The 115,343-nt window shown below is 46.4% G+C and carries 104 protein-coding genes, 1 tRNA gene and 1 pseudogene (1 of these 106 running past the window's edge); 58 read left to right on the top strand and 48 right to left on the bottom strand.

The window, feature by feature from the left end; translation table 11 throughout:
• Window positions 1-79 precede the first annotated feature (79 nt).
• The 4 genes and pseudogenes from LRP50_RS13750 to LRP50_RS13765 all read left to right on the top strand — a co-directional run.
• Window positions 80-394 (top strand): annotated as a pseudogene (locus LRP50_RS13750) (alpha-amylase family glycosyl hydrolase); the annotation flags it as partial.
• A gap of 165 nt (window positions 395-559) precedes the next feature.
• Window positions 560-979, top strand: coding sequence for a hypothetical protein (locus tag LRP50_RS13755; RefSeq protein WP_274165036.1), 420 nt, complete (start codon window positions 560-562; stop codon window positions 977-979).
• Between the two features lie 972 nt (window positions 980-1,951).
• A complete protein-coding gene (locus LRP50_RS13760; protein ID WP_274165037.1) occupies window positions 1,952-2,797 on the top strand; it encodes a hypothetical protein in 846 nt (281 codons plus the stop codon).
• A gap of 758 nt (window positions 2,798-3,555) precedes the next feature.
• Window positions 3,556-4,068 carry a hypothetical protein gene (locus tag LRP50_RS13765; RefSeq protein ID WP_274165038.1) on the top strand — a complete coding sequence of 171 codons (513 nt, stop codon included), beginning with the start codon at window positions 3,556-3,558 and terminating at the stop codon, window positions 4,066-4,068.
• Between the two features lie 109 nt (window positions 4,069-4,177).
• Here the strand turns inward: LRP50_RS13765 and LRP50_RS13770 are convergent, their stop codons facing one another.
• The 3 genes from LRP50_RS13770 to prs all read right to left on the bottom strand — a co-directional run bounded on the left by LRP50_RS13770 (window position 4,178) and on the right by prs (window position 8,615).
• Window positions 4,178-5,917, bottom strand: a complete 1,740-nt coding sequence (locus LRP50_RS13770; protein WP_274165039.1) for a hypothetical protein — start codon at window positions 5,915-5,917, stop codon at window positions 4,178-4,180.
• A gap of 216 nt (window positions 5,918-6,133) precedes the next feature.
• Window positions 6,134-7,729, bottom strand: a complete 1,596-nt coding sequence (locus LRP50_RS13775; RefSeq protein ID WP_274165040.1) for a nicotinate phosphoribosyltransferase — start codon at window positions 7,727-7,729, stop codon at window positions 6,134-6,136.
• A gap of 10 nt (window positions 7,730-7,739) precedes the next feature.
• Window positions 7,740-8,615, bottom strand: coding sequence for a ribose-phosphate diphosphokinase (gene prs / locus LRP50_RS13780; RefSeq protein WP_274165041.1), 876 nt, complete (start codon window positions 8,613-8,615; stop codon window positions 7,740-7,742).
• A 196-nt stretch (window positions 8,616-8,811) separates the two neighbouring features.
• On the opposite strand from prs, the gene LRP50_RS13785 reads away from it, so the two are divergent.
• A complete protein-coding gene (locus LRP50_RS13785) occupies window positions 8,812-9,504 on the top strand; it encodes an NUDIX hydrolase (RefSeq protein WP_274165042.1) in 693 nt (230 codons plus the stop codon).
• Window positions 9,505-9,665: 161 nt separating this feature from the next.
• Here LRP50_RS13785 and LRP50_RS13790 read toward each other — a convergent pair whose 3' ends face one another.
• Window positions 9,666-10,580 carry a LysR family transcriptional regulator gene (locus tag LRP50_RS13790; protein WP_274165043.1) on the bottom strand — a complete coding sequence of 305 codons (915 nt, stop codon included), beginning with the start codon at window positions 10,578-10,580 and terminating at the stop codon, window positions 9,666-9,668.
• A gap of 81 nt (window positions 10,581-10,661) precedes the next feature.
• Between LRP50_RS13790 and LRP50_RS13795 the strand changes: the two genes are divergently transcribed.
• Together LRP50_RS13795 and LRP50_RS13800 are read left to right on the top strand one after the other, a co-directional pair.
• Window positions 10,662-11,258: a glutathione S-transferase family protein gene (locus LRP50_RS13795; RefSeq protein WP_274165044.1), complete on the top strand. Its 597-nt coding sequence runs from the start codon at window positions 10,662-10,664 to the stop codon at window positions 11,256-11,258.
• On the top strand, window positions 11,255-11,665 hold the full coding sequence (locus LRP50_RS13800) for a VOC family protein (protein WP_274165045.1): 411 nt from the start codon (window positions 11,255-11,257) through the stop codon (window positions 11,663-11,665). The genes LRP50_RS13795 and LRP50_RS13800 overlap by 4 nt, the downstream gene beginning before the upstream one ends.
• Window positions 11,666-11,702: 37 nt before the next feature.
• On the opposite strand, the gene LRP50_RS13805 is transcribed toward LRP50_RS13800, so the two are convergent.
• Together LRP50_RS13805 and LRP50_RS13810 are read right to left on the bottom strand one after the other, a co-directional pair.
• A complete protein-coding gene (locus LRP50_RS13805; protein ID WP_274165046.1) occupies window positions 11,703-13,169 on the bottom strand; it encodes a GGDEF domain-containing protein in 1,467 nt (488 codons plus the stop codon).
• A gap of 36 nt (window positions 13,170-13,205) precedes the next feature.
• Entirely contained in the window at window positions 13,206-13,736 is a 531-nt protein-coding gene (locus LRP50_RS13810) for a hypothetical protein (RefSeq protein ID WP_274165047.1), read from the bottom strand.
• Window positions 13,737-14,128: 392 nt separating this feature from the next.
• Here LRP50_RS13810 and speG point away from each other — a divergent pair, with 392 nt between their 5' ends.
• Window positions 14,129-14,656 (top strand): spermidine N1-acetyltransferase, encoded by a 528-nt coding sequence (speG, locus tag LRP50_RS13815; RefSeq protein WP_274165048.1) that lies wholly within the window; start codon window positions 14,129-14,131, stop codon window positions 14,654-14,656.
• Between the two features lie 71 nt (window positions 14,657-14,727).
• Here the strand turns inward: speG and LRP50_RS13820 are convergent, their stop codons facing one another.
• Entirely contained in the window at window positions 14,728-14,925 is a 198-nt protein-coding gene (locus LRP50_RS13820; protein WP_274165049.1) for a hypothetical protein, read from the bottom strand.
• Window positions 14,926-15,143: 218 nt separating this feature from the next.
• Between LRP50_RS13820 and LRP50_RS13825 the strand changes: the two genes are divergently transcribed.
• The 3 genes from LRP50_RS13825 to LRP50_RS13835 all read left to right on the top strand — a co-directional run bounded on the left by LRP50_RS13825 (window position 15,144) and on the right by LRP50_RS13835 (window position 17,618).
• Window positions 15,144-15,509, top strand: a complete 366-nt coding sequence (locus tag LRP50_RS13825) for a hypothetical protein (RefSeq protein WP_274165050.1) — start codon at window positions 15,144-15,146, stop codon at window positions 15,507-15,509.
• A 227-nt stretch (window positions 15,510-15,736) separates the two neighbouring features.
• Window positions 15,737-15,994 carry a hypothetical protein gene (locus tag LRP50_RS13830; protein ID WP_274165051.1) on the top strand — a complete coding sequence of 86 codons (258 nt, stop codon included), beginning with the start codon at window positions 15,737-15,739 and terminating at the stop codon, window positions 15,992-15,994.
• Between the two features lie 139 nt (window positions 15,995-16,133).
• Window positions 16,134-17,618: a hypothetical protein gene (locus tag LRP50_RS13835; RefSeq protein ID WP_274165052.1), complete on the top strand. Its 1,485-nt coding sequence runs from the start codon at window positions 16,134-16,136 to the stop codon at window positions 17,616-17,618.
• Between the two features lie 138 nt (window positions 17,619-17,756).
• Here the strand turns inward: LRP50_RS13835 and LRP50_RS13840 are convergent, their stop codons facing one another.
• Complete coding sequence (locus LRP50_RS13840) at window positions 17,757-18,386, bottom strand: helix-turn-helix domain-containing protein (protein ID WP_274165053.1); 630 nt, start codon at window positions 18,384-18,386, stop codon at window positions 17,757-17,759.
• Between the two features lie 60 nt (window positions 18,387-18,446).
• Between LRP50_RS13840 and LRP50_RS13845 the strand changes: the two genes are divergently transcribed.
• Complete coding sequence (locus LRP50_RS13845) at window positions 18,447-18,920, top strand: hypothetical protein (RefSeq protein ID WP_274165054.1); 474 nt, start codon at window positions 18,447-18,449, stop codon at window positions 18,918-18,920.
• Between the two features lie 236 nt (window positions 18,921-19,156).
• Here the strand turns inward: LRP50_RS13845 and LRP50_RS13850 are convergent, their stop codons facing one another.
• The 3 genes from LRP50_RS13850 to LRP50_RS13860 all read right to left on the bottom strand — a co-directional run bounded on the left by LRP50_RS13850 (window position 19,157) and on the right by LRP50_RS13860 (window position 22,376).
• Window positions 19,157-19,555 carry a VOC family protein gene (locus LRP50_RS13850; protein WP_274165055.1) on the bottom strand — a complete coding sequence of 133 codons (399 nt, stop codon included), beginning with the start codon at window positions 19,553-19,555 and terminating at the stop codon, window positions 19,157-19,159.
• Between the two features lie 267 nt (window positions 19,556-19,822).
• Entirely contained in the window at window positions 19,823-20,971 is a 1,149-nt protein-coding gene (locus LRP50_RS13855) for an iron-containing alcohol dehydrogenase (RefSeq protein WP_274165056.1), read from the bottom strand.
• 193 nt (window positions 20,972-21,164) lie between these two features.
• On the bottom strand, window positions 21,165-22,376 hold the full coding sequence (locus tag LRP50_RS13860) for a hypothetical protein (RefSeq protein WP_274165057.1): 1,212 nt from the start codon (window positions 22,374-22,376) through the stop codon (window positions 21,165-21,167).
• A gap of 123 nt (window positions 22,377-22,499) precedes the next feature.
• Between LRP50_RS13860 and LRP50_RS13865 the strand changes: the two genes are divergently transcribed.
• Both LRP50_RS13865 and LRP50_RS13870 read left to right on the top strand, forming a co-directional pair.
• Window positions 22,500-23,525 carry a permease gene (locus LRP50_RS13865; protein ID WP_274165058.1) on the top strand — a complete coding sequence of 342 codons (1,026 nt, stop codon included), beginning with the start codon at window positions 22,500-22,502 and terminating at the stop codon, window positions 23,523-23,525.
• Between the two features lie 20 nt (window positions 23,526-23,545).
• On the top strand, window positions 23,546-24,232 hold the full coding sequence (locus tag LRP50_RS13870; protein ID WP_274165059.1) for a hypothetical protein: 687 nt from the start codon (window positions 23,546-23,548) through the stop codon (window positions 24,230-24,232).
• Window positions 24,233-24,247: 15 nt separating this feature from the next.
• On the opposite strand, the gene LRP50_RS13875 is transcribed toward LRP50_RS13870, so the two are convergent.
• Window positions 24,248-24,592, bottom strand: coding sequence for an ArsR/SmtB family transcription factor (locus tag LRP50_RS13875; RefSeq protein WP_274165060.1), 345 nt, complete (start codon window positions 24,590-24,592; stop codon window positions 24,248-24,250).
• A 301-nt stretch (window positions 24,593-24,893) separates the two neighbouring features.
• Between LRP50_RS13875 and LRP50_RS13880 the strand changes: the two genes are divergently transcribed.
• The 8 genes from LRP50_RS13880 to LRP50_RS13915 all read left to right on the top strand — a co-directional run bounded on the left by LRP50_RS13880 (window position 24,894) and on the right by LRP50_RS13915 (window position 32,981).
• Window positions 24,894-25,589 carry a hypothetical protein gene (locus tag LRP50_RS13880; protein ID WP_274165061.1) on the top strand — a complete coding sequence of 232 codons (696 nt, stop codon included), beginning with the start codon at window positions 24,894-24,896 and terminating at the stop codon, window positions 25,587-25,589.
• Between the two features lie 13 nt (window positions 25,590-25,602).
• On the top strand, window positions 25,603-26,442 hold the full coding sequence (locus tag LRP50_RS13885; RefSeq protein WP_274165062.1) for a transporter substrate-binding domain-containing protein: 840 nt from the start codon (window positions 25,603-25,605) through the stop codon (window positions 26,440-26,442).
• 19 nt (window positions 26,443-26,461) lie between these two features.
• Window positions 26,462-27,352 (top strand): ATP-binding cassette domain-containing protein, encoded by an 891-nt coding sequence (locus LRP50_RS13890; RefSeq protein WP_274165063.1) that lies wholly within the window; start codon window positions 26,462-26,464, stop codon window positions 27,350-27,352.
• Complete coding sequence (locus tag LRP50_RS13895; RefSeq protein ID WP_274165064.1) at window positions 27,343-27,807, top strand: OsmC family protein; 465 nt, start codon at window positions 27,343-27,345, stop codon at window positions 27,805-27,807. The genes LRP50_RS13890 and LRP50_RS13895 overlap by 10 nt, the downstream gene beginning before the upstream one ends.
• A gap of 12 nt (window positions 27,808-27,819) precedes the next feature.
• The gene (locus LRP50_RS13900; protein ID WP_274165065.1) at window positions 27,820-28,626 is read left to right on the top strand and encodes a ferritin-like domain-containing protein; all 807 of its coding nucleotides are present in this window, start codon (window positions 27,820-27,822) and stop codon (window positions 28,624-28,626) included.
• 132 nt (window positions 28,627-28,758) lie between these two features.
• A complete protein-coding gene (locus LRP50_RS13905; protein WP_274165066.1) occupies window positions 28,759-29,814 on the top strand; it encodes an NAD-dependent epimerase/dehydratase family protein in 1,056 nt (351 codons plus the stop codon).
• On the top strand, window positions 29,807-32,161 hold the full coding sequence (locus LRP50_RS13910; RefSeq protein ID WP_274165067.1) for an efflux RND transporter permease subunit: 2,355 nt from the start codon (window positions 29,807-29,809) through the stop codon (window positions 32,159-32,161). The genes LRP50_RS13905 and LRP50_RS13910 overlap by 8 nt, the downstream gene beginning before the upstream one ends.
• A gap of 1 nt (window position 32,162) precedes the next feature.
• Window positions 32,163-32,981 carry an outer membrane lipoprotein-sorting protein gene (locus LRP50_RS13915; protein WP_274165068.1) on the top strand — a complete coding sequence of 273 codons (819 nt, stop codon included), beginning with the start codon at window positions 32,163-32,165 and terminating at the stop codon, window positions 32,979-32,981.
• A gap of 79 nt (window positions 32,982-33,060) precedes the next feature.
• Here the strand turns inward: LRP50_RS13915 and LRP50_RS13920 are convergent, their stop codons facing one another.
• Window positions 33,061-33,399, bottom strand: coding sequence for a hypothetical protein (locus LRP50_RS13920; RefSeq protein WP_274165069.1), 339 nt, complete (start codon window positions 33,397-33,399; stop codon window positions 33,061-33,063).
• A gap of 278 nt (window positions 33,400-33,677) precedes the next feature.
• On the opposite strand from LRP50_RS13920, the gene LRP50_RS13925 reads away from it, so the two are divergent.
• Window positions 33,678-34,160, top strand: coding sequence for a YehS family protein (locus tag LRP50_RS13925; protein ID WP_274165070.1), 483 nt, complete (start codon window positions 33,678-33,680; stop codon window positions 34,158-34,160).
• Window positions 34,161-34,298: 138 nt separating this feature from the next.
• On the opposite strand, the gene LRP50_RS13930 is transcribed toward LRP50_RS13925, so the two are convergent.
• Window positions 34,299-35,534 carry a DEAD/DEAH box helicase gene (locus tag LRP50_RS13930; protein ID WP_274165071.1) on the bottom strand — a complete coding sequence of 412 codons (1,236 nt, stop codon included), beginning with the start codon at window positions 35,532-35,534 and terminating at the stop codon, window positions 34,299-34,301.
• 295 nt (window positions 35,535-35,829) lie between these two features.
• Here LRP50_RS13930 and focA point away from each other — a divergent pair, with 295 nt between their 5' ends.
• The gene (focA, locus tag LRP50_RS13935; RefSeq protein WP_274165072.1) at window positions 35,830-36,672 is read left to right on the top strand and encodes a formate transporter FocA; all 843 of its coding nucleotides are present in this window, start codon (window positions 35,830-35,832) and stop codon (window positions 36,670-36,672) included.
• A 138-nt stretch (window positions 36,673-36,810) separates the two neighbouring features.
• Here focA and LRP50_RS13940 read toward each other — a convergent pair whose 3' ends face one another.
• From LRP50_RS13940 to LRP50_RS13950, 3 genes are all read right to left on the bottom strand, one after another.
• The gene (locus LRP50_RS13940) at window positions 36,811-36,957 is read right to left on the bottom strand and encodes a hypothetical protein (RefSeq protein WP_274165073.1); all 147 of its coding nucleotides are present in this window, start codon (window positions 36,955-36,957) and stop codon (window positions 36,811-36,813) included.
• A gap of 463 nt (window positions 36,958-37,420) precedes the next feature.
• On the bottom strand, window positions 37,421-38,536 hold the full coding sequence (locus LRP50_RS13945) for an FAD-binding oxidoreductase (protein WP_274165074.1): 1,116 nt from the start codon (window positions 38,534-38,536) through the stop codon (window positions 37,421-37,423).
• A gap of 210 nt (window positions 38,537-38,746) precedes the next feature.
• Window positions 38,747-39,997, bottom strand: coding sequence for an aromatic ring-hydroxylating oxygenase subunit alpha (locus LRP50_RS13950; RefSeq protein WP_274165075.1), 1,251 nt, complete (start codon window positions 39,995-39,997; stop codon window positions 38,747-38,749).
• A 531-nt stretch (window positions 39,998-40,528) separates the two neighbouring features.
• Here LRP50_RS13950 and LRP50_RS13955 point away from each other — a divergent pair.
• From LRP50_RS13955 to LRP50_RS13970, 4 genes are all read left to right on the top strand, one after another.
• Complete coding sequence (locus LRP50_RS13955) at window positions 40,529-41,578, top strand: hypothetical protein (RefSeq protein WP_274165076.1); 1,050 nt, start codon at window positions 40,529-40,531, stop codon at window positions 41,576-41,578.
• A 128-nt stretch (window positions 41,579-41,706) separates the two neighbouring features.
• Window positions 41,707-42,783 carry a hypothetical protein gene (locus tag LRP50_RS13960; RefSeq protein WP_274165077.1) on the top strand — a complete coding sequence of 359 codons (1,077 nt, stop codon included), beginning with the start codon at window positions 41,707-41,709 and terminating at the stop codon, window positions 42,781-42,783.
• A 259-nt stretch (window positions 42,784-43,042) separates the two neighbouring features.
• Window positions 43,043-44,518 carry an EAL domain-containing protein gene (locus LRP50_RS13965; RefSeq protein WP_274165078.1) on the top strand — a complete coding sequence of 492 codons (1,476 nt, stop codon included), beginning with the start codon at window positions 43,043-43,045 and terminating at the stop codon, window positions 44,516-44,518.
• A 279-nt stretch (window positions 44,519-44,797) separates the two neighbouring features.
• On the top strand, window positions 44,798-45,832 hold the full coding sequence (locus LRP50_RS13970; RefSeq protein WP_274165079.1) for a hypothetical protein: 1,035 nt from the start codon (window positions 44,798-44,800) through the stop codon (window positions 45,830-45,832).
• 18 nt (window positions 45,833-45,850) lie between these two features.
• On the opposite strand, the gene LRP50_RS13975 is transcribed toward LRP50_RS13970, so the two are convergent.
• Window positions 45,851-47,056: a pyridoxal-phosphate-dependent aminotransferase family protein gene (locus tag LRP50_RS13975; protein WP_274165080.1), complete on the bottom strand. Its 1,206-nt coding sequence runs from the start codon at window positions 47,054-47,056 to the stop codon at window positions 45,851-45,853.
• Window positions 47,057-47,447: 391 nt separating this feature from the next.
• Between LRP50_RS13975 and LRP50_RS13980 the strand changes: the two genes are divergently transcribed.
• The 3 genes from LRP50_RS13980 to LRP50_RS13990 all read left to right on the top strand — a co-directional run bounded on the left by LRP50_RS13980 (window position 47,448) and on the right by LRP50_RS13990 (window position 50,846).
• Entirely contained in the window at window positions 47,448-47,771 is a 324-nt protein-coding gene (locus LRP50_RS13980) for a hypothetical protein (protein WP_274165081.1), read from the top strand.
• 174 nt (window positions 47,772-47,945) lie between these two features.
• The gene (locus LRP50_RS13985) at window positions 47,946-48,788 is read left to right on the top strand and encodes a LysR family transcriptional regulator (RefSeq protein WP_274165082.1); all 843 of its coding nucleotides are present in this window, start codon (window positions 47,946-47,948) and stop codon (window positions 48,786-48,788) included.
• 432 nt (window positions 48,789-49,220) lie between these two features.
• On the top strand, window positions 49,221-50,846 hold the full coding sequence (locus tag LRP50_RS13990) for a methyl-accepting chemotaxis protein (protein WP_274165083.1): 1,626 nt from the start codon (window positions 49,221-49,223) through the stop codon (window positions 50,844-50,846).
• 67 nt (window positions 50,847-50,913) lie between these two features.
• Here LRP50_RS13990 and LRP50_RS13995 read toward each other — a convergent pair whose 3' ends face one another.
• Entirely contained in the window at window positions 50,914-51,795 is an 882-nt protein-coding gene (locus LRP50_RS13995) for a LysR family transcriptional regulator (protein ID WP_274165084.1), read from the bottom strand.
• Window positions 51,796-52,180: 385 nt separating this feature from the next.
• Here LRP50_RS13995 and LRP50_RS14000 point away from each other — a divergent pair, with 385 nt between their 5' ends.
• The 6 genes from LRP50_RS14000 (at window position 52,181) to LRP50_RS14025 (ending at window position 61,015) form a co-directional block, all read left to right on the top strand.
• On the top strand, window positions 52,181-53,488 hold the full coding sequence (locus LRP50_RS14000) for a dicarboxylate/amino acid:cation symporter (RefSeq protein ID WP_274165085.1): 1,308 nt from the start codon (window positions 52,181-52,183) through the stop codon (window positions 53,486-53,488).
• Between the two features lie 298 nt (window positions 53,489-53,786).
• Window positions 53,787-55,421: a BCCT family transporter gene (locus tag LRP50_RS14005; protein ID WP_274165086.1), complete on the top strand. Its 1,635-nt coding sequence runs from the start codon at window positions 53,787-53,789 to the stop codon at window positions 55,419-55,421.
• Between the two features lie 561 nt (window positions 55,422-55,982).
• Window positions 55,983-57,590, top strand: a complete 1,608-nt coding sequence (locus LRP50_RS14010) for a BCCT family transporter (protein WP_420791223.1) — start codon at window positions 55,983-55,985, stop codon at window positions 57,588-57,590.
• A gap of 129 nt (window positions 57,591-57,719) precedes the next feature.
• Entirely contained in the window at window positions 57,720-59,603 is a 1,884-nt protein-coding gene (locus LRP50_RS14015; protein ID WP_274165088.1) for a DUF294 nucleotidyltransferase-like domain-containing protein, read from the top strand.
• Between the two features lie 8 nt (window positions 59,604-59,611).
• A complete protein-coding gene (locus LRP50_RS14020; protein ID WP_274165089.1) occupies window positions 59,612-60,349 on the top strand; it encodes a 3'-5' exonuclease in 738 nt (245 codons plus the stop codon).
• 207 nt (window positions 60,350-60,556) lie between these two features.
• Window positions 60,557-61,015, top strand: a complete 459-nt coding sequence (locus LRP50_RS14025) for an FKBP-type peptidyl-prolyl cis-trans isomerase (protein WP_274165090.1) — start codon at window positions 60,557-60,559, stop codon at window positions 61,013-61,015.
• 184 nt (window positions 61,016-61,199) lie between these two features.
• Here LRP50_RS14025 and LRP50_RS14030 read toward each other — a convergent pair whose 3' ends face one another.
• On the bottom strand, window positions 61,200-62,648 hold the full coding sequence (locus LRP50_RS14030) for a hypothetical protein (RefSeq protein ID WP_274165091.1): 1,449 nt from the start codon (window positions 62,646-62,648) through the stop codon (window positions 61,200-61,202).
• A 63-nt stretch (window positions 62,649-62,711) separates the two neighbouring features.
• Between LRP50_RS14030 and LRP50_RS14035 the strand changes: the two genes are divergently transcribed.
• Window positions 62,712-63,299, top strand: a complete 588-nt coding sequence (locus LRP50_RS14035) for a sugar O-acetyltransferase (protein ID WP_274165092.1) — start codon at window positions 62,712-62,714, stop codon at window positions 63,297-63,299.
• Here the strand turns inward: LRP50_RS14035 and LRP50_RS14040 are convergent.
• Complete coding sequence (locus tag LRP50_RS14040) at window positions 63,296-63,544, bottom strand: YkgJ family cysteine cluster protein (RefSeq protein ID WP_274165151.1); 249 nt, start codon at window positions 63,542-63,544, stop codon at window positions 63,296-63,298. The two genes, LRP50_RS14035 and LRP50_RS14040, sit on opposite strands and share 4 nt — an antisense overlap.
• Window positions 63,545-63,764: 220 nt before the next feature.
• Here LRP50_RS14040 and LRP50_RS14045 point away from each other — a divergent pair, with 220 nt between their 5' ends.
• Window positions 63,765-64,205 carry a YcgN family cysteine cluster protein gene (locus tag LRP50_RS14045; RefSeq protein ID WP_274165093.1) on the top strand — a complete coding sequence of 147 codons (441 nt, stop codon included), beginning with the start codon at window positions 63,765-63,767 and terminating at the stop codon, window positions 64,203-64,205.
• A 125-nt stretch (window positions 64,206-64,330) separates the two neighbouring features.
• Here the strand turns inward: LRP50_RS14045 and LRP50_RS14050 are convergent, their stop codons facing one another.
• The 7 genes from LRP50_RS14050 to LRP50_RS14080 form a co-directional block, all read right to left on the bottom strand.
• A complete protein-coding gene (locus LRP50_RS14050) occupies window positions 64,331-65,293 on the bottom strand; it encodes a hypothetical protein (protein WP_274165094.1) in 963 nt (320 codons plus the stop codon).
• A 1-nt stretch (window position 65,294) separates the two neighbouring features.
• Window positions 65,295-66,317: a phage integrase gene (locus LRP50_RS14055; RefSeq protein WP_274165095.1), complete on the bottom strand. Its 1,023-nt coding sequence runs from the start codon at window positions 66,315-66,317 to the stop codon at window positions 65,295-65,297.
• Window positions 66,307-67,131 (bottom strand): putative phage abortive infection protein, encoded by an 825-nt coding sequence (locus LRP50_RS14060; protein ID WP_274165096.1) that lies wholly within the window; start codon window positions 67,129-67,131, stop codon window positions 66,307-66,309. The genes LRP50_RS14055 and LRP50_RS14060 overlap by 11 nt, the downstream gene beginning before the upstream one ends.
• Window positions 67,128-67,664 carry a hypothetical protein gene (locus LRP50_RS14065; RefSeq protein ID WP_274165097.1) on the bottom strand — a complete coding sequence of 179 codons (537 nt, stop codon included), beginning with the start codon at window positions 67,662-67,664 and terminating at the stop codon, window positions 67,128-67,130. The genes LRP50_RS14060 and LRP50_RS14065 overlap by 4 nt, the downstream gene beginning before the upstream one ends.
• A gap of 344 nt (window positions 67,665-68,008) precedes the next feature.
• Window positions 68,009-68,554 carry a hypothetical protein gene (locus LRP50_RS14070; RefSeq protein WP_274165098.1) on the bottom strand — a complete coding sequence of 182 codons (546 nt, stop codon included), beginning with the start codon at window positions 68,552-68,554 and terminating at the stop codon, window positions 68,009-68,011.
• Window positions 68,554-69,156 (bottom strand): helix-turn-helix domain-containing protein, encoded by a 603-nt coding sequence (locus LRP50_RS14075; RefSeq protein ID WP_274165099.1) that lies wholly within the window; start codon window positions 69,154-69,156, stop codon window positions 68,554-68,556. Before LRP50_RS14075 ends, LRP50_RS14070 begins: the two co-directional genes overlap by 1 nt.
• Before the next feature lie 218 nt (window positions 69,157-69,374).
• Entirely contained in the window at window positions 69,375-70,007 is a 633-nt protein-coding gene (locus LRP50_RS14080) for a phage integrase (protein WP_274165100.1), read from the bottom strand.
• A 300-nt stretch (window positions 70,008-70,307) separates the two neighbouring features.
• Between LRP50_RS14080 and LRP50_RS14085 the strand changes: the two genes are divergently transcribed.
• The 3 genes from LRP50_RS14085 to dusC all read left to right on the top strand — a co-directional run bounded on the left by LRP50_RS14085 (window position 70,308) and on the right by dusC (window position 73,436).
• Window positions 70,308-71,339, top strand: coding sequence for a type IV toxin-antitoxin system AbiEi family antitoxin (locus LRP50_RS14085; RefSeq protein ID WP_274165101.1), 1,032 nt, complete (start codon window positions 70,308-70,310; stop codon window positions 71,337-71,339).
• Complete coding sequence (locus tag LRP50_RS14090; protein ID WP_274165102.1) at window positions 71,320-72,162, top strand: nucleotidyl transferase AbiEii/AbiGii toxin family protein; 843 nt, start codon at window positions 71,320-71,322, stop codon at window positions 72,160-72,162. Before LRP50_RS14085 ends, LRP50_RS14090 begins: the two co-directional genes overlap by 20 nt.
• A gap of 287 nt (window positions 72,163-72,449) precedes the next feature.
• Window positions 72,450-73,436 (top strand): tRNA dihydrouridine(16) synthase DusC, encoded by a 987-nt coding sequence (gene dusC / locus LRP50_RS14095; RefSeq protein WP_274165103.1) that lies wholly within the window; start codon window positions 72,450-72,452, stop codon window positions 73,434-73,436.
• 121 nt (window positions 73,437-73,557) lie between these two features.
• On the opposite strand, the gene LRP50_RS14100 is transcribed toward dusC, so the two are convergent.
• Complete coding sequence (locus LRP50_RS14100) at window positions 73,558-74,235, bottom strand: Rossmann-fold NAD(P)-binding domain-containing protein (RefSeq protein ID WP_274165104.1); 678 nt, start codon at window positions 74,233-74,235, stop codon at window positions 73,558-73,560.
• A gap of 213 nt (window positions 74,236-74,448) precedes the next feature.
• On the opposite strand from LRP50_RS14100, the gene LRP50_RS14105 reads away from it, so the two are divergent.
• Window positions 74,449-75,090, top strand: a complete 642-nt coding sequence (locus tag LRP50_RS14105) for a YecA family protein (protein WP_274165105.1) — start codon at window positions 74,449-74,451, stop codon at window positions 75,088-75,090.
• Complete coding sequence (locus LRP50_RS14110) at window positions 75,087-75,479, top strand: (deoxy)nucleoside triphosphate pyrophosphohydrolase (RefSeq protein WP_274165106.1); 393 nt, start codon at window positions 75,087-75,089, stop codon at window positions 75,477-75,479. The genes LRP50_RS14105 and LRP50_RS14110 overlap by 4 nt, the downstream gene beginning before the upstream one ends.
• 86 nt (window positions 75,480-75,565) lie before the next feature.
• On the opposite strand, the gene dsbB is transcribed toward LRP50_RS14110, so the two are convergent.
• Both dsbB and nhaB read right to left on the bottom strand, forming a co-directional pair.
• Window positions 75,566-76,105, bottom strand: coding sequence for a disulfide bond formation protein DsbB (gene dsbB, locus LRP50_RS14115; protein WP_274165107.1), 540 nt, complete (start codon window positions 76,103-76,105; stop codon window positions 75,566-75,568).
• Between the two features lie 87 nt (window positions 76,106-76,192).
• Window positions 76,193-77,773 carry a Na(+)/H(+) antiporter NhaB gene (gene nhaB, locus LRP50_RS14120; RefSeq protein ID WP_274165108.1) on the bottom strand — a complete coding sequence of 527 codons (1,581 nt, stop codon included), beginning with the start codon at window positions 77,771-77,773 and terminating at the stop codon, window positions 76,193-76,195.
• Between the two features lie 676 nt (window positions 77,774-78,449).
• Here nhaB and fadR point away from each other — a divergent pair.
• Entirely contained in the window at window positions 78,450-79,301 is an 852-nt protein-coding gene (gene fadR, locus LRP50_RS14125) for a fatty acid metabolism transcriptional regulator FadR (RefSeq protein ID WP_274165109.1), read from the top strand.
• A 194-nt stretch (window positions 79,302-79,495) separates the two neighbouring features.
• On the opposite strand, the gene LRP50_RS14130 is transcribed toward fadR, so the two are convergent.
• The 5 genes from LRP50_RS14130 to gap all read right to left on the bottom strand — a co-directional run bounded on the left by LRP50_RS14130 (window position 79,496) and on the right by gap (window position 86,638).
• Window positions 79,496-81,040 (bottom strand): SpoVR family protein, encoded by a 1,545-nt coding sequence (locus LRP50_RS14130; RefSeq protein ID WP_274165110.1) that lies wholly within the window; start codon window positions 81,038-81,040, stop codon window positions 79,496-79,498.
• 47 nt (window positions 81,041-81,087) lie between these two features.
• On the bottom strand, window positions 81,088-82,359 hold the full coding sequence (locus tag LRP50_RS14135; protein ID WP_274165111.1) for a YeaH/YhbH family protein: 1,272 nt from the start codon (window positions 82,357-82,359) through the stop codon (window positions 81,088-81,090).
• Window positions 82,360-82,396: 37 nt separating this feature from the next.
• Window positions 82,397-84,331, bottom strand: a complete 1,935-nt coding sequence (locus LRP50_RS14140; RefSeq protein ID WP_028022854.1) for a PrkA family serine protein kinase — start codon at window positions 84,329-84,331, stop codon at window positions 82,397-82,399.
• 352 nt (window positions 84,332-84,683) lie between these two features.
• Entirely contained in the window at window positions 84,684-85,547 is an 864-nt protein-coding gene (locus LRP50_RS14145; RefSeq protein ID WP_274165112.1) for a D-hexose-6-phosphate mutarotase, read from the bottom strand.
• A 95-nt stretch (window positions 85,548-85,642) separates the two neighbouring features.
• Complete coding sequence (gene gap, locus LRP50_RS14150; protein ID WP_274165113.1) at window positions 85,643-86,638, bottom strand: type I glyceraldehyde-3-phosphate dehydrogenase; 996 nt, start codon at window positions 86,636-86,638, stop codon at window positions 85,643-85,645.
• Window positions 86,639-87,156: 518 nt separating this feature from the next.
• Between gap and msrB the strand changes: the two genes are divergently transcribed.
• Window positions 87,157-87,546, top strand: coding sequence for a peptide-methionine (R)-S-oxide reductase MsrB (msrB, locus tag LRP50_RS14155; RefSeq protein WP_274165114.1), 390 nt, complete (start codon window positions 87,157-87,159; stop codon window positions 87,544-87,546).
• A 78-nt stretch (window positions 87,547-87,624) separates the two neighbouring features.
• Here the strand turns inward: msrB and LRP50_RS14160 are convergent, their stop codons facing one another.
• Window positions 87,625-88,497, bottom strand: a complete 873-nt coding sequence (locus tag LRP50_RS14160) for a DUF2989 domain-containing protein (protein ID WP_274165115.1) — start codon at window positions 88,495-88,497, stop codon at window positions 87,625-87,627.
• Window positions 88,498-88,656: 159 nt separating this feature from the next.
• On the bottom strand, window positions 88,657-90,423 hold the full coding sequence (locus tag LRP50_RS14165) for a calcium-binding protein (RefSeq protein ID WP_274165116.1): 1,767 nt from the start codon (window positions 90,421-90,423) through the stop codon (window positions 88,657-88,659).
• 76 nt (window positions 90,424-90,499) lie between these two features.
• Here LRP50_RS14165 and LRP50_RS14170 point away from each other — a divergent pair, with 76 nt between their 5' ends.
• Window positions 90,500-90,640 carry a hypothetical protein gene (locus LRP50_RS14170; protein WP_274165117.1) on the top strand — a complete coding sequence of 47 codons (141 nt, stop codon included), beginning with the start codon at window positions 90,500-90,502 and terminating at the stop codon, window positions 90,638-90,640.
• 191 nt (window positions 90,641-90,831) lie between these two features.
• Window positions 90,832-91,116 (top strand): YeaC family protein, encoded by a 285-nt coding sequence (locus LRP50_RS14175; RefSeq protein ID WP_274165118.1) that lies wholly within the window; start codon window positions 90,832-90,834, stop codon window positions 91,114-91,116.
• A gap of 86 nt (window positions 91,117-91,202) precedes the next feature.
• On the opposite strand, the gene ansA is transcribed toward LRP50_RS14175, so the two are convergent.
• Together ansA and sppA are read right to left on the bottom strand one after the other, a co-directional pair.
• Entirely contained in the window at window positions 91,203-92,213 is a 1,011-nt protein-coding gene (ansA, locus tag LRP50_RS14180; RefSeq protein WP_274165119.1) for an asparaginase, read from the bottom strand.
• Window positions 92,214-92,299: 86 nt separating this feature from the next.
• Window positions 92,300-94,156 (bottom strand): signal peptide peptidase SppA, encoded by a 1,857-nt coding sequence (sppA, locus tag LRP50_RS14185; RefSeq protein WP_274165120.1) that lies wholly within the window; start codon window positions 94,154-94,156, stop codon window positions 92,300-92,302.
• A gap of 162 nt (window positions 94,157-94,318) precedes the next feature.
• On the opposite strand from sppA, the gene LRP50_RS14190 reads away from it, so the two are divergent.
• The 3 genes from LRP50_RS14190 to LRP50_RS14200 all read left to right on the top strand — a co-directional run bounded on the left by LRP50_RS14190 (window position 94,319) and on the right by LRP50_RS14200 (window position 99,047).
• A complete protein-coding gene (locus LRP50_RS14190) occupies window positions 94,319-96,328 on the top strand; it encodes an NADPH-dependent 2,4-dienoyl-CoA reductase (RefSeq protein WP_274165121.1) in 2,010 nt (669 codons plus the stop codon).
• A gap of 124 nt (window positions 96,329-96,452) precedes the next feature.
• Entirely contained in the window at window positions 96,453-97,001 is a 549-nt protein-coding gene (locus LRP50_RS14195; protein WP_274165122.1) for an NAD(P)H nitroreductase, read from the top strand.
• A gap of 111 nt (window positions 97,002-97,112) precedes the next feature.
• Complete coding sequence (locus LRP50_RS14200) at window positions 97,113-99,047, top strand: DNA topoisomerase III (protein WP_274165123.1); 1,935 nt, start codon at window positions 97,113-97,115, stop codon at window positions 99,045-99,047.
• On the opposite strand, the gene LRP50_RS14205 is transcribed toward LRP50_RS14200, so the two are convergent.
• From LRP50_RS14205 to LRP50_RS14225, 5 genes are all read right to left on the bottom strand, one after another.
• Complete coding sequence (locus tag LRP50_RS14205; protein ID WP_274165124.1) at window positions 99,029-100,624, bottom strand: diguanylate cyclase; 1,596 nt, start codon at window positions 100,622-100,624, stop codon at window positions 99,029-99,031. The two genes, LRP50_RS14200 and LRP50_RS14205, sit on opposite strands and share 19 nt — an antisense overlap.
• A gap of 209 nt (window positions 100,625-100,833) precedes the next feature.
• Window positions 100,834-101,592 carry a sulfite exporter TauE/SafE family protein gene (locus tag LRP50_RS14210; protein ID WP_274165125.1) on the bottom strand — a complete coding sequence of 253 codons (759 nt, stop codon included), beginning with the start codon at window positions 101,590-101,592 and terminating at the stop codon, window positions 100,834-100,836.
• Window positions 101,593-101,685: 93 nt separating this feature from the next.
• Window positions 101,686-101,762 (bottom strand) — tRNA-Pro (locus LRP50_RS14215).
• A gap of 235 nt (window positions 101,763-101,997) precedes the next feature.
• Window positions 101,998-103,872 (bottom strand): DUF3413 domain-containing protein, encoded by a 1,875-nt coding sequence (locus LRP50_RS14220; RefSeq protein ID WP_274165126.1) that lies wholly within the window; start codon window positions 103,870-103,872, stop codon window positions 101,998-102,000.
• 54 nt (window positions 103,873-103,926) lie between these two features.
• A complete protein-coding gene (locus LRP50_RS14225; RefSeq protein WP_028022839.1) occupies window positions 103,927-104,145 on the bottom strand; it encodes a YejL family protein in 219 nt (72 codons plus the stop codon).
• 76 nt (window positions 104,146-104,221) lie between these two features.
• Between LRP50_RS14225 and yejK the strand changes: the two genes are divergently transcribed.
• The 7 genes from yejK (at window position 104,222) to LRP50_RS14260 (ending at window position 113,085) form a co-directional block, all read left to right on the top strand.
• The gene (gene yejK / locus LRP50_RS14230; RefSeq protein ID WP_274165127.1) at window positions 104,222-105,235 is read left to right on the top strand and encodes a nucleoid-associated protein YejK; all 1,014 of its coding nucleotides are present in this window, start codon (window positions 104,222-104,224) and stop codon (window positions 105,233-105,235) included.
• Between the two features lie 272 nt (window positions 105,236-105,507).
• On the top strand, window positions 105,508-106,746 hold the full coding sequence (locus tag LRP50_RS14235; protein ID WP_274165128.1) for an Hpt domain-containing protein: 1,239 nt from the start codon (window positions 105,508-105,510) through the stop codon (window positions 106,744-106,746).
• Window positions 106,747-106,788: 42 nt separating this feature from the next.
• Window positions 106,789-109,245 (top strand): hybrid sensor histidine kinase/response regulator, encoded by a 2,457-nt coding sequence (locus tag LRP50_RS14240; RefSeq protein WP_274165129.1) that lies wholly within the window; start codon window positions 106,789-106,791, stop codon window positions 109,243-109,245.
• Window positions 109,246-109,395: 150 nt separating this feature from the next.
• A complete protein-coding gene (locus LRP50_RS14245) occupies window positions 109,396-109,719 on the top strand; it encodes a nitrous oxide-stimulated promoter family protein (protein ID WP_274165130.1) in 324 nt (107 codons plus the stop codon).
• Between the two features lie 367 nt (window positions 109,720-110,086).
• Complete coding sequence (locus LRP50_RS14250; RefSeq protein ID WP_274165131.1) at window positions 110,087-111,073, top strand: TRAP transporter substrate-binding protein; 987 nt, start codon at window positions 110,087-110,089, stop codon at window positions 111,071-111,073.
• Between the two features lie 54 nt (window positions 111,074-111,127).
• Complete coding sequence (locus LRP50_RS14255) at window positions 111,128-111,685, top strand: TRAP transporter small permease (protein WP_274165132.1); 558 nt, start codon at window positions 111,128-111,130, stop codon at window positions 111,683-111,685.
• Window positions 111,682-113,085 (top strand): TRAP transporter large permease, encoded by a 1,404-nt coding sequence (locus tag LRP50_RS14260; protein ID WP_274165133.1) that lies wholly within the window; start codon window positions 111,682-111,684, stop codon window positions 113,083-113,085. Before LRP50_RS14255 ends, LRP50_RS14260 begins: the two co-directional genes overlap by 4 nt.
• Window positions 113,086-113,208: 123 nt before the next feature.
• On the opposite strand, the gene LRP50_RS14265 is transcribed toward LRP50_RS14260, so the two are convergent.
• From LRP50_RS14265 to LRP50_RS14275, 3 genes are all read right to left on the bottom strand, one after another.
• Entirely contained in the window at window positions 113,209-114,333 is a 1,125-nt protein-coding gene (locus tag LRP50_RS14265) for a M20 family metallopeptidase (protein WP_274165134.1), read from the bottom strand.
• Between the two features lie 78 nt (window positions 114,334-114,411).
• Complete coding sequence (locus tag LRP50_RS14270; RefSeq protein ID WP_274165135.1) at window positions 114,412-114,873, bottom strand: YjiG family protein; 462 nt, start codon at window positions 114,871-114,873, stop codon at window positions 114,412-114,414.
• On the bottom strand, window positions 114,873-115,343 hold the 3' portion of the coding sequence (locus tag LRP50_RS14275; RefSeq protein WP_274165136.1) for a nucleoside recognition domain-containing protein. Its footprint extends 255 nt past the window's final position; the window shows 471 of its 726 coding nt (coding positions 256-726); its start codon lies beyond the right edge, outside the window; the stop codon is at window positions 114,873-114,875. Before LRP50_RS14275 ends, LRP50_RS14270 begins: the two co-directional genes overlap by 1 nt.

Consider the following 115,343-nt stretch of genomic DNA (forward strand, 5'->3'; position numbering starts at 1 on the left):
GCAGTGGCTATGCTTTTCGTATTGCTCGATTATCGGCCACTCAAATCACCATGACGAAAGCGCGATCATCCTTTATTAGCACCGTCGTGGTTGGATAGAAAAGCGGTTGCTAGCGTAAGCGGGTGCATTTTATAAAGATGTTTGCGCCTATGTCATCATGAGTAACCATTATCATGTGGTGCTTCATATCAATGCTGATAAAGCGAAAAACATGAGCCAATACGATGTTGTTGAACGTTGGTTGGCGTTTCATCAAGGTCCTTCACTTATTCAACGGCTCATTCAAGGCGATAAACTGTCAGGATCCGAAACTGAGCGATGCAATGAGATAATTGAATTGTGGCGAGAGCGGCTAACGTCAATCAGTTGGTTGATGCGATTACTTAACCAGCACACTATGGGATAAATCTAAATGGCAATGAATTCTTTGATTCTTTAAGTTGGATTGTTATTTTGACACCATAGAAGTTTGTCTTAAGTCAGAAGGATACTCTCAAGAGCAGCTTGAAGAATCACGACAAGAAATACACAAATTGAATAAATGGAATGGATGGTACTAATGACAGGTTCTTACGACCTATTCTTAGGCAAAACCTATCAGACATTACTAACAGATGCATCTTTCCTGTCTCTGATAGGAGGGAACGTGCCTGAGGTCATTGATGAAGGCGTTGACCGTTTTTACATTATCAGCAACGCCAGAAACGCCGAGTTTGTTTTTTGCCGCCAAGATGAAACTCTAATGTTGATACTCTTTAAAGCTTCTTCTGACGGTTCTTTCCCAAACGGTTTAAGCACAGCAATGTCAGCAAAAGGTGTGCATGAGATTCTTGGTATCCCAGTTGAGGTTCATGAAAAGAAAAAAATGCCCGTGTTTGGCACTGTGCCGTCATGGGAGAGATTTTCAAATGGTCTTCGCGTGACCTACTCTCTCGATTCTGGCACCGTCGAGGACATTCGCTATTCAATGAAACAGTAAGGGATCATGTAGGCTCTGCATCTCACTTGAGAGGCAAAAATCTGTGAGCTATATAATTGAAAAATTGACATCTCTTGGTGTGAATCTGGATTCAACTCAGGCAGAAGGCACTATCAATTCAGGCCTTCCAGAGATCGTGTTCAATATTGTTAAGCATTATGAACACTATATTTATTTCGAAAAACCCATAGTGTTCCAGCCCACTTACAAAAGTGGATTGGAGAGAAAAGATGACACATTACCGCTTGAGCTACTCAGGGGGAAAAAACGAAGGGAAGTACAATATTTTTAGCGCCAATACTCAACTGAAAAACCTAGAATCTGACTTGTTTTCAATTGGCCTTAGCTATTCTAGCAATCATGTATGCATATCACTCTCTGATGGAAGCATATGCCTATCAACGAATGGGGAAGCTGAATCCCGATTCAAGCTATTTGATAGTGCTAAAGAGTTCTTCAGTGCTTTGCATATAGAAGATAACAACAAGAACACAAAACTTTACGGAATAAAATCAAACCTTCAATTTTAATACGCCCCGTTTAACAGAAGCGTACTGATGGGAATTAAATGCGGGAAAAACCACTGTTCTCGAATGGCAGTGCGCAATTTTTCCCTAGGATTTCCGATCTGAAAAAATATCCAAAGAGAAGATATAGCATGCATTCTCTGTATGCTAATGGTTGTTGGGCTACGAGTTACCCCGACGAAGCACATTGGGATAATTGCCGCATCTAAAGCGGCCTTTCTCTCGTTGCTGAGCAATTATTAGATCGATGTCTATATAATAACTGGTAAATCCAGTGGAAATAAGGCTATATATGAGTGTGGTGTTTTTTTTGGTCAAATATTTCAATATTGGGTTTGCCAAGTGAACGGTAAGAATATCAGTTTGGTGCATTACGCCCCATTGGTGACCCCAAGCGAGATTACTGGTGTTAATAACTTTAACGTCATTTTTACAAGGAGTATTGATGCTTGATGTGTTTTTTGAAAGTATATTTATATGGGAGAGCCTAATATTATTTTTTGATGCTGGGATTTTACTAATCATAGAATATATTTCAATACCATTATTTTTTGTTATGGTTACTCCAGTGATAGAGGGTAATACTAAATGGGGTGTGGAAAATGTTTCTGACAAATTTGGTTTTGTTATTGGTTTAGTATACTGCGTAGTAGCTCTTACACTTTGTGTAATTGTCACTATTTGTGTGCCAATAATTGTATGGTTTGAGTATGGATTGGCAAGTTACTTCGATGTCAATATACTAACTGATCAGTTAACTACAAGAACTTATAGAACTTCATCTTTTGAGTATTACATGCCTAGATGGCAGTACATAATTAGTGCCGTCATATGGGCACCGATCGTACATTATGCTATTGGAAATATAGTTGATTTATTGAATGATAGAATAGAAGTGAAAGGTGCAAGAAAATTAGAATTTGATGATTTTAATGAAAAGTGTAATGATTGGATTAAGGGGATTCCAAAACTGATTTTTCATTATGAAAAAAAGAAAATAATTAAAGTCAGCGATGCTTGTTTTGAAATGGATGCTATTAATAAAAAATTTTCTAGTGATTTGCCAAAAAGAAATCGTTCGGTAGAGAAGGTAATGTTGTCTTGTGAGGACATAATCGACTCAGATAAGATAAGTGTGTTTTTATTGGATGTGGAAGTGACCAATTATAGTCATGGTGAGTCGATTAATGTTTGTTTTATGTGTAAGCTCACAGCGGTGTTTGATAATGAAAATCTCGAGATTAAGTATGAGAAAAAAATCGATCAAATGTATAATTTTTTAATTAAATGAAAAAGTGAATATAGAATAATTAAATAGCTGCTCATGATTGAGAGCCTTTTTCGCTATCCCGTGTGCAAAACTCTGAAGAGGCGATACCTCGCTATAAAGTGCTTAAACTGATAAATGTATATCAGTATTGAATATTGCGTGTGATGATTTCATGAGGAGCATGCCATAACCCTCTGTCAAATATATCCAAGGAAGTACACAGGCTGAAATGACAGCACAAGTTTGTGATCCCCTTAAATCAATGTATTCACTTTCCTGCTTTTTTGAATGACAGGGTTATCGATGAAATAAGTAGTCTTCTTCACTTTGGCTAAATCAAGCTAGGAATAGTGTCTGGCGACATACATTGAGGCTTCCCTAGCACGTTGTGATCTTTGTATTCCTGTCTATTTCAACGGATAAGGGCAAGCAGAAAAAGCCAACCTTTGAGACAGAAGGAAGAAAACTATTCGAAGGATACAGCATTCGAGCGTGTTCGTTGTGACAAAAGAAGATGTTATCGGCAGAAAGCCCTTTATTTTAGTGGGTAATCATTTAAAGGGGGATGAGTCATATGTTTTCATTTAAAGTGAGTCGAAGGATAATCTTCGCGATTTCATTCTCACCTAATGTGAGCGCATTCGCAGATAAAGTGGCCCCATTTTTGGGATGTAATCAGGTCGGGTGGATTATGTTTTCACGCCGGTACACGCAGTTTGATTCTCATTTTGTTGAAAATCAAGCATCTTCAATGATCACAGGTATAAGGTAATTCATTGATGGAGTTGTTTATTTTTACGTTCTTTGCGTATTTTTTGTATGCCGTATATCAAAAAAGACGCAGCTATAGAAAAATCATCGGTTTAGTTGGGAGGTGGCAGTGGTGGGTTGAGATCGTTGATCAAGACTGCGTCCCGTTATTATCAGGAAAAATCATCAAGCAAAATCAATCTGGACTCATCTTTATCGTCGGGTGTTTGCACAAAAGCCAACTTGACAGCAATGTGAAGTTGGGAATTAGTTCAATGCAGTCTGATCTTATTCCTTGTCGGTGCATCATAAATCCGAGCGAGGTTATTTTGGGAGAAGCAAGCCAAGAAACCATCGCTACAATCTATGAGCAGATCCCTTTCGATAAAGATGAATGCTGTGAAGTTATTTTATATTCATCAGATGAGACTCATCTCGTATCTGAGAGTGATATCTCAAATTTTGATGAGGTTTGGGGGGATATTAAGAATAAGCTCGTGCCGATGTCTTCTGCTGAGGAAAAGTTCAATCGCTACTCTTAATGATACAGCCTTAAACTAAGAGGGATAAATCTCAAAAACCTTTTGAACATACTCGCTGCGCGAATTATCGTGCGTAACGAGCGTGATTCCTCGCTAAATGGTCAAACATTTAGAGGTTCTCTAAAAGGTTATGGCCTCTATTGAGCCAACTTTCTTCTTCCTCTTCTTCTTTTTCCTTCGCTTTTGCCATTTCTACCAAATGACTGATTTTCTGCTCCTTTTCTGGATGAAATGATAAGGCATACCAAATTAAATCCGAAAAGTGCGCGTTCCCTTGTTCATCGACGCGATTTGAGGTGTTTTCTGGCGTGTCAGGGGATGAATCATCGGATCGTGGTCTTTGATAAAGGTTGCCCGCTAGCCCTTCTATTTCTTTGTCTAGTATTGCAACTTTCCAGGCAAGGTGACCATCTGTATCACCATTTTCAAACGGTAAGCTTTGGCGTAATTGAAGAGGAAGTGGATTGAGGAAATACAGAATATAAGCCTGCTTTTCTAGGTCTTTGTCTTGTCGAGAGAAATAAAGAAAGCTCTCGTTGGGGTAGTGACTCTGCCAGTAAAGGACAGACAACGTTTTAGCTACTGAATCTGTTATGCGGATCTGGCTTTCTTTCATTTCTGTCAATGTTGCCAACGGTGGGTAGATACCGTCTTTGATTAGAGCCAATCGAGCGTCGAGCACATTTGAATGTTTGACACTGAGTTGATCTCTTAAAGGTGCAGATATCTCGGGGTAGGCCTGAGCAAGCACAATGTAATCTGCTGTTGAAATGTGTCCATTCAGGAACCAGCCCTTATATATGTGAAGTAACTGATGGCTTGTTGTCAGCACAGGCTCGCTTTTAAGGGGTAAGTAGGTTTTGAAAAATTGTTCGGTTAGATTTGTCCATTTCTGGGGTTGAAACGACGCCAGTTGAGTCAATGCTTGTTCTTGTAGCTCGACTAAGCGGTCAATATCCTTTTGTATTTTGGGTGAGATAGCACCTGAAGATGGATGGTCAGAATGGGCGGTCTCTTCGCTAGCGCTTTTTTCTTTTGAGTCGATGATGCAGTCCAGCAGCTCTGTTGCATGAATACCTTGGCTGATCCCTGATGAATACGGCACCAAATTTAATGGGGAGTAGGCTTTGTCTGCATGTTCGTTTGAGGCATTGATGATGTCGCACCAGCGCGTGAATAGCGCCATCAATTGTGGTTCAGACAATGTTTCACTTTTTAGCAGATTAGACGTCTTATCTAGCTGCGCGCGTTCAAGTTCGGTGTTGCTACCGCGGTAACTTAGCCCTGATAAGTCATCGGTAAATTGCTCTAAATGGGCCTCGGTCTTTAGGTTAGGCAACTGGGACATGATTTCATTGGAGAGATCGATGAGGGAGTTTTGGTTGAGGCCAATAACGGTTTTTCGGAGTAAGTGACTTGTTCTGGTAGTGACGGAATTAAACTCGATAGTGATCAGCACCCCATCAGGTTTACTGTACTGAACATGAAACAGCCGAACGTTATTTTGATAGAAAATGACTTCATCGACTTTGACTTCTGTGGTGAGCATCATATCGATAAGATAAAACGGTAGCAGGATGGCACAAGCTGGCGAATGCCCACAGCCACCCGAATTGTTCTGTATTGTACGTTCGCGAATTATTGTTTCCAGCCCATAGCGACTGGTGTAATTGCTTACTGCATCTAAAGTCAAAGGGATGTCATAACGTGTCACATAGTCCCAATGCTCTTCACTGTTCATTGGAATAGATGTTGTTTGATATTCGCTAAAGCTGATCTGGTCTTTGAAATCGTCAGCAAGGGCGATAAAGCTGGCTAACCAAATCAATAGAGGTAGTGCGATTCTCAACGTGTCATTCTCACTATGTAATATGGGCTTTCAAAGCGAATAGCCATCAACTCCTGACCACAATTAACCGTATGAATACATCTCGTCTTTGGGTTAACGAACTATGCGGTGTGTTGTGTAAGGAGGAGAACAGAGGCTGTCTTTTTGGACAGCCTCTATAAATTCAGCCTTTATATATTCAGCCTTTATATATTCAGCCTCTATATATTCAGACTGTTAGATTTGGCTGTCAATCGTGGCGCGAATTTCCGCAAGTGTTGTTTCTTTAATGAGTTTGCCGTCTTCAAACACAACCTCAAGCAAGCCTTCTTTCTCTTCACTTTCGGATACGTCATCTATCAGCACTAATTCGCCATTGTAACGCTCAACTTTCAAGAGTCCTTTTGCTGATTTTTTCTTGCTGTCAGTTTTAGGGTCTTTAAATATCGCCACGCGTTCGTCATTTTTGACAACGCTGGTGGCTTTCACAGCAGAGCCGTGCGTGTCTCGTGTGACATATTGGTAGCTGTACGAACCGATACCTAAGACAACCTTTGAAGCAAACCCCTTATCCATTAAGCGCTGAAGAATTTGGCGTTGGCGAGGCAGTGTGATGGCATCACCATAAATCGCACCAATGTGCTCGTCTAATAACTTAAACCCTTTGTCAGTGACAGTACCGCCGAAAATATCCCACAAACATTCGATTAGCCCTTTAACCTCACAAGCTTCTAGTTCGACTCGGCTTTCTTCTTCACATCCGTAATATTTGCTGTTCCAGCAATAGGCTTCATAACCTTCGCGAATGGCTTCTTGCTCCGCAGCGTTTTGGTTGTCAAAGAGTTCGGCATAGTCTGAGACAGGAGAAACGCTAAAACCCGTTAGGATCTTTACTGGGTCACCGGAGTCTGGACGAATGACTAATGCGCCATCACGTTGCAAGATTTCTTCTTTTAACTGAGGAAGATAGTCAGTCACGAGTGTCCAAAAATCCCATGTGTCCGAAACGACGCTGAGAATTCCTTTTGGTGATTGTTCACGCATCAGGTATCTGAAGAATTCAATTTCGCCTTCCATGATCCAAGAGCAGGTCACTGAGTGTTCGGTGGCATCGACTGAACAGCCAACAAGCTCTTGATCGACATTGGCACCGTAGTATTTTTCTGCAAATAATACCGCTGGGATTGTGTCCGTTCCGACTAAACCAGAGGCTAAGTGACCGAATCCACTCATTGCTGCAGCTTGTTTCCCAAACATGCCTCGAAAGCTAAAGTCGTGTCCTTGAAACGGAACGAAATCCATGGGTAACCCTGTTTTTTCAGCAAACTCTTTGAATACGCTTAAGTAGGCGACAGATGTCGTGGTGCTGGTTTGGATTGGCCAGTTTTCACAACTTAGCACTGTCTCGATCATGTTTGTGAGCCACTGAAACCCTTCTTTGGTATTAACAATGGTCATGGGTGGAACTAAGTATGGGACAAGCGTGCCTTCTGGAAGTGCTTTGATCCGTAACGGTAAGTAGCCTAAATCATGTAAGTCTTCTAAATACTTCACGTCAACGGAGTATCCCAACATTGCGCTCATGATGCGTTTGTGGTTTGCAACAGCAACCGCTTTGTCGGTATTGAAAAACGCGTTCCATTCTTCTTCTAAGTAACTCTTTATGAAGTATTGAAGGCCGACAAAAGCCACTTTGTCGCAATTCTCTACGTTGCTGAGTTTTCCGCTTCGAGAGGTGTAATTTGCATAAACCTCTGTAACGTCAGGGTGGTAAGCGCGGCTGTGAAATTCTTTGTAAACGTCTTTCTGCATGCTTGCTGCTGTAATAGTCATGGTGCGCTCCTTACATCTCGATGACGGTTAATTGGGTGCGGTTATTTGCGTTACTTTGCGTGCTGATGTTTGAGTATTCTTCTGCTGTTCTAAATGAGTCTGTCGTATATATGGCGTCGATAAGCCCATGAAATACATCAATACCCTGAGAGAAAATACCGTGAGTGACAAACAGTGAAACGTCGGTCGCACCTTGTTGCTTTAAGACTTTTGCGAGTTCAATAAACGTTCGTCCGCCATCGCAAATGTCATCAACAATCAGCACACGCTTACCTTCAACATTACCGAGGACCTCTGTTTTTACGATTTCCCCTGATTTCAAATTCCTGACTTTTTGGGCTTGGATAACATTTGTTTCTCCGCCAAAAGCTTCAGCAATGTTGCTCGTTTTCTTGCTCGCACCGGCATCTGGAGAAATGAGTGTGATATCCCCCCTAGATAGTGAACGGCTGAGTACTTCGCTTTTTTTAATCAGTTCTGTTTGTGGAATATTGACCACATTGTTGAGAAGTGCGGGAGTCACATCGCTGTGAGCATCCCAAATGGTCACTTTTGATAACTCCAAGCTATTGATAAGGCGAGCCATAACGGATGCCGATAGCGCTTCGCCTTCTACGCATACTCGGTCTTGACGAGCATACGGGAAGTAAGGGATCACTAGTTCAATGGGGATTTTGCCGTTTGATAATCTCTTGAGGGCATCAACCATCATCATCAAACGAATAACTTGAGATGAATCAGTGAGTCGTTCTTGTATTTCAAACACTGCCACATCTGATAATTCGATAGGATCGAAGCGAATATGTTCTTCACCGCCAGAAAATGTAAAGCTCTGAAATGATGCTTCTGATTTATATCCTTGAGTGTTGATTTTGAAAGTTGTCATATCGCATTCCTTTTGTTTGTGTCCTAACGACACAAACAATGTAACAACTGATTATTTTTCGATCAAGTTCTTTTTGTGTCTTTTTGACACAAAGTTTTGTGACCTAGCTTTTTCGTTGCCAAGATAGAGGTGTATTGCAACAAAATTGAGATTCACTTAATGTGTCATAAAGACAGTAAGTAGACTGGTTAGAGCGATGCATTACGATATCAATGAATACAAAAACCCACTTTTCACGGTAGACAGTGTGCTGTTTACGGTGAAAGAGGGGGCGTTAAAAGTATTGATGGTAAGGCGAGCAAAAGCACCTTGTGAAGGTTGCTGGGGGTTACCTGGCGGTTTTGTCGATATTGAAAATGATATGACGACTGACGTAACGGCACGCAGAAAACTAAAAGAAAAAACGAGCGTTGAACCTCGCTATTTAGAACAGTTGCAGGCTTTCTCGGGAAGCGACAGAGACCCTCGCGGATTCAGCGTTACCTTGGTCTATTTCGCATTGGTGACAGAGCAGGACGTGTCGAGCCATATTGCTTCTGTCGAAGATGTTCAATGGATTGATGTGAAAGTACTTCCCTCACTGGATATTGCATTCGACCACAAAACCATCATTGAGCATGCGCAAAAAAGACTGCAGCAAAAAGCGCTCTATTCGATGATCCCTGTCTATTGTTTACCGAGCCAATTTACAATTGGACAGCTGAAATCAGTTATCGAGACAATCCTAGAGAAACCTATTCAACGTAAGAGCTTAATCCGCAGGATTGAGGCGTCAGATATGTTTGAAGGGGCGGAACAAAAAGTGAAGTCGGGAGGAAGGCTTGCTCAACTCTACTCGGTGAAAGAAGGTGCAGATTTGGTGAATTTTGAGCGAAACTTTAGCGTTTAAAGCATTCCCAATACGATCTAATTTAGGTGCTTCTTTACCTCAGATATGCGCCATAGCCAGTACCAATCTCATTTCCATTGACGTCGAAGAATACCCACTAGGCATGTATCTATGCGCCTATGTTTCAGACTTCTCGCCATTCATTGAAAGCATTTTGTCATTTAGAACCTCGCGCTGGCGGGGTTTTCTCGTATAAGGGGATAACCAAAATCGGAAACACTGCTCGACCAATGCTGCTTCAAGTGCTGTGTAAATGCTTTGACCAATCCATTGTTGATTTGTGAACGGTGGTAAACCAGCCAAAGGTTCCATGTGGGCAACGGGGTATCAACATCAACGATCTCAAGTTGAGGGTCACTCGAAATAACGAACTCGGGTAGTAGCCCAATGCCTGTGCCATTGCGGATAAGCTCTGCGGCACTCATATAGCTGTCGACTCTTATTGATGTCTGACATTGCACTCTGCGTTCTCCAAACCAGCGCTCTGCGGGTAGATGCGCAAAACTGTCATTCAGGCATACCCAGTTGGCTTTGGTTTCACTTAGGCAGCCGACTCGCTTTGCGACTTTAAAATGAAAATGGCTGAGTTTCACGCCAACCAATGACTCATCCGGTGAATTGGTTGCTCGAATAGCCAGATCGGTATTCGCCAGACGAAGGTCAGCGTTCATGGCACTGACTTTTATATCAAACTGTATTTCTGGGTGAGAGACCGACAAATCCCCCACGATTGTCGATACGCTTGGGAGCGAGATATCACAGCAACTGAGTGACAGTGCGCCGGCAAGGTCTTCTTTTTTCTGCTTTATCCAAAATAAAATGTCATTGGCGCGATCATCCATTTCTTTCACGAAAGCCGCCAATTGCTGACCATCTTTCGTAAAAGAGATGCCATTGGCTCGTCGCCTTATTAAAGGGACACCAACCATGCCTTCCAGCCGAGAAACACGCCGACAAACCGTTGAGTGACTGATATTCAGGGACCTAGAAGCGCCAGACAATGATCCTTCGCTCACAACGGCATGATAAATTTTCAGATCATTCCACAGTGGGTCTGCATTTTTGCAATTGTGCATTGCACTAACCTCCATGTTCGAAGGCGTATTTTCAACCTAGAGTGTGTAAACCACAATCGTCCATTGGAAGGAGCTTTAGATATGAAACTGTATGATCTGGAACTGTCGGGTAACTGCTACAAAGTGCGTTTGTTTTGCGCGTTGAACCAAATCCCCTTGGAAATTTGCCCCGTCGATTACCTAGCCGGGGAGCATAAGTCGACTGCCTATTTGGCGTTAAATCCGTTAGGAGAAATCCCTTTGCTTGCTGATGACGGGTTTCTCATTCGTGACTCACAAGCCATTTTGATTTACCTTGCTCAAAAATATCAGCTTATCCAGTGGTGGCCGCAAGATCCAAAACATCAAGGGCTTGTTTCTCAATGGCTTTCGTTCGCGGCAAACGACATAGCAAGAGGCCCAAACGATGCGCGTTTGCATGACTTGTTTGGCATTGAGTTAGATGTGGCGTCGGCACGCCACAAGGCTCGCAGTTGTGCAAAGATTCTGGATGAGCATTTACACATGCATCATTGGCTTGTGGGCGACACCCCGACACTCGCTGATATCGCATGTTATCCCTATATGGCGTTGATGCACCAAGGTGGCGTAAGAGGAGAGGCATACCCTCATCTCACTCGCTGGATGAATGAGATGAAACATCTTGATGGCTTCATCACAATGCCAGGTATTGAATGATGGGAAACGGCTTAAGCATTCTAGATGTTGAGCACGTTGGCATTCGCACGCGAAGTAAAGAAGCGTCGATCGCTTTCTATCAGTCGCTTGGGTTCAGCAAGGTGGTTATGTTACCGGAGCATAATGCCTGCGAGATGGAAAATGCCGCTGGTGTGAGAGTGAACCTGATATTCAGTGGAAGCGAGCAGTATCCCGATGCGCACAACGTGTTACTGGATGCTGAAATCAAATATGCAGGGATCACCCATATCGCGTTTGTCATCAATTCCATGAGTGCATTTCTGCAATTTTGCGAAACGCAGGGGATACGCATCACCGAAGGCCCACTGAAAATAGGGGAGCGGCGAGTAGCTTGCTTTATCAGAGACCCCGACGGCACGGTGTTGGAGTTCAATGAATTGGAATGACTGTCTGGTTTAACTCACTTGCTTTTGCAAGCCTACCTTAAACGCAATCGACATTTGTTTCCGGTAACTGGCTTGAATGTATTGAGCCAATGGCAACTTGGTTGCGCCCGTTGTTTTTGGCTTTATACAGAAGCGCATCCCCTTCGTCGAACGCGTCTGAATATGACCAAGAGTTATTTGACGGCGCGATCAGAAGCGCCCCTACCGATATTGTCACAATGCCATACTTTGTTGCGTGAGGGATGGACAGCTCTTCGACTCCAGCCCTCATTCTTTCGGCTATTGCAGCGAGCGCATCAGGGTTTTCTAATTGAAGGAGAGCGACAAATTCTTCACCGCCAATACGAAAGCAGTGATCGTTGGTTCTCAGGGCACTTAATATTGTGTCGGCGATTGATTTGATCACGATATCACCACGAGCATGACCATAGGTGTCGTTGTAAATTTTAAAGTGGTCGATATCGCAAACGATGATGCCGAAGTGCTGGTTTTGGCCCAACACGGCTTCGTAAAAAGGCTCAGCCCTTCCTGCATAACTATGACGACCGCCTATGCCCGTTAAGGCATCTGTGTCTGATTGATGTCGTAACACCTTCATTTGTGATTTTGCGGTAAACGTCAGTGTGTGTAGGCCGCGTGCCAATGTGCCAATTTCATCGTTTCGATGAAGCTCATCTAAGTCTGAAATATCAAGCAGTTCGATATCTTGATCTATACGGCTAGCGAGGCGGCGAAGTGGTGATACCAGCCAGTGAGTCACGCCTGCAATCAATAACAATGAGATAAACAAAGCCGCTGATGCTTCTGCAATTATCGTGGCGTAAATTTGTCCTTTAAGGGAGAAAAGAGCTGATGCATCAAAAACGGCTTCTACCATACCGCCATTTTTATTGATGAGCGGAAGCCGCAGATAAATGACTTTTTCTTTATTGGAAAGGTATGCATTTTTTTGAGAAGACGCGGAAGGCGGCGACCAAGGGATAGCTGAATGAGACGTGAGGTACCGGCTTTGATGTAAAACATTGAGATCATCTTGTGCTTTGTTGACCAGAAATCTCAATTTCTTGGCTCTGACTTTTTCTTTGTTTTTGGGGTCATCTAATGCATTGATAAGTGTTTGTAGCTTGTCTTGAGCAATGCGAATTTCATCTTCCGTGACGTCGGTTCGCCATAGTTGCTGCTCTTCGCGTAGGTAGTGAATACTCAGCGTACTGTCACTGTAATCAGAGACGCCCTGAATATCGAGAAACAGCAGTGGTTCAATGCTTAGCAAGCGTTCCCTTTGGGAGGGCATCATTAGCGTTGAATAGCTACGAGCGGCAATAGCACCTGACATTTCACGTAAAAGCGGGGAGAGGGAATGTTCCGCAGTTTCAGTGGCAAACTGAACTCTGGTTTCCCACTCGCTTTGATATCGTGAGTAGCTCATGCCAAGAATCAACACCAATACCAGCATTAGGTGGGAAACAAAAAGCAGTTGATTGATGGTAAATGTTTTTAGCAATCTATATTCCGACGATAGGGTTAAACGTATTAGTTTTTATTCATAAGGCGATAAAACGGGCTCGGCGCAGGTGCCGTTTATACAGATGTCTTTATAGGTATCATGGCAACGCTGACAGAATGAAGCTTCTAGAGTCGGGTGCATGCTGCTGATGTCTTCCCCTTTTCGATTGTAGCTGCCATACATAGGAAGCCCACTAAAGTGCTCGGTAACCCAAATAATGCCTTGCACCTCAGAGACAGCAACGACCGTTGGCCCATCTGTGTAAGGACCGTGAGTTTTGTACTGCTCGAGCTTTTCTGGATTTACACGAATGGTCAGTGGTGAGCCTAAACCATCGTTAATCCATGCGTAGGAGCGCACTGCTTCTTGTATAAACAGTGAGGTGTCCGGTGGTAACACGGTGTCGGCAGGCAGTGTCATTGATTCTTTAACAACAGGCCACTCTTCCCATCCTTCGGGGTAGCTAGCAACAGAGTCTGCAAAAGCGGATGTTCCGGCAAACAATGAGAGCGCCAAAGTGTAAATAAAGCGCAAAAGAAAGCTTCGCTTCCTTGGTAACGACATAAGTAATCCTTTACTAACTGTGTGGCATTCAACCTGATTTTGAGATTGAAGTAGCATTCATAATAAATGTTTTTATCAAAATGTAAAAAATGCGTAGCGAATAATGTGTTTTGCTCGCATTTTGTTCGCCCATTAAATGCATGCGTTATGAGTCTGATTTTTCTAGCGGCTGATAATTGCGTAACTAACCCTTTCTCTTACTGAGTGTTCTTAAACTCGCATTCATGATACGCGTCATGTTTCATGGCTCTTTTATGGATAGTCACTTCGGTAACCAGAGTAACGAAAGTTTTTATTTCCCACTGCAAGCAATAGTGCTACCTTCCAATCCTGGCATAAACAGCTGTGTTTTATGTTGTAAGCAATATTTTAAATTGTTAATGGAAAGTGATATGGATAATCAAATCCGACTACGTGCCCTTGAGCAAACCGACCTTCGCTTTATTCATCAGTTGAACAACAATCGTTCAATTATGTCCTATTGGTTCGAAGAGCCGTATGAGTCGTACTACGAGCTGGAAGAGCTGTTTCGCAAGCACATCCACGACAGTAACGAGCGCCGCTTTATCGCCGAAAATAGTGAGAAACAGTCCGTCGGTCTGGTGGAACTTGTTGAAATAAACACGATTCACCGAAATGCTGAATTCCAAATCATTATTGCGCCTGACTACCAAGGTTGTGGCTACGCGCGAACCTTGATTAACAAAGCCCTGAACTACGCCTTTACCATTTTGAACTTGCACAAGGTGTACCTGAGTGTTGCGGTTAACAATGAGAAAGCGATTCACCTCTATGAAAAGAGTGGCTTTATCGAGGAAGGACACTTGGTGAAAGAGATATTCGTTAACGGCGAGTATTGCGACATCAAGCGTATGTACATTCTTCAAGATGCCTATCTACAGAATCGTCATCAGCAATAATGCAGTGACTGCCGCGAGCGGCTAGCTGAACATGTTTTGCATTAAGGACTTCTCTACGAGAGGTCTTTTTTTTACTTTATCCAAAACAACATGTCCTTGGTGCGATCATCCATTTCTTCCAGAAAAGCTGCCAATGGCTGACCATCTTGGACAAAAGAGATGCCAGTTGATCGCGTTATCAAAGGGGCGCCAACAATACCTTCCATCTGAGAAACAATACCTTCTATCTGAGAAACAATGCCTTCCAACCTAGAAACATCGTGTGGCATTACTTACAGCCCTCGCTGTTAATGTTCTTTCCTCATGTCCCAAACCTTTAGGTATACATTTGCGCAAAGTTGCGTATTTACTCAAGTGGTATATCGAAAATAGTTGCTAGAATTAGCGGATACTCATACGCATTTTTGCGAACAAGCATTTTGAAGTTGTTTGGGTGTATTGCCTTTTTTTGGCGCAATGATCCTTTAACGATGGGATAAGGCTGACAGTGACGGATAAATACGAAAATCAGGAACATGCTCAAGGCGATGACCAAGAAGAGGAAGAGCAAAAGCGAAACTTTTTTCGGCTTCGGTATTTAGAGCAGGACATGCCTTATATTGCTTGGGATGGCTGCACATATCGTGTGTGTGAGATTTCCGAGCATGGGATCCGTTTGCTGTTTGAAGGTGACGTTGTCCTCGATCAGCCATTTTCTGGCACCGTTCAATTTGAGGAAGGCTCAGCAGATATTCAAGGAAAAGCCATAAGAAAAGAAGATGGTGAGTTAATTATTCAACTCTTTCAGAAAGTAGAGTTGAAGAAAATTAATGCTGAACAGATTCGCCTTCGTCGAAAGTACAGTAAAGATTGAATACTCTTTGATAACAAGAATTTAAGTCAAAATTTTTCACCTAGCATCCTTACTTCTCTCACCTAAACGCCCATTAACTCCTCACTTTCTACAAAACTGGAACGCCTTCATTCTATTAACCACGGTATAGTTTCATGCCAACCGAATGTGGGTGATGCTTCGCACACCTGATCAAGGCAGGAAGCCTCAGTAAGCAAATAGACACGCAAACAAGGACGTGAACAGAAATGGCAGTAGAACAAAGTGTGGTTGAAAGCATCAATGCAGTATGGGCAACACCTTATGGCGTCGCTGCGAAATACATCTTTGTAAGCGGTATCTTATTGCAGCTTATTTTGATGATCACGCGCTACAAAATGCCCGTGACGGAAGCGTTGCTGGCGGTGCTTGGCTTCAAACCAGTCCGTAACAGAGATAAGTGGTTTAATATTTTGCACTTCGCTGTGATTGCTGTTCCGTTGGCTTTACTTGCCATCGCGCTTTGATGAGGCGGCAACACCTAAGGCCATCAATGTCGGTGATTCGCATTTGTGAACAGCGGGGGAGTGAAGCGCTGCCTATAATTAACTGCTGTATGTAAAGCCCAATACACTGCATGTTGCAGCGGGCTTTTAAGGCAGCCTTATGAAGAGTCGATGGATTCATTGTCGCCACATCGTGTTGGTTTTCTTCCTCGCCCTGATTGGTGCAGGGTGCGGTACGTCGCCCAAGCCAACTGCGTCATCCGAGCCTTTGTCTGACCGCGATTCATCCCCGAATTTAGTCTCACCGTCGCCTGTCAATTCACAGATCACAAAGCCTTTAGAATCTTCAGAATTCATCGAAGCGAATCAAAACGTCGCAGTGACTGACACCATCGTTGTGTCAGAGCACACAGATAATGTTGCGCCGTCTTCGTCGGTTGAAGCTGCTGTGGATGACGCTTCGTTAGTTGAAACATCATTGGATGAAGAAAGCCTGGAAACAGTGAGTGTTCCGCCTGACGTGCCAACACCACCAATAACTGCTGACACTACCCCTGTACCTTTCGACGAGGGCTTAGGGCCACCAGATCTGCTATGTGGTGAAGAAGGTGCCCCGCCATGTGGCGACGAAATCAAGATAGATGCCATATTGGTGGGGGATGCGACCAATTGGGGATGTGAAGGGAAGAACCTCTATTTCACCCCAAAAGATGGCGGAGAGTGTTGGAGCTGTCCAGACGGGTATCGCCGCACATGGAAAGCCATTCACAAAGACGAAAGCTGCAAAGAGCGAGGCTTCGGCTTCAACAAAGACAAGGTCGATGCCACATTCGTACGATCGGTTTATGGTTGCGAAGAAGGGCAGTTTGAAAAAGGCGGTGAGTGCTACCGTTGCCCTGCGGGTTCGTCAAAAGTGAGTTTTCTTTGGGCTTTTAATCCCGGCGCAGAATGTAAAACAGAATACTACTGCGATGAGGGCTTATCGCTGATGCCAGCCCCTGCCGAAGTGCTGCAAAATTTTGGCCCACCTTACGATCGCGTGTGTGGCACACCACAGGATATGCCAACCGTGATCACTGATTTAGCGAGAACCAAACTTGAAGAAGATCTGACACTGAGCCAAGCCGCCGCAGAGTTTGTCGTCGAAGTGGCAAAGCATGATGAATTACGACGCGCCATATCAGACAAAGACGGAGAGGAAGTGTATCGGCTAATTGTGCAAATGCCGAGTTACCTTGCACTGCGTGATGCGGCGATCGCCAATGGCTATCAATCTCTCACGTTGGGCGCAGCGCCTGAACTTGAAGTGGGCTTAGGCGCAACCACCGAATATGGTGTGGCACTAGATTGGCAGGGCAACACACGACCTTATGGTGTCATGGCCTATTCAAAAGGGGCGTCTTTAAGCGTGGGGCTCGGTGTGAGTGTTGGTGTGTGGAAAGAGGGTATTGAGAGTGATGCCGCAAACATCGGTGGCTATGCCCATGGCGCGAGTATCAGCGTGCCATTAGGGGTAGCCGACGTGGGCAGCGGTGCATGGTTTAGTTACTACCCAATCCGCTATCTCGGGCTTTCATTTAGTGCCAGCGGCGGCATCGGCCTTGAAACGGTGAACTACAACCAAGCGGTGACTATGTTGTATTGAAACTATCCATAAACGGCGGTGTTAGTGCGGTTCAGTATGAGGTTTGGGATAGGTAGCAGATAGTAGGTAACAGTTACAGAAGTAACGGTAAATGAGCGAGGTGCTGAACTCATTGTTGTATTAACGCATGGACGGTTTTCATGCCCCGTTTTTGGCGATTTCAAAGCTCACACCAATCACTTTTGTTGGCCTTCCAGAAACATCAAAATAGAGCTTTGCCCTTGATGTAAACCAGAATATGGATTTGTTTGTGCCTTCCACAGAGAAATCCCATGTGTGCGGCTCATCCTTACCAAATATGTTCAAGAGCTCTTCAATGGACTTTTCAGTATAGGGAAGCATGCAGTTTGGAAGATTGTTTTCGGCAACATTGAAGAGAGTCGCTGCATTCTTTGAGCATTCAACAGAGCCTGTCAGAACGTTCCACTCCCACGTCACGATGTCAGCCATGTCTAGCGCTTGGCGCATGCGATTTTCGCTGTCCATGATTTGGTTTAGGTATTCCTGACGCCGGTTTGTGGCAGCCGTGTCATTCACTTGCATTTGCTGAACGCTTTCTACCGCCTCATCACCGTATCTCAGCCATATCCAATTGACGTCTAAGTACTCTGCAAGACTTCTCAGGTTCTTGTATTCGATCTGTCCGCCCTTAGTCCATCGGTGAACGGAAGGAACAGAGGTGCCGATAGCTGATGCCACATGAGCTTGGGTTTTCTTCTTCTGTTTTAGAAGAGATGTAAGGCGTTCACTGAAGCCACTTTGATCCATTTAGGGTCCCCAATTTGATTTGGCAACGAGGCAAAAGCCGTTGGTTTACCGATCTATGGTGTGCATCATCCTAACAGGGCAGTATTTGGTGGTGGCGGAGCATGCCCACTGAAAGGCGGAGATTGGGGGCGTTATCCCGATACATCTGGCGGGGCGGGTTGGCCGACACAATATGAAGAGGTAACTCCATTGTGTGATGCTGTGCTGGTGGATATTAAATTCTTCACCAATCTTGATAACCAGTCTTGGAAAGAACCCACCAAGTACCTCGCGAATGCAGGGTTTAGAAACCAATCGGTAAGATACAAGATGCAGCCAGGTGAATATGGCGTGTTTACTGACCCATACAACACGGAAAAGGGCATTAAAAACCCAGACAGTCAGAACGTGCCTGAAGTGTTAACGTTAACCTATCCTGCGGCATCAGAGCCGGTGAAATACGTCGAGCCCCCTGTGATTGATTCCACCCTTGGAATGGTGCCAACAACAGACAGCACTTGCCGTCCAGTACTCATGGCAAACGTTTCGAATTGATGAGGTAACAATACTCTCCCCTCAAAGTGCCAAGAATCGAGCGCAATGAGGGGAGAAGCCAACACTAACCCCTGAGCTACCAAGCGGTGAGTTGTGTTGATGGAGGGGGCAGTTTTCTTCAGGACATTAATCGCTTAGCGCTGTTGACCTAAACTGCTTTTCACGCCTCTCAAACCTAAACCTAAACCAAAAAGGCCACGTTCGTAGCCCTTTAGCAAATCAATCGCCGTAAGTGTTTATTGGCTGGCAGGTTGATGCAGTTCGATCACGTTGTTGTCGGGATCACGAATGAAAAAGAACTTGGCGCCATTGATCTCGACGCGCTCGGTGATGGTGATTCCTAGCGCTTCAATCTTCTTGGAAACGACATCAGCATCAGTGATTTCAAGCGCGATGTGCGTGTAGCCGGGATATTTCATATCTTTTCGCATCAAGATATTGTCTTGAGGGGCATCGTCAGAGGCATTGAGAATAAAGTTAATGTTGATTCCTGATGGGTGTTCAACAATGGCAGCGGGCTCTGGACCAACAGGGCCTGCGATAAATTCAAACCCAAGCTGTTCGTAAAATTTTCTCGCTATTTCCAGATCTCTAACGCGAAGCCCTACGTGATTAATGCGCGTAATTTCTTTCATGGTATCCCTTATCTATGTGGTATTCCGCTTGTGTGGCTATGGCTTTTTCGGTGTGCCGAATAGGCAGCAATAACCGGCAGATAGTTGGATACATTATGAGAGAAGTTCGGCGTTCAGCGTGTAACAAGTGTTAGATGTGCGGTGGGATTCACGTGAGCTTTGATGGGAATAGAGCACGCTAAGAAACCACGTTATATCAGAGGAATAAAAATGGCTGTTCGGGTTGAACAGCCATTAATGGTGTAGCGGACGAACCAGTATCTTCGCTTACGCGATGGCGTTTTCGAGGATCTCGCGGCTAGTTTCTAGGGTAATGGCTTGGTTCTCGCCCAGTGCTGTCATGCCATGTTTGGTGAGCTGAGCAATGACTGCGTTAATGGCGGTTGCTTTGTCCGTGCCGTGCGCAGTGAATTGGGTTTCTAAGCCGAGTTGGTTGTAGAAGGCTTCAATGGCATCAATGGTGCGTTCTGCCAAATCATCGCTGTCTGCTAGACCAAAGACATTACGACCCATTTGTTCTAGCTTGGCGCGTTTGTATTCGATTTGGTTGCGCAGCAGTGATGGCTGAATAATGGTGAGTGAGCGGGCGTGGTCAACGTTCCACAACGCTGTGAGTTCATGGCCTATCATGTGCGTTGCCCAATCGTGCAGTACGCCACTACCAATCAGACCAAACAAGGCTTGGTTGGCACTAAACATCAGGTTTTTACGCCATGCGTCGTTGTCGCGGTCGTCAAATTGCTCACCCAAGGTTTTCAATGTGCGTAGCAGGGTTTCTGCATAGCCGTCTTGTACCATGGTGCCTGTTGGGCGCGTGATGTACTGCTCGCAGGTGTGAACCCAAGCATCAGCTATGCCGTTCACCAGTTGGCGTTCTGGCAGGGTTTTCATCACGTCAGGGTCAAGCACTGAAAAAACAGGGCGAACGCTTGGGTGCATGAAGGGCAGTTTGTCTTGGGTTTCTGCTTTGGTGATCACCGCTGCGGAATTGGACTCAGAGCCTGTTGCTGGCAGTGTGAGAATCGCGCCAAGTGGGAGCGCACTTTTAATGGCGTATTTACCAGTGAGAATGTCCCAGCCGTCGCCATCATATTTTGCGGCGGCTGCCACGTATTTGGAGCCATCGACAACAGAGCCACCGCCCACTGCCAAGATGAAATCAATGCCTTCTTGTTTGGCAATGGCAACCGCTTTGTCCAAGGTTTCTTTGGTTGGATTTGGCTCTACGCCTGAGAAATCGAGCCAAGTATGATCTTTCAGTGCTTCACTGACCTGATCGTAAACGCCGTTTTTCTTAATAGACCCGCCACCATAAATCACGAGCACTTTGCTTTGCGCGGGAATTTCGCTGGTAATAGCAGCGATTTGGCCTTGGCCGAAGTGAATGGTTGCTGGGTTGGAATAGGTAAATTGCATTGTGAGCCTCATGCTTTTCTTGGCAAGTGCCAGAACGATATCCTGCGCTTATCATAGTCTCTACTGCTAACGCAGTAATAGAAGATTCCTCCCTATTGTTTGCCTATTTATCGGTAAGTAGTTTGTATTGTTTAATAAATACGCAGGCGGAGAGTCGCGCTTGGGTACGGTGAAAAGCCTAGAGATACGGCGTTCAAAAGTAATAGGTGAGTGTGATTTCCCCAAAGCTATCCGGTTCTAAGCCAAAGAAAAAGTCACGAGAAGCCATTGATGATAACTCGTAGAGTGACGCTTCGAGCTCGATGTTGTCGTTGAGACGATGAGTGAGCGATATGTCGATGAGGTTTGAATAACTGTCGAGATCATGAAGCCACGACACGCTTAGGCTGGTGGAGTCGACGTCATTGAAAGAGGTGTGAATCGCCATTAACACGTCGTGTTGATAGAGTGAAAGTAGCCTGTCGCCAAGGCTATTGTCACTGTATTCGGCGATCATTCGAATATCAGCAATTGTGTCAAACACGCTGTAGAAGCTGTATTCCGCTGAGATCACCCACTGCGTTGCGGTGTCAAAACGGCCATAAATTGTGGGTGCATCCGAAACGTTCAGCACTTCCAGTTTTGTAAGTAAATCCTCGCTCACCCATTGCACGTCAACGCCCACTTGGGTAGCAACGCTATAAACCGGTGAAAACTGCCCTGCCTGTGGAATAAATGCGGGGGAGCGGTTCACACCATGAAAGCCAATGAGTGCAATGTCCATGCTGCTTGCTGTGAGGGCATAGCGCCCTGCAAAGCCGGGGTAATACGCGTCTTGATGATCAAGCCATTGCGCACTGTTTTCATTGATGTCGAAGCCAGCAGTTAGGCGTTCGCTATTATCGCGAAACCGTCTTTTTGGGGTGTAGGGGAGGTAGTAAAAGGTGGCTAACCCGTCGCCAAGGCTGCTGGTTAAACTTAACAGTGGCTGGCCCAGTTTGACGTCGCCATCGAAGTCCGCGCCTAAGTCGCGCTGGTTGAGAATATCAAGAATTTGCGCCCCTTCAGTTGCTCCCCAAAACACCACGTCATACCCCGCGGTGATATCAAAATTATCCGTGTAGGTGCGTAGTTGGGTTTTGTAGGGGTCAAACTCAATAGTGTCTGCGGCATCGCTTCGCGCTCTGAGCGCAGGTTCGATGATCCAGGTTGTCTCGTAAGGCCCATCGATAACAAAGCGTGGAATCACCGCCATGTCTGTTTGGTTGCTCGGTAAGTTAGGGAGTGATTCCCAGTGATGGCGATAGCTAAAAGAGATCTCTCCGGTTGGCGCTGTTGCCCCCGCGTGAGTGGTGAGTAGCATGGCGCTGATCAACAGGAAAACCTTCCTTGTATTTGGCATCTGGCGTTCCACATCCATGCTCATTCCCTTCTCATTATTGAGCGTTGCCATCATTTTCATCGCGTTCGATTACTTAATATCAACTATTCTTGATATATTGAATACTAAGTGCTTCGCGCTGAAAAGGGAAATCGAGAGGGATTACATATGTCGAGTATCGTGTCGGGGCTCATTAACTTTGGTTACAACCGAACATTTCTAGAACCCGTATGGACAGCGTTTCTCCTGTCCTTGCTTGCCATTGCGGTGTTTGATCCGCAGCAGCTTGCTGTTTCCATCGTGTTTATGGGTAACACCTTCGTTCTTATCATCCCGTTTATTTTGGCATCTTCACTCATCTATGCGTACGTTTCTGCCACGCAGGCTGATAGCTTGATTGCGGGGGCGCTTCAGGGGCGTCAAAGTGTCGTTATTCTTACGGCTGCCATGTTTGGTGCGTTATCACCGTTCTGTTCGTGTGGCGTGATTCCTTTGATTGCCGCCATGTTGGCGATGGGCGTGCCACTTGCGCCTGTGATGGCATTTTGGATTGCTAGCCCAGTGATCGACCCCATGATGTACCTGCTCACAGCAGGTATTGTGAGCTGGGAGTTTGCGACCATGAAAGCACTCGGTGCGATTGTGCTCGGGTTAGCTGCGGGCTGGGCGGTTTACTTTGCGCAGGCGGCGGGGTATTTGCTTAACCCGTTGAAACCTTCGGTGACTGGAGATGCCACAAAGCTTGTCGCGCAAGAGAAACCAGTTTGGCGTTTTTGGCATGAGAAGGCGCGACAAGAGGTGTTTATAGAAAAAACCACCCACATCATGATGCTGTTGATGAAATGGCTGGCGTTGGCTTTCTTGTTAGAGAGCTTGTTGGTTGCTTATGTGCCAACAGAGTGGGTTGCAGGGTCGTTTGGTGGTGATACTCAAGCCCCTATTTTGTGGGCCACTGTGATTGGTGTGCCTGCTTATGTAAATGGCTATGTGGCAGTGCCTTTGGTGGCGGAATTGATTAACAAAGGCATGCAACCCGGCGCGGGCATGGCCTTTTTGATCGCTGGGGGGATTACTTCCATTCCCGCGATGATTGCGGTGGTAGCGGTAGCGCGTATTCAGATCGTGATGTTCTACGTGGGTGTCGCGTTGGTTGGTTCGTTTGCTTGGGGCGTGATTTATCAACTTTGGTCATAAGTAGATAAGTAGATAACGAGATGACAGAAGATTGGATGGCATTCTTGGCCTCGTTTGTGAGCCCTGTCGCCACGACGGTATTCTTTTTCACGACCTCAGCCGTGTTGAGTCTGCTATTTGCCATTGTGTATGTGCTGTTCAGCCGAAGTGGCTATCCGCTGCTTTCGGCCATTTCTGAGTTTCTTATCGAAGTCTCTCGCGGTGTGCCAACAGTCTTGTTTGTGCTTTTGATGGGCAACCTTGGCCTAGCTCCCTATTTTTCAGGGATTGATGTAGAAGGCTTTATTCCTGGCGTGGCTTATGGATTTGGCTTGGCAGCGAGTTTTATTATCGTGGGTTTGGCGTTTTCCAGTTCAGGCCATTTGGCGAGGATCATCGAAGCGGCCATTTCTACGATCAAACAAGATACTATTGATTACATGGAAACTCTGCACCTTGGTGCGTTTGCGAAAGTCAGGCTGATTTTCTTTGAGTGTGCACCAGCACTGATCCCTACGGTGTCTGCGAGGCTGGTTCACCACTTACATAACACGGCATTTATTTCGATGTTTCCGATTGCGGGTATTTTTGCCGCAATGCGAACTGGCGTGATCGAAACAGCCAAGGTGATCCCTTACCTGACGTTTGCGACGTTGCTTTTTGTGCTGTTGGGGACGGCGATACACGTTGCGGGTAATGTGCTCGCCAAGCGATTGTTGACGAGGTGACGCTACAACAGAATGTCAAGATGACTGGACGAAGCCTTCTTGGAGTTTGCCAACGAGATCCGTCACCATGTCTTGTTCTTGACCGCAGCAGTGTTCTAGCAAAAAGGTAAGAAGTAACCCAATGGTATCCATGTTCACAAAGTAACGAATGGTTCTTCCTTCGCGCTTCCTGCGCACCAGTTTCGCATTGTACAAAATGGACAGGTTAGTCGACATCGTGTTCTGTCGAATACCGAGTTTGTCTGCAATTTCCCCTGATGACAATCCCTTCTCTCCGGCTTTAATTAAAAGCCTGAATACATCCAGTCTTGTCTCTTGCGCTAACGCGGCGAATGTTTTTGCTGATTCTTCTGAATTCATAGTTTTTATAGATTGTGTCGTTTTATAGGGTTCATTCAAGCATCTGTTTTTACGCTCTATTTTGATGCCGCGTAGGTCAGTTTTCTAAACACATCGGAGGTGTAGATAACTGAATATTAACACGCCACCAAAGAAAACACACAGTTTCATAACCCATTGATGCCAGTAACCATTCTTAACGTTCTCATAAATGAAATCAAAATATCTGTATATCTTGATATAATGAATATATGAAAATATGGACGTGTGACTCAGTGCTAATTTGATTACGGATTCAGTAGTCGGCAGGAGGTTTAGCTAGATGGAAGGCAGCTTTGATATTGCTCAAAAGATGTTATTTGGTCTTCCGCACGCTCAACCAGGCGGGCTGGTTCTGACGTGGTGTTTGTTTCTTGTCACCCTCTGTTTTTCTGTTCCTTTGTCTTATTTGCTGGTGTGCCTTTGCAGTAAAAAATTGGTGCTGCACTCCACGTCAGGTGCATGTTTTGCACTGGTGAGAGGTATCCCTCCCTTAGTGATCATTTTTACCATTGATTATTTTTTGCCTCTCGACGCGTCGGCGAAAGGGATCATGGCGCTCACCCTCTATTCCATGTCTCATCTTGTTCCGATATTCGCCAAATACATTCACCTCTATCCCGAGAGTTTAGAGCGTGTCGAAAGCGTGCTGAAGATTGGGATCATCGCAAGATATGCGCGATTACGAGCGCATTGGGTGTTCAAAAAGAGTTTTCTGGCGATGCACACCCACTTTGTCTCGCTGTTTAAGGACACCAGCATCGTCATTCTTATTGGGTTACTCGAACTCAGTGCGCTCACCAATCTGTTGGCAAGCCGCGCATACCAACTATCCGATTGGCTGACGATCTTCGCGATTTGCTCCGCGCTCTATTTTTTCAATGTGCAGCTCCTGAATTTTGTTGGAGATAGGCTGCGCCACTCCGTTTTTCGGTCTCACGACCGAGCAACGTCACGCATCAACAACGTAACGCATTAACGAAGGAGAGTTTATGTTCCGTATGGCTTTGGGATTCATCTTTGCAGTGTTAATAGGTGCCTTTACCTCTGCTCAGGCACAAGAAAATACCTCTGTTATCGATCGTGTTAAGGATCGTGGAGAGCTCGTCGTGGGTATCCGTCAGGACAACCCACCGCATTCGTTTATCAATGAACAAGGTGATTGGGTTGGCTTCGATGTGGATATAGCCAACGCTGTTGCTGAGAAACTGGGCGTGAAAATGAAGCGCGTCCCTGTTGATGAAATTACCCGAATTACCTATTTGCAAAACGGCAAGATTGATATGGCTGCTGCGTCCATGAGTCACACGTGGAAGCGTGATGATGCGGTGGATTTTTCGCAAACCTACTTTTGGTCAGCCCAGACATTTCTGGTGCGAAAAGACGGTGCGAAAAACCTAAAAGATCTCGTGGGGAAAAAAGTCGGTATGAACCGAGGCAGTCACTCCATTGGCAATTGGAAAAAGTGGCTTGAGAAGAACGGCTATGAAGTCAATGAAGAGGACATCATTGAGTTTGGTAACAAACAGATTGCCATGAATGCTGTGCTTTCCGGGAAGATCGCAGGTTGGGCGGAAGATGCCGAAGTGCTGGCGAATTATGCGAAACCAAACCCTGAGCTTATCGTTTTAAGTGGGGAAGCCATTGGCATGAAACAAGATGGTCTCGGTGTTATTGAGAACGACAGCAAAATGCGTGATGCCATCAACCATGCTCTTCAGCAGATCGAATCCAGTGGTGAATATCTCCCTATTTATAACCGCTGGTTCGGACCAGATAGTGACACCCCTGTGCCCCTCGATAACCGCATCGAAGTATGGCCGGGCGGCTAAGGCGAAAGGAGGAGTAAGTATGTTGATTGATCGCAGCTTGTGTATCCCAGATCCGTCGCAACCCGCTTTGTGTCTGACCGATGCCAAGGTGGAGATCTCGCCGCCAACCGGAACGCATTTTTGGGGGCAATGGTTTGCTCGCGATACGGAAAAAGAAAATGTGTCCGTGCTAAATGGCGTCAACCTCACTGTACCTGCGGGTGCGTGGTACATGCTGGTCGGCCCTAGTGGTTGCGGAAAATCCACCTTACTGAGCGTGTTGAACAACCTGACGCCGCTCTCGAGTGGGCAGGCGTTGAAATTTGGCGTTCCTGTAGATTGCTGGGGGCGTAAATGGGAGTGCTGCCCGGGCACGCGAACGGGAACCGTGTTTCAGACGCCTGCTTTGTTCGATCAACTCACGGCGCTTGAAAATGTCTGTATGGGCTTTGAGTGCCGTGAGAAATGCACGACGCAGGAAAAACATGACAAAGCGTTGCTGGTGATGGAGGCGCTCGACGTAGCCCGTTTTGCCCTCCGGTTCCCGAGTGAGTTATCGGGCGGTCAACAACAGCGCATATCTATCGCGCGCGCTTTGGTGGGCGATCCTGATCTTCTGTTGATGGACGAACCATTGTCGGCGCTCGATGAAGCCAATGCCCGCATTGTGAATCGCTTGCTATTGGAGCGACAGCAAGCGGGAACCACGATTCTGATGGCATCTCACCGTTTGGGTGAATGCTTGGAAGCCTGCTCCGCCAAAGTCGAAATGGACGCTGGCGTGGTGACCTCTGTGGATGTGTGTAATTTCTTGCCAAAAGACTTGCCAAGCTCCACACCAAGAGACTTGCCGCAAGACCTGCCTCAAACCGTAGAGATGTCGAAATCTGACGCTCTTAAACCAACAAGGAATGCAAGTGTATGGAACTAAAGTCGCAAGATGTCAGGCTGTTCGATGTGCAACTGACTTATCAAACGGATTACCTGTTTAAAAACGTCGCCAGTGAGCATGGCAATCAGGCGGGCGACCCTTATATGAGTGACGAGCCGGATCCTGTTGGCAATAACAGCGGACCGTCTACGCCAGCCTTGCTGGGAAGTGCGGTTGGGCACTGTCTATCGGCGTCGTTGCTCGAACATATGCGCTTTCATGGCGCAAACACTGAGGAAGGCTGCATCGTGACGGATGCGCAAATCACAGTGCATAAAGGCGATGAGGGATACCCCCGCATCCGTGAAATCAATGTGACGATAAGGGCGAATGACGGCGGAAAACTCAGCAGTCAAAATCGCGCTTCCATAGAGCGGAATTTCAAAAAGCACTGCACTGTCTCTGCTTCTTTGTCTCCGGCTTTCCCTATCAACGTCACTGTTGAATGGACATGAAGGAGAGATTAAGTGTCAAACATTCTTACTGAAACCCAACGCGTTCAGAGCCAAGCGTATAAAGATCTTCTGGCTTATGTGGTCACCAATACGATCTCTGGCGAGATCATGGCGGTGAACAATTACACCACTATGGTCCCCTTGATTGATGACGTGGATGAAAAAATCCATGTGGTTAAGCAAGCGAGAGATGAGGGTGGCCATGTTAATGCGCTTTCAAAACTCGCGGCGCATGTCGATTTCCCAACCATGAAGGGCATGGTTGAGCCTCAGTGGAAAGAGATTGGCCGTTTTGTGAAAGAGCGTGCCAGAGAAGGGGATTTGACTGCCTGTATCATCGCGCAGGACATCATGGTTGAAACCTTCGCTACCGTGGCTTACACCGCCCTGCAACGCAACACGGACAAACATACGCGTAGTCTTGCTGCCAGTATCTACCTTGAAGAAGTGGCTCACTTGCAGCACGGTGTCGACCAAATTCATCGCATGCTCGATAACGATGCGGAAGACGTTCACCGTGCGTTTGAGATGGCACACAAAGCAGTGATGCCAGCCATGATGAGCATGGTGAATTACAACTGCTTTAGCCTCTGTGACCAGCTGAAAATCAAGTGTTCTACGGTGTCGCTGGGTGTGATCGAGCAAGATTTGGATCAACTGCGTATCGACGCTATTGATACTTATATGGAGAAAATCGATCGCATTGGATTAGATCCGAATCGTGTTGCCCCATTGTTTTCATCGCTCGTGGACGATGACCCTTCTAAATGGCAACCGAAAAACAAAGACGATATCTCAGGGATCAGTTGCTGCCATTGATGGCGAAACTCGGGCGAAGCTTATGCTTCGCCCAACTCAAACTTGGCCCAATATTGATTTGCAAGACATTAACAAGGATGAATGTGCATGCGTATTCTAGTTCTCGGTGCAAATGGTTAAGTGGGGCGCTTGGTGTCAGCGGCCATTTTAATGGAAGCGAATCACCAAATTGTTCTGGCTTCGCGAAGCCCAGACTCCTTTGAGTCGTTGAAAAAGGACATTGTGCATCTCGCAAAGGATACGTTAGCAGCATCTGAGGAAGCGCTAACACTGAGTGACAGTGAGCTGGAAGCCCTGTTCGATACCGTGTGTTTCAATGACACATTGTTTGATGCACCTGAGGTTGTCGGTGTGGACATGGTGATTAACTGCATTGGCTCGGTGGAATACTTCAACGAAGAAAATCTTCAAGCGGTTAATGTAGAACTCACGCGCTGGATATTGGCGCAATCGAAAGCCAAAGGGATTGAGAAACACATCTACATTTCCACCGCCTTTGCCCCAGCCGTCAGCGACGGTCAAATTGAAGAGCGAGTTTATGGGGATGAAGGGGACGACCCAACGCTTTATACCAAAACCAAACGTAATGCTGAGCGTCAGGTAGCGGAATCTGGCCTCAACTACCTGATCATTCGCCCTTCCGTTGTGATTGGTGATAGTCGCACCGGACACTACGCGGGAAAGCGCTACGGTATATACCAACTGTGGGATGGCGCCAAGCGGTTACTTCCGGAAAAAATCGATGTGATGCGGCTTGCTTGCCCCGATGGGCAGATGAATTTCCTGCATCAAGATGCGCTCATTGAAGTGATGCGCTTTGTGCTCCGCCATCCAATCGATAACAACATCATCAATCTGGTATCAGATTCCACGTTAGCGCCCACCATGGAAGATTTGTGGTCGTTGCTATTTCAAGAAATTGGTCAGCCTGAACAGCTTGAATGGGCAGCGAGTAATGACACCCTCGATTACCGCGGTTTGTCGCCGAGAGTGCGTGCGTTTAATGCGTTTTGTCGCACTAACTTGGAAATTGCGAGCAGAAAATGGACTTTTGATCGCTCCACCATCAATGCAATGAAGGCTCAAGGATTGCCATTTGCCGAGGCGCTACTGCCAAGTATCGGTGTGTGTCAGGCGCATTACATGTGGTTGTACAACGAAAACAAAGGACGAGTGTTTAATGAATAATGTGACCACCAAAGTATCGAGTTTTGAGCAGTTTCTCATTCGGTTGGTTTCATCCGTACTTGCCCGTCCCAAGCTCACGCTGATCATTGTGTTGGGCGCGATATTCGCGCTTGCTGGGGGATTGGCAACGCTGGAAGTGAATAACTCGGCACGTGTATTTCTTGCTGTGGGTTCTCCAGAAAAAGTGGCTTTGGATGAACTAGAAGCTAACTATTCCAAAGACGAAAACGTCATGTTTGTGGTGGTTCCCCCAGAGGGAGAATCCGCCACTAGCCCCAAAACGTTGTCGCTCGTGCGTGCATTGACCGATGAGTTGTGGCAATCCCCTTACGCGAGAAAAGTGACCTCCTTGGTGAACTTCATTGACCCTGTTGCCGATGCAGATGGCGGCGGAATGATTGTTGACGATTTGGTCATGACTGGGGAAGAAGAGAGCGCTGAAACGCAGGAGACCTTGTCTCGATTTTTTGAGGAACGGCCTGACGTTATCGGTAACTTGGTAGCGAAAGAGGGCAATGCCACCACAGTATTTTTAACGGTTGCCATGTCCAGCCAAGACTTGTTGGCCGTAAAAAAAGTGGCGCTGCATGCGCGTGAACTTCAACAAACGTATCTTGAAAAATACCCGGATTATCAAATCTATCTGACAGGCTTAGTGATGTTGGATTATGCGCTCAACGAAGCCAGCGACAATGATTCGGGGTCACTGGTTCCCATCATGATTGTGTTGGTTTTAGTGCTGATCGGCGCATTATTTCGCGCGTTCGTGCCGCCTTTGATTGCGTTGATGGTGATCCTTCTCAGCATTCTTGCTTCCGTCGGCGCGGTGGCGTGGGCGGGTATTCAGCTCAATACTGCATCTGGGGCAGCACCGTTGATCATCCTTGTGTTGGCGGTCGCCAATGTGGTGCACATTCTGACGAAGACGTATCAGTTACGCCATACGATGCCAAACTCAAACCCCCAGACCATTATTCTTGCTGCGATGGCATACAACGTTGTGCCTCTGTCGCTCACCAATCTCACGACGTTTGTGGGCTTTATCAGCCTTAACTTTTCTGATGTTGTGCCGTTTGGCGAACTAGGCACTATCGCAGCGTTGGGGGTGCTAACCAGCCTGGTGGTTAACCTCACCATTACACCTGTGGTGCTGCAAGCGTGGTTATCTCGTCGTAAAAAGCCATTACCTCGTTTGCCTAATGTGCATTTTGGACGGCTGGCTGAACGCGTTTGTGTGAATGCACGTTGGATCTTGTTTGTGTTCGGATCGCTAGGGGTTACTGCCTTGCTTGGTTTGCAGTTGATCACCTTCAATGACAACTTTGTCGAGTACTTTGATGATCGCAATGCATTCCGTGGTCAGACAGATAGCGTGCAGGAACATTGGGGCGGCATGGGGTTGATTGAATACTCCTTTGACGCGCCAACCGGTAAGACCGTCGCGGATTTGGCTTATTTGGAACAAGTAGACGCCTTCGCGCAGTGGCTTCGTCAGCAGCCCCATGTGAATGCTGTTATCGCGCTGCCTGACCATTTAGCAAGATTGAATCAAGCCTTTAATAACCTTGATGCGCCAACGCTTGCCGACGACCCGTATCTCTCGTCGCAGCTTTTAACTACTTATGAAATATCTGCGCCATACGGGCACAGCCTCACTGACCGCGTCACGCCAGATTATGTCTCGTCTCGATTGTCAGTGATGACGGATAACTTGTCTTCAGCGGAAACCATTGAGATAGAAAAGGCGGCAGAGGATTGGATGCAACAGAACGCGCCACTGCTTGCCGGAACGTCGGGCACGGGACTGTCGCTGGCTTTTGCATATGTGTCTGAACGAAACAGCATGTCCATGCTATTGGGTAATTTAACCACCATCGTTACCATCTCGTTCTTGCTGTTACTGGCTTGGCGTTCTTGGACGATGGGGATATTCAGCCTGATCCCTAATTTGCTTCCTATCATGATCGTGTTGGGAATTTGGGGCTATTTTGTCGGCGAGATCAACTTGGCGGTCTCTGTGGTGGGGGCCATGGTCATGGGGATCGTGGTTGATGACACTGTGTATATTTTGACGAAATATCAGGAGTCGCGAAAACAGGGGGCTTCGGTGGAGCAAGCGGTGGTCGATGTGTACTCGGGCGTGGGGCTTGCGCTGATCACCACAACCGTGGTGATTGCTTTGGGTTTCGCGGTCATGGCGACATCGAGTTTCGCCATTAACGCCAACCTTGGTTTGTTAGCGCTTGGCGTGGTGATTGTGGCATTGCTTTACGATTTTCTGTTTATCCCCGCGCTGCTGATTACGGTGAATCATGCATTTCAACGACACACGGCTCAGGAGGTTTAGCATGGAAAAGACAATTCCTTTTGCACTGTCAGCGCTTTTGTTTTCGTCGCCATTGCTGTTTACGTCTTCATTGATGGCGGCAGACAATAACGCGGAAAAAGGGCGTGAAATCGCTGAGAAAATGGATCAATCCTATTCTGGTTATGGCACTTCTAGTGCCGATGGAGAAATGGTGCTCTATTTGGGTAATCGCGAAGTGAAGCGCTCGTTTCGTAGCCTGACGTTGGAAGACTTAGATAACTCTCCCTCGGAATACAATGTGCTGGTGTTTGAATCCCCCGGTGACATGAGAGGCATTGCGCTGCTCACCCATGCGAGAACCGAGCCCGTTGACGATAACCAATGGTTGTATCTGCCCGCAGCGTCCCGTACTAAGCGTATTTCTAGCTCCAATGTTTCGGGGAAATTCGTGTCATCTGAGTTTTCTTATGAAGATCTCGCGAAACAGGAAGTGGATGAATACACCTACCAATGGCTCGCGACAGAGCCTTGTCCAAACAGTGGTTTGACGTGTGAGGTGATAGAAACCTATCCCAAAAACAAGAACTCGGGCTACACCAAACGCGTGATTTGGGTAGACACGGAAGAGAATCGGGCTCAGAAGGTTGTTTTCTACAATCGTCATGGTGTTCATGAAAAAACGCTACTGCTGTCAGATTATACTTTGCCGGATAACGGGCGTTGGCGTCCACTGACGCTGGATATGGAAAATGCGCTAAACGGCAGAAGAACGGTAATGAAGTGGTCGAATTATCAGTTTGGTGAAACGCTCAAAAAGAACGACTTTAAAAGCCAGCGATTACAGGCCCTGTCTCGCTAGCACTGGTGATTCGAAGGTTAGCAACAAGCAATAACTGACCTTTATTGCAGCAGTGCGTATCGACCAGGAAAATGGTGTTTTAATGGCCCATGTATTGGTCGATAAGTGCTTCGAGCTTGCTTTCTAGTGCGGTCTCAAAGTCGTCCAAACTATGATCCAAGCTCGAAAGGTATTTTGCGGCTTGGTCTTGGGTCATTTTCTTTCCGAGTACGTTGAACTGCATCTCAGGAAGACTTTTGTCATTTCGGGGTACAACATCAAGTGCGATGTGGTCGGTATTCAGTGCCTGCATCTCTTGCGTAATGTACTGACAGAAATCATCAATTTTGTCTGCGCCTTGTGGCCCCAAGCAGCCGGGTTCAAGGCGACAAATTACGCTTAATTTCATGTTGTCAGGTACTGAAGACGTGTTTCCCATACAAAAGGCTCCAAAGTGATTGTGTGCATACGGTTTAAAAAAGCATAAACCACAATCGGAAGCCATGCTGGTTTTGTCCATCGTTCACGTGCTTCAAGCACAGCGCCTTCGCGAGTAAGCAGAGCAAGATACGTGAATAGCGCGATGCAAGATCGGGGAGCGACCAGATCTTGGTGGGCACAACTATCAATTGGGAAGAAATGTGATTTCTGTTACACTTCTCGCCTCTCCAGTAAGTCGTGTTGATTACACTGGATTACCTAACACTAGGATTCGTTTTGACCAATAATGATATTTTGCGTCGTATTCGCTACGCGTTTGATTTTAAAGATAAAGCAGTCGTTGAAATTTTTGCTCTTGCTGACGTTACCGTGACGCAAGACCAAGTGGTTGCTTGGTTGAAGAAAGATGAAGACGCGGCGTTCGTTAAGATGAACGCTGTTGAACTGTCTTCGTTCTTGAACGGCCTGATCAACCTAAAACGCGGCAAGCGCGAAGGCGAACAACCTAAACCAGAAGCACGTTTGAGCAACAACATGGTGTTCCAAAAGCTTCGTATTGCGTTGAATCTTAAAGCCGAAGATATTTTAGACATCTTGGCGCTGGTGAACTTCAACATTAGCAAGCATGAACTGAGTGCGTTTTTCCGTAAGCCGGACAACAAGCATTACCGTGAATGTAAAGACCAGATTCTACGTAATTTCTTGACGGGTGTTCAGCGTCAACTGCGCCCAGACGATGTGACTGAATACGCTGAGTAATCGTGTGACCTTGTCATGAGAATCGCTGAGTAAACCGTTGGTATAACGTGGTGTTCAGCCAAAACAAAGCCCGACTCGTTCGGGCTTTGTTGTATCTGGGAGAGACTAAAGTGTTAGCGACAAATACGGGAGGTGCGATTAACGGTTCTTCGATGCAAACTGTTTGATGCTGCGTTTGCTGTTGCTGCGGCGATTGGCCTTTTTGTCTCGCGGAGCGCGTTTACGTTCACCCGTCGCGCTGGCTTCTGCGGGTTTGTCGGTCACAGGAAAACCATCCAATTCATTCAAGGCAAGCTCGCGGCCTGTGAGCTGACGAATTGCTGCTAGCGCGTCTTGTTCGCCGTGACATACCAATGACAAAGCAAGACCATTTTCACCTGCACGAGCGGTACGGCCTACGCGGTGTACGTAAACAGGGGCATTAGGCGGCAGATCAGCGTTGATCACCACAGGTAAGGCATCAATGTGAATACCGCGTGAAAGCAAATCGGTGGAGACCAGTACGGTGATATTTCCGGCTTTAAAGTCAGCCAACGTTTGTTCACGTGCGGCTTGGTCTTTGTCACCGTGCAGCGCTGCAACGGACACGCCCGCTTTGGCAACTTTTTTTGCTAAGGCATCAGCCGCATTACGCTCAGCCACAAACACCAGCACTTGCTTCCAGTCATGCTGCTTGATTAATGCAATTAGCGCCTGCGCTTTGCTGCCCTTGTTAACCAAATACACGCGCTCTTCAATCTCATCGACCACGCTGTTCTTTTCGTCTGCTTCGATACGAACAGGCTTAAATAGCAATGCCAACGCCGCAGATTCAAGGGCAACGGGAAGGGTGGCGGAAAACAGCAGGGTTTGTCGCTTGGGAGGCATGGCGGCGATGATGCGCTGCACATCTGGCCAGAATCCCATTTCTAATAGGCGATCGGCTTCATCTAGCACCAAATGTTTTACCCCAGAGAGTGTCACAAGGTTTTGATTGATGAAGTCCAGCAAGCGGCCGGGTGTGGCAACGATGACTTGAGGCTGCAAGGCAAGTGCGGCGATTTGCTGTTCTGGCTCAACACCACCACAAAGGGTAAGCACTTTGATACCTAGTGATGTGCTGACATCTTGAAGAGATTGCGCGACTTGCATTGCCAGCTCTCGCGTGGGTACAAGTACTACATTTTGAATGTTGGTGTTCTCGATGTCAGTGCGCTGGAGCAGTGGTAGGCCAAAAGCCAGTGTCTTACCGCTGCCCGTTTGGGCCATGGCAAGCATATCGCTTCCTGCAAGCGCTACGGGAATGGCCTCACGCTGTATTCGCGTTGGTGTAGATAAGTGGCTTGGCATTGCACTAAGCAAAGCAGGGGTCAGGTTCAGCGCAGAAAAGGTCATGGGCATTCACGTTTAGAAGTCAAAGTTTCAAGGCGCGGAGTCTACCAGTGTGTCGCGTGAAGTTGTACAGAAAAGCGGAGTGTGACCAAGGAAAATAGTCGCAAAAGGGTTATCTATCAGCGTTGCAATATTGAGGCTTTTTTGTGCAGATGGTTGTTTATTCGATAGCTTCTGATCTGTGATCTAGGTTGCATGGATGCAAACATAAATTGTTCAAAAAAATAGCCCTTGAAAATCGGAGGGAAAGGAGAGATTATCCGCGCCCTCCGTGTTTCTTACTCAGTGCTATTGTACTATGAACTTTACTCAGTTTGATTCGTTACCCCCTCCTCAGATTGCTGAAAGAGCGGCGGAAATTGGTGTTGCTAAGGCAACGAAAGATCCGGCGAAATCTTTTCTTCTGGCTATTTCTGCCGGTATTCATATCGGTATTGCATTTATCTTTTATACCACGGTTACCACGGGTGCGGGTGACATGCCTTGGGGCATGACACGCTTTGTCGGTGGGTTGGCGTTTAGCCTTGGCCTTATCCTAGTGATCATTACCGGTGGCGAGCTTTTCACAAGTTCGGTTCTCACTTTGGTGGCGCGAGCCAGTGGTAAGATTACCTGGAAAGCCTTATTTAAAAACTGGGCTGTGGTTTACGCAGGCAACCTCGTGGGGGCTGTTTTGCTGGTGGTTTGTATGCTCATTGCCAAACAGTACATGTTTGATGACGGGCAAGTTGGCATTAATGCCATGAAGATTGCAGAGCACAAGCTGCATCATGGTTTCTTGCAAGCTGTCGCGCTCGGCATTATGTGTAATGTGCTGGTGTGTATTGCGGTTTGGATGACCTATAGCGGTCGCACGCTAACGGACAAAATCGTGGTGATGATTTTACCTGTCGCCATGTTTGTTTCGGCGGGTTTCGAGCACTGCATTGCGAACATGTTCCAAGTGCCAATGGCGATCGGTATTAAGTATTTTGCACCAGAATCCTTTTGGCAGATGACAGGCACGAATATCGCTGATTTCGCTGACCTGAACATGATGACGTTTGTGGTTAACAACCTGATCCCTGTGACATTGGGTAACATTATCGGCGGCGGTTTGTTCGTGGGTATGTGGTATTGGATGATTTACCTGCGCGATTAATGGCGACGGGTTTATAGTCAAATTTTCTACCGTGCGCTAAACGGCGTGAACGGGGTAGGCCAATGGCAATTGCCATTGGCCTTTTTTGTTGCTCGAAGGTCGAGGTCGAAGCGACAAAAAGTGAAGAGATAGGGCGCTTTAGTTGCTTGAGCCGCTATCGTCTTTTTGCATTTGACACTCAGGGGCTTCTGAACCTTCTGGGCAGTCAGTCTTGGTTTCGCTGGCTAAAGCCATACCTGAAAATAAAACCGCAAACGCTAACATCATTGTTTTCAACATATTCATAGTTCGTTCTCCTTTTCCTGTGGAGTCTTGGGTTAAGTGTTTTGCTGCAGCCAGTACACTTTGGTTCAATAGGAAGGGGAGAATGTTAGCGTTCGGTAATGGTTGTGTTAGGCGAAAATGGAGTCCAACTAAATAGACATACGTTGATAAACTGTCCGAAAGGGGGCGTGGTGTTGACGACAAAAACTGGAAGCGGTGTTTAACATTTCTACTTGTAGCGTGAAGGGGGAGGGCATGATGAAGGTTGGCTTCTGCGTTGCAAAATGTTGTTCAGGAAAGGGTTACGGGGATGACTATTGATAAGACCGTAAGTGAAAGGAAAACGAATGTTGATTCAGTGTTCGAGGCAACATGAGATATTCACTCGACTTTGCTCTTTAAGCCATGCTGAGTGAATATCACACTAGATAGATGGGTGATTCAATTGAGCGCCATTCAGCTCTCCATGCTCAGCTCTCAATGCTCAGGTCTCGATAGATACGTCTTTGATGGGGGAGCTACAGCAACTCAGAATGTAGCCTTCTTCTATTTCTTCTTCACTGATCCCGCCGTTATGCTCCATGTTCACTTCACCAGACAGCAAGCGAACCTTACAGGATCCACAGATACCCATGCCGCACGCTTTGGGCACGTGAATTCCCAATTTGGCACTGGCAGCATGAATGGTTTCGCTCTCATTGACAGTGACCGACATACCTTCGTCAATGAATTCGACGGCAAACCCAGTGCTAGGTTGCTCATCGGCAATCAGTGCTTGTTCAGCGGACTCTTCTGCATCTTCAATCGCATCTGGTGGTGTTTCGCCGAAGCTCTCTTCATGGTAGCGACTCATGTCGTAACCAAGGTCGATCAGCATTGTGCGTACCGCTCGCATGTAAGGCTCAGGGCCACAGCAATACACTTCGCGTTGCAGCACGTCAGGGGCAATCAGTAGCAGCAGAGCTTGGGTGAGAAAGCCGCGGTAGCCATGCCAGCTCTCTCCAATGTCATAGCGTTCGCAAATGATGCTGAGTTCGAAGTTATCAATGCGTGACGCGATCAATTCGAGTTCTTTAAGGAAGATAATGTCTTTGGGGGTTTGGGCGCTGTGAACAAACTTCATGTTAACCGCGCCGTTGGTGTCATACCACCAACGCGCCATCGACATCACGGGGGTTATCCCGACGCCCCCGGAAAGGAACAAGGCCTTGTCGGTGGGGAAATCAATACAGTTGAAGTTCCCAATAGGGCCATGTACCGCCAGTTCGTCGTCGACGCGTAAATTGTCGTGTAGCCAATTAGAGACTTGCCCGTTTTTGACCCGTTTTACGGTAATCGAGAAGCTATAGGGAACAGAGGGTGACGAAGACATGGTGTAACTGCGCATGACTTGCTCGTCATCGATGAGCAACTCTAAGGTGACAAATTGCCCTGGCTTAAAGAAGAGCAGCATGGGTGTTTGGCTGACAAAGCAGAAGGTTTTAACGTCATGAGTTTCTTGAATGATTTTGACACAGCGCACCAAATGGCGCCCGTTAGACCACGTTTGGGTGCTTACTGGGTTGAGGCTATTCTCTACGTTTGTGTCCATTTCACTCATTGCCATCGTCCCCAAGTTGCGCGTGCTATTCGCGAGTCATCATCCATCTGTTGTCGCTGCTCAATCTATGATCGAAGCATGTCATTGAACACGTGATAGAAATATGACGATCACGCGTTCAACATGCGAGTCAGCTACAACAGATTTTGGGTTGATTTTCGCCATGCGAATTACGCAAACACGACATCGACATGCCTTAAATGACCACGGCTATCCCAAGTTTTCTTTCAGGCGCTCACAGTACCAATTGACGAAATTTATCACGCCAAACTCAAAGGTCTTCGAATAAGGGCCGGGACGATAAGCCACTGAGTTAACACCGCGTTGGTTATTTTCCGCTAAGGATCGGTCTTGCGCATTGGTGGCGGTCCAAACCGCACTGAGGTTTTCTGGATCGTAATCGACGCCTTCGACGGCATCTTTGTGTACCAGCCAACGAGTGACGACGCGGGTCTCTTGTGGGCTCACAGGAATGATTTGAAATGCAATCAGGTTGTCGCTCATGCCGTGATTCCATGAGTTGGGCAGGTGCAGTATACGCAGTGCACCAAGATCAGGAATGGGGACTCTGCCGAGTAACTTTTTACTCGCGACTTGCCCGTCCAATGTCATGGAGTGAGTGCCTGCTTTCAATGGTGTCCTTACAATTCGGCTGCGGTTGTTATAAGTGCCGGTAAATAGGTAAGGGATGTCGATACCATCCCAAAGCGCTTGTTTTTCTGCGACTAACGCTTTGAATTCTGGTGTTGAACGTGGATCGTTGTTGTCATCCCACTCAAGTAACGATGCTAACAACTCAGGGTGTGATCCTTCGCAGTGGTAACACTCTCGGTTATTTTCGACTACCAATTTCCAATTGGCTTTTTCGATGATCTCGCTTTGAACCGCTATCTTGGTGTTGTCCATGTCGAAAGGTTCTAGGTAGTGATTTAAATCATCGAGAAACTCTTGAATTGGCGGTGGGTTATCTGACAAGCACACGAAGATGTAGCCACCCGCTGATTTGCATTGCACTGGGTGAAGATTGAATTGTGTTCTATCGAAATCATCACCCATGTCAGAAGCGTAAACGAGCGAACCATCCAAATCGTATGCCCACTGGTGGTAAGGACAAACCAATTTGGGTGATTTTCCTTTGCTCGCCAAGCATATCTTTGAGCCGCGATGGCGGCAGACATTATGGAAGGCACTAATTTCATTCTTGTTGTCGCGAACGATCAAGATAGGGTTGTTACCGATCTCTAGGGTGAAAAAACTGCCTTTTTTAGGGAGTTCACACGTCATCCCAGCGAATATCCACTCTTTACCAAAGATCTCTTCCATGTCGATGCGAAACAGCTCTGGGTTGTTATAAAAGGGCTGTTCTAGCGTGTAGTCAGGAATACGTCGCTCGAGCATGGTTTTCACCATTTCTCTATCAATCGGTGCAGCATCGAGATTCTTTACGGGAAGTTGACTCATGGCCCTTTCCTTACTTCAACAGTCACAAAACGTTTTTCGGCTTCTTGCCATCGCTTTCAAACCCCAAATCCTACAGGTCTCATTGGGAACAAAATCAGCGCGGGGCTAGCGGCGCATATACGTCGAATAATGGCGCGTTTGAAATAAGGGTATTTATGTAATTACGACGTTTTACGCGCCATTTTACGACGGTAATGCTGGTTGCTCTGAAAGATGCGGTTAGGTAGCAACGCATGCCTCAAGCTGCTGAGGTCAAGAGTCATCAGATAAATGAATCTGCGTGTTGCATTGTTTATTAATGAAAGTGGTTTCATTTTCTGCGCTATAAATATTTCACTCATTAGTGTCGCATTTATAAAAATATCGTATTTAAGTTATATTTTTAACATGTCTGACCTCTTTAAAATTAATGAATGGGATCACGATCAACATTGTTGGCTTATTGCGTCGACTAGGCTATTTCAAACCCGTTTTCGAATCGCGTATTTAAAAAGGCGAATTTGGAATTCTAAAATAAAAGGACGGTTTTAAATGAAGAAGTTTATCGCAATGTTATCGCTCGCGGCTGCCTCTCTTTCTATGCCTACGTTTGCCGCTATTGGTCAATACCCTGTTGTGTTGGTTCATGGCTTAAACCCTTCTCAACTGCAGTCTAGACCTGATGCGACAGAGGTTAGGGCTGATGGCGAGGAGTATTGGCAGGAGTATTGGCTTGCTCATGCAGACGTGCGCATAGATTGGCCTTCTCATGAGCGTATTGCTGGGAAAATAGCCAGTGATTATGTTTGGCCGAAATTAAAACAACTAGCACAAAGTAATACCTGTATTAATGGTTGTGTTTTTGTCACGCATTCAACAGGAGACTTGGTTACTCGTTATATTTTAGACAATCAAGAAAACTGGCTTTTAAACGCTGGCTTAACGCCTATTAATATTATTTCTACGTTTGATTTTGCTGGTGCTGGTGGTGGTTCTGAACTTGCAGATATGGCGGTAAATATTGCAGAAGGTGGCGGTGTTTTAAACGCATCATTAAGATTGGCTATCTCGCTTTGGTTGGGTGATATTCCCAATAGCAACAATGTTGGTGTGCTAAACGATCTAAAAGTGGCGAATGCTCGCCAGATCGCTCCGTTTCCGGATGGCAGAGTGCCGCGAGTGCGCTTTGTTGGGGATGATTCTGAATACTTTGGGTTAACTTCACCGTTCTTACCGGGACACGATGATGGCGTCGTGTCTTCACATTCTTCTTGTGGTGCGAGTCGCTCTGGTAGCTTTGGTAGTTGTTCCACCTCCGTCGCGTTTGATGGAAAAGTGACTTATCAGTCAAATGGTGTATCCAGTTTTATGCCGCGTCATTACCCGATGATGATGGGAAGCGGGTATGGTCATGGTGAACTGATTGGCGATAGTCATGAAGGGAAAGTGACGACAGCGCGAAGCAGCCTGAACTTAGCGAATGGTCAGACGATTTCCGTGGGTACCTACGATCAATGGTCGTGGTGGACATGGTCGACTTATCGCTATGTGAATGACTCGGATGATCTCACCATGTCCGAATTAGTGACTGATCTACTCTAACGCTAAGCCCAAGTACCGCAGGGGTGCTTGGGCAGAGTAACCATGCCACTGGCGAGTCACATGGCTTTTAGTTGTCAGGCTTCTAGTCGCCTAAGTGCGGAACACTCGTTAAGTCAAAGGAATTCCAAATGAAGTCAAGTAAGGTGCTCATGGTGGTGCTAAGTGTCGGAGTTGTTGGTTTGGCTGTGTGGCTCATGTTCGTCGATCAACCCTCGCCTAATGCGGCGGTTGTGCATGAAAAAACTATAGAAGAAAAAACCGTGACATCTGCTTCGACGCCTGTTTTGCCGCCTAATCCAAACCGCGGCGCGCCTTCTTTGGCTAAGCAAGCGCCTAAGGGAGAAGACGTGGTGGTGTCAGAAGAAATGGCGGTGCAGTTTTCTCGTATAGCACAAACTTTTGAGAGTGAATTGGATTTCCCTCCGTATTCGCAGCCAATCTTGGATTCTGCGAGTCCCTATCTTTCGCCTAACCACTTTTCTGTCGTGGAAATGCCTGTGTTGGATGGCACTGATTCAGCCGCATTGGTGATGGACAAATACCGTTATTTTTTTCCTGAGCCACTTTCTTTTAAGGTAAAGAGTGGGTTGGCTGTCGAGAGCATGTCATTCTCGCTTATTGACACGGAAACACGCTCGGTTGTTGCGACAGGAACCAGTGAGAATCAACGTGGAGAACTGTTTGCGAAGGACAGTTGGCCAGCCAATGTTCGCCTCCGAGTTGTGGTTGAATTTGAGAGTGGAACCGATGTTTTGACTGCGGATATCAATTATCAAAACCCAGTGGCTTATGTGTTGTCACTGCAACCTTCCTATGTGGCTGGCGCAGATTGGGTGCTCCCATTGGATGTTGATGCCAAGCTGGAGGGGTTATATCGACTTCGAGCAAACCTTTATCAAAGTGATGGAATTCCGGTGGCGGTGCTTGTCAGCAAGCAGCGGCTCACGCTTGGGGAAAATGTGATGGATTTGAAAGCCCATCAGTCAGTTTTTGGCGGAATGAAGGGAGAATACCAACTCCGAGATCTTCAACTGGAGCGCATGTCCGGATTTCCCGGAGAGGATACCCGTTACGGTGTATCGGTTCTTTCTGTGATTGAATTGGGCGAATTTGATGCTGGGGACTTGTCGGGTGACGCCTATGAACCGTCAGAGCAAGAGCAGCAGCAACTACTCTTCTTAAAAAGTCTCGCGGGAGAGGTGTGACACTGTATAAATATATTTACAGTCGTGTGCGTGAATCTTTCCGTTGGGAATTGTCGTTACATCCGTTTGTTTCATGGTGATTTCACAATAAGCGTGATATACATCTCGTCGAAATTATTGTTGTCCAATTTTCTGACTTAATTTTCAGTAAGCTCTTGCTTTGTAGCACGTTTGTAATGTGTGTTTGTGGCAAGGGATATAGACATTGGCCCCCTTTTTTTTGCTGATAACAGCAAGTTCCGCAAGGTTTTCAAAAGCAATGAAGCCAAATAAACAGGATGTGGTGTACTACCTCGTTTTGCTTTGTGTGCCATTATTTTTTTGTGTCGCATCAGGACTGTACTTGTCCAAACTATCGGTTGACCATCATGCCAAAGACTTTGGCCAATTCTATTTGCAGATACTTGGACGCAAGGCCGATGTCTTGTCTGCTCAAGTAGGGGTTGCTTTAAGTCAGCCTGAGAAATGTGAAGAAATTGATTCTCGAATGGCGATGTGGCGTTATATTGACGACTACGCAACGGTCAAAGATGGCGACATACTGTGCCAATCCAACCCACTAATTGATTGGGGTAGCAGCAAGTTTTCGGCAAAAACACTGGAACCGGGCTTACACCATTACCTTAAAAAGTCATCAGATAGTACCGCTGATATTGTTCTAATGATTGTCACTGAGAAAACTAGCAGTGGTCAGGGTTTTGCGGTGCTGACGGAGCAAGCTTTTCATGAGTATCTTGATCTTGTCCCTTCTTCGCGATACAGCAAATTAACTATCTGGATTGGTGACACGGCAATCGTGGGAAGACGCCATGCTGATCAAGTTATCGCCAATTCTGTGGAGTCAGGTGATCATAATATTAGTATTGGTGCACTGGCGTCGGATACCTACGTCAATACAACGATGGCGATGTTTGTTTTATCAAGCATACCCGTTGCGCTTATGATATCGCTGATGGCTCATTTTCTGATTTGCTATTTTGCACCACGTCTGTCATTGGCAGACGATATTAAGCGCGGCTTGGATCGTAAAGAGTTTTACCTGCAATATCAGCCGATTTATGGCAATGATAATAAACTGCATGGATTCGAAGCATTGGCGCGTTGGCAGCATCCTAAGATGGGTAACGTTAGCCCAGAAATCTTTATTCCAGAAATCGAAAATCAACAACTGAGTATGTTGTTCACCCGCTATGTATTTGAGCGTGTGGTACAAGATATTGGCCCGCTTAATTTGACCAAGCCCTATCATTTGGGGGTGAATGTGCCGCCGTCGTTTATGTGCAGTGACGAACTCGATACAACGTTGAAGTCGACACTGGAGGCATTTCAGCGCGTGAACTTATTGTTGACCTTGGAAGTGACCGAGCGACAGTTATTGGACGAAGAAGCGATTAGGCATATTTATGCGGTTCGTCAGCTTGGTATTCGCGTTGCGATTGATGATTTTGGGGTAGGGCATACGTCATTATCTATGTTGCAACGCGTGCATTTTGATTATTTGAAAATTGATAAGTGCTTTGTTGATACCGTGGGGGTCGATTCGATTAACGCACCCGTGTTGGAATCAATCATAGAGCTCGCGCATCGCCTAAATGTAAACATTGTGGCGGAAGGTGTTGAAAAAATTGAACAATCCTCCTTTTTATCAGCACGAGGTTGTCAGTTCCAACAAGGCTATTTGCATGACAGACCCTTGTCGATTGAAACCATAAGTTCACGCTTTGTTTTTGGTTAACGACTGATATTGTTCTAAACGGATTGAAAGGTTGTTCTGGACTGATCGATTGATTGAAAAGAAGACGAGCGTTATAGCTCGTCTTTTTTATTTTCCGTGCTCCTACCGTATTGATGTTGTTAGTTGGGGACATGCAGTTCAGTGGATGGGGGATGGATTTCGACACATACTGAATTTAGGGCGCGTTAACATCGGTAACAACACAGAGATTTAGGTTAGTTATTGGAAATATAAGCTATTCTTTTTAATGGTATTAACGATTTAAACTGAGAATAGTGTTTGGAAGCAATTAAGCAAACTGAATCCATTTCCATTGAGCATCAATGGCAAGCAGAGTTGGTGGGAACAGAAATGTTCTGGGCCGACTTGCTTGATGATGAGCGATTTGCTGACGAATCCGGTAGCATGAGTCAATATGTTGTTGATTATCGTGCTAATTTAAAAGACCACATTGTTAATGTTATTGCTAAGCCTCGTGTATTTCTATTCGGACTTCGCGAAAAAGTCCGTTTCAATTACTTCCGCCAACCTAGTTATAACTTTCTGACCAAGAAAACCAAGTTTCATTTGTTTGTGGGTGTGAAAGCCAAACCTGTGACAATCTCCATTAAACTCAGCGATTTTTTCTTTAAAGATCTCCCTAGGCCAAAAATCATTCTTGAGCCTCACTTTGTGACTTTGATGAAAAGTCAGGCGGATAACGTCACCTTGTCTGTGCACGATTTTCTTTCAACGGTTGGGGCTGATCTCGGGTTTCAATGTGACGTGATTGCGACTGGGAGTAGCTTGTCGCCATATTGGGGGGAAATAGAGGATAAGAGTCAGAGTCTAACGGCCTTTTTTAATGAAGCGAAAAGGTACGAGGCGAAAGGGAAAGATTTGGTGGTATACCTAAATGACTATCAACTGAGTACGACAAGCAGTTTGTTGAGCAATGCTGTTGTGGATGAAAATATTGACGGTCTTTTTGAGCAACCCTTTGATGGTATATCTGATAAGGAAGAGCCTGATGAAGATGCGAACAACGAGAGCTTGGAGATGGATGCGCATCAACTGTTGATGCTTTCCCGATGCTTCACGCTCTATTTTCTTGGCCGAGACGTGAGAAATTCAGTGATGATAAAAAACGCTGAGAATAACCTTTCTCGATACATGAAAAGGATGTCGGTATCCCTTATCGATATTGATCATGCTTACCTCAGTGAAGGTGATTACATAAACCTTGGTTCACAAGAAATTCCACACTCATCTTCACATGTTTTTTCTATTGAACAAGAGCAGGGCAAGTTGTCTATGGAAAAGCCTACCGAGTGATCGATAGGCTGATGAGTTCTAGACAAACTGTGGTTGGTATTCTTGCAACGCCTTTTCGAGCATCGCAACACCACGAGGTAAATCTGCTTCGCTATTTAGCCCTTGAATGGTTGATCCCAATGCGTGAATCGTGCGGAATATGTTATGCACGCGACATTGCTCTCCCATCTGTCCAACGCGGATGATATTCAAACCAAATGAGCCGGAAATCTCTACCTTAAAGTCGTGAGAGATGCGCGTCAGGATCGCCTTTTGATCAAGGCCATTGGGTACGTTAATACCTACCACTGAGTTTAAACGCGAAGGCTTGTCAGCGAACAAAGACAACCCTAATCCTTCGATGCCAGCCTGCAGGGCGAGGGAGCATCTCAAGTGTCGGTCAAATCGGCGCGGTAACGTTTCTTCGCAAACAAGACGCAGGGCTTCATGTATCGCCATGATGCCGGAAACTGGAGCGGTGTAGTGGTAAGAGCTTTGGTACCAGAACTGGTCCGCGAGCTTGGCGTCTAAACACCAGTGACGCAATGTGTCTTGTCTCGCCGTTATTTTGTCCCATGCATCTTCGGAAAACGCCACAAGCGATACACCAGGAATACAACTTAAGCCTTTTTGACCACCGGTAATGACTGCATCAACACCCCATTCATCCATATAAAGGGGCATGGTACTGAGCGTACATACCGCATCGACGATCACTAAACATCCCGCGGCTTTCGCTGCACGGCAAATGTCTGGTAGAGCGCCATTGCAGACGGTGTTTGAGGTTTCACCTTGGACGATGGTCAGGACTTTCGGGGCATGCTCTGCAATCGCTTTGGCAACGTGAATGGGGTCTGCAGCCTGTCCTTCTTCAATGATCAGACGCGTTACATTGCCTTCAACGCGTGAAGACATTTCGGATAAACGGTTGCTGAAAAAACCATTACAAACCGACAGTACGTTATCACCAGGTGCAACCAAATTAGCAATGGCCATTTCCATGGCGGCAGAACCAGGGCCAGCAACACCTAAAATGTGTGATGACTCGGTTTGGAAAACATAGCGCGACATCGCTTTCACCTGCTCGATGATACGAGACATGGTTTCACCAAGGTGATTGATGACGATGCCATTGGCGGCGGCCACTTTGGCTGGAATGGGTACTGGGCCCGCCCCCATCATTAGCAGTGGTTCATCTGGCAATATGGTATCTAATGATTCTACGATTGGGGCGGAAATGCGCACGCAGTAACTCCTGTTGAATGAAACGTCCATGTATCACTTTCAGCAAACACAGCTTGGTGAGCGAGTGGTATCGACACCAAGTATCTTGAGATTGCTTGGGTATAAGGCATCTTAAAACAGCCGCTCACGGATTGCGAGTTGGGCAGGGAGTACAGAGATGATTAAGTGGAAAATGGACGTCATCACCCGTTTCGTCTTCATTATGCATGGAAATGGTGAATTTCCCTTGGATGCTTCGCATTATGAATTTGATTGCATTCTCTTTGATAGCACAGGTGTCAAAGGATGAGCTGATTACACTATACCCACACAACCTGAATCCTGCATCTTGAGGTTGTTTGGGTATAGAGGGCAGGTTCACTCGCGCTGACATTAAGTGGTAGGAGGCTCGATGCAAATGGTCTGGTTAGACACAGTAATAGGCTTACTATGGGGCTTCTGGCTTGCCATGTATTTGGATAGATTTTATGCCAAGCAAGTGACAGCCGTTCACTTGTGTGTCTTTGTGTTTGTTCAAAAGAGTTTTAAAACCAACAGAGCCTTGGGGTCTTTCATTAATCTGTCGGTGCTTTGCCTGTTTTTGATGGCAGCGTCAGCGTTGATCGGACACTTTGTGGAAAGTTGGGGACTGTTTGTGTTGGGTTGGATCTTGGGTTATGGCATTTATCTCCTACGTTTTTCGCAACCCAAACCGGATGTTCAGCGACGGGTTTGATGTTTCGCGAAAGTGGCTAAACTGCAGCCTTTAACCACGCCTATTGAAGCTGTTTGGGTATAGAAGTCATCCAATTGACATCAAAATTGGCAAATTGTCGCTTTTGACCTTGACCCTAGCAGGGTTTTCCTCGATAACGCAGTTAGATGATTTTACCTTTTATACAGCGCTGATATGGATACTGATCTACTACGCACATTTTTGGAAGTGAACAAAACTCGCCATTTCGGTAAAGCGGCGACGAATCTCTATCTGACGCAATCGGCAGTGAGTTTTCGTATCCGTCAGCTTGAAATTAAATTGGGTACGCCTGTTTTCACACGTAAACGTGGTGATTTACGTTTGACGTCGGCGGGTGAGCGTTTTGTTCCTTATGCTGAAAACATTCTACAAACGTGGGGACGCGCCCGTCAGGATGTCGCGCTAACTGACTCTTACCAGCAGCAACTTACGGTTGGAGCAACATCCCTAATTTGGGAACTGGAAAGTAGCAGTGATTGGCTTGAGCAGGTGCAAATAGTGCAGCCTGAATGGGCATTGCGCACAGAGTCTTTGAGTCGCCAGCAAATCTCTAATGCGTTGTTAGAAAAGTTAGTGGACGTGGTCTTGACCAGTGAGCCCCCTAAATTGGCGGACTTACAGCAACAACGTGTGACGAACTTTGAGCTGATCTTGGTATCTAGTGAACCTGACCAAGACATGGAGAGTATTGCGGAATTACCTCTTGTTTATTTGGACTGGGGAACGCGCTTTGGTGTCGAACACAGTCGTATCCCTTCGCTACAACGCACACCAGTGCTTCATAGTCACGGGTGTCAGCCTGCTTTAACCTTTTTGTTGAAACGCGGTGGCGTGGGCTTTTTACCGTCAACGGTGGCAAAACCTTGGATCGAATCGGGTCAGTTGTATCGTGTTGAAGATAGCCCTTCGATGGCGAATGAGTTGTTTATGGTCTGGTTGTCTGGCAACGACAAGCATGATGACATTGAAGAACTTGTGTCGTTGATGACCGCTTAGCAGGTAATTGTCGCTGTTTTGTTTCGGTTGTATTTGACCCTGTTATCGACGCACGATAGCAGGGTGCTATGCCATACACCTTCCATCGTTTTCCTTCGCTCTCCTCTTTACCGATCTTCTTTGCCCTCTGCGTCCTCATCGTCAGTTCGTCCTAGCTAGTGACATCAACTGTCTCCATAACTGTACTCTTTGGTGTTTGTTCAATATTGAACATATGGTTTAGTCGCTTACGCTTGGTGAATAAATAACCATAACGCTTTGGGTTGTCATGGTTTATTGACGAACGTGACGGAAATTTGGCACACCTGACTGTGTACAAAAATATTTGTTGATGAATGCGATTAATGGTTTGGTTTTTGGAGATCTAACTCGCATAATGCGCGAAATTTTAGCGTTGTCGTCACACGTAACACAGTCAGGTATAAAAGACATATGTCCCTTAACAACATTTCCATTCGGTACCAAATTCAGTTTCCCATTATTATTTTGGTTCTCTGCGTTTTTTCGGTTCTATTTTTTGCCAAAAGTGAGGTGGAATCGTCCATTCTTGCGACCAATAATACGGCGCGTCAAGCTGCTGAAGATAAAGATTACATATCCAAACTTGCAGACATTACTTGGGCGATGCGTGTAGAGGCAATTTATGGCATCTATGATCAAGCAAGAACGAAGGATATGGCGAACAAGGTGTCGGTACTCGGTAGAGAAGCATTCGACATTACTCGCAACATGGCGCAAACAGCGCAACTGCGTGACCTTGTTATGCAAGTTGAGGAAAGTATTGGTGATTATGTCCGCTATACAGACGCAACGGCCCAGCCAACGATTGAAGGCTATTTCAACAGTCAAGTTGATGTATCACGTTATAACACCATGGTGAACGAATACCGTCATATGGGTAGCGACATGATGGGGGCGATCAACAAACTATCGGCGTTCATCAATCCTTTGGTTGAGCAAGATTTGAAGCGCTCTGATGAGAATAGTGACGAAGCGATTTTCACCACGGGAATCGTGCTGATTGTTTCTATATTAACCGCGATGATCTTCAGCTGGTGGATGTCTAGCGTTATCGCTAAGCCGCTTGAAGTTCTACAAGAGGTTATGCGTAAAGTGGCGATGGGCGACTTGAATGTCTCTGCGAATGAAGAAGGGTCTAATGAGCTGGCGCTTCTGGGACGCGATACGAACAAGACGATCGAACAACTGCGCCACACGGTGAAAACCTTAGTAGGGATCAGTGATGAAGTGGCTGCGGCATCAACTGAGCTAGCGACGGTGATGACGCAATCTTCGGCGAATGCGCAACAAGAGCAAGGTGAGATCGAGCAAGTGGCATCGGCAGTGACTGAGCTTTCGAGCACGGCGGACAATGTGTCAGACAATGCTGTGAATGCGGATCATGCGGCGCGTCAAACTGATGAATTGGCTTCTCAAGGCATGGCAGTGTTCCAGCAAAGCTCTGAAGCCGCTGAGCAAATGGTGGAATCTATTGAGAACACGGCGTCTGTTGTGTCTAATCTGCGTGAGCAATCTGAACGTATTAGCCATGTTGTTGAAGTGATCCGCGGTATTTCAGAACAAACAAACTTGCTGGCATTGAATGCAGCCATTGAAGCAGCGCGTGCTGGCCATTCTGGTCGTGGCTTTGCGGTGGTTGCTGATGAAGTGCGTATGCTGGCGGCGCGAACTGAAGAATCGACGAAAGAAATCCAACAAATCATTGAAGGGCTTCAAGGACAGGCATCTCAAGCGGGTGACAGCATGGGTATGTGTATGGATGTTCTCGCACGCACGCAGACCTTGAGCCAACAAGCGAATGATGCGCTAATTGGTATCACACAATCGGTGGCACAAATCACGGACATGAACACCTTGGTGGCAACTGCCGCAGAGCAACAGTCCGCGGTGACGCAAGACATCAACCGTAATATCACGAATATGTCGTACATTATTACGCAGAATGTTACAGGTATCAGCCAAAGTGCACAGGCGAGTTTGGAGTTGTCTAAGCTGGCAGAAAGCCAGAAGCAAGAGCTTGCATTCTTCCGCATGTAAGCCTGAGCCAAGTAGTAGCGGTTAGGCTTTATTTTATTGCGCCATGCCCCTAGGGGTGTGGCGTTTTTTATTTCAGTGCGATCTGGATGATTTCAATGACTGTCTGGTAGCGTTGAGGCAATTGACGATAGCGCTTCTGCGCGAGATAAACCTGTTGATACACAGGATGGCGTAAGGAGAGGCAACGTAGCTTGTCTCTTTCCGCGAAGCTATCAACCACACTTTCCGGTAAGACGGTAAAACCAAGTCCTTGCGAAACGGGCAGTAAGATTTGCGCTAGTTGATTTACATAGCCGCTATCTTGAAAACCCTCTAGACCGCGGTAGTGTTTAGGGTAGTTCTTCGACAGAACCAAATCGGCGTACTGGTTGGCGTCAGGGTGTTGGATAAATCCGAGTTGGGATAGCGCGTGATAGTCCTGCGGGTCGACCTGACTGACTGACGGCACCACCAAGCACAGCGATTCTTTACCTATTAGTGTTTCTTCGATAGAGGGGTGGTTAATAGGTTGCGTACTAATACCTATGTCGATCACGTTCTCCATGAGTTGGGCATGAATGCGAGACGCTGGTGCGGCTTCAATGTGAACGGATAATTCTGGGTGTTGTTGCTGATGAGCAAGTAACAGCGGATAGATTTTCATTGCCATGGCACCAGAGCAGGCAATGCGAATGGGACCTTGATTGGGATTGTCTTCTTTCAGTTGCGCGAGAAATGCCTCTTTAAGCTGTTTTTGCGAGGCGATGTACTCGTTAAGCAGCGTGCCAGCTTGGCTTAATTCAAACTGCTTACCCTCTCTGAAAATCAGTGCTTCACCGAGCGCATTCTCCAACTTTTTGATGTGTTGGCTAACGCCTGGCTGTGTCATAAACAGGCACTCAGCGGTTTTAGTGAAACTTTGGGTTTTAACCAAGGTTTCGAATGTGATTAGCCATTTTGGATTCAGCATGGTTTCTTTATAAATTTTGCTTATTTATTTAATGATAATGGATAAATTTCCGCGGTCAATTTTCATCGGTTTTGAAGGGGCGTGGCGAAGAGATGACACAGTTTTGGCGGTTGAAAACCTCTCGAAGTTGAATTAAAAGTCGTTATTTTCTTTTAATTTCTTTCGTTACATCAAATGCTTGCTGTACAAAAAACAGACGTAATGATGTCTTGTTTGTTTTTTGTTTGAGAGTTAAATGTTACCGGTCACATCGAAATGTGTGATGCGCAACACATTTGGTGATTTGTCTCGCATTCGTGATGTATCTCCAATTGTAGAACCGCTGTTAATCTCTCTGCGCCTTGTATGTGACAGGCACGTAAAACATGAAATGGAGTATTCGACGATGAATGCAGAAAAAAACAAGATGTCCCTGACGACTCGCGTGTTGGTGGGTATGGTCATGGGTATCGCGACGGGATTTGCGATTCGCTTTCTTTTTGCGGACGAAGGGTTCGTTAACGAATACATTGTTAATGGCCTGTTTGACGTCGGCGGACAAATCTTTGTTGCCAGCTTAAAGATGCTGGTAGTGCCATTGGTGTTTGTCTCTTTGGTCTGCGGTACCAGTGCGCTAAAGGACATTGCAACCTTGGGGCGTTTAGGTGGTAAGACCCTTACATTCTATTTGGGCACCACTGCGCTTGCGATCACGCTCGCGATGAGCCTCGCACTCTTGTTTGGGCCAGGTAAAGGCGCGGACTTAACGGCTGCATCAAGCTTTAAAGCGGCGGAAGCGCCAACCTTGGGTGAAGTGATTGTGGGCATGTTCCCGACTAACCCAATTAGCTCTATGGCTGAAGGCAATACGCTGCAAATCATTATCTTTGCCGTGCTATTTGGCATCGCGATCAGTGCATCGGGTAAGCCGGGAGAGCGTGTCGCCGCTTTCTTCCGTGACATGAATGAGGTGATCCTTAAGCTGGTTGCGCTGCTGATGAACCTTGCGCCTTACGGTGTGTTCTGTTTGATGGCGAAGTTGTTCACCTCGCTAGGTCTTTCGGCAATTCTGAGCCTTGCGGAGTACTTCTTTGTTCTCGCGGGTGCACTGATTTTGCACGCCCTAGTCACTTACACCACGCTGCTGAAAGTGTTTGCTGGCCTTAACCCAATCACTTTCTTGAAGAAAATGGAAGACGCGATCATGTTTGCGTTCTCGACGGCTTCTTCAAACGCGACAATCCCTGTATCGATGGAAACGGCGACACGTCGTATGGGCGCAGACAACAAAATTGCCTCGTTCACCATTCCTTTGGGTGCGACCATCAATATGGATGGTACAGCGATGATGCAAGGTGTTGCCACTGTGTTTATCGCGCAGGCATTTAACGTTGATTTGACCTTGATGGATTACATGACTGTGATTCTAACGGCGACGTTGGCCTCAATCGGCACGGCAGGCGTGCCGGGCGTGGGTTTGGTTATGTTGGCGATGGTATTGAACCAAGTTGGCCTTCCATTAGAAGGTATCGCATTGATCATGGGTGTAGACCGCTTGCTGGATATGATCCGTACCGCGGTGAATATTACCGGTGACTGTGCGGTGACGTGTATTGTGGCGAAGAGTGAAGGTGCTCTGGATCTGAACCGTTACAACGACATGAAAGCGGGCGAAGAAGACGAGAAAATTGTTTTTAAGCCTTCAGTACAGTAATCGACAGTCATTCGGTAAGTTAACCTCGATAAGCGTCATCAATGGGTGGCGTTTATCATTCTCTCCTATTACCAAGATTTGTAAGTGTGCGCTGGGTTGTTCGAGACGCACATTGTTTCAAATGGTTTTCTAGTTATTGTTTTTAAAGCGCTTATTGGTGCGGTAAAGAAACAATTCTGATTGTCACCATCATATTTTTTCACTTTACTCGCTGGTTATTCCGGTGGATATTTTGTGGTTATTTTGAAGCACAATTTTTGGTGCTTTGTTGTTTATATTTTTAAATGGAGTTGTCGTTGTGAGTGATAAGAGCCACGATGAATTGATGTCACCGGACGGTGCTGTAACCCCGATTGATACGGATTATCAAATCGGTCAAGATAACATTGCCGTGAAGATTGGACCTTTTGGTTTGGATATTCACAACCGCGTATTTGTTATTTCAGGTTCAATGATAGCGCTTTTCGTCGCTGTCACTCTTCTATTTCGACAGTCGGTCGGTCCAGTTTTTAGTGAGATGAGAAACACCTTAACCTCACAAATGGATTGGTTCTTCATTGGTGCAGGTAACGTGTTCGTTATTCTGTGTCTCCTCCTAGTTGTCAGCCCACTTGGCAAAGTGCGTCTTGGCGGTACGAAAGCAAAACCTGATTACACCTATGTAGGTTGGTTCTCTATGCTGTTTGCAGCAGGCATGGGTATTGGCTTGATGTTCTATGGTGTGTCTGAACCTCTGTCTCACTACTCTGCGTCAATGGGCGGGGTTGTTGAAGCTGCGAATGGTTTGCGTACCGACTGGGCGCCACTGGGTGGTGCACTGGGTAATGCTGACGCAGCAAAAGACCTAGGTATGGCAGCAACGATTTACCACTGGGGTCTTCACCCTTGGGCAATCTATGCCTTGTTAGCGCTGTCTTTGGCTCTGTTCTCATTCAACAAAGGTTTGCCACTGACCATGCGTTCAGTGTTTTACCCCGTTTTTGGTGAGCGTATTTGGGGCTGGCCGGGTCACATTATCGATATCACCGCGGTGGTTGCGACCTTGTTTGGTTTGGCGACGTCATTGGGCTTTGGTGCGTCACAAGCGGCAGCGGGTCTTAACTATCTATTTGGTATTCCTAACGGCACACCAACGCAGATTGTGTTGATCATTGGTATTACAGGCCTGGCACTGAGTTCAGTGGTAGCGGGACTTGATGCGGGCGTGAAGCGTCTCTCTGAGTTCAACATGCTGATGGCAACCTTGCTGATGGTGTTTGTTATCGCAGTAGGTCCAACGCTTTCCATCTTTAGTAGCCTAGTGTCGAACATGGGCGCGTATTTTGAAAACCTGCCTGCACTGTCTATGCCGTTTGGTCGTGAAGATGCCAACTACTCTCAGGGTTGGACCGCTTTCTACTGGGCATGGTGGATGTCTTGGTCTCCGTTTGTCGGCATGTTCATTGCCCGCGTTTCTCGTGGACGTACTGTGCGTGAATTTATTGTCTGTGTGTTGATCATCCCGACATCAGTTTGTGTGATGTGGATGACTGCGTTCGGTACAACTGCCATTGAGCAAGTTCAAGATGGCTACCGTGCGGTTGTTGATGCTGAATTGCCATTGCAGCTATTCGCCATGTTGGATGGATTGCCGCTAGCAAGCGTGACGTCGCTGATTGGTATTATTCTTGTCGTGGTGTTCTTTGTGACATCTTCGGATTCAGGATCGCTCGTTATCGATACCATTTCTGCGGGTGGTAAAGTGGACTCTCCAGTTCCACAGCGTATCTTCTGGTGTACGTTCGTTGGCTTGGTGGCTATTTCTCTGTTGCTGGGTGGTGGTCTTGGTGCGCTACAAGCAATGGTGGTGTCGACAGGTCTACCATTCGGTATTGTTCTGCTTCTTTGTGCTTTCTCGCTAGTGAAGGGCCTGATGTCAGAGCCTCGTTCGTAGCCCGTTCGTAACATCAAAAAAATCCGGCCGCTAGCGACCGGATTTTTTGTATCGATACCTAAATGATCTGACCTGTAATTTCTCAGATGATTCAGGTATCGCAACAACGCTTCACACACTACCCAATGGCACTGACAGTGAGTGGGTTTGTTTTGGCTTCAAAGTGACACATTGACTGAATTACGATCGTCAGAGACGCATTTGCATAACTTGACTGGGTGACGAGTAGATAAAAATATCATTGGTTAGACACCCGTACTCATTGTTTAGGGTTCTATGCTTGCTAGTGGGGTGAAATTCCTCTTCACTGCGTGTTTACCGCCAGTATTAACTGTGAATACGCCAAGTTACGAGATATTTGTTATTAAGAAGCTCGTCACTTAAGCATTGAACACTAAGGATATGTTAAAGTGTTTAGTCTGCCAGTGAGCGTTTAATATGCCTGATGTCGACAGATGTCATGTTGGAATTGTCTTCCAAGCATATTCAACATCATTGACTGAATAACTCGCAAAACGGACAAAGGAGTTTACTGTGAGCGATAAAAGTCATGAAGAGTTAATGAAGCCTGACGGTAAGGTGAGCCCCATCGACACCGACTATCAGGTGGGTCAAGACAACATAGCACTAAAAATTGGCCCGCTCGGGCTAGACATTCATAACCGCGTATTCCTTATCTCAGGTCTCGCTATCGCACTGTTTGTCTTTGTCACACTCGCTTTCCAAAAAGACGTTGCGCCATTGTTTGGCGACATTCGTGGTTGGTTAACCTCAAATCTTGATTGGTTCTTTCTGACTGCGGGCGATATTTTTGTCGTTGTCTGTCTGTTTCTGATTGTTAGCCCATTAGGTAAAGTGCGTCTTGGCGGTACGGAAGCAAAACCTGATTACAGCTATCCAGGTTGGTTCTCCATGCTGTTCGCTGCGGGTATGGGCATTGGCTTGATGTTCTACGGCGTATCAGAGCCGCTGTCTCACTATGCATCTTCATTTGGTGGCACATCTGTTGAAAACGGTGTGAGAACTGACTGGGCACCATTAGGTGCAGCGGCCGGTGATGCTGCCGCTGCTGCAGATTTGGCCATGGCTGCCACTATCTATCACTGGGGCCTTCACCCTTGGGCGATCTACGCTATTTTGGCATTAGGCTTAGCACTGTTCTCGTTCAACAAAGGCTTACCACTCACCATGCGTTCTGTGTTTTACCCTCTTTTCGGTGAGCGTGTATGGGGTTGGACTGGCCACATTATTGATATTTTGGCTGTTGTCGCCACTTTGTTTGGTTTGGCAACGTCGCTGGGTTTCGGCGCATCTCAAGCGGCTGCGGGTCTGAATTATCTGTTCGGTATTCCGTTGGGGACGACCACAGAAATCATTTTGGTCACACTCATCACTGGTCTGGCGCTTATCTCGGTGGCAGCAGGTCTGGATGCGGGCGTTAAGCGTTTGTCTGAAATCAACATGATGTTGGCGATGGCATTGCTGCTGTTCGTGATCATTATGGGGCCAACCCTTGCGATTGTGACCGGTTTCTTCGGTAACATGGCCTCATACATTGAGCACCTCCCAGCGCTTTCGATGCCGTTTGGTCGAGAAGATGCCAACTTCTCCCAAGGTTGGACTGCGTTCTATTGGGCGTGGTGGATTTCATGGTCACCATTTGTCGGCATGTTTATTGCGCGTGTATCGCGTGGTCGTACAGTGCGTGAATTCATCATTTGTGTATTGCTGATACCATCGGCGGCGTGTGTCCTTTGGATGACGGCATTTGGCGGGACGGCGATAAGCCAAGTGGTTAACGACGGCTACATGGCGGTCACGGAATCGGCATTGCCGCTTCAGTTGTTCACCATGTTAGATGCACTGCCGTTGGCTCAGGTGACATCGTTTATTGGTATTATTCTGGTGGTTGTGTTCTTTGTCACATCGTCAGATTCAGGCTCGCTAGTGATTGATACCATTTCAGCGGGCGGTAAAGTTGACGCGCCGATGCCTCAGCGCGTGTTCTGGTGTACGTTTGAAGGCCTAGTTGCCATTGTACTTCTGCTCGGTGGTGGTTTGGTTGCCTTGCAGGCGATGGCGGTATCAACGGGCTTCCCGTTCACCATTGTTTTGTTAGTTGCCTGTGTGTCATTAATCAAGGGATTGATGTCTGAACCCCGCGGTTAAGCGCAATCAGGTGTAAGTAATGGGGCAGGCTTGTTCCCGTGCAACCTCAAGGGTTGCTTGGGAACAAGTCTGCCCTGTTTCGTCTGGTTAAGAATGAGTCAAGTATGGCTCTCAAGAGATTGAGAATTAATGGAAGCGGAACAAATCGAAATCGCAGCGTTTCTCAAGCAACACCCCCCTTTTGATGCGTTGCCTGAAGAGGTAGTCGACGACGTTGCTAAACACGTTGAAATCTCCTATTTCCGTGCAGAAACACCCTTGTATGAATACGGCGTGCCCATCAATGACTTGTGTGTGGTACGAAGTGGGGTATTAGAAATATACCGTCGAAACGGTGAGCTATTTAACCGTTTGTCTGAAGGCGGGATCTTCGGGCAGTGGGGGTTGCTGATGAACCGTCGGGTTCGATATGCCGCCAAAGCGATTGAAGACAGCTTGGTGTATTTCATTCCTGATACGGTGTTTGACGATCTTTTTGAACGCTTCGAAGTATTTTCTGATTTCATGGAAACGGAAGATACGACGCGTTTGCGTCAAGCGGTTGAAAGTCATAATGATAGTAATGATCTCACTACCTCTAAAGTGAGCTCGCTAATCATTCGCGACCCTGTCACCGTAGAGCGTGAAGCGACCATTCAGCAAGCCGCTCAGATCATGACCGAAGAAGGTGTGTCTTCGCTACTGGTGATGACCACTGAGGTGGATGAAGACAATCAAGAAACCACGAGAACTGTAGGGATCATTACTGACCGCGATTTACGCTCCCGGGTTATTGCACTGGGTTTGCCTTATGAAACGCCGGTCTCTGAGATACTGACCCCGCAATTGATCACTCTCGACCACAATGCATATGTGTTCGAGGCGATGCTGACGATGTTAAGAAACAATCTTCATCATTTGCCGATCCTTCGCCATCAGAAGCCGGTGGGGGTCATTGCGCTGTCGGATATCGTGCGCTACGAATCGCAAAGCAGCCTTGTTATTGTGAGTAGTATCTACCGTCAGCAATCTGTTGATGATCTCGAAGTCATTGCTAAAGGCGTACCTGCGTGTTTCTCACGTATGGTATCTGAAGATGCCAACTCCCACATGATTGGCTCTGCAATGGCGGTAATTGGGCGCAGCTTTAAGCAGCGTTTACTTGAGTTAGGCGAAGAAGAGTTTGGTCCACCGCCTGTTGCGTATTGCTTTTTAGCGTTGGGCTCTATGGCGCGTGATGAGCAGTTGATCGTGACCGACCAAGACAATGCCATGATCTTGGATGACAAGTACGACCCGAAAGAGCATGACGAATATTTTGCTAATTTGGCGAAGTTTGTGAGTGATGGCTTAGCCCGCTGTGGTTACAGCTATTGTACCGGTAACATCATGGCGACGAACCCTGAGTGGCGTAAAACACGTACGGAATGGGAAGCGTGTTTTGCTGATTGGATTGATCACCCTAATCCGAAATCATTGCTTAACAGCAGTATTTTCTTCGATCTTGATGGGGTATATGGCGCGACCAATTGGGCGGAAACACTCAAAGCATTCATTGGACGTCGTGCTCGCCGTAATAATCGCTTCTTGGCCTGTATGGCGCGAAATGCGCTGAACCGTACGCCGCCGTTGGGTTTCTTCAAAAACTTTGTCATGGAGCAGGACGGTCGCCACAAGAATTCGATGAATTTGAAGCGTCGCGGCACAGCGCCGCTGGCGGATCTCATTCGCGTTCATGCTCTGGCGGTTGACTCACGTTCTCAGAACTCATTTGAACGTCTTGATGACATCATTGAAGCGGGGATTTTGCCTAAGGGAAGAGGTGAAGATCTGCGTGATGCGATGGAGTTTATTTCGACGGTGCGTATTCGTCATCAGGCGCTGGATGTTGAATCTGATATTGAACCAGACAACAATATCGAACCGGATAATTTGTCTGAATTCGAACGCCGAAACCTGAAAGATGCCTTTGAAATATTGAGTAATGCGCAGAAGTTTTTGAAATATCGCTATCAGCCAAACCGCAGTAACTAGGAGGCAACATGCTATATCTTGAACCTCCTAAAAAAGCGTCTCATGCGATGGTTGGCCCTGATTGGGCAACGTTGATTGGTAGATTAAAACAAAAGGCCAAAGTGCCTTTGTTGAAGCGTTTTTACGACGTGACCAACACCAATGGAGACATGCCGCTTTCGGACGTGGAATTTGTTGCGTTAGATCTTGAGACGACGGGGCTCGACCCAAAGACAAGCGAGATCATCAGCGTGGGGCTTGTGCCTTTTACTCTGTCACGTATTCATTGTCGTAAGGCCAAACACTGGATAGTGAAGCCTCGTAAAGCCTTAAATGAAGATTCTGTTGTGTTTCATGGTATTACCCACTCGGACATCTGTGATGCCCCTGATTTACGCCGTATTCTTGAAGAAGTATTGGCGGCATTGGAAGGTAAGATCGTCGTGGTACATTATCGTCGTATTGAACGTGAGTTCATTGATTCAGCGATTAAGCAGCGATTGGGTGAGGGGTTACTGTTTCCAGTGATTGATACACTGGAAATTGAATCGTGGTTTCATCGTAAACCAAGGCACAAATTGTGGTCGCGTCTGTTTGGCAGACCGCTGACATCGATCCGTTTGGCGGACAGTCGTCGTCGTTACAACCTGCCGTTTTATCAAGGACACAATGCGTTGGTGGATGCGCTCGCCACGGCTGAACTCCTACAAGCACAAGTGGCACATCGATTCAGTCCAGATGATCCTTTGAAAACACTTTGGCGATAAGCAAAGGCAAAACAGTAGGGGAATGTTGCACATTTCCCTATTTGGATTTGCCGAAGTTCACGTTTTTTTCAATCCAACCTCATTGATTTCGGCCTGATACCCTAGTGCCTTTATCACTGTGTTAGAGTCAAAGTGTCCCGCCTAAAGGGAGTCGGTATCTGTCAGAGTTTCAGATGCATATATTCGTTGCCGACAAAGGATGGCAAGATGATTGAAGATAACAAAGTCGTAAAAATCGATTACACGGTAAAAGACGAATCAGGCCAAGTGATTGATTCTTCAGAAGGGAAAGATCCGCTCGCATATTTGCACGGCACGGGCAATATTATTCCCGGCTTGGAAAATGCGTTAACGGGTAAAGCGGAAGGCGATGAGTTCAGCGCAGTCGTTCAACCTGATGATGCTTACGGCCCACGTAACGAAGCGATGATTCAAACCGTCGAGAAAAGCGTGTTTCAAGGCGTTGAAGAAATCGAAGTCGGTATGGTCTTTAATGCTCAAGGCCCTCAAGGTGACATCCAAGTCACTATCGCAGACATTGATGGTGACCAAGTGACTATCGATGGTAACCACCCACTAGCGGGCTTGGTGTTGCATTTTGAAGGCGTGGTACGTGAAGTGCGTGACGCGACTCAAGAAGAAATTGAACACGGCCACGTACATTAAGCACGATGGTTGATTCACCCTTTTGGGTGGGAGAAAAGCAAGCCGTGATGGCTTGCTTTTTTGTTATTGGAAGAACACTTTTCTCGCTTCTCGCTTCTCGCTTCTCGCTTCTCGCTTCTCGCTTCTCGCTTCTCGCTTCTCGCTTCTCGCTTCTCGCTTCTCGCTTCTCGCTTCTTGCTTAGGGCTATTCGGCTCCGACCTCGATGCGCTCTAACAATTCATCAAAAAGATAAGCATCATCGAAGTGACGTTCTCCGATAAACGCGATAGCGTGCATGCCTTGTTGCCTCATGGCACCAGGCGAACGAACACCAAACGGCCACAAAAACCAGCGCTCACCGCGTGCGCTCTCATCGATGATCCCGTGACGGTCGAAGGGACTCATTACTCCACCCTTTGGGGTTTCTAATGTTATTAATGAAGCCAAGTTTTTCGTCTCTAGTGCAATTGCGCTTAGCGCAGTCGTAGCGGGTATGTTATCGGTAAAACTCACTTGGCTAATCATATGATCTCCGCTAGTTAATGATACGGCTAGGCGAGCACTTTCAGTGGGGAGCGGTAAGTGATTCTCAATAGGGCGCTCATTATCGCTGGTCGTAAAACGCAGTGTTGGGCTCAGTGCATACACCATGTGGAAACACCCGCACTGGTGAATGGAATCAAAGATAAGGGGGGCGCCATTGGTATCTAAAGTCAGGCGAAGGTTGATGGCGTCAAAGTCGCCCGCGTAGGGGTCAAACGAGCCTTTTGCGGTTCTGGCTGGAAACCACAGCACATAGTTGAGCTGTGGCAGTATCTCTTCATCAAACCGTGTGTAGGAAACTGAGCGGTAAATTCGCGGAAGCTTTGTGTTGATGATGGGCTTCCCATGATTATCGAACGCCAACGCACCAACCAAATCATCTTGTGACAAGGTTTCAACGGTCACCATGGGCGAGTAGTGATTGAGCAACTTATCTGCCTGTGATTCATCTAACATCGGCCACGTAAGCTTGGATGACTGACGAGCCTGTTTCATCATTTTCTCAATCTGTTCTTGTGACAATGTTGAACGCGTTTCACTGTAATGAAATGGATGAGCAAGGGCTCTGCCAAAATCACGTTGAATGTGGGCTTGTTCTTGCTTGATTCGCGATTCGGCGATCACGCTAGCAATCGGATACGCGCCCAACACGCGTTTCCAATGCTGATACGCGGTGGGCGGCGTGGGGGCATTCTTCTCAATGGCTTTCCAGAAGCCATGATCATTCGCACTGTCTTCCATCAGTGTGTGTTGGCATTGGGTCAGTGCCATCCGTTTTGTATTTTCGACATGGGGTGTTAACGCCAACACGGTGGCAAGTTGCTGCTGACCGAGCATTGAAACATAACCAAGCCATTCGAGACGTGAAGCCTCGTCACTGAGCGAATCGGTTAGAGAGGCGCTGATGCGATCAAAAGCCAGATGCGGGAAGCGCGAGTCGAAGTGATAAGGCAAGGCGTAACTTCGCGTGTCTTCTACGGTTTGGTAGAAGGCAACAAGTGATTGCTCGCACTGAGCTGAGACGCCATCAGAAGACTTGGGTGGTGGCGAAGATGTGCAGCCAGCTAATCCGGTAATAAAGAGTAAGAAGGCGAACCAAGATCTCAGCATGGTATCTCCGGTTTGGGTTATGTTCTCTGTCTATTGTGGAGTGTGCGCAAATAAGCGGAAAAAATGAAAACAGAAAAGCAAAAAATGCTAAGTGGCGAGCTTTATATTGCCAGTGATCCTGAGTTAGTAGCAGATAAAATACGCTGCCGAGAAGCCATGCGTCGATTTAATCAAAGCCTTCCTGACAGTGACGAATGGAAAACTGCAAAGCGAGATTTGCTGCCGAATGCACCAGAGAGCGTGTATATCGAGCCCCCTTTCTTTTGTGATTATGGCATTCATACCGAGTTTGGTGAGAATGTGTTTATGAACTTCAACTGTACGATCTTAGATGTTGCTCCGGTTCGCATCGGTAACCGCGTGATGATGGCAAATAACGTACAGTTACTCACGGCAACCCACCCTTTGGATGTTGGGCGTCGGGCGTTCGATTTGGAAGAGTATGGTTTGCCAATCACAATTGGCGACAATGTTTGGCTAGGCGGCAGCGTGATCGTGTTGCCAGGTGTCACGATAGGCAAGAACTGCGTGATTGGTGCAGGGAGTGTGGTGACGAAAGATGTACCTGATAACAGTGTTGCAGTGGGTAACCCTGCGCGTGTTATTCGTGAACTAACGGAAGAAGAGGTGGTAGAGCGCCACTCTCGTTAAGTGAGCATTTCTAGCTCAGTTAACACATCAATCGCGAACTGATTGCTACCACCACAAATATCTCGGTCGGCTTTGAATTGGCTGCATACTGCTGGGCGATCTGGCTGACCGAATATTTTGCATAAATTGTCATCATTGAGCTGAATGCAGCGCTCACCGGCGGGTTTACCGTTTGGCATTCCAGGAATGGCGGATGAAATGCTTGGCGCAATACAACATGCCCCGCAGCCTAAACGGCAACTCATTTCTTGCTCTTTCATCTAACGCGCCCAACACTCAATGACAATAAGGCGCGCACATTATCACTCCATCACGCTTTTCGCAAAATGCGTTTATAACTTGCTGATATTAGGCACCAGGGTACGGGTCAATGAGGGGAAGGAGGGATAGTCCTTGAACTTTTTGAGCTGGGTGGTATAACGGGCGCCTCTTAGCGTTATCTCAACATCAACGGTATAAACGAACATGACGACACCTTTCTGGGAACAAAAAACACTGACTGATATGACGGATGCAGAGTGGGAATCGCTGTGCGACGGCTGTGGGAAGTGCTGTCTTCATAAGTTGATTGATGAAGATACCGAGCAGCTTTATTACACCAACATCGCATGCAGTCTGCTGGACGATAAAACGTGTTCGTGTAAAGACTACGCCAATCGTTTCAGCTATGACGAAGACTGCTTAAAGCTATCTCGCGACAAAATTGAAGAATTCTACTGGCTGCCAGACACCTGCGCATACCGCTTGTTAGCAGAAGACAAACCGCTGCCAGCTTGGCACCCGTTAATCACGGGTTCGAAAGATGCGATGCATGCCGCCGATGAATCTGTTCGCGAGAAAGTCGTGTATGAAATCGATGTGATCGATTGGGAAGACCACATTCTGAACCATCCAAGCCGAAAGTAAGGTTATAAAGGGTTTTCAGTCGGTTAGATAATGGCGCATTGCCAATAAAACCCAATAATCTGTCATATTCTTAAAATATGCCGCCACATTGTCGCCACTTCTTGGCGATGGAGTGACGGCAGATTCTATCTCTTTTTTAGATATTTGGAATTTGCTAGTTTGGCGGGAATGGGATGATTGTGCTTGAAATTTCCGCCCTTAAAAGACACCCAAACTTTCTTTTGGACTACGTCATGAACTGCTATCGAAAGGTTGGGGTAGTCCCCATATTTTGAGCGCTGTACTGAGCATGTTTTACTTAGCATTAGATGGGCTGCGAGGGATGGGTATTTATTGAATGCGTCGTACAAATCAGAGTTTGATTGTTCAATTTCACATGTTTTGATGAACTGACTAAATTTATTGAGAAGGTTCGAATTTGGCTTAAGAGATAGAGGTTGGGCAATTAGCAGCGATAGCATGGAACCTATGTAAGTTTCCTCAGTACACATATAATTACCATAAGAGGCCGTACCAATTTCCTTGTAAAAAGGAGTCCTTGGCACAACATATTTTAACCAGCTTGATACTAGAACATATGAGCATGCAGGCCAACTGGTAGAGAAGTTGGTCATATTATATTGTTCTCTTACCTCTTCAGGTACACTCAAAAGGTCTTCGATCTGTAGGCGATGATATTTAAGTTTAAGATGCGTCCTCAATGTTTCGTACTTAGTTACCGCAAACCGCTTATGTTCTTTTTCTGTGATGGATTTTTGGCATAGCACTAAGTTTGTATGGCAAGTTTCGATTGAGAAAAAGATTGTATCGATATCCATTTCTGCATCTAAAAGCGTATTCATCAGACCGTCTATTGAGTTCACATACGATTCCAATGCGATAGCTGAATTATGCTTTATGGTTGTTTTGTGTCTATCCCAGATACTAAATAAAAGGGTAGACACTGCCGTTAAACCGACCAAAATATTTGCAAAGTCACCAAAGGAAATTTTGTTATCTGGCATGTTTGGGTAGCGATGCAGAGTTATCATTACCAATATGTAAATAATGACAACTGAACAAGCCAAGTGTTTGAAGTTAATTTTCATCTTACAAATTCACCAATGGATTCTTCGTCAAAGCTTCTTCAAGGTGTTCAGGCGCAAAGTGCGCGTAACGCATGGTTTGTTTGATGTCGCTATGCCCTAAAATTCGCTGAAGCACAATGATGTTTCCGCCGTTCATCATAAAGTGGCTGGCGAAGGTGTGGCGCAGAACGTGAGCGGCTTGACCGTTCAAGCGGGGGAAGGTGCGGGAAATAAAACGGTACACCGTTGAATAACCAATGCTGAACAAAGGGCCTGCTTTCTCTGGGGCGATCTCATTGTAAAGTGATTCGCTGATTGGCACTGCTCTGGTCTTTTTGCCTTTCGTCTTCGTGAATATCACTTTGTTTGTGCTTATCTGCGCACTGGTTAGCTTTGCCACCTCACCAAAGCGAGCGCCTGTTGAAAGGCAGAGCTTAACAACCTTCATTAAATCTGGGTGCGTTGTATGAGCTTCAGCCGCCGCAATGAGCTGGCGAATTTCATCTGTAGTCAGAAACTCCATTTCATCTTCATGCAATCGGAACTGACGCACAGACTTCAACGGGTTCTCCGATTTCCATTCACCCATGCGCTGCAACTCAACAATCACAGCATTCATTAAATCCTGCTCATTGTTGCAAGTCCGAAAGCTAACGGCAGAACATTTTCCTTGCTGGTCTTCAATGTCACCGGCTAATCGCTTTGCGCGAAAGTCGGTATACATGGCAGGGGTGAGCTTATGGTAAAGCGGATCGCCTAAGCCCAAAGCCATGGTTTTTAATTTGTTGTAGGTGTATTTGCTGTGAGTGAGGGATTGGCCGTGGCGTTCTTGCCATAGATTGACCATATCTAACATGCTGCGCTGAACAACCTTGTCACCCAGCCAAGGCTTATCGTTCACCTCTTTCATGGTGAATTGCTCAAAAGCAGCAGCTTCGCCTTTGGTAGCAAAGCGCTTGCGAACGCGTTTACCCGTTCTGCCAGTTGGGTAGCATTCGCAAAGCCATGGCTTTTTGCTGCTGTCTTTTAGGTTTCTAACTGCCACTATTGAGCTCAGAACCTTGGAACGCTCGATTATCGTAAAGGGACATAAAGTCTATTTCTTTCATGTAGTAAAAGGATTTTTCAGGTATTTGTTTCAATAGCCCATACTCTTCTACTAAAGGTTTGAATTTTTCAGATCCGTATTGACTTAGACAATTAAAGTAAAGAGCCTGTAACTCCGTGCTGTTTAGTTGAGCTCTAACAAGATTTGTATACAGCCGCTTATCTTTGATAACACTGTTATCTACGTACTTTATGATTTGATATAGATGTCTGAAGTAATGCCCGCAGGCTGACTCGAAACGGGAGTAAGATGTAATGTAGTTATTATTTATTAATTCAATTGACTTAAGTTTACCTAATCTATCACCGCGATTTTGAAACTCAATTTCGAAATCCAATTGCAAACCTTCCTCAATTGAACTGACTAGTCCTGAAATAACTTTACGATTCGTATTTTCACGGTGAAGCGACAACATATTAAAAAATGTCGTCTCGAATCGTTGCTGAGCCATCGTTTCGTTCTGCTCGGCTAACTCGTCAGTTTGATTGGCAATCTGCTTCCTTGTCAGTGAAAGCTCTTCACGCTGCAAGCCAAGCTCTTTTTGCTGCATATAAATTGTTATGAGCAAGCCAGCAAAACCCAAACCTGAAAACAGTGAAGTAAGTGGGCCAAAACTGTCGCCTAAAAGCCCTGAACGGTCGAGGGAGACGTCGTTAATTGGCCATGTAAGATAGAGTAAAACACTCGTGTAGCCAACGACTAAAGCGACGATAAAGCCGACCAGTAAAAAGGAAAGCCTTTTTATGCTCATGCGTCAGCCTCTTCTTTTTTCTTATCTCGAGAAGAAGATTGCCCCTTAGGCATTTCCAGTTTCTTTAATATTTCCATCACAATTTCATGTGAGTTAATAGGGAAAGCATCTTTACTGACGTGTGAGAAATCGCGTTGAGCAAACAACGATTTCGCCATATCACGCTTCAGTGCATGTTGGTCTTCAATTGGTAGGGTCCCGATGTAAGGGTCGAGTGCCTTCATACTTATAGAAGTTTGAAGGTAGTAGTAATATTGTTCGCGGTGCTTAGCTGCTTCTCTTGCGCAATAAGCGGCGGGAGCTGAAAGCATCAGAGAGAGTACTACGCGGAAAATGGAAGTTTCCCAGTTAAAGCTATCTGCCGTTGTATCCCAAAAAGTAAAGCCAATCACTATTGCAATGACTAACATAAAAATGATTGAAACACAGCGGAAAATCTCTGCCATAATACGTTCGTTTTTTGCGCTCTGATCGTAGTCATTGGCAACAATTTTCTTCGAAATATGTCCCATAAGTTCAGCAACGGTGTCCATTTTTTGCTTAGCTATCCGTACGCTTTGTTCGTGGTAAAAGTCTACATCAGCGATTAATCCGTTGGCTCGCTCGCTTATACTTTCAATTTGTTCATGTATTGCATTTATAGCATTATCTGATTCTACAATTCGCTTCGCTATATGATTGAGTTCTTTATTTGATTTGTAGCTGTGAGATTCAAAATAAAAACTATATGAGGAGTAAGGGTTATATATGCAATAGGCGTTAGAGTTAATGAAAAATCCAGCTATATCATTGATACTAAGTAAGAGGTTGAAGTTATATTCACGGCGACGTATTTTTAGTCTGTAAAGTGATAGGAATAATGTGGCGGCATCATTTATTAGTTGAAATTCATTTTTTTGTTGTCGTAAAAAATGTGTTTTCTATCTGATTTTAACATTAAGTTAGATGTGGACTCTATTCCCATCATTTCGCTGGTTATTTGCATGGATGAGTTGAATTTCTCTAACAGCCTGGGAGATATGAAGGGTTTCAATTGGTCCGATTTAAGAACTCGATTATCTTCGTTAGTCAATTGTGTGGACTTAACTGCGATTAAGTACAGCAGAACGTCAGAGCTTGATGCGGAGAAAATTGAGATGATATTGGCTTCATGAGATTTTTTATATGAATTTATGGCTGCGTTAATGTAGTAAAGGATATGAGTCAAGCTCTCAAAAGCTAAGTAAAGCTCTTTTTTAGAAATTGATTTTTCACTGCGAAGTATTTCGTCGGCCTTAATATAATACTGGCTAATGTCGGTATCTTCGTCGGTTACAGTACTGTCGATTTTTGTAAGGAGAATACTAAGTGGCTCTGCAATTGTTGGCCAATTGTCAATGAAATCTAGGTATGGATTTGATATTGAACTTTCTAATACTTCCATCACTCCCTCACCAAACTCATCGCAACCTTACCCACCACTTTCAAATCACTGACTTCAACCACCACTGGCGCGTTATCAAACTGCATTGATACTTTGCCGCCGGGTAAGCGTTGAAGTTTAGTAATTGAAATCACGCCATCAATATCAATTAGGTATCTGCCGGAACTAGGGTTGGTGTCTTCAATGTTTACGAAGAGAGTTTCTGAATCTGATTTGTAGACAACACAATTCGAACTATCTAATCCATTTGTTAGTAAAGACTTATCAAAAGAAATAGGTTCTAGGTCTTTAACCTGCCCACCTTCTAGCTGTTTGGCTATAAGAGTTTCAGATAGCGATTTCGTTGAACCTTCCTTAAATAACTCTCCTTTGCCTAATGCAAGAGCTTCAAGGTTCACATCATAGGCCAGACAAGTGCGCAAGATTAGCTCATAAGGTGTTAGTTCGCGTTGTTTCCACGTGCCGATAGTTCCTTTTGGTACACCGAATACGTCAGCAAGCTGTAAATCGATATCTACACCTACTGATTCTTTCAGTTTATCGACGATTTCTTTTCCTTTGAGATATTCGAAAGGCGGAACTTTCGCTTCTAACCTGCCCATGCTTCCTCCAGAGGTTCAAATAAAAACCAAAATGCGACTTATGTCTCAATATTGATACTAAATATATGGCCAGTTCGCTTTTAACTGCCACTTGTCCTTGCCTTGGTTCGCATTTACGATCTAAGGTTTGTCATATGAAGTTTTAGCGAGCTAATAACCAACAACTTCACTCAAAAAACGTATAAACCAACCTTGGAGAATATCACGATGGCCTCAATTCAAATAGCAGTCGATGCCCCATACATCACAAAACGTGAATACATGAGACGCTCAGATCTGACCTCAGCGACCTTTGACCGCCTGAAAGCGGCTGGCGACATCATCATCCTGCCCAAGCGAGGCCCAAAGGGGGCTGTTTTCTCTGGGGCGATCTCTTTGTAAAGTTGTTCGCTAATTGGTACTGCTCTGGTCTTTTTGCCTCTCGTCTTCGTGAATATCACTTTGTTTGTGCTTATCTGCGCACTGGTAAGCTTTGCCACCTCACCAAAGCGAGCGCCTGTTGAAAGGCACAGCTTAATAACCTTCACCAAATCTGAGTGAGTTGTGTACGCATTTGTAGTTTCAATCAACTGGCGGATTTCATCTTGTGATAGAAATTCCATGTCATCTTCATGCAAACGGAACTGACGCACGGACTTCAGCGGGTTTTCCGATTTCCATTCACCCATGCGCTGCAACTCAACAATCACAGCATTCATTAAATCCTGCTCGTTGTTGCAAGTCCGAAAGCTAACGGCAGAACATTTTCCTTGCTGGTCTTCAATGTCACCGGCTATTCGCTTAGCGCGAAAGTCGGTATACATGGCCGGAGTGAGTTTGTGGTAAAGCGGATCGTCCAAGCCCAACGCCATGGTTTATCGTTCACCTCTTTCGTGGTGCTCTCCTTCATTATCTGTGGCAGAAAACGCCAGTTTAGACTGTCTTGGCATAGGGGAAGTGGGCAGCCCACATTTTAATCCTTTGTGTACAAAAAATTCCGTCGTACAAAAATAATGAACAAGCGATAAAAATGAACGGATGGACAGGCAGCATATATCCTGTACAAATAATAGGAGTGTACAAAAAAAATGAACATGGCAAAAAATTGAACAATGCATGGTCAGATGCTAAATTTAAGCCACGAATTGAATGAGTGAACTCGTGGAGTCCAGATGTACGCAGAAGTGCAATCAAAGAATGTATTTGACGTAGAGGCCTATCTAAAACTCATGCAAGAGGAGTTTGATTTACCGTATAAAAAATTCAATTACATCCATCGTGATCGCGAAACATGTGCTGAGCTTGCGCGTAATGGCTACCCAACGCTTCGTCTGCATCATGTCCCGAAAGCAACGGGACACTCCATTCCACTATTTATGAGTACCCGTCACGCTTTTGGTGAGGACAAATACGTTTTGGTTTCAGACTACATAAATCCATCATTTGCAGAATCGCTCAAGCAAAATAATATTCAGTTTCTAGATAAAAACGGCAATGCCTACCTCAAGCAAAAACCTTTTTATATTTATGTGCGCGGTAACAAAAATAAGTCAGCGTCTAGCACCAAAGCTAGCAACCCGTTCGGAAGAGCTTTTAACAATAAAGGTTTGCAGGTGGTGTTTGTACTGTTGACCGCCTCAGCTCCATTTGATTTGACCTATCGCGACTTGTCGGAGCGGGCGGGAGTATCCCTTGGGGTGGTTGGTCCAGTACTAAAAGACCTTGAGGCAAATGGGTATATTGACATGCACTACAAGGGAATCGTGGATCGTAGAGGTTTGATCAAAGCATGGACCAAGAATTATGCTCGTTTGATCAATCGGAACCAAACTGAAGAACGCTTTACCACAGAGTATGAGGACTGGGACTCACGATTCATGTCTTTGGCTGATGATGCTTTGATTGGCGGAGAGTTCGCTGCAGATAAATACACCCACTACCTCAACTCACGCAGCGCGAGGGTGTATGCAGACAATCAAACTTTCAAAGACATACAAAAATCTCTCAGATTGAGAAGGGTCAAGCCCGGTGAATATCCGCTAACTGCGATAGAGCATGTGACCCCATTTACATTTATCGATGTGCTTCGTGGAAAGAAAAGTCACTTGGTTCACCCGCTCATCGTGTATGCCGAGCTTTTAGCATCAAATGATGCTCGGAATGCAGAAGTGGCAGAGAGGTTGTATGAAAAATGGCTTAATTGATATCACTGGAAAACTAAATGATGGGCATGTCGATATATATAGTGATGTTGACCGACTGACAAAAGAACTCGATATTGAATATGTAGTTGTGGGGGCTATGGCCCGTGATCTGGTGCTTGCATTTGGGTTTGGTTCGAAGATCACACGAGGTACCCGTGATGTAGACTTTGGAATATGTGTTAAAAGCTGGGGGCAATTTCATCAACTGGCTGAAAGGCTACAAAGCTCTGGGTTTGAACGTGATCGGAGTATCGAGCACAGATTTTCGCGTGTCTGCAGTGATAAATTGCCTTGGGAAATCGACGTCGTTCCTTTTGGGGGTGTGGCCGTAGAAAATGCCATCGCTTGGCCGCCAAGAGGCGATATTGAAATGAGTGTGTTGGGCTTTACTGAAGCGTGTGAGAATGCGATGCAAGTTAAAGTCAGGGATGATCCAGAGCTTGTTGTTCCTGTTTGCTCACCCGCAGGTATTACCCTTCTTAAGCTCATTTCTTGGCGAGATCGTGACGTCCAGAAAAGGAAAAAGGATGCTGTAGACTTGCTCTATCTTATCGAGAACTATAAAAAAATTCCTCAGGTCGAGGAGTTGCTATGGGCGGATGAGTGGATGGATAAATATGATTTCGATGGTGATAAAGCTTCTGCGGCAAAGCTTGGGCACGATGCGAAAGCGATTGCCTCACCAGAGACAGTGGCATACCTCAAAGCCGAGTTGTTCGAACAGCCTCAATTAATGGAAAGGCTGGCACGGGAGATGGTGAGCGCAACTCGTCACATTGAAGATACAGAAGCATATTTACAAAGCCTGTCGGAGCAATTTTAAACGATCCACATATAATGATTATGTGAAATAGCCAATAACGGTTGTCCTTAATGCCGTCAGCGTCACCGAATTTCTTTTAGTGCATGTTACCGACGGTATAAGCCAATCTAAATTTCAGTACCAATTCCCACTAACTTAGAGTAGAAAGAGAGCCCAGACTCATCGGTCGTCGCCACTTTGTCGCCATTAAATTCAAGTTGTTAAGATAACTCAATGATAATATTAAATATTTCCATGCATGCTTTAGATTGCCACATTCTGAATCATCCGAACCGAGGCCAATAAGCGTGAAGCTCGTTCTTGGTCCGATGGAAGGTGTGCTTGATGCATTGATGCGTCAAATGCTGACCGAAATTAACGGATACGATCTGTGTGTTACCGAATTTGTGCGCATTGTTGATGCGCTGCTTCCACCACGTGTTTATCACCGTATGTGCCCGGAACTCGAAGCGGGGGGTAAAACCGCTTCTGGGACACCTGTTCGCGTTCAATTGCTTGGTCAATCTCCGCAATATATGGCGGAGAACGCGGCCCAAGTGATTGAGCTTGGTTCTGCGGGGGTCGATATCAATTTCGGTTGCCCGTCTAAAACGGTGAATGGAAGCAAAGGCGGCGCTGCGTTGCTCAAAGAGCCTGAGCTGTTGTTCCAAGTAGTGAAAGCGGTACGCAATGCCGTTCCCGCTGGCAATGTGGTCAGTGCCAAAGTGCGTTTAGGGTTTGATGATTGCTCGTCGTATCGTGAGATTGTTGATGCAGTGCAATTAGCGGGTGCAGACGAAATTGTGGTGCATGGTCGCAGCAAAGCGGATGCTTACAAGCCGGGTACAGTACGTTGGGATTTGATCGGTGATATCACCCAGCGCTTACGTATTCCTGTAACGGCAAACGGCGATATTTGGAACCAAGAAGATGCACTGCGCTGTCAGGCTATGACTGGCTGCGACACCTTAATGGTGTGCCGTGGCGCGTTGAATGTGCCCAATCTCGGCGCTCATATAAAACGCGGCGAAGCCATGATGTCATGGCACGCTGTGTTGGCGCTGTTGGTGCGTTACTCTGAATTTGAAATTCGTGGCGATAAGGGCTTGTACTACGCGAACCGTGTGAAGCAATGGTTCAGATACTTGCAAGTGCAGTATCCTCAATCGAATGTTCTGTTTACTGAAATTCGCCAATTGAAAGACAAGAACCAGATTTTGAACATCATTGTTGCCGCCCTCGAAGCAGAGGAAAAGCGTGTTGCGCGTGTGGGTGAAAATTTGGTTCTTGCATAGCTGTTCTTGCAAAATAGAGTAGCAATCGTATATTCGCTTTCGCCTGACAAGTTGACCAATGAAAAAGGCAGACGTTACGTCTGCCTTTTTCTCATTCATATTGTGTGATTTTACAATAGGATCAGCATTGATTAAGAACGCGACCTGAGAGAACACGTCTATCGATTCGAGCTGACCAGCTTTCTTCTGATAATAATGCTGTGATCATGCCTCGTGCAACGCGTACGGCTTCAACGGGCTCCAAATCCGCCAGAGGACCAGCCAGAAACGGTGAGAGGGCTGGCATAATTCGTTGAAGCATCTGTTCGTCTTTTCTTGGCGTGTCTCGCTCTCCAAGCAGAGGGCCTGGGCGCGCAATCAATAACCGTTTAAAGCCCATGTCAGAGATGGTGCGCTCCATTCTCCCTTTACATCTTAGGTAGTGAGACGGTGACCAAGGGTGGCTAAATAGACTAGATACCACAGCGAGGTGTTTAACGCCCATTACCGCCATCATGCGTGCCACTTTCACGACCAATTGATAATCAACGGCTTCCAATGCTTGCTTGGATCCAGCTTGTTGTTTTGTGGTGCCAAGAGCAATGTAGCCTTGTAAAGGCACAGGCCATTGGGGTTGCCAGTGTGTCACAGACAAGTCTGGGCTCTGATGAACAATGATTTTCTCAGATACAACAGCAATAGGACGACGCGTGACAATGTGAATATGCGTCACATTTGGGTCGCCCAGCAATTGATGTAATAACTCGTCACCCACCAAGCCTGTGGCTCCGGCAAGAATGACACTTCGAGACGATGGCAAGAGAATTTCCTTTCGTTTTCTGTCGCCGCTAAGGCTACCACGGTTTGTGCAAAAAGATTCAAGATGTTAGCGCGAATATTTGGTAAAACGCGAACTATTGCACGTTAAAATCAGCGCTAAATTTGTGGAAATAGTAGGGGCAGACTGGGGTAGCTCGGGTATATCTAGCGATAATCGGTATAATATCGACAACTTTAATTTTCGAGAACCGTAATGACAACTTTGGTTGAACTGTCAGAAAACTGGGAAGGCATGCCTGCGACTTTTATTGAAGGTGCACTGCTTGCTGCGAACCTTTCACCCGCACCGCTTGATCCCGCTTTGTGGCAGACTATTTTGTTGACTGGTGGGGTAGATGAAGACAACATCGAACCGCTGACGACGGAGCAAAAGCAATCCATTATGCTGCGCTTTGAGCAGCAATATGTGGCGCTGATGAAGCATGAATATGTGTTGCCGCAATCACTTTCACTCGATGCAGCTCGCCACGAGGGTCATCAAGCCTTTGCTGAAGGTTTCCTTGCTGTTTGGCCTCATATTGAAGCTGCTTGGCAGGAAGTGACTGTCTCTGATGGCAGCCGTCGCATGTTGTCAGCACTGATGACTACCATGCTGTTTCTTCACGATGAACAGGGCACTCTGGCACAAATGGAAGAGGCGGGCTTAGCGTCGTTGCCGTCACCAGAAAAATACTATCAGCAATTGGCATTGATGATTAACGAAGTCGCTCTTGCCGCAGATGAAGTACAGCAAGGTTCTGGTGCTCGTGCAGTTAACCCTTATAAATCAGTCGGACGAAATGACCCTTGTCCTTGCGGTAGCGGGAAGAAATTCAAGAAGTGTTGCGGTAAATGATAACTGCTCCTGTTCTTGTGGTTGCTGGTGTCATCACCGACGGTGAGCGTGTGTTAATTACCCAGCGCCACGGTGTTGAAGGCGAAGCGGGACTCTGGGAATTTCCTGGTGGTAAAGTCGAAGCGGGTGAAACGGATCAAGAAGCCTTGGTGCGTGAGCTGGTGGAAGAGTTAGCGATAAATGTGGAGGTTGGTGAGTTCTTAGTTGAAACGCTACATCACTATCCCACTAAGTCCATTTTACTGCGTAGTTATCGTTGTCTGGCTGTGGCTGGAGAGTTTACCTTGCATTGCCATCAAGCCATGGCATGGGTTTCGCCCGCAGAACTAGACCGTTATTCGTTTAGTGGTGCTGACCTACCGCTTGTTAGTTACTTGCAGCGCATTTGAATGCAGTTGTAGATAGCAGACAGCAGAGCAATAAAAATCCCAGCGTAGGCTGGGATTTTTATTGGTGTAGGCATTCAGGTTAGCGTCTAGAACAAGCGACGCTCACGTGGTTTACCGAAGAACTGTGACAGCACAACAAGCCCAAATACGACAAGCATCGCGCCGTAAATGATCACCAGCCACTGTGGCATGGTGAGTGTCATGAATTCCCATACGATTTTGCTGCAATCACCGCTGGCTTCAAACATCCACGGAACCCATTGGTTAAGTGGCGCCCAAGACGGGAACGAAACGAAGATGTCACAGGTCGCCCCAAAGAGATCATTTGGGTCTGGGAATTGATAGCCAACGTGTTCAATCGATAGCTTAAGCCCCCATCCCGCTGATACGCCCCATGCCGCGAGGCTGAGCCAGCGGAACATGCCGTTGCTTGGTGCAATCATACCGATGAGGCCAGCTCCAAGAACGCCTATCATGGCAACGCGCTCATAAATACACATGACACAAGGTGCGAGATTCATGATGTGTTGGAAGTACAGCGCACAAGCTTCGAAAGCAAATGCAGACAGCATCAGCAAGAACCATGCACCGCGTCCGCGAGATATTTGATTGAAGTAGGACAACATAGGTTACAAATCCGTTTTAAAACAAAAAAGCCCCACTTGATTGTGGGACTTTGATATTCAAAGGTTTATTGGACAGAAAATCAATACTTAATGACCAGTAGTTACTGCGCCAACCGCTTCAACTGTACCGAGTGAGATCCAACCTACAGAGTCGAACCAATCCGTCATTGGAATTAGCAGTAGTTCGATACCCGCCAAGCCAACCAAACCCATCACAATGGTGTATGGCAAAGCCATGTAAACCATCTTCCCGTAAGACAAACGCAGCAGTGGAGCAAGCGTTGATGTTAACAAGAATAGGAACGCAGCTTGACCGTTAGGTGTTGCTACCGATGGTAGGTTAGTACCGGTATTGATTGCGACAGCCAACAGTTCAAATTGTTCGCGAGTAATCATGCCTTCCGTCAACGCCGCTTTTACTTCGTTGATGTAAACCGTACCGACGAATACGTTATCAGACACCATAGAAAGCAATCCGTTCGCAATGTAGAACATGGTGAGCTGTGCGCCACCTTCCATTTGCAGTACGGCAGCAATGACTGGGGTAAAGAGTTCCTGATCAACGATAACCGCAACCACCGCAAAAAATACGGCAAGTAATGCGGTGAATGGCAGAGCTTCTTCAAACGCTTTACCGATGTGGTGCTCGTCAATCACACCAGTGAAAGAGGTGGCCAGAATGATAACCGTTAGGCCAATCAAGCCCACTGCAGCAAGGTGCATCGCCAGCGCGATTACTAAGAAAACGGCGATACATGCTTGAGCGACAAGTTTCGCCACATCGATGTTTGTACGTTTTGCGCGTTCAGCAGCGTCAAACTCTAACAAGATGTTACGTACGTTTTCTGGCAGTTTTGTACCGTAGTCAAACAAACGGAACTTCTCAACGACCACACAGGTGATGAGACCACAAATGAGGACAGGAAGAGTAACAGGCAGCATACGAATGATAAATTCGCCGAACTGCCATCCTGCCTTCTCTGCAATGATAAGGTTTTGTGGCTCACCAACCATGGTCATTACACCACCAAGTGCAGTACCGACGCCGGCATGCATGAGCAGGCTGCGAAGAAAGGCACGGTATTGCTCAAGGTCATCACGGCTTAGATCGTCACCAAGATTGTCATCAGAAGTGTGGTCATTGTCAGCAGACCCGCCTGAAGCGACACGGTGGTAAATAGAGTAGAAGCCAACAGCAACACTGATGATAACGGCGATTACCGTTAGGGCATCCAAGAACGCAGAAAGCAGTGCAGCAGCGGCGCAGAAAGCCAGAGAAAGCAGAGACTTTGATCGGATACCAAGCAGTATTTTGGTAAACATGAATAGCAATAGCTGCTTCATGAAGTAAATGCCTGCCACCATAAAGATAAGCAATAGCAAGACTTCAAAGTTGGCAACAAGCTCGTGTTTAACGGTTTCTGAGCTTGTCATACCAATGGCAACGGCTTCGATGGCTAATAGACCACCGGGCTGAAGAGGGTAGCATTTTAATGCCATTGCCAATGTGAAGATGAATTCAACGACGAGCAACCAACCGGCGACAAATGGGTCAATTGCAAAAACAATAGGGTTGATAATCAAAAACGCGATAATCGCCGCTTTGTACCAATTGGGCGCCTTACCGAGAAAGTTCTTGGTAAAAGCATTCCTTAGCGTAATGGCCATGTCTGTGTCTCTGTTCTTATTAGAAAAAGCAAGTCTTCTTGGGGGCTTGAAATGAAGATGTAAACAAGCTGTTGCGTTTGGAGATGGTCAGGTTTCTCTTTTGCGATTTCTGCTGAATCAAGCAAAGTAAACATGCGAATGTTCAATCACTCGGCAAAAAATCGCCATTGAAACCCATCGCATAGGCAAACTCGGAGCACACAATACAGCGACTTTCCAAACAGTCAACAATCCTTTGCATGTTAATTAAATTACTGGAGTATGTTACGAAAAAACGAAACGCGAATCGGTTCGTATCGAAATACTTTGTAACATTTGGGCGCGCTTATTCTATGCGTGAGTCTGGTTGTATACAGTGATGCGGATCAAGGTTAAACAGTACGTTGGTAACTAGTGGGCATTTATTCAGGCGTTTAGACTAACAAGATGGTCTTAAGCTTCGTTTGGTAAAGGAAACGTTCCGCCCGTGTAAGGAATGTTGATAGAAATATGTTGGATATGGTTCCTTATGTGGAACGCTGATGTTACGTCAGGTTATTTAGCTAACTGTGATGTATGACAGTAAATCAAGGCTAAATGCGCCCACGTGAAGACACGGATAGGTTTCTAGGTGGTAACCTTCAGTGGTATGATGAGTTATTAAACAAAATAAGAAGCAACTTGGAAACAACACTCAATGGTTATAAAGGCGGACAGCCCGGCAACGTTTGCTGAGAAATACATTATCGAGAGCATTTGGAATAATCATTTTCCTCAAGGTTCAATTCTTCCTGCAGAGCGTGAATTGTCAGAGTTGATTGGTGTGACTCGTACAACGCTTCGTGAAGTGTTGCAGCGCCTCGCTCGTGATGGATGGTTGACGATACAGCACGGCAAACCAACTCGTGTTAATGACTACATGAATACCTCTGGCCTGAATATCTTAGATACTTTGGTTACGCTAGAGGGTGAAGATGTCCATGGTGTCCTTGAAAACTTGTTGTCTGCGCGTACCGATATCGGTGGCGTATACATGCGTTATGCAGTGAAAAATGACGCGCAAGCGTGTGCTGCCTTGATTGAGAAAGTAATCAGTCGCTGCGAGTCGTTGCTAGCGAGTGATAGCTTCTCGAGCTTTGTTGAAGCGGTAGAAGAAAAGCCTGCTATTCAGCAGGATGTTAAAAAGATTTTTGATTCATTCGGCAAAGTAGACACTGAAGTCTGCGAAGCGGTGTGTCGTGGTCGTGCATTCAACCATTACGACTACATGCTCTTCCAAGGTATGGCTCAACTTTCTGGCAACAAGGTATATGTGTTGACCATGAATGGGATGCGCAAAATATACTCACGCGTTGGCGGCTACTATTTCATGGATAAGCATGCTTGCGAGTTGGCGTTGCAGTTTTATCGTGACCTACTCAGTATTTCGGTTGAAGGTCGTCATGGTGATGTTATGGATCGTATCAAGCAATACGGTCGCGAAAGTGGCGCCATGTGGTTTGTTAACCGCGACACCATTGCGAAACTGATGGAACAAGAAGAAGCGTAATAGGCTTCCAAGTTTATGCATAGCATCAGGTTAAGCATCGCGCTTTAGCCAACCATCGCGCTTTAGCCAACAAAGATGCCAAAGCAAGAATAAAAAAACCGCCTACTTGGCGGTTTTTGTTTTTCTGTGCCCTAGCGTTTTTAACTGGGCGGGTTGTTCGAGGTATTCGTGTTCTAGGTTCTAGGTTCTAGGTTCTAGGTTCCGGGGATTAAATCTGGGTCAAATTGCGGGCGTTTTGGACACGTCGCGATAATCTTCCCTTTTCCATCCGTTGTTTCTTCTTCCAATATGACTTCAAAGCCCCACAAGCGATGTACGTGCTTTAACACCTCTTCATGTGAGTCACCGAGAGGGATTCGGTTATGTGGCACGTAGCGGAGGGTGAGTGCGCGATTACCACGCAGATCCACATCCCACACCTGAATGTTGGGTTCATGGTTGCTGAGGTTGTATTGCGCAGAAAGTTTTTCACGAATTTGTCGATACCCTTCTTCATCGTGGATGCAAGTGACTTCAATGAAATTCTGTTTATCGTCATCGTTAACGGCGAAGAATTTCATGTCTCGCATCACTTTGGGGGACAGAAACTGACTGATAAAGCTCTCATCTTTAAAGTTATGCATGGCAAAGTGCATGGTCTCTAACCAATCTGAGCCAGCAATTTCGGGGAACCAATATTTGTCTTCTTCAGTTGGCGACTCACAGATACGTCGAATATCTGTAAACATCGCAAAACCTAGAGCGTACGGGTTAATACCACTGTAGTAACGGCTATTGTATGGCGGTTGTGCTACCACATTGGTGTGACTGTGCAAAAACTCCATGATAAAGCGATCAGTGACGAGCCCTTCATCATAAAGGTGATTCAATATGGTGTAGTGCCAGTAGGTCGCCCAACCTTCGTTCATCACCTGCGTTTGTTTTTGCGGGTAGAAGTATTGGCTGACTTTACGCACGATGCGAACAATTTCGCGCTGCCAAGGCTCAAGCAACGGCGAATGCTTTTCGAAGAAATAGAGAATGTTCTCTTGCGGCTCAGAAGGGAATCGCTCCACGGTTTTTTCACGCACTTTCTCGCTGGTAGGAATGGTGCGCCATAGGGCGTTAACTTGGGTTTGTAGATAGTCTTCACGTGATTTTTGACGCGCCTTTTCCTCCGCCATGGAGATTTTTTGCGGTCGTTTGTAACGATCGACACCGTAATTCATAAGCGCATGGCAAGAGTCGAGCAGTTTCTCGACGTCATCAACGCCGTATTTTTCTTCGCACTCACTGATGTATTTTTTGGCAAACAGCAGGTAATCGATAATGGAGCCTGCATCTGTCCATGTTTGGAACAGATAATTGCCTTTGAAGAAAGAATTATGTCCGTAACAAGCATGAGCCATGACCAAGGCTTGCATGGTGATGGTGTTTTCTTCCATCAAATAGGCAATACAAGGGTCAGAGTTGATGACGATTTCATACGCCAGCCCCATGTGCCCGTGCTTGTAGCCACGCTCTGTTTCGATGAACTTCTTACCAAATGACCAGTGACTGTAGTTGATTGGCATGCCGACGCTGGAGTATGCGTCCATCATCTGTTCAGCAGTAATGATTTCAATTTGGTTGACGTAAGTGTCTAGCCGATAGTGTTCAGCGACTCGTTTTATTTCGTTGTGGTACTGGTCCAGAAGATCAAATGTCCAATCTGGACCATCGCTGAGCGTCTTCTTTTTGTTTTTTGCTGCGACTGCCATGGAAGTCCTCCTTGGATATCAAACCCGTATGAAAAGAGAGGTAAGCGTTAACTTACCTGTTTCTTAAATAGCTCCCGGAAGACGGGGAAAATGTCTTCTGCTGAACGAATATTCTGCATAGCGAAGTTTTCATAGGCTTCATCAAGTGCTTCATATTCGCGCCAGAGGGTTTGGTGAGCACGGCGTGTAATTTCAATGTATGCGTAGTAGCGAGTCACTGGGAGCAGCTGTTTCTGTAACAACTCACGGCAACCTGGTGAATCGTCGGCCCAGTTATCACCATCCGAAGCCTGTGCGGCATAGACATTCCATTCATTCGACGGATAGCGCTCTTTAACAATGTCGTTCATCAAGCGAAGGGCACTCGAAACGATGGTGCCACCGGTTTCTTGTGAGTAGAAAAACTCATGTTCATCCACTTCTTTTGCTTGAGTGTGGTGGCGGATAAATACCACTTCCACGTTTTTGTAAGTACGGTTGAGAAAGAGGTACAGCAAGATGTAAAAGCGTTTGGCGATGTCTTTGGTTGCTTGATCCATCGAACCCGATACATCCATAAGACAAAACATGACCGCTTGGCTGCTCGGTTGTGGTCGCTTCTCGTAATTTTTGAACCTTAGGTCAAACGTATCAATGAAAGGGACGGCTGCGATTTTATCTTTTAGCAGGTCAATCTCTTCTTGAAGTTGTTTTTCTTCTAAAGGCTGGGCGGGCTCTGAGCGTTTTAGCGCTACGAGCTCTGCTTCCAGTTCTTTCAGTTTTCTGCGTTTCCCGGCACTCATTGCTGTTCGACGAGCCAGCGAGTTTTGCAGTGAGCGAACAATAGCGATATTGGAAGGAACACCGGTCGCTTTAAAGCCAGATCGGTGCGTTTTGTATTCTACTAGTTGGGTGATTTGATTTTTCTTCAGGTTCGGCAGTTCAAGGTCTTCGAACAACAAGTCTAGGTATTCGTCTTTGGAGATTTGGAAAACAAAATCATCCTGACCCTCACCATCAGGGCTTGCTTGACCTTCACCCGCACCACCTCCGCCACCACCACCGGGTGGACGTTCAATGCGATCGCCTGTAATAAATTGGTCATTGCCAGGGTGGACAGCATCACGCTGTCCCCCTTTACCTTGTCGGAACGTTGGCTCTCGGATGTCACGAGAAGGGATAGTGATACTCTCACCACTATCCACGTCAGTGATAGAGCGTTGATTAACAGCGTCAGCAATCGACTCTTTGATCTGTCGTTTGTGACGGCGTAAAAAACGCTGTCGGTTCACTGTACTCTTGTTCTTCCCGTTGAGCCTTCGATCAATAAAATGCCCCATAAGCCCCCCGTATTTCGTTACTTCATTAACCGCCTGATTACGAAGACTTACGCACGCGCAGGTACCATTCAGACAAGAGTCGCACTTGCTTGCGGGTGTAACCTTTTTCCATCATTCGAGCGACAAAATCATCGTGTTTCTTCTGCTCCTCGGTCGAGGTTTTCGCATTGAACGAAATGACCGGTAGCAACTCTTCTGTATTGGAGAACATTTTCTTCTCAATAACAGTGCGGAGTTTCTCGTAGCTTGTCCAACCTGGGTTTCTGCCTTCGTTGTTGGCGCGAGCACGGAGTACAAAGTTCACGATTTCATTTCGGAAGTCTTTCGGATTACTGATTCCTGCCGGTTTCTCTATTTTTTCCAGCTCGCTATTGAGTGCGGAGCGGTCAAACAGTTGACCGGTATCAGGGTCACGGTATTCCTGATCTTGAATCCAGAAATCTGCATAAGTGACATAACGGTCAAAGATATTCTGGCCGTACTCAGAATAGGACTCCAGATACGCGGTTTGAATTTCTTTGCCGATGAACTCGACGTATTTTGGAATCAAGTACCCTTTGAGATGCTCGAGGTATTTCTCTGCAAGATCTTGTGGGAACTGTTCACGTTCTATTTGCTGTTCGAGTACATAGAACAAGTGGACCGGGTTAGCGGCCACTTCTGAGTGGTCGAAGTTGAAGACGCGAGAAAGAATTTTGAACGCAAAACGCGTTGAAAGTCCGTTCATGCCTTCGTCGACACCAGCGTAGTCTCTGTATTCTTGGTACGACTTGGCTTTTGGATCGGTATCTTTCAGCGTCTCACCATCATAGACACGCATTTTCGAGAAAATACTCGAGTTTTCAGGCTCTTTTAGACGTGACAAGATACTGAATCTAGCAAGAATATCGAGCGTGCTCGGCGAGCAAGGCGCGGAAGACAACTCACTGTTTTGCAATAGTTTGTCGTAAATCTTCATTTCTTCCGACACACGTAAACAGTAAGGCACTTTCACGATGTACACGCGATCGAGGAAGGCTTCATTGTTTTTGTTGTTTCGGAATGTTTGCCACTCAGATTCGTTTGAGTGAGCGAGGATCATGCCATCAAAGGGAAGCGCAGAGAGACCTTCTGTCCCGTTGTAGTTGCCTTCCTGCGTCGCAGTAAGTAGCGGGTGCAGCACTTTGATGGGCGCTTTAAACATCTCTACGAATTCCATCAAACCTTGGTTGGCTTTACACAATGCGCCAGAGTAGCTGTATGCATCGGGGTCATCTTGAGAGAAGTGTTCGAGTTGACGAATATCGACTTTACCAACCAGTGATGAGATATCTTGGTTGTTTTCATCACCCGGTTCCGTTTTCGCAACACCGACTTGATCAAGAATAGATGGACGGACTTTCACGACTTTGAACTTGCTGATATCACCACCAAATTCATGTAAACGTTTAGCGGCCCAAGGCGACATGATGGAACGTAAGTAACGTTGCGAAATGCCGTACTCGCTTTCTAGCAATGCGCCATCTTCTGTTACATCAAAGAGACAGAATGGGTGATCATTCACTGGGCTACGCTCACCATTAGCAGTGAGAATGTAGATAGGCACTTTCTGCATCAAGCTTTTGAGTTTTTCGGCCAGTGATGACTTACCGCCACCAACAGGGCCTAGTAAATAGAGGATCTGTTTACGTTCTTCTAGACCTTGTGCAGCATGCTTGAGATAGGAGACGATTTGTTCTATCGCTTCTTCCATCCCATAGAAATCTTCAAAGGTTTCGTATCGCGAGATGACGCGGTTTGAGAAAAGCCGGCTCAACCGCGGCTCGTGCGCGGTATCGATCATTTCTGGCTCCCCAATGGCCATCAACAAACGTTCGGCTGCATTGGCGTACACACTGCGATCTTCCCGGCATAGGTCCAGAAATTCGTGAAGGCTCAGCTCTTCGTCTTTAGATTCTTCGTATCGTTGACGATAGTGGTCGAATATACTCATGGTCCTGCCCCCTAAATCGTGCTGTTATCAATAAGAAAGGATAATGGCGCAGTCGCTTTCATATCCTTACCTTTTTAAGATTAGTAGCAACTGATCAAATTGCGTGGTTGAATTCGTTGTTTTTTCGATATTTTTCCCTTTTGTGATAAGGCTTTGTATTCAAGCTGTAACTTCCTCATCGCAATGAACTTATCAATACGAAGTGAATCACGCTTACGATTAATGCCTCGCTGATCTGTATTATTTTGTGGAAGCTATTGGGGGGAAAGGAACGAAATAGGGGAGGGGTATGGAAGTAACAAAGCCGAAACGGGGTGTGTTCCGGCTTAGAGTGTTGAGTATTAGCTTGTAATTATTGGCAAGCAATAACGGTAGATAATATGTGTTTATCACCTGCTTCCAATGAAACACTGCGGTCATGGACAGCAGATTCTACGCACACCATGGTTTCGTAGCTGTTGTCTGCCATGTCACCCATGCTGATAGACAAATCTTTCCATGGGTTCCAAACAACGACCGCATTATGGCCATGGTTGGTTACGGTAAGACGGCGTTGGTAGCCAAGATCTTCAACCACGACAGTTTCTTCAGCGTGTGTATAAATTCGATCAACTTCCTGATCAAACTCCGTGTTACCGCCGCTAGGGTGACGAACACCAGCCGCAATGTACTCATTGCCGAGTTGAGAAACGGTGGTTTTTGAAATATCACCAATATTTAGGTAGGTATGAAGTGCGCCACCGACCAGAATGGGCGTGTTACCTGTGTTGGTAGAAACGAGGCCAACCTTCAGCGTGTCGCCGACCTCCATGATGATTTCCGCATGGAAAGCATGTGGCCACACATCATGAGTATCAGGCGAATCTGCCAGCGTGAGACTGATAATCACGCCATTTTCATTTTCTCTGTGCTCGTTGAGTGTCCACTCGCTGCTGCGTGCAAAGCCGTGTGACGGTTCTGCTGCTTTACCAAACCAAGGCCAGCAAACGGGAATACCGCCACGAATGGCTTTGTTACCGCTAAAATCGGCTTTCTCACTCATCCAAATGACATCTTTTTTACCCGATGGCTGGAAACTAAGTACGTGAGCACCAAAAAGAGAAATGGTAGCCGTTGCTTTAGGGTGAATGACGCGGAGCACTTTAATGCCGTCAAGTTCGCAAACGGTGACATAGTCAGACAGGACAGCAGTGGTTGGAAGCTGATTAACATCCATGAAATTTGCCTTTTGAATCTGAAATTTAGATACAAAAAAGGCGGCCAATAAGCCGCCTTTTGTCACTCATGCCTTAAACAGGCAATCCGGAATGATTACTTAGAGATGTGAGCAATCAGGTCCAGAACTTTGTTTGAGTAACCGATTTCGTTGTCGTACCAAGATACAACTTTAACGAATTTGTCAGTCAGAGCAACACCAGCTTTAGCATCGAATACTGAAGTTTGAACTTCACCGATGAAGTCTTGAGAAACAACTTCGTCTTCAGTGTAGCCAAGAACGCCAGCCATCTCGCCTTCTGAAGCAGCTTTCATAGCAGCACAGATTGCTTCGTAAGTTGCAGGGTTCTTCAGGTTAACGGTTAGGTCAACAACAGAAACGTTTGCAGTTGGTACGCGGAACGCCATACCAGTCAGTTTGCCGTTTAGTTCTGGAAGAACAACGCCTACTGCTTTAGCTGCACCAGTTGATGATGGGATGATGTTCTGAGAAGCACCACGACCGCCACGCCAGTCTTTAGCAGAAGGACCGTCAACAGTCTTCTGAGTTGCTGTGGTTGCGTGAACAGTAGTCATCAGGCCAGATTCAATACCGAAGTTGTCGTTCAGTACTTTAGCGATTGGCGCTAGGCAGTTAGTTGTGCAAGAAGCGTTAGAAACGATGTCTTGGCCCGCGTAAGTGTCTTGGTTAACACCCATTACGATCATTGGGGTCGCATCTTTAGAAGGACCAGTCAGAACAACTTTCTTAGCACCAGCAGTGATGTGTTGGCGTGCAGTTTCGTCAGTCAGGAAGATACCAGTTGCTTCAGCAACTACGTCAACACCTACTGCATCCCACTGAAGTTCAGTTGGGTTACGCTCAGCTGTTACGCGAACGGTTTTACCGTTAACAACTAGGTTACCGTCAACCACTTCAACAGTGCCGTTAAAACGACCGTGAGTTGAATCGTACTTTAGCATGTACGCCATGTAATCTACGTCGATCAGGTCGTTGATTGCTACAACTTCGATGTCGTTACGCTCAACAGATGCACGGAATACGAAACGGCCGATACGGCCAAAACCGTTAATACCTACTTTGATAGTCATTATGTTGCTCCACAACTTTGATATCTAGTGAAAATGAAACTGGTAGTAAAATTACAGAATCAGTATCACCCATGCAAGTAAAAAACCCACCTAAATTGCTTAAAATCAAAAAACAGTACGGATTATTTCTACAGCACTAAACAAATTTTTGGTGTTTTACAGGGATTGTTGAAAATCATGTGCCACTTACTGACACGAGGGACTGCGCATAGTGTTGTTGATTCGTGTTTAATACTAACCAAAAAGTATGGGAAGAATACGTGCTTCAGCGCGTGCGAATATTGAGAATCACACGGAGATAGGGAACGTTGTGTTTTATGTCATTAAAAGACAAAAGAAAATGAAAGTTCATGCATATCGTGATGGGGTGGCAATTTTCATTGGGTTGATGAAATATTTGCCGTTATCGGTATTGAAGTTGTGATGAAGTGGGCGATGCGAAGTGACTAAACTGGCACTCAATAGGATTTAGCGGTAAGAAAAGAGTGAGACGCAAAACTCCCAAGTTAGAGGAAGTCATGACGACCCATTCAGAAAAAAACTGGAAAGAAAGCCTTTCAGATGAAGCCTATAAAGTTTGTCGTTTAGGTCACACAGAAGCGCCATATACGGGTGAACTTCTACATCAACACAAAAACGGCTCGTATCACTGTGTATGCTGCGACGCTTTGCTTTTTGAATCGAATACAAAATTTGATTCTGGCTGTGGTTGGCCCAGTTTTGATGCTGCAGTTGAAGGTGCGGTGAAATACGTGGAAGACACAGGGCATGGTATGGTTCGAATCGAGATTCGTTGTGTGAATTGTGAAAGTCATCTTGGGCATGTATTCGACGATGGTCCGACAGCGACAGGCCAGCGTTATTGTGTGAACTCGGTTGCCATGACGTTCGATGAAACAGAAGATTGAGTGAGTAAGGCTTGCTCTAAGATGTTGAGTGGAAAAAGCGTGCATATTGCACGCTTTTTTATTGTTACTCTTTGATATCTAAGAATTGTCGTTGGAGGGGAGTGCGCCTAATTGGTGCAACATATTGGCATTGAAATCTCCCCCCTCGACCGCGGAAGCAATGTCATCCGCGATGTCTGCAATTTGGTGCCTTCTCGAATCTTCCATCGGGTATAGCAATTTGAGTTGCTGTTCTTTGGCAATGGCGAGCCCCATTTCACCGCCCACTAACGCCCACATGTATGCGTGATCGAGTTTTCCGATCGAGTGATTTGCCGTGGCGAGTGATTTGATGACGTCAGGGATGGTTTTTTCTTTCGTACTGCCACCGCGCCCATCATAGAAAGCGAGTGATTTCATGAGTAAATCAATGGTGTGTAATTTGTCTTTGTCAACGTAATAAGTCGCCAGACCAAGCTGCATTTCAGGTGAATCAAGGTACTCGGTTTCTTCCAATTTTAGAAACTGCTCGAGAGCATCTTGGTCACCTTGGGTCCATCGATAATATATGATGGATGGTTGATAAGAGTTTTTGAGTTCTTGTTCTAGTCTTTCAATCTCATCATAAGCATGGAAAAGCGCTTCGGTGCGTAGGGTCTTCTTGGATTTTAGTGTGGTTGTTTCAATTTGGGCAGCAGACTCCATACACTTGGCGTATTTCTTTGTGAGCTGTAATTCGTCAAATTTATTGAGGTCAGAAGGCTTCTTAACCACATCAAAACGAAGCCAAATCAGGTCGGTTCTCTCGTGGCGACATTGGCCGTCATTGACGTTTAACTTTTCACATATTTGAGGGTAATTCTCGCAAAGCTGCGCACTACTTCGGTTGCTTTCAAAGCACCCAGACAACAGCAAGGTACTAAATGCGGCAATTGCCACTTTGACTGGAAGTGTAATATGACCTTTATTCATAATGGCTGAGGCTCTTTCGTCGCTGTCTCTCATTTATGTCGAGTGACTTATAACATAAACACCTACTATCAGTTTATCTTCATTTCTCGAGTTTTGCGTGAGTCCACAGACATAAAAAAGACCAGCATAAAAGCTGGCCTAAGTTTTTAAGAGGGTTCGTCACACAAGATCGGCACCAGTATATGTGACGGTTTCTGCATCAGTCCAAATTGTGACTTTGTCATTTGTGGCGCTGTCTATAAATACATAGGACTGTAGATCAGCCGCTTGGGTTGCATTGATTCCCATTTTTGCGAGCATTGCAGGCGTGATAAATGCGTTAACCGGAGCGGAAGCGTTATATTGCCAACGGTCACCCGTGACATCAAAGGTATCGTCGCCGTCACCGAGCCATGCAATAAATCCCTGCCAGTCACTATTGTCGGTAGCATCTGATTTGGCATCTATCTGATGGGCGTTGACTGTGATGGTTTGATCGCCACTATCACCCAACACCGACTCTATTCCTGCAATGACATTGCCAGTGACACCTGGCGTGCCTTGGTAGAGTTCACCTGTGAAATCGGCATGTGTCTCCCCAAAAACGTGCAAAGTATCGAATCCTGTTTTGGCATCGTAAATTTGCAGATTAACTTGTTGTCCGCCACTCAGCGTTTTTATTTGGCCTTGAAAGTCGTTACTGTCAAAAACAAACGTGTCGGAGTGGGTGCCGCCTTTGAGTCTGTCTTGGCCTTCTTGACCATCAAGGTAGTTATCTGCACTGAACCAACCTCCAAAGAGGTAGTCATTGCCGTCACCACCGAGCAATGTGTTGGAACCTAGATTGCCAAAGATGGTATCGTCACCGTCACCACCGTCTAAGTAGTCATTACCAGTATGGCCTCTTAGGGTGTCGTTTCCGTCGCCACCGTAGATCTTATCGTCACCTGCATTGCCTCGCAGGTCATCGTTGCCATCGCCGCCATAGATCTCGTCATCACCCGAGCCGCCGAAGACCCGATCATCGCCGCTCTCAGCACTGATGTAGTCATCCCCTTGATCGCCACGAATAAAGTCGTTACCTGTGCCAGCCCAGACTTCATCGTCGCCATCGCCGGCTCGTATGGTGTCATCACCATTTTGTCCTTCGATATAATCGTGACCGGAACCTGCTAGTAAGGTGTCATCTCCAGTTCCACCCCACAATTCGTCATCGCCAGCCCCACCTTCAAGTTTATCGTTACCATTTTGGCCATACAGCTTGTCGTCGCCAGCGCCGCCATGAAGGTGGTCTTCACCGTTTCCGCCCCATGCCGAATCGTTCCCATCGCCACCAGAGATGATGTCATGGCCGTCACCACCGACGATGTAGTCATCTCCACCTTCGCCGTAGAGCTCATCATCACCATCATAGCCATACAAGGAATCGTCACCATGGGTTGCTGTGTTGCTGTCAATTTCTTTGACTGTAATGCTGACTTTAGAAGGGGGGATGTTCGTATCGACGGAATTCAGGTCTAAGGGTGTCCACGGGAATGATGATAGATCGGTTGATGGGATGGTAAAGAAAACGAGTTTGGCGCCACCTGCCACATTAATATCTAGCGCTGATCCGCGCTCTGCAAGGTTAACGTAATTAACAATGATATCTTTGCTGATCACGTTGCCTGACGCGTCAACTATGGCATAACCAAGGCTCTTCTCTTCGGTTGACGCAAAATTAAAGTCAGAAAGAGTGACAGAAATAAATGTGTCGCTTTGAATGTCATAACTGCCATCAGGATTGGATGTTAGGCTTTGAACCTCAGAGGAAGAAGAATCACCGAAAATGATATCATCACCGTCGTAGCTGCGAAGCGTATCGTCGCCAAGAAGGCCGTAGATCTCGTCATCGCCAGCTGTACCTATTAGGTCGTCAGCTGAATTGCCGCCTGTAATGGTGGACATGATAGATTACCTTGTTGATTGGGCTTTAAATCAAAAACACTGAGCGATACTGAGCTCAAAAAGTGAGGGCAACGTGATGCCTTCACTGGATTATCAAAAAGCAGGTACCGCTATTGATGCGATTTCACTGCAACTTGATTGGGCTTGGACCTCATCGGGTGACAAATTGGCAAAACCTTTGGATTTGCTCAAGCAAGAAAGTGCGCATTCATTATAAAATCAGTACTATTAGACAAGTATATTTGCATGATGCCGAACCAAAGCATGGCAAAAGTATGTTTTGAAGCATGATGAAAGATTGGTCGTTATTTTTGAAGTTGTTGGGCGTTTTGTTTTAAATACTCTGAAATGGTATGGATTAACAGACAAATATGCTTGAAAGTCAGACAAGGAATCCGAGGAACGAAAATGGATATTGAACAGTTGTTGTCCAGCATTACCCCTGATGCTTATGAGCGTTTGAGCTACGCCGTTGAAACAGGAAAATGGCCTGAAGGGACTTCTCTTACGCAGGAGCAACGTGACCATGCCATGCAGGTTGTGATGCTTTATCAATCTCGCCACAATACGGAACCTCAGCACATGACAGTGGCTGCGGGGGGCGACATTACGTTGAAGTCAAAAGCAGCACTTAAACGTGAGTTCTCAAGCAATCAGGAAACCATTGTTCAAACAAACGTCAACAACGACTAGTACGAACGACTGATATAAAAAAACGGCATTTATGCCGTTTTTTTTGTGCCCAAAATGCTAGCTAGCATCATCTAGAAGGTTAGCGTCTAGAGGGTTAGCTCTCCGCGAAGGTCTTGTTGAAGCAAGTTGCGGACATTTTCCATTGGCAAGTCTTGGCTCAACAGATAGTGCAATTTTGCTAATGCCGCTTCTGGGGTCATGTCGTATCCGCTAAGTACCCCTGCTTCCGCCAAGGCACAGCCAGTTGCATAACCTCCCATGTTCACCTTGCCGGCGAGACACTGCGTGAGGTTGAGCACGATCACGCCACGGTTTGTGGCTTCCCTTAATAGCCCTAACAGTTCTTTGTTTTGCGGGGCGTTACCCACACCAAACGTTAACAATATCATTGCGTTAACGGGTTGTTTAAGTGCATTGCTGATCACGTCTGGCGAAATTCCTGGGTACATCATGATGATGGCAACAGGCTGCTCTGTGATGGTATGAACTTTGAATTCACCTTCTGGTTTTTTATCAATTTCAGCACCGTGAAGCTGAATGTTGATTCCAGCCTCAAGCAATGAAGGCAAGTTAGGTGATGTAAAGGCATTAAAACCATCAGCGTGAGATTTGGTGCTGCGGTTGCCGCGAAGCAATTGGTTGTTGAAGAACAGAGTCACTTCGTTAATCGGGTAGTTAGCCGCGATATGCAGAGAGTTCAATAGGTTTGCTTGCCCATCGGAGCGCAATTCTGCCAGTGGAATTTGTGATCCTGTCACGATCACAGGCTTGTCCAAATTCTCCAGCATGAATGACAACGCTGACGCGGTGTATGCCATGGTGTCGGTGCCATGCAAAATCACAAAGCCGTCATAGTTGTCATAGTTATCACGAATGTCGTCAGCAATACGCTGCCATTCTGCAGGCGTCATGTCTGCTGAATCAATCAGCGGTGCATATTCGTGAATCGTGAATTCAGGCATCTCTGGACGATGGAATTCCGGCATCTGTTTCAATTGCTGTTGCATGAAGCCAGAGACGGGAATGTAACCTTGCTCTGATTTCAGCATGCCGATCGTGCCGCCAGTGTAGGCGATATAAATGTGTTTTCTTTCCATCTTCACAAATTCAATGTTGCCGAGGTCGTGGCGGCATTATACGTACCAGAGGCGCGAAAAAAACCCCGGCGCTTGCCGGGGAGTTCTCAGTTCTCGTAATAACTGCAATTTGGACAAAGCGCGTATTGTCCATTTGGGTCATTGAAGTTATTTAAGGTGTTTATTTCGTTCACGGCGGTGTTAGCGAACTGTTGCACTATCGGTGATAGCTTCACGTTCATGCCAAGCTCAAACTTCACCATGACTTGATTGACAAAGTCATAGATGAACTGCTGCGCTGGGGTGAGTGGTTCTTCAAGCCAGTTAAGTGAATAGTCTTCAAGTTGTGCTAATTCTGCAGCCACGGCAATCGCATCATCAAAGTCACCTAACTGATCGACTAAGCCGCGCTTCATTGCGTCATAACCTGTCCAGACTCGGCCTTGCGCCACGTTATCGACATCTTCAATTGAGAGATTACGCTGGCTTGCAACAAGACCGATAAAGCGCTGGTAGCCGTTCTCAATTCCCAGTTGCATGATGTCTGACACGCCCTCTGGAAGCGCTCGTGTAACACCGACGCCGGCAAACGGGGTCGTGCCGATACCATCGTTGTAAACGCCGTATTTTGCGAGTGCATCTTCAAACGTGGTTAAAATACCAAAGATGCCAATCGAGCCGGTAATCGTGGTAGGTTGCGCGAGAATACGATTCGCGCTGGTCGAAATCCAATAACCGCCAGATGCTGCGACACTCGACATAGAAACAACAACGGGTTTACCTGCTTCTTTCAGGGCTTCTACTTCGTTGCGAATCACTTCAGAGGCAAAAGCACTACCCCCAGGGCTATCAACACGAAGCACGACCGCTTTTACTGCATCGTTGAGGCGTGCATCTCGAAGCAGTGCAGCGGTCGTGTCTCCACCCACTGTGCCTTCAGATTCAAAGCCATCGACAATAGCGCCGCTAGCAACAACAACAGCAATTTGTTCGGCTTTAGGCATATTGAACTGAAACGAAGAGTAATCGTACATGCTCACGTAGTTAAAGCTGTCCTCTCCATCACTGCCGAATTTCTCCGCAAGTTTCATGCGAATTTGTTGACGGGTTAGCAGTTCGTCCACCAAACCTAGTCGTTGAGCGAGAAGTGCAAAATCGCCGTTGGCTGCTTTTAGCTCTTCGAGCAGGGTTTCAGTATTCGGCGATAAGCGATTAGCATCAATGTCGCGATTGGAAGCAACATCTTCGACAAAAGCACCCCAAAGTTGGTTTAGCCAAACCGCGTTGGACTCTCGTGCCTCTTCTGACATTTCTGTGCGGGTATAAGGTTCAACGAAAGACTTATAGGTACCAACGCGAAATACGTGAGTGGTAATGTCTAGCTTTTCCAATAGGTCTTTAAAGTACAGATTGTAAGTCCCATAACCACGTAGCAATACGGCGCCATCAGGTGCCATGTAAATATCATCTGCGTAGCTCGCCAGATAGTACTGACTTTGGTTGTAGTGACCACCAATGGCAACAACAGGCTTACCAGTGGCCTTGAATTCATTAATGGCTTTTGCGATGTAGCGCAACTTGGTGAGGCTGGTTTCAGACATATCTGACAAGCTCAGCACCATACCGTTAATATTATCGTCCTTTGCGGCGTCGCGAATTTGTTCAACAATATCAAAGAGGACATTTTCGAACTCGACTTGCTGACCAAACAGATTGCGCGTAGCAAAATCGTAAGGATCGATTCTACGTTGCTTTTCTACGATGGGGCCTGAGATATCGAGCAACAGCGCCTGAACCGGTTGTTCAACGGGTTCTTGCTTTGCGACGTAATCGTCCGTCATGACGTAATAGATCATGACAAAAATGGCGATGAAGAGCAGGTTCAACACCAATTGACGTGCGAAACCTAAAAGCTTCCAGCACCATTTCAGAACATTTCCTAGAAATTTAAAAAGCGTTTTCATTTGTTTACCCAGCTTCTTTGCATGTCTGTAATCGTAACCAATCCTGTTTGGATAACCTAGCTTTGATTTATGTTGTAAAAATGTAAACAAACGTTTGAAACTTCTGTTTGACGGGTTTATGGTTGTCTCATCAGAATAAAAATGACGATGGAAGCGTAGATAATGAACTTGCCGTACCCTCACTTACTCGCGCCACTGGATCTTGGTTTTACGCAATTGAAGAATCGCGTACTCATGGGGTCAATGCACACAGGTCTAGAAGAATCGAACGACGGTTTTAAAAAGCTAGCAGCCTTCTATGCCGAACGGGCTAAGGGTGGTGTGGGTTTGATTGTGACTGGGGGCTTTTCACCTAACTTCCGAGGGCGTTTACATCCACTGAGTGCGCAATTTAGTAGTGGTCGCGCCGCTCGTGCTCACCGCACGATCACGGACTCTGTGCACCAACATGGTGGAAAAATCGCCTTACAATTGCTCCATGCTGGGCGTTATGCCATGCACCCTCTCGCGGTGAGTGCATCAGCCACTAAATCACCGATTTCGAAGTTTGCACCGTCAGCAATGAGTGAGCGACAAATCTTAGGCACAATAAAAGATTTCGCTAAAAGTGCTGAATTGGCCCGTGAGGCGGGTTATGACGGCATTGAAATTATGGGGTCTGAGGGATATTTGATTAATCAGTTCATCTGCGCTCGGTCAAATACCCGTTACGACGGCTGGGGTGGTAGCTACCAAAACCGTGTACGTTTTCCCATCGAGATTGTGAAAGCGGTGCGTGAGCGAGTCGGTCATGATTTCATTATTATTTTCCGCCTCTCAATGCTTGATCTGGTTGAGCAGGGGAGTACACATGACGAGGTGGTTGAACTGGCGAAAGCACTTGAAGCTGCTGGTGTGACCATTCTTAACACGGGCATTGGTTGGCACGAAGCCCGTGTGCCCACGATTGCAACACAAGTTCCGCGCGCTGCATTTAGTTGGGTAACCGAACGATTGAAAGGCGAGGTATCCATTCCTCTGGTTTCGTGTAACCGGATCAATACGCCTGACGTAGCGGAAAACATTCTGTCGAGTGGTCAGGCTGATATGGTTTCTATGGCGCGTCCATTTTTGGCTGATGCGGAATTTGTTAACAAAGCAGAGCAAGATAAAGCTGATGACATCAATACGTGCATTGCATGTAATCAGGCATGTTTAGACCATGTGTTTAAGGGTAAGCGCGCAAGCTGCTTGGTTAACCCTCAGGCATGTTACGAAACCGAGTTGGTCATTTCGCCTGCAGTGAATAAGCGACGAGTCGCCATCGTCGGCGGTGGTATGGCTGGAATGTCCTGTGCGGTGACTGCGGCTGAACGAGGCTTTGATGTGGTGCTGTTTGAGAAAAATGCCGTGCTTGGGGGGCAGTTTAATCTGGCAATGCAAATTCCCGGCAAAGAAGAGTTTCAAGAATCTATTCGTTACTTCACACGAAAAGTGTCGCAATTCAACATTGATGTAAGACTCAATCAATCTGCGGATGCTGACACCTTGAAAGAATTTGACGAAGTGGTAATTGCCACAGGCGTGAAACCGCGAATGCCTGCTATTGAAGGTATTGGCCATCCTAAAGCGATCGATTACCAAACGCTTATTCGTGATAAGCCAGAGCTGGGTGACCGCGTTGCTGTAATTGGCGCAGGTGGTATAGGCATTGATGTCGCGACCATGATTACCGAACCACAAGATCACACCTTGGAAGATTGGTTGAAAGATTGGAGTATCGACCAAAGTTTGTCTCACGAAGGTGGGCTATTACCGCAGCCACATTATGTTGCTCAACGTCAGGTTTGGTTGTTGCAACGTAAGACGGGAAAAGTGGGTAAAGGGCCAGGTAAAACAACGGGGTGGATACATCGCAAAACACTCGAGAAGCGTGGCGTCGAGCTGTTAGGTGGGGTGAGTTACGAGAAAATTGATGATGCGGGTTTGCATATTACACTAGAAGGCCAGCACCATATTCTGCCCGCCGACCATGTAATAATTTGTGCGGGGCAAGAGTCTGTGAATGAGCTCGTCGCGCAACTCGACGGGCTGGGTAAGCAAGCACACATTATCGGTGGTGCAGAAAAAGCGGGCGAACTTGATGCGAAGCGAGCTATTCGTCAAGGTGTCGAACTCGCTATCTCTTTGTAGTTTATGCTCAGTGAGTTCTTACTGTTCACTTAATCCCACATAACCCGAATGGAGTTGTTCCTTCGGGTTTGTGTTATTTTGGGTGCAACAAACGCAAATTATCGTAATCAATATTGGGGCTCTCATGGACGCATTACACTTACTGACTCAACGTCGTTCTATTCCTCGTTTATCTGCACCGGCTCCCGAAGGGGAAGCTCTGGAAAATATGCTGGCTGCTGGGCTACGAGCACCTGATCATGGTGCGCTAACCCCGTGGGAGTTTGTTGTGGCAACAGGGGAGGGCCTGGATAAGCTTTCTGCTATCTTGAAAAATGCAGCGCAAGCTGACAATGAAGAGAGCGCAGTGATAGAGAAAGCGGCGAACTCTCCTTACCGTGCCCCAATGGTTATCACTGTTATTGCTCGCACCAAGAGTCACGACAAAGTTCCTTTGATTGAACAACACATTTCAGCAGGCTGTGCAGCGCAAGCCATGCAGATGGCTGCCGTTGCTCAAGGTTTTCAAGGGTTTTGGCGAACGGGGAAATGGGCATATCATGCCGCTGTTCGCGAATCGTTTAATGTTGCTGGTGATGATCAAATCGTTGGTTTTCTTTATGTCGGCACGCCAGATTGTACGCCTGCAAATGCGCCGAAACGCGATACTAGCAAATACGTTTCCTATCTCTGATCTCGCTAGTATTCAAGCTCACAACTAACTGGATAAATATCCAGTTAGTTGTTGTTAACCCCCTTTATTTTCGCTAAATTGTCAGCAATAGATCCGTAAACTGGTTTCCCCATGGCCCGACTCTTTATTGCAGAAAAGCCCAGCCTAGGCCGCGCCATCGTTGCAGCACTGCCTAAACCTCATAAAAATCACGAAGGCTATGTTCAAGCTGCCAATGGCGACACTGTCACATGGTGTATTGGTCATCTTCTTGAGCAGGCTGAGCCTGACGCCTACGATGAAAAGTACAAGACTTGGCGATTAGACGACTTACCCATTCTTCCTGAACCTTGGATTCTCAAACCGAGAAAGTCGGCGGCAAAACAGCTGACTGTCGTGAAGAAATTGTTGAAGCAATTTGATGATATTGTTCACGCGGGTGACCCTGATAGAGAAGGTCAACTGCTGGTGGATGAGGTGTTTAGTTTTGCTAAATTGCCTGAAGCGAAGAAGCAGCGGATTCAACGCCTCTTGATCAATGATCTCAATGTATCAGCAGTGAAGAAAGCGCTGTCGGTCATGCGAAGCAACTTAGATTTCGTGCCGCTTTCGGTATCAGCCCTTGCTCGCTCTCGAGCTGATTGGCTTTATGGCATGAATATGTCACGGGCTTATACTCTGCTAGGGAAACAGGCCGGTTATCAAGGCGTCCTGTCGGTTGGACGCGTGCAAACGCCCGTACTCGGTTTAGTTGTTCGTCGCGATCGAGAGATAGCGGCATTTGTGCCAAAGCCGTTTTATCAGTTGGATGCAGTGATTCCTTATCAGGGCAATGAGATTTTCGCGCGCTGGCAACCCAGCGAATCTTGTCAGCCGTGGCAGGATGATGAGGGGCGCGTTTTATCGCGAAAGCTTGTTGAAAACGTTGCCCAGCGAGTTGCTAACCAACCCGCCACTGTGGTTGTGTCTGAACGCAAAGGAACAAGGCAAGCTCCTCCGCTTCCTTACAGTCTCTCTGCACTGCAAATCGATGCGGCCAAGCGCTTTAACATGAGCGCCGCGGATGTGTTGGCCTGCTGTCAGTCTTTGTACGAAAAACACAAGGTGATCACCTACCCACGCTCAGACAGTCGCTATTTACCAAAAGACCACCTAAAAGAAGCGTCAGCGGTGACATCGGCAATTGGTAAAACTGCCCCCTCATTGAGCGACGCAGTAAAAAATGCCAACTTGTCGCTTAAGTCAAAAGCGTGGAATGACAGCAAAGTTGAAGCGCACCATGCCATTATTCCTACGGGGAAAAGTAGCCAAGTCTTGAGTGGCAGAGAGAGAGATGTCTACGAACTGATTGCTCGCCAATATCTGATGCAATTTTATCCTTCCGCAGAGTATGTTGAAGCGAAATTGGATTTCGAGATTGCCGGAGGCATTTTTGTCGCCAAAGGAAAGCAGTTGACGCTTCCTGGGTGGCGTCAACTGCTGACACGCGATAACGCATCGCAAAAAGAAGATATTGAAAGCCAAGTTCCCGCACTGGATAAAGGAACCGTGCTGACGTGCCATCGTGGGGAAATCAAAGATTGTATGACCGAGCCGCCACGACATTTTACTGAAGCCACATTACTGCAAGCGATGACGGGCATCGCCCGTTTTGTGAAAGAGGCGGCGCTGAAAAAAATACTCAGAGATACGGATGGACTCGGTACAGAAGCGACGCGTGCCGGTATTCTCGAGTTGTTATTTAAGCGAGGTTTGCTCTCTCGTGAAGGAAAGCAAATTAGGGCGACTGCGTCAGCATGTGGCCTTATTGATGCGTTACCTGAAAAATCAGCGTATCCCGATATGACGGCGCATTGGGAAAGACAGCTTCAAGATATGGCAGATAAAAAAGGGACATATCAGCCCTTTATGGCGGCATTGGAGTCGGAGCTGGTGGATTTGATGGCATCGGTAAGAAAAGGCCCAGTGCCGGACAGCTTGCGCTCGCTACCTTCACAGCCAAATCCGTTCAAAAAACGAAAAGGTAGCGGAGCGTCTAAACGTAAACGTTATAAAACAAAAGCCTGATTTTTACCGCTACTTTTAGCTTCGTAAAGCGCCACATCAGCATCAATGAATAATTGTTGCTGATTGTTGGGTTTGTCAGGAATACAGGTTTTCCCTCCCGCGCTGATAGTGACATAGGGTGCGATGGGCGAGGCACCATGAGGGATTTGTAGTGAAGAGACAGCCTTTAATGCTCGCTCTGCAACGGTTTTTGATTCCGCTTTGGTAATACCAGGAAGCAAGAATACAAATTCTTCACCGCCAAATCGCGCGAGGGTAGCACCGGCTCGTCGCTCAACGTGACTCAAGGCTTCAGCCACTTGAGCGAGGCACTTGTCACCTAACGCGTGGCCGTACATGTCGTTATATTGTTTGAAATGGTCAATATCAACGATCAATATGGTCAGAGGCGTTTGGTAGCGCATGGCTCTTCGCCACTCTTCTTCGAGCTTTTCATCAAGCATGCGACGGTTTGGGATTTTAGTCAGGCTGTCTTCACGAGAGATTTGATTAAGGCGACGATTGACTTCTTCTAGCTGCGCGGTACGGTCGGCGACGCGCTGCTCTAGCGATTGATTGAGAGACTTCAGTTGGTCTTGAGCATGTCGCTGGATCAAATGTTGTGACATGGTCACGCCAAGCAATTTCAAGAGCTCGCAATGGTAGCTTTTCAACGGTGTTCCCGTGATAAGGTTATCGCAGGCAATCCACCCAATTGGCTCATCCCCATCCCACAATGAAATGGTCGCGTTCCAGCCTGTACCGACCTCTTTGTTGTCGTGGAAAAGAGGAACATCTTCGTTGATGGTTATGTGCTGTTTTTTATCGAGCGTTGTTTTTGCATGATAGTGTTCGTAGATCGCGGTGCAATACCACTGCTCATTCGTCACTGTTCCATGGATATCAGTGCCGTACGTCCCACGCATCAACCCGGTATGGGTGTTGATAAGAAATATGGCCATTCGGTCGAAATCAAGCGCGTGAATACACTCATAAACTGCAGTGTGGAGCATGTTGTCGAGAGAGTGTGAATGCCACAGGCGTAGCGAGATTTTGTGCAAAATATGTAGCTGTTCTAACAACCCTTTTTGCGAACTCACTTCTTGAATGCGTTTCTCTTCTGTTTTTTGGTGCTGCGTCCTTTCCAACAAAAAGGCTTGTTGTTGAAGGTGACTATCCAATGCGCCGGAGAGCAACAGTGACAGCATCTCGCAGGCATGAGGGTCAGCCGGAAAAGAAAACGGCGTGGTCAAAATCAGGGCACCATAAGAACCGCCCCTAATCTTTAATGGTATCAGTTGATAGGAAAGGTCGTCATTAGCACTCGTGTTCTTGAGCGTTGAGAGTCGAGCCAGTAGATCGATATCGCGATTGCATGCCGGCGCCATTGGCGTGAATAGCTGAAAGTGTTTTGGCTTGATATCAGCTAATTGTAACCATTCGTCTTGCTGCTCGTCACGAATGATCAGTTGACAGCGTGCATCAGGAAACTGCGTAGTGAACGCATGCCCAAGTGCAAGACAGAAATCATTTATATCTTTCTGAGGACAAATAGCTTGCCCTACCGTGAGGCAGAATGCGTAATCCAGAGCAATCATGCTCTACGACTCCCTATATAACTGACGAAAACGTGATTTTGGTTCTATTCTTTTTCGGCAGTATGACAGTAAATTTACTGATAACTGTCTGAATTTATATCATCTTCGACAGACGTCACAAGTGACCATTGTAGGTTGTGATGGGGATAAAATGTTTTTTCCAGATGCACTGGCTGCCCGTTGTACGCTGGAAGGTTCACGAGATAAAGCTATGAACTATAGGCAAAAATACAGCCAACCAATGTCATCAAGAATAAGAACCATTTAAGAGTATTAGGATTAGCTTTAATAGCAAACTTAACCGCCAACCAAGCGCCGACCATGGAGCCGATCGCGAGCAATAGACCAGGCAGCCAAAGAATCAGATCGTGCCAGATGAAAATGACAAGAGACACTGACGTGAAGGCGAGCGTACAAACGAGTTTGAGGGCATTCCCTCGCACTAAATCATAACGCAATGTCCCACAGAGAGCGGCAAGTAACACAAAACCAACGCCGGCTTGAACAAATCCGCCATAGAAACCTGCAATGAGTAATCCAATCCAAGATGAAGGCGTGTCTTTGACTAAACGAAAAGGTTCATCAGCTTGCGGGCTCACGAGGCTAGGCTTGATGAGCATGATGAATGCCATCAACAGCATGGTGCCAAGAAGTAGAGGTTTAATGATGCTTGAGGGAAGCCAAGCCGCCGCTATCGCACCCGTTGCGCCGCCAATGAATGTTGGAATGAGAATGGCCACGAGGTCAGTACTTTCAAGGCGCTTATGGTGGCGAAACCCCGCAACGCCAGACACGCTTTGCATGAGTACACCAACGCGATTTGTCGCATTGGCGACTTCAGCGGGCATACCAAGCACAATAAGGGCGGGTATGGTGAGGTTTGACCCTCCACCAGCAAGTGTGTTGATGATGCCAGCAACAAAGCCAAGTACGATCAGTAGTGCGCCAAACTCGATAGAGACGTCCATTTCGCCATCCAGATAAATGTTGGAAGTAGGATACTATCGGAGAAAGTACCAACGAAAAAGCCCGCAGCAAAAAAGCTGCGGGCTCTCAATAAATGGTCGGATATACTGGATTCGAACCAGTGACCCCCACTCCCCCAGAGTGGTGCGCTACCAAGCTGCGCTAATATCCGATTTTGTTGCTCTGAGTTACAACACTTAAAAATAAGGTTGAGGGCAACAAACGAGAATGACTCGTTTAATAGCTTCTGTTTGAACGTCAACGGATTAGATGACGTGATATAGACAGACTCTATACAAATCATGGTACGAATACATGATTTCAGTGTCAATCATCTTTCTATAATAAAGGCGGGTGTTTCAATCATTTGGCAAAAAAAAAGGCAGCCACTTGGGCTGCCTTATGCATCAATTTTGTTCGGGGTGGTAGAATCTTTTTAGCTCATGCATAACTTGCATAAGAACCGACAACTGAGGCTTTCCTTCTGGTTGTAACTTGTAGTTACTGTCGTAAATTCGGTAGTTACCGAATTTATCGACAACCGTGGTTTTGTCTGGTTGAACGACAACAATATCACGGCTATCCCCGGCGATTACCCATCTGCGTGGCTTGTCTGCCAATTCAAACAGGTTACGGCCGCTAGTGTACATTTCAGACGGACTGTCTGTCGCAAGCATGGACTCCATTAAGGTTGGAACAACGTCTAAATGCGAGCTGTAGACATCCACGTTACGAGCTTCTTGGTTTGGCCAATGGATAACCATAGGAACCTGCAACTGGTACTTGCTGTAATTGGTGTTTGCGCCCCAACTGTTTGATCCGGTCTCATTGAATTCGGTACCGTGATTGGCGGTGACAACGACAATGGTGTTATCAAGTTGACCGTTGGCTTCCAGCGTGTCAAATAGCTCACCTAACAAGCCATCGACATAGTATGCGGCGTTGTTATAGCTGTTTTTTAAAACTAAGGTTGTGTGTTCGCCTACGCTGGCTAAGTCGTTGTCGAGTGACGGCTGGAACGGGCTATCGTAATCACCACCTTGTTCATATTCGGTGACGCTTTTTAATTCAAGATAAGCAAACCAAGGTTTTGTGCTATTGCCCTGCTTGATCCATGTGTCGAGGTTGTCTGCAGCCATATGGTCAGCAACCCATGTTTCTTCAGACACGACATCTTTGACGCCATTAAGGTGTTTGCCAAAGATGCTTTGATAATAAATTGGGTTTTCAAAATTGTCGGCGCTGAAGAGGCCGAAGCGATACCCTTTCTTCTCGAGAGTGTCTACGAGTAGAGGGCTAAGACCTTCTGTTCGTGCACTTTGTGCATAGCTGCCAGGCAAGCCGTAAAATAGGCCAAACAGACCCGCCATCGCATCATTACTGGAACTGTAGTGATTAGAATACGTGACGTTATCTTTACTAAATTGACTCAAGTTCGGCATCACGACAGGGTCGAGCATGTCAGAGCGCAAGCTATCAACCATCACAATCAATAAGTTTTGATTATGCTTTGAAGCATCGGCAGCAAATGAGATTTTTTCTAATGGATAGCGAATGACTTCGCTTTCTTGATTGCCCAACTCGTCTCGACGACGCTGATATTCTTGGCGATCAAGTAGGCCATATTTTTCCATGAAGGTTTTCGCCGTCATGGGATAGGAAATAGGGAAGTTGGAACGTTGTGCCGTGACTGGGCTGTATAAGAACGCATCTGCCCAGATATGGATAAGATGGCTTCCAATGAAGCATACGGCAAACACACTAGCGATAGGCACGCCCACGCGCTTGCGAGACAGTTTTCGAAGCTTACGCCAAACCCATTCCGACATGGCGATTTCTAGCAGGAATATCGCAGGAACAACAACAAACAGATACTGCCAATGAGCATTCATGTCTGTTTTTTCACCGCTAAGCAGCAGTTCCCAAACTAAGGGGTTTAAATGGAGATGCAGGGTTTCAAAGGCGTAGATGTCCAGCAGCAAGACTGTCATGCCAGCCGTTGAAACGAGCACGGCAAACAGCCTCATCAGTCGTTGAGACGGAATGAGGAAGCTTGCCGGGAAGATCACCAAAATGTAGACGGCAAAAACCAGAAAACCGAAGTGACCAATCCAGGTCAACAACTGATAGGTTTGTCCGATCAATGTCTCGGGCCAGCCGGATTGCACTATGTAGCGCGTCCCCAGCAACATGGCTGCGATAATATTGAAAAAACTAAACCAGTGCCCCCAGCTAATCAGCTGTGACACTTTATCCTTGTACGTATTTCCGCTGTCTACCATAAAGGCTAATTCTTCTCTTTATTTTGCAACGCGTAAGTTTTCGACGCGGTCTTATTACTCTGTATCGATAGAAGACAGCAGAGCTTGAGCAAATTTTTCCGCAATGACTTTTCGCTGCGCAGCTGGCAGGTTGTTATTCATCAGATTAGTAGCGATGTTACCCACCACCATCAGCGAAAGGTCAGTCGAAGCTTTGTGCTTTTCAAGTACATTGACCACATCGCTCAGGATCTGTTCAACGTTTTTATCTTGATATTTAGAAGTAACAGGCATAGAAACTCTTGTCTTGTGTCAGCAGAAGCCGCGTATAATACCTCACACTTTAGTCTGACGAAAAATGTTTTCAATTATGAGCCTCACGCTTTCAAACGTTATTCTTCATCAACTTAAAAAAGATGGCGAAGATTCATTGGTCGTGCACCTGAGAGATCAGATGCTAACTCATTCACCTTCAACGGAAAATTTGATCAGCGAGATTCATCGCGTCTATAACGCAAAAGCTGGAAAAGGCTTTGGCCAATTTGCTGAAGAAAGCGATGTTGCAAGCTGGTTGAAAGCATGTAGAAAGCAAGAACTCGATTTTCTGTCATTTTCTTCGCAGTCCGCCGAGCGATTAAAAACCGAATTATCTAAGTATCCATTTGCTGATGAAGGGGTGTTGGTTATTGCCGAGTACCGTTCATTGGCGACAGAGTATTTGTTCATTGGTTTGTTAGAGTCCAAAGCGAGCATGAAAGTCACGGACGAACTGGAGATCAGTTCTACGGATTACCTCGATGTGGCCAAAATGGATATTGCTGCTCGTATCGATCTGTCTACGTGGGAAACTGACGCGCAGTCGAATCGCTATCTCACCTACATCAAAGGTCGTGTGGGTCGTAAAGTGGCTGACTTCTTCTTGGATTTCATGCAAGCAGAAGTTGGTATGGACACCAAGCAACAAAACTTGGTGTTGATGCAAGCGGTGGAAGATTACTGCGCGGACTCTCGTCTTGAAAAAGAAGAGAAACAAGAATACCGCAAGCAAGTATATGACTATTGCAATGGTCAGCTTCAGTCGGGCGATGAAGTTATCGTCAAAGAATTGGCAAGTGAGCTTCCTAAGAATGAGCAAGGCGTCGATTTCTACCAGTTTGCTTCCGAGCAAGGGTATGAGTTGGAAGAAAGTTTTCCAGCCGACAGAACTGCTATGCGAAAACTGACGAAATTCGTTGGTGGTGGAGGTGGCCTGTCTATTAATTTTGACAGCATGTTGCTAGGAGAGCGTGTTTTCTATGACCAAGATACTGACACCTTAACGATAAAAGGCACGCCACCGAATTTGCGTGATCAGTTAATGCGTCGCTTAAACACAGAAGACTAGATTCGACAAATAGACGATATTGGGTAAACCGTGCATACGCCTCGCTGCGCAACTTGCGAAAGGGGTGTATGCGCTATCTTACAAGTTTTGTCTTTTATGTTTGCAAACTAAGACATATTGCCTAGATTAATTATAAGTGTCGTAAAAATGACGCTTCCCGTGGGAAACGGGAGTGGAAGTCGCTTCGAGAAAAGTAGGTAAACGGTAAAATTAATGCACAGGAAATCATTGTGACGCCACTTCCAATACTGAATCAAATTAGCAAACGGCTCATGCTCATTGGACGTCAGAGAACGGCAAAGAATTGGATATCTTTGTTGCTTTGGTGTGGTTTTGCTGTGTCGTTCACTTATGCGTTTTTTTCCTATTCGGATATGAAGCATACCAAAGGTCATGCTACGCATATCGTCAAGTTAAACAATGCAGCGCAACAACTTCGTCAAACTGTTTCAGCGTCAATGTTGAATCAAGATAATGAACGTAAGAACCTCGAGAAAGAAGTTCAGCATTTTCGCTATTTGTTGCTTAGAACAAAGTCACACACGATAGAAGATCGATGGGATGACATTCAACATACGTTGCTTGAAGCCGACGCTTTTGTTGAAAACGTCGACAATTTACTGGCGTCAATTTATGCAGTATCCAAAGTGACTGAGCAATTAAAGCAATTAATAGACTCCCAAACCTCCCCTGAATTGGCCTCAATCTATCAATCGATTGGTACTTACTTGTTGTTTGAACTTCATGGCTTCAACAACGAAGACGATTCAGGTCGTATCGGACGCTTTAACCGGTACTTAGCGGATGTTGAAGACCAGTTGGCGGCACTAGATAACAGCACCGAACAAGTGCAACTTTATGCGTTATACACCAGTTTAGAGCGTATTAATCGTCAATTAGAAAGTGTTGATGAAGTCATTAATCATAAGTTTGTTCGCTCAATGACGCAGCAGCAAGCCTATTGGACAACGCAGGTGATTGAGCGATTAGATACGACGATCTCAATGCTATTTTGGGCGTTTGGTTTGTTGTTCGCACAGGTATTGCTTCAATATCGCGCTCTAGGCAGTGGGCCTGATAAGACGGAAGCGAAACCATCCGTCAAAGAAAGCAGTGCGGACGCCCTAGTACCCTTTAAATATGTTGAGCCGTCAGAACCATTGTTTGATGCCAGCATTCTGCATGAGCAGTTAGATGGTGATAAAGAAGCCATTGAGTCCGTATTGACCATGTTTGTGGCTGAGCACCAAGGTGATGCGGGCCACCTTGAAAAGCATATTAGTCAAGGTCAGACTGCGCGCGCTCGCTCGTTGATGCATAACCTCAAAGGCGTGTCGGGCAATATTGGTGCGTTAGCATTGCAAGACTTTTGTACCCATGCTGATGCAAAACTTAGAGAGGGACAATTGCTTGATATTCTTGTTGTTAAGCAATTTCAAAAGCTGCTGAGTCTGACTATTCAAGCTGTTCTGAAAGAGATGGAGCAATCTCATAAAGCTATTGTATCTTGAGGGTCTTGCGTGTTTGTAAAGGATTTGCCTTGGTATAAAACGATGAGTGTTAAAGCCTTATGGATTGTGGCTTTAATGCTGACTGTCGTTGTTATTACGATTGTGTACGTGCTTGAAACCACTGGCGACAGTATGGTGCGAGAAAGCGCTAACCAACGTGTCGAAGCTCAGGTCGAAACGGTTGCACAGAGCTTGGGTCAGCTATCTAATAACGTTGAAACTATTGCATTTTCTTTGGCGAATACCTTGTCACTTGACGATAGTGAAACGGATATCGAGAAAAAACTATCTGCAATGCTGAGCAACAAAAATATTAAACGTATTGTTGCGAGTGGTGGCTTTTGGCCCGAACCCTTCTTATATGACGAAAATCGAGCGAAAGCGTCAGTGTTCATCGAAATGGGACAAGATGGCTTATATTCTCGTATCGATGACTACAATGCAGACTCTGCCGCGCCTTATCACACTGCAGAATGGTATGCGCCAGCGCGATATTCATCAGAAGAAGCATATTGGTCAAGAGCATATATAGACCCGTTTACCCAAGAATCCATGGTGACATGCAGTGTGCCTATTTTTGCTGGAGGCAAATTTGCGGGCGTCGTGACGATTGACGTCCGGCTTGCCGAACTACAGGCTTTTCTGACACGAAGCGGGCAAAAGATTGGCGGGTATATGATGATGTTTGATAGAAGCAGTCGTATTATGTCGTACCCTGAGACACTGTCTGATCAACGTCCTATTTTATTGCCGAGTGTGCGTGAAATTGCAAACTCGCAACCAGATTTTGCAGAGTTGGCATTAGTGATTAGCCTTGCGACTCAAGGCGAGCGATTGGTCACCCAAAGTGACCCTAAGCTTCAAGACATTGCCGAATCTATTGTTTCCTCTTCACCTGATATTGACCTTGGGTACGCGTTATCTGTTGCGACAGAATTGGCGCCTAACCCTTCTGTTTTTCGACCAACAGAACGATTGTTTATTCACCGTCTTGACAATGATCCTATCTTACAAGAGGCGACCGTTGTGTTCGGTCGTACGCTGCCAGATACGGATTGGTTACTGGTGGGAGCGTTGCCCGAACGCCTCTTACAAGTTGAAGCGACCAAACTGAAAAACGATTTGTTTTTTGCTATGGCGTTGGTTGCTATCGTGTTGGTCGGTATTGCATATTTGGCCATACATCTCCAGATTGTCCGCCCCATGGCTCGCGTGCGAAGTGCGCTGATTAGCCAGCGCGGAGATGTTCCTTTCGCCCCTATCGATTATGCCGAGCGTGATGAACTCGGTATGTTGGTGAGTGAATTCAACCAATTGAGCACCAATCTGGTAGAGACACGAGAGCGTGCAGTGGATGCTGCGCGAGCCAAGCAGTTATTCCTTGCCAATATTAGCCATGAAATCCGCACGCCTATGAATGGTATCTTAGGTGCGTCATCGTTGATGCAAGATGAGCCTATGACGAGTAAACAGGCCGAGTATCTTTCTGTGATCTCTCATTCATCTCGGGGGCTCATGTCATTGATCAACAATATTCTGGACTTCAGTAAAATGGAGTCAAGCCATCTGAAATTGGAAGAAGCACCTTTCGATCTCGAACAGGTCAGCACCTATGTTCGAGATCTCATGTTGCCCACCATTACCAACAAGCCTCAATTGGTGTTTGATCTTGTGTACGAAGAAAATTGCCCGAGGCGCTTCTTAGGGGATGCGCACCGCATTGAGCAAATCGTACTTAATTTGGTCTCGAATGCGCTCAAATTTACCGATTCAGGTATCGTTCGCCTTAAAGTGGCGATGAACCAAAACGGTGGACGATACACTGGTGTTAGTATTCAAGTGTCAGATACTGGTGTGGGTATTCCTGCGGATAAATACAGCGTCATTTTTGATGAGTTTCAGCAGGCTGACACATCAACAACGCGTAAGTTTGGTGGTTCAGGTCTTGGGCTGGCAATAACCAAGCAGTTAGTTGATTTGATGGGCGGTGAAATTGCGGTGACCAGTGAGGTTGGCCGAGGCAGTCAATTTACGGTCATCTTGCCGCTTAATATTGAAAAAGACAGTGTTGATACCAAGGGGCATGAGTTACTCAAACAGCGCAATGATGCTTTTGCGGGTAGGCACTGTCTGTTAGTAGAGGACAACGCGATTAATCTGATGATTGCTGAGAAAATGCTGATGAAGCTTGGTTTCTCAGTGGATAAGGCAACAGATGGCATTGCCGCATTGGATAAGACCAAAGTGCAAGGCTACGACATCATTTTCATGGATATCCAAATGCCTCTCATGGATGGTTTGGAGGCAACAAGGCAAATTCGTTCTTCGGATAGTTTTAATCATCAAACGCCGATTGTTGCGATGACGGCTAACGTACTTAAAGACGATATTTGGCGTTGTATTAGTAACGGAATGCAGGGACACATTGGTAAGCCACTAAGAGAAACGGATATTTATACCGCGTGTAGTAAAGTGCTGTCTTCAGAGGTCGAAGCCTAAACGTATTCATATACCTAACTACCCAAGGTTCTCTGAGCAAGCGCATCTTGAGGTTGTTTGGGTATACGACGTTGTATTCGGCGGTTCAATCCGCTAAAGCTTGATCCGTATCAAAGGTTTTTGCTCGAACCTGAGCAGAATAGCGCGCCTATGAAAACTGTATCGATAACGTCCGCGAAACGTCGCCAGCCTCTGTGGCTTGTTCGCGCCATGACGTCCCTATATTGCAAACATATTCACCGTGGCAGTCAGCTTTGTCAGCATTGCACGGCCTTAATCGCTTTTGAAGAACAGCGTGTTGTTCAATGTTGTGAAGAGGGCGGTGGTTCGTCTTGCAGAGAATGCAACCGACAGTGTTATCCGGATGCGACTCGCTTGGAAATAAATCACATCGTACGTTGGGCCGAGCCGAAGATGCGTTGGCGTAGACCTCTTATGGTTGCTAGGTATTACGTTTCATCACTCTTTCGCTGATCAGTTAGCTAGCTGCAGTGGTTATCTTGCAGCAATTTATCCCTCTCGCCTCTGAAGGTGCATCCGCGCCTGTTTATGTCTCTCTCAATGATTCTAAACACACCTGTTTGCGTGTGTTTTTATTGATCCGCTTACATCATCTACCGTAAACACGCTGCTTAACTGCGGGGGGTATACTCGCCGTCTCGTTCCTCGAATGGGTGGGTTTTCACCCATTTCCTCTTTTTCATATCTCAAATTTGTTTTGCAATTGTTAATTAATTGTTTTCATTTTTCTGTGTGTCAATTTCCTCAACTAAAGATTAAAGGGAGTTATTACATCGCATGTCGTATCTGGCATGCATGACACAAGGAAAGAGGATTCAGTATGAACAAGCTTAAAACGGTGCTTTCAGCTGTGGCGCTTTGTGCGGGGATGACGGCATTTGCCCATGCAGCACCAGAAACCATCAAATTTTCACATGTAGTTGCTGAAAATACGCCTAAAGGACAAATGGCGTTGAAGTTCCGTGACCTGGTTTCAGAGCGTATCGGCGACAAATATGTGGTTGAGGTTTACCCAAACTCACAACTGTTTGGCGACGGTAAAGAAATGGAAGCACTGCTACTTGGAGATATTCAGTTTATTGCCCCTTCTTTGTCCAAGTTTTCGAAATACACCAAAAAACTGCAGGTTTATGATCTCCCGTTCCTTTTTAAAGACATGGAAGCGGTCGACCGTTTTCAACAAAGCGAAGCGGGACAAGAACTACTTCAATCTGTGAAAGGCAAGGGGTTGGTTGGCTTGGGCTATTTGCACAACGGTCTCAAGCAGCTTTCTGCAAACGATCCACTGCGCGTCCCCAGTGATGCGGATGGTAAAAAATTCCGCATCATGAGTTCTGACGTGTTGGCTGCGCAATTTGAAGCGGTTGATGCCGTTCCTTTGAAGAAGCCGTTTTCAGAAGTCTTTACGCTTTTGCAAACTCGCGCTATCGATGGGCAGGAAAACACCTGGTCAAATATCTACTCTAAAAAATTCTTTGAAGTTCAGCCATACATTACTGAATCAAACCACGGGGTATTGGATTACATGGTCACGACATCCACTGAGTTTTGGATGACACTTCCTGATGAAGACCGTGAAGTACTGCAAAAAGCACTCGCAGAATCCGTGGCGCATGGTAATGCAATTGCCAATGACAAAGTGATGAAAGATCGTAAGAGCATCATGGAATCGGGTCGTAGCGAAATCATCACGTTGACTGACGCTGAACGCCAACAATGGGTTGAAGTAATGAAGCCCGTTTGGAGCCAATTCCAAGACGATATAGGTCCTGAAATTATCGAAGCTGCTGTGGCTTCTAATCAGTAAGTGACGAAGTCCAGCGCAGGGGTTCTGCGCTGAGCTTTTTCGTGGGAGTAGAAAATGATTCGGTTATTACACCGTTTTGAAGAGGCAGGCATCGGCCTCTTACTGGTGACAATGACACTGTTGGTGTTTTTTGAAGTGATACTGCGCTTCTTTTTCAATGAAGGTTTGCTTTGGGCACAAGAACTTACCTTGTATCTCTCTGCATGGCTCGTGTTGATGGGCGCATCTTGGGGGCTTCGGGAAGGCGCACATATCGGTGTGGATGCCGCGGTTAAGCACTTGCCTCCATCTTCACAAAAAGTCGTCACCTTATTGGCCTTGGCCTTGTGCTTGGTTTATTGCGGCTTGTTTCTTTACGGTTCGTGGGTCTACCTGAGCAAAATGAAAATGATCGGTATTGAAATGGAAGATATGCCGATTGAAAAATGGAAGGCGATGTCCTGCTTGATTCTCGGGTTTGGCTTGTTAGCACTGCGTGTTTGTACCATCGCGTATGAAGTATGGACTGGAAACAGGCAAGGGTTCGGGCTTATTGATGAAGCGCAGGAAAGCATGCACCTTGCAGAAGAATTGGCGAATGAAATGGATGACAAGAAGGAGCGAGGCCAATGACCATTGCTGCATTATTTGGGATGTTGTTCCTTTGCATGTTCATGGGAATGCCCATCGCCATCGCATTGGGCTTATCGAGTGTGACAACCATTCTTATCTTTTCAAACGATTCGTTGGCCTCTATTGCCTTAAAGCTGTTTGAAGCCACCAGTGAACACTACACCTTACTCGCGATCCCTTTCTTTATTTTGTCTTCTGCGTTCTTGTCGACGGGTGGTGTTGCGCGTCGACTGATCAATTTTGCTATTGACTGTGTTGGACACATCCGTGGCGGCCTTGCAATGGCCTCTGTCATGGCTTGTATGCTCTTTGCTGCTGTTTCTGGTAGCTCACCAGCAACGGTTGCGGCTATAGGCTCCATCGTCATTGTAGGCATGGTAAAAGCGGGGTATCCGAAAGCGTTTGCCGCGGGTGTTATCGCCAATGCAGGAACCTTGGGCATTTTGATCCCGCCATCCATTGTGATGCTGGTTTATGCCGCGGCAACGGAAGTGTCAGCCTCCCGTATGTTTATGGCGGGCTTTATTCCTGGCTTGATGATGGGCGGTATTTTGATGGTGGCAATCTATATAGTTGCCGTCGTGAAAGGGTTACCGTCTCAACCGTTTCCGGGCGTAATGTCATTGGTTCACTCAGGGCTTCGTGCACTCGGTGGCTTAATGCTTATCATCATTGTGCTTGGGTCAATTTATGGCGGGGTAGCCAGCCCAACAGAAGCCGCGTCGGTTGCTGCGGTTTATGCATGGCTCGTGAGTGTTTGGGGTTACCGCGACATAGGTCCGCTCAAAGACGTACCTTGGCGTCGTGACGGAGAGGGAACAGCGAGCATGCTGATGAGAAACTTTGCGTCTCTTCCAATGGTCATGGTGAAGTCATTTACCGACAAAGAAGTGAACCACGTTGTTCGTGATGCATCGAAAGTTAGTATCATGCTGTTGTTCATCATCGCTAATGCCATGCTGTTTGCTCATGTATTAACGACAGAGCGAATTCCACATACTATTGCGGAAACCATTGTGGCTTGGGGATTACCTGCTTGGGGCTTCCTGATTGTGGTGAACATTCTGTTGTTGATTGCAGGTAACTTTATGGAGCCCTCGGCAATTCTGCTGATCATGGCGCCGATATTGTTTCCTATCGCGATGCAACTTGGCATTGACCCCATTCATTTAGGCATCATCATGGTGGTGAACATGGAAATAGGCATGCTGACGCCACCGGTTGGGTTGAATCTGTTTGTGACGGCAGGTATCACTGGGGAGAGTATGGGATGGGCAATTAAAGCGGCGCTGCCGTGGTTGAGCCTATTGCTGATTTTCCTGATACTGATCACTTATATTCCAGATATATCGTTGTTCTTGCCGAACTATCTTGATTCGTTGCGTGGCTATAAATCCTGATGTAACGACCAAAGATAACAAAAAGGGGCGAATTCGCCCCTTTTTATTTGTTCGTTTGTTTACGTCTAACCAACGCCAGACTTGCGTTGTAGCAGGGTAAGCACACTAGCCGACGAAGAATACTTATTCCGCCAGCTTCTCAAGCACTGCTTTTAGTAGCTTGATGCGTGGTTCAATAGAGTGAAGCTCAAGGTATTCTGCGTCACTGTGGAAGCCTGCACCGATAGGGCCTAAGCCATCAAGGGTGGGTACACCTAGCACGGCGGTTAGGTTTGCATCAGAGCCGCCGCCCACTTCCTGCCAAGTGATATCGATACCCAGATCTTTTCCGGTTTCTTCGATCATCGCCATGAGGCTTTCCGTTTTGCTTGTCGGAGCCATTGCAGGTTTGGTTGCTTCGCGTACCAAAGAGACGGTGACGCCATCAACAAACGGGGTTTCCGTCAATGCGCGGATTTTAGTGTCTACTTGCGCATATTCATCGTTGTCCCAGAAACGCACATCAACCACTGCTTCTGCGTGTTGAGGAACGATGTTCGCACCGTCGCCGCCATTCACAACGCCTACGTTCAGGGTGGTGCCTGTTTCGAAGTCCGTCATCGTGTTCAAGGCTAGGATCCAATGCGCCATTTCAGTGATTGCACTGCGGCCATTTTGTGGTTCATTACCTGCGTGTGCCGCTTTTCCATGGAATGTCATTCTGTAACGTGCCATGCCTTTGCGTGCTTTTACCAATGAGCCATCAGCACGTGCTGCTTCAGCAACTAGTACGTGGCGCGCATCTTTCGCCACTGACTTTAGCCATTCTTCTGAGTGCAGTGAGCCAATCTCTTCGTCTGGGTTCATGCAAACACAGATAGACAACGCATCACGAACACTCAAATCCAGCTCACGCAGTGCGTATACTACGTTCAGAAGGCCTGACTTCATGTCTGAAACGCCTGGGCCGTATGCACGGTTTTCATCGTTGCTCATTGGGCGTTCAGCCGCGGTACCCACTGGGAATACGGTATCCATATGACCGATCAGCATCACGTCGATGTGTTCTGCTTCAGGCTTGTTGCGGATCTCAAGACCCACGCCAGCAATACCACAATCAACACGTTTGATGTTCCATCCGCCCATGTCTTCGTATTTTTCGGCCATGATGTTGGCAATCATTTCGATGCCTTCAACAGTCAATGTGCCACAATCTACATTGATCAGGGGGCGCAGTTCTTCTAGATAGGTGTTCAGAGAAAAGTTCATAGCAACTCCGGAAATCCGTTTGGAAAGCAACGCCGAGCCTTTATTGGATAAGAAAGTGCTCGGCGTGAGAGAAAAGCGTTAAACCAGAATGTTCATCACCAACATTGCGCCAAGGGCATTGATCACTGAGATGATAACCATGGCTGGGATGTAGCGGCCTTCAGTACCGATTGGGCCTAGGATGCGGCCAAGGTATTGAACTTGTGAACCCATTAGGTAAATAGCAGGAGCAAGAATGGCAATGTGCTCGCCATTCAAGATGCCTTGGTCAAACAGGCTAATCACCACGCCCACTGCGCCACCCATCGACATCCACGCGCCGATAAGCACAGCGGCCGCTTCACCAGGAAGGCCGAATACTGCCATGACAGAAGAGAACAAGGTGCCCATCAGATCCAGTGCGCCGGTGATTTGAAGCGCTTTGATGATCACGAACGCCATCAGAACGTTTGGTACGGTTGACGTGGTTGCGATGGTCCAGCCTTTCTTAGCGCCTTCTACGAAAATGTCCGTCACCATCGGTTTTTTTGCTTCAGCCATTATGCTTTCTCCTCGGTTAGCGCGTTGTCGGCTTTGTCTTCTTTGCCTTCAGTGATGTTCAAGTAAACGCGGAACAGGTTTGCACCCACGAACTTGAATACGAACATCACGGCAACCGCGAGACCGATAGAAGAAGAGACTGCCAAAGAGCCGTCCATCAGTGTCAGGGTGAACAGCACCGCACCTGATGAGAAGAAGTTCACGATCGCTGCACCTGCAGAGAACTGGAACATGGTGAAAATATCTGCTTCACGCTTGGTAAGGTGACCTTCGTCTTTTAGCTGGCGAGTCATAGCTGCACCCGCATCGGTACTTTGCAGCGATGCAATCAATGCAAGACCTGTGTTACCAGGGATGTTCATCAATGGACGAAGAAGTGGCGTAAGCAGTTTACGTGCAGCATCCAGCGCGCCGTAGTGCTCTAGTACGTTGATCATACCTAGGGCGAACATCACGGTAGGGATCAGTGT

The organism is Enterovibrio gelatinilyticus (assembly GCF_028683095.1).
Lineage (GTDB): Bacteria > Pseudomonadota > Gammaproteobacteria > Enterobacterales > Vibrionaceae > Enterovibrio > Enterovibrio gelatinilyticus.

Excerpts from the sequence above, each read along its gene's own strand:
- LRP50_RS14205 (WP_274165124.1), bottom strand. The coding sequence starts at position 100,624 with ATGATTGCTCTGGATTACGCATTCTGCCTCACGGTAGGGCAAGCTATT.
- LRP50_RS14040 (WP_274165151.1), bottom strand. The coding sequence starts at position 63,544 with ATGAGTTGCCGTTTAGGCTGCGGGGCATGTTGTATTGCGCCAAGCATT.
- LRP50_RS14035 (WP_274165092.1), top strand. The coding sequence starts at position 62,712 with ATGAAAACAGAAAAGCAAAAAATGCTAAGTGGCGAGCTTTATATTGCC.
- LRP50_RS14240 (WP_274165129.1), top strand. The coding sequence starts at position 106,789 with ATGAGTGTTAAAGCCTTATGGATTGTGGCTTTAATGCTGACTGTCGTT.
- LRP50_RS14010 (WP_420791223.1), top strand. The coding sequence starts at position 55,983 with ATGAAGCCTGACGGTAAGGTGAGCCCCATCGACACCGACTATCAGGTG.
- LRP50_RS13810 (WP_274165047.1), bottom strand. The coding sequence starts at position 13,736 with ATGTCGTTACCAAGGAAGCGAAGCTTTCTTTTGCGCTTTATTTACACT.
- LRP50_RS13915 (WP_274165068.1), top strand. The coding sequence starts at position 32,163 with ATGGAAAAGACAATTCCTTTTGCACTGTCAGCGCTTTTGTTTTCGTCG.
- LRP50_RS13840 (WP_274165053.1), bottom strand. The coding sequence starts at position 18,386 with ATGGATCAAAGTGGCTTCAGTGAACGCCTTACATCTCTTCTAAAACAG.
- fadR (WP_274165109.1), top strand. The coding sequence starts at position 78,450 with ATGGTTATAAAGGCGGACAGCCCGGCAACGTTTGCTGAGAAATACATT.
- LRP50_RS13785 (WP_274165042.1), top strand. The coding sequence starts at position 8,812 with ATGCATTACGATATCAATGAATACAAAAACCCACTTTTCACGGTAGAC.
- LRP50_RS13865 (WP_274165058.1), top strand. The coding sequence starts at position 22,500 with ATGTCGAGTATCGTGTCGGGGCTCATTAACTTTGGTTACAACCGAACA.
- LRP50_RS14200 (WP_274165123.1), top strand. The coding sequence starts at position 97,113 with ATGGCCCGACTCTTTATTGCAGAAAAGCCCAGCCTAGGCCGCGCCATC.
- LRP50_RS13870 (WP_274165059.1), top strand. The coding sequence starts at position 23,546 with ATGACAGAAGATTGGATGGCATTCTTGGCCTCGTTTGTGAGCCCTGTC.
- LRP50_RS13855 (WP_274165056.1), bottom strand. The coding sequence starts at position 20,971 with ATGCAATTTACCTATTCCAACCCAGCAACCATTCACTTCGGCCAAGGC.
- ansA (WP_274165119.1), bottom strand. The coding sequence starts at position 92,213 with ATGGAAAGAAAACACATTTATATCGCCTACACTGGCGGCACGATCGGC.
- nhaB (WP_274165108.1), bottom strand. The coding sequence starts at position 77,773 with ATGGCCATTACGCTAAGGAATGCTTTTACCAAGAACTTTCTCGGTAAG.
- LRP50_RS14175 (WP_274165118.1), top strand. The coding sequence starts at position 90,832 with ATGGATATTGAACAGTTGTTGTCCAGCATTACCCCTGATGCTTATGAG.
- LRP50_RS14045 (WP_274165093.1), top strand. The coding sequence starts at position 63,765 with ATGACGACACCTTTCTGGGAACAAAAAACACTGACTGATATGACGGAT.
- LRP50_RS13995 (WP_274165084.1), bottom strand. The coding sequence starts at position 51,795 with ATGCTGAATCCAAAATGGCTAATCACATTCGAAACCTTGGTTAAAACC.
- LRP50_RS14250 (WP_274165131.1), top strand. The coding sequence starts at position 110,087 with ATGAACAAGCTTAAAACGGTGCTTTCAGCTGTGGCGCTTTGTGCGGGG.
- LRP50_RS13950 (WP_274165075.1), bottom strand. The coding sequence starts at position 39,997 with ATGAGTCAACTTCCCGTAAAGAATCTCGATGCTGCACCGATTGATAGA.
- prs (WP_274165041.1), bottom strand. The coding sequence starts at position 8,615 with ATGACAACTTTCAAAATCAACACTCAAGGATATAAATCAGAAGCATCA.
- LRP50_RS13795 (WP_274165044.1), top strand. The coding sequence starts at position 10,662 with ATGAAACTGTATGATCTGGAACTGTCGGGTAACTGCTACAAAGTGCGT.
- LRP50_RS13965 (WP_274165078.1), top strand. The coding sequence starts at position 43,043 with ATGAAGCCAAATAAACAGGATGTGGTGTACTACCTCGTTTTGCTTTGT.
- LRP50_RS13830 (WP_274165051.1), top strand. The coding sequence starts at position 15,737 with ATGGCAGTAGAACAAAGTGTGGTTGAAAGCATCAATGCAGTATGGGCA.
- LRP50_RS13790 (WP_274165043.1), bottom strand. The coding sequence starts at position 10,580 with ATGCACAATTGCAAAAATGCAGACCCACTGTGGAATGATCTGAAAATT.
- LRP50_RS14270 (WP_274165135.1), bottom strand. The coding sequence starts at position 114,873 with ATGGCTGAAGCAAAAAAACCGATGGTGACGGACATTTTCGTAGAAGGC.
- LRP50_RS14195 (WP_274165122.1), top strand. The coding sequence starts at position 96,453 with ATGGACGCATTACACTTACTGACTCAACGTCGTTCTATTCCTCGTTTA.
- LRP50_RS13880 (WP_274165061.1), top strand. The coding sequence starts at position 24,894 with ATGGAAGGCAGCTTTGATATTGCTCAAAAGATGTTATTTGGTCTTCCG.
- yejK (WP_274165127.1), top strand. The coding sequence starts at position 104,222 with ATGAGCCTCACGCTTTCAAACGTTATTCTTCATCAACTTAAAAAAGAT.
- LRP50_RS14090 (WP_274165102.1), top strand. The coding sequence starts at position 71,320 with ATGAAAAATGGCTTAATTGATATCACTGGAAAACTAAATGATGGGCAT.
- LRP50_RS13895 (WP_274165064.1), top strand. The coding sequence starts at position 27,343 with ATGGAACTAAAGTCGCAAGATGTCAGGCTGTTCGATGTGCAACTGACT.
- LRP50_RS13875 (WP_274165060.1), bottom strand. The coding sequence starts at position 24,592 with ATGAATTCAGAAGAATCAGCAAAAACATTCGCCGCGTTAGCGCAAGAG.
- LRP50_RS14225 (WP_028022839.1), bottom strand. The coding sequence starts at position 104,145 with ATGCCTGTTACTTCTAAATATCAAGATAAAAACGTTGAACAGATCCTG.
- LRP50_RS13775 (WP_274165040.1), bottom strand. The coding sequence starts at position 7,729 with ATGACTATTACAGCAGCAAGCATGCAGAAAGACGTTTACAAAGAATTT.
- LRP50_RS14165 (WP_274165116.1), bottom strand. The coding sequence starts at position 90,423 with ATGTCCACCATTACAGGCGGCAATTCAGCTGACGACCTAATAGGTACA.
- LRP50_RS14140 (WP_028022854.1), bottom strand. The coding sequence starts at position 84,331 with ATGAGTATATTCGACCACTATCGTCAACGATACGAAGAATCTAAAGAC.
- LRP50_RS13990 (WP_274165083.1), top strand. The coding sequence starts at position 49,221 with ATGTCCCTTAACAACATTTCCATTCGGTACCAAATTCAGTTTCCCATT.
- LRP50_RS14235 (WP_274165128.1), top strand. The coding sequence starts at position 105,508 with ATGCTCATTGGACGTCAGAGAACGGCAAAGAATTGGATATCTTTGTTG.
- LRP50_RS14135 (WP_274165111.1), bottom strand. The coding sequence starts at position 82,359 with ATGGGGCATTTTATTGATCGAAGGCTCAACGGGAAGAACAAGAGTACA.
- LRP50_RS13890 (WP_274165063.1), top strand. The coding sequence starts at position 26,462 with ATGTTGATTGATCGCAGCTTGTGTATCCCAGATCCGTCGCAACCCGCT.
- LRP50_RS13985 (WP_274165082.1), top strand. The coding sequence starts at position 47,946 with ATGGATACTGATCTACTACGCACATTTTTGGAAGTGAACAAAACTCGC.
- LRP50_RS13980 (WP_274165081.1), top strand. The coding sequence starts at position 47,448 with ATGCAAATGGTCTGGTTAGACACAGTAATAGGCTTACTATGGGGCTTC.
- LRP50_RS14110 (WP_274165106.1), top strand. The coding sequence starts at position 75,087 with ATGATAACTGCTCCTGTTCTTGTGGTTGCTGGTGTCATCACCGACGGT.
- LRP50_RS13945 (WP_274165074.1), bottom strand. The coding sequence starts at position 38,536 with ATGAGTGAAATGGACACAAACGTAGAGAATAGCCTCAACCCAGTAAGC.
- LRP50_RS14260 (WP_274165133.1), top strand. The coding sequence starts at position 111,682 with ATGACCATTGCTGCATTATTTGGGATGTTGTTCCTTTGCATGTTCATG.
- LRP50_RS13940 (WP_274165073.1), bottom strand. The coding sequence starts at position 36,957 with ATGAATATGTTGAAAACAATGATGTTAGCGTTTGCGGTTTTATTTTCA.
- LRP50_RS14060 (WP_274165096.1), bottom strand. The coding sequence starts at position 67,131 with ATGAGCATAAAAAGGCTTTCCTTTTTACTGGTCGGCTTTATCGTCGCT.
- msrB (WP_274165114.1), top strand. The coding sequence starts at position 87,157 with ATGACGACCCATTCAGAAAAAAACTGGAAAGAAAGCCTTTCAGATGAA.
- LRP50_RS13910 (WP_274165067.1), top strand. The coding sequence starts at position 29,807 with ATGAATAATGTGACCACCAAAGTATCGAGTTTTGAGCAGTTTCTCATT.
- dsbB (WP_274165107.1), bottom strand. The coding sequence starts at position 76,105 with ATGTTGTCCTACTTCAATCAAATATCTCGCGGACGCGGTGCATGGTTC.
- LRP50_RS13835 (WP_274165052.1), top strand. The coding sequence starts at position 16,134 with ATGAAGAGTCGATGGATTCATTGTCGCCACATCGTGTTGGTTTTCTTC.
- focA (WP_274165072.1), top strand. The coding sequence starts at position 35,830 with ATGAACTTTACTCAGTTTGATTCGTTACCCCCTCCTCAGATTGCTGAA.
- LRP50_RS14145 (WP_274165112.1), bottom strand. The coding sequence starts at position 85,547 with ATGGATGTTAATCAGCTTCCAACCACTGCTGTCCTGTCTGACTATGTC.
- LRP50_RS14220 (WP_274165126.1), bottom strand. The coding sequence starts at position 103,872 with ATGGTAGACAGCGGAAATACGTACAAGGATAAAGTGTCACAGCTGATT.
- LRP50_RS14000 (WP_274165085.1), top strand. The coding sequence starts at position 52,181 with ATGAATGCAGAAAAAAACAAGATGTCCCTGACGACTCGCGTGTTGGTG.
- LRP50_RS13820 (WP_274165049.1), bottom strand. The coding sequence starts at position 14,925 with ATGCCACACGATGTTTCTAGGTTGGAAGGCATTGTTTCTCAGATAGAA.
- LRP50_RS14255 (WP_274165132.1), top strand. The coding sequence starts at position 111,128 with ATGATTCGGTTATTACACCGTTTTGAAGAGGCAGGCATCGGCCTCTTA.
- LRP50_RS13850 (WP_274165055.1), bottom strand. The coding sequence starts at position 19,555 with ATGAAAGAAATTACGCGCATTAATCACGTAGGGCTTCGCGTTAGAGAT.
- LRP50_RS13960 (WP_274165077.1), top strand. The coding sequence starts at position 41,707 with ATGAAGTCAAGTAAGGTGCTCATGGTGGTGCTAAGTGTCGGAGTTGTT.
- LRP50_RS14020 (WP_274165089.1), top strand. The coding sequence starts at position 59,612 with ATGCTATATCTTGAACCTCCTAAAAAAGCGTCTCATGCGATGGTTGGC.
- LRP50_RS14025 (WP_274165090.1), top strand. The coding sequence starts at position 60,557 with ATGATTGAAGATAACAAAGTCGTAAAAATCGATTACACGGTAAAAGAC.
- LRP50_RS13765 (WP_274165038.1), top strand. The coding sequence starts at position 3,556 with ATGGAGTTGTTTATTTTTACGTTCTTTGCGTATTTTTTGTATGCCGTA.
- LRP50_RS14245 (WP_274165130.1), top strand. The coding sequence starts at position 109,396 with ATGAAAACTGTATCGATAACGTCCGCGAAACGTCGCCAGCCTCTGTGG.
- LRP50_RS14065 (WP_274165097.1), bottom strand. The coding sequence starts at position 67,664 with ATGGACACCGTTGCTGAACTTATGGGACATATTTCGAAGAAAATTGTT.
- LRP50_RS13755 (WP_274165036.1), top strand. The coding sequence starts at position 560 with ATGACAGGTTCTTACGACCTATTCTTAGGCAAAACCTATCAGACATTA.
- LRP50_RS14080 (WP_274165100.1), bottom strand. The coding sequence starts at position 70,007 with ATGGCGTTGGGCTTGGACGATCCGCTTTACCACAAACTCACTCCGGCC.
- LRP50_RS14015 (WP_274165088.1), top strand. The coding sequence starts at position 57,720 with ATGGAAGCGGAACAAATCGAAATCGCAGCGTTTCTCAAGCAACACCCC.
- LRP50_RS14085 (WP_274165101.1), top strand. The coding sequence starts at position 70,308 with ATGTACGCAGAAGTGCAATCAAAGAATGTATTTGACGTAGAGGCCTAT.
- LRP50_RS14050 (WP_274165094.1), bottom strand. The coding sequence starts at position 65,293 with ATGAAAATTAACTTCAAACACTTGGCTTGTTCAGTTGTCATTATTTAC.
- LRP50_RS14160 (WP_274165115.1), bottom strand. The coding sequence starts at position 88,497 with ATGAATAAAGGTCATATTACACTTCCAGTCAAAGTGGCAATTGCCGCA.
- LRP50_RS13760 (WP_274165037.1), top strand. The coding sequence starts at position 1,952 with ATGCTTGATGTGTTTTTTGAAAGTATATTTATATGGGAGAGCCTAATA.
- LRP50_RS14105 (WP_274165105.1), top strand. The coding sequence starts at position 74,449 with ATGACAACTTTGGTTGAACTGTCAGAAAACTGGGAAGGCATGCCTGCG.
- LRP50_RS14190 (WP_274165121.1), top strand. The coding sequence starts at position 94,319 with ATGAACTTGCCGTACCCTCACTTACTCGCGCCACTGGATCTTGGTTTT.
- LRP50_RS13920 (WP_274165069.1), bottom strand. The coding sequence starts at position 33,399 with ATGGGAAACACGTCTTCAGTACCTGACAACATGAAATTAAGCGTAATT.
- LRP50_RS13930 (WP_274165071.1), bottom strand. The coding sequence starts at position 35,534 with ATGACCTTTTCTGCGCTGAACCTGACCCCTGCTTTGCTTAGTGCAATG.
- LRP50_RS13885 (WP_274165062.1), top strand. The coding sequence starts at position 25,603 with ATGTTCCGTATGGCTTTGGGATTCATCTTTGCAGTGTTAATAGGTGCC.
- LRP50_RS14265 (WP_274165134.1), bottom strand. The coding sequence starts at position 114,333 with ATGAACTTTTCTCTGAACACCTATCTAGAAGAACTGCGCCCCCTGATC.
- LRP50_RS14070 (WP_274165098.1), bottom strand. The coding sequence starts at position 68,554 with ATGGAAGTATTAGAAAGTTCAATATCAAATCCATACCTAGATTTCATT.
- LRP50_RS14130 (WP_274165110.1), bottom strand. The coding sequence starts at position 81,040 with ATGGCAGTCGCAGCAAAAAACAAAAAGAAGACGCTCAGCGATGGTCCA.
- sppA (WP_274165120.1), bottom strand. The coding sequence starts at position 94,156 with ATGAAAACGCTTTTTAAATTTCTAGGAAATGTTCTGAAATGGTGCTGG.
- LRP50_RS13955 (WP_274165076.1), top strand. The coding sequence starts at position 40,529 with ATGAAGAAGTTTATCGCAATGTTATCGCTCGCGGCTGCCTCTCTTTCT.
- LRP50_RS14075 (WP_274165099.1), bottom strand. The coding sequence starts at position 69,156 with ATGGGCAGGTTAGAAGCGAAAGTTCCGCCTTTCGAATATCTCAAAGGA.
- LRP50_RS14170 (WP_274165117.1), top strand. The coding sequence starts at position 90,500 with ATGCCTTCACTGGATTATCAAAAAGCAGGTACCGCTATTGATGCGATT.
- LRP50_RS13800 (WP_274165045.1), top strand. The coding sequence starts at position 11,255 with ATGATGGGAAACGGCTTAAGCATTCTAGATGTTGAGCACGTTGGCATT.
- gap (WP_274165113.1), bottom strand. The coding sequence starts at position 86,638 with ATGACTATCAAAGTAGGTATTAACGGTTTTGGCCGTATCGGCCGTTTC.
- speG (WP_274165048.1), top strand. The coding sequence starts at position 14,129 with ATGGATAATCAAATCCGACTACGTGCCCTTGAGCAAACCGACCTTCGC.
- LRP50_RS14030 (WP_274165091.1), bottom strand. The coding sequence starts at position 62,648 with ATGCTGAGATCTTGGTTCGCCTTCTTACTCTTTATTACCGGATTAGCT.
- LRP50_RS14210 (WP_274165125.1), bottom strand. The coding sequence starts at position 101,592 with ATGGACGTCTCTATCGAGTTTGGCGCACTACTGATCGTACTTGGCTTT.
- LRP50_RS13860 (WP_274165057.1), bottom strand. The coding sequence starts at position 22,376 with ATGAGCATGGATGTGGAACGCCAGATGCCAAATACAAGGAAGGTTTTC.